This window comes from Halorhabdus rudnickae (assembly GCF_900880625.1).
In the GTDB taxonomy this organism is placed as follows: Archaea; Halobacteriota; Halobacteria; order Halobacteriales; family Haloarculaceae; genus Halorhabdus; species Halorhabdus rudnickae.
Genome location: NZ_CAAHFB010000001.1, coordinates 733422 through 845220, shown reverse-complemented (window position 1 = coordinate 845220; position 111799 = coordinate 733422). Strand labels below are relative to the sequence as shown.

Sequence of the window (111799 nt, the reverse complement as noted above, 5' to 3'; positions counted from 1 at the left end):
GCCTAAATCGCCGTGTCCCAGGACAGCAAGACTGTAGAGGGCCGCGCCGAGAACGAGCGCGCCGAGCAACCGGGCGAAGACGGCGATACCCAGAAAGCGGATCATCGTCCGGACGACGTTACCGACGAACAGCGTGAGGCTCGATCGAGTGAAGTCCATTGAATGGGCGTGCTAGTCGGGAATTTCGACGACACGGCTCCCTATATGCTTCGAGACAGCGATCGCCCGACGGATCGGTCAGGCTGATCGATCTGTGACGGCCCGCCCCGTCCGTGACAACACTCATTGTCGGTCGACGTTCACGTGCCAGTATGGCAAGTGCGGCGCTGACCGAGCCCCAGGTTCTCGCGCGAACGAAGGACGGGCTCTTCCCGGCTGAGGACGAGGACACCTACGTCGTCGCCGACACGCAGTTCGCTCAGGACCGCTGGCTGGACGACCGGCCGATCGATCCGGCGGTCAAGTCGACGCTCGCGCCGTTCAACCACGTCGCCGTGGGATCGGGATATCCCGATCTGGTCGGCGTGAGTCACCTCGGTGAAGACGTCCTGGCTGTCGACCGCCTGGGCGAGCGAGCGCCGCTGGTGGCCATCGAGGCGAAGGGCCAGATCGCCGACGGTGGCGTCGACGTCGAGCGAGGCGTGATTCAGGCCTACGACCGGCTACACGAGGCCAACGTTGCGTTCGTGACTGCGCCCGCCGACGCGATCGGACAATCGGCCCGGACGCTGGCGAGTGAACTCAACGTCGGCGTTCTCGGCGTCGACGATGGTGGTGAAATCACCACTCTCGAGCGCCCTCGCGTCGTCGGGAACCGCACGGCCCCAGAGGCAACGGCCATTCGCTTCCAGGCCAGCGCACGGGGAGTCGCCGAGAAGAGCTTTGGCCTCAACCACCCGAAGAACTACCTCGCCGTCCCGCTGGCCGTAACTCATGAAGGGGACACGCGAGGACTGATCGAGTCCCACGTCGTCGGTGCCGTCGACGACGCGCTCCGTGGCGCGGTCTTTCTGGGCCTGATCGAGGAACGCGGGACGTCCCACCGTCTGACGCCCCTCGGCTCGGAAGTCGTCCGGTTCGCGCTCCGGGAGTACCGGACGCTCGATGCCGCGATCACCACCTTCGAGGGCTGGCAGGGTTCCCGGAGACGGTTCGTCGACGTCGCCCCGAAGTGGGGCGCACTCACCCGCCGGGTCGTGTTCGACTATCCTGCCACGCAACTGCTCGTCGAGGAACTCCAGACGATGCACGACGACGGGATCTCCTCGCCCTCGCTGGTCGAACTCGTCGAGTGGCTCCACGCACAGCACCCGACGTTTACCGTTGAGCTGTTCGTTCGCGGCGACGATGACGTTCGAAGTCGCGTCCTCACCGCCGACGGAGATCTCAGGACGGACGCGCTCGAGGACGGCACCGCCTACCACGCCCCGACGGTGTTCCAGCTCAAGGCGATGCTCTACCACGCCGGCGTGCTGACCGAACGCGGGGCCGAACCCTCCCGGCTCGATCCCCGGACCGACGAGTGGCGACTGCGACAGCCACTCCCTGCCTATCGGTGACGCGCGAATGCAACCCCAATTCCCGACTGGAGTCGGCACGCTCCCCGAACACTGACGTGGCCGGCGGGCCTGCCGTCGGGCATGACGTTCAGCATCTGCGTCCGTGAACGCTACCTGGACGAACACGGCGACGAGCAGACGCGCTTCGGCGTGGCGGTGACGACCCGACTTGCCGGCGTCGGCACGCTGTGCCCGTTCGCCAGCGAGAACGGCGCCGTCGCTACCCAGAGCGTCGTCAACGTCGAACTCGGACGGAAAGGGATCGCCTATCTCGACGACGGGCTCGCCGTCGAGGACGCCCTGGAGGCACTCCTGAACGCCGACGAGGAGCGCTCCCAGCGACAACTACACGGCGTCGACGCGGACGGGGAGTTCGCCTTCTCCGGCGAGGACTGCAAGCCCTGGTACGGGGACATCGTCGGGGAGAACTACACCGTCGCCGGGAACCTGCTCACCGGGGAGTCGGTGATCGAGGCCACGGCCCAGACCTACGAGGACAGTGCGCCGTCGCTCGACCCCGCCGACGACGTCGACCGACCGCTGGCCGAACGGTTGATCGACGCGCTGGCGGCCGGGCACAGTGAAGGCGGCGACAAACGCGAGGAGCTGCCTGTACACAGTGCAGCGCTGCTCGTCCGGTCGACCGAGGATCCCGCGATGGATCCCTACTACAACGATCTCCGTGTGGATGCGACTGAGGCGCCGATTGTGGATCTCCAGGCGACCTTCGAGCAAGCCGAGCGGAGTTTCGAAATGGCGCTGGAACGCTACGAGGAGGTGTACGAGGACGACAGCACCACTGGCGAGTGATCGATACCTGTCGACGCACACAGTGCTCACTGTCGTTCGCACAGAACAGCGGGCGCGAGGGGATTTGAACCACGCGACCACGGTCGCCTCGTTTCTCTCGGCGCTGCGTGTTCTCTACTTCAAATCCCCGCGCCGCTTCGCTCCTCACGTCCGTTCGTCGCAGAAGCGGGCGCGAGGGGATTTGAACCCCTGACATCTTGGTCCGGAACCAAGAACTCTGTCCACTGAGCTACGCGCCCTCACGTGATCGTTTTCCAGGGACGGATAAAACGGTTGTGAACTCTGGCGGGTCAAAGCGTTCACGCTCTCGATCGTGAACGAAGCCGGATCAGGGCGTTTCGCTGGTCTCGATCGTGAAGTCGCTCGTCGGGTAGGCCGTACAGGTCAGGCAGTATCCCTTCTCCAACTCTTCGTCGCTCAGGGTGTCGTTGTTGGAGTGACGGAGGAACTCGTTTGCGTCCCCGTCTTCGACGTGGCCGCCACAGGAGAGACACTGCCCCTGCCGGCAGGAATACGGCAGGTCCCAGTCTTCGTCCTCGCCAGCCTCGAGGATCGTTTCGTTGCTGGCTACCTCGATTGTCTCACCCTCCTTGGCGTACTCGATCTCGTAGTGCTCGACTTCGTCTTCAGGGATCGCCTCGGGATCGAAGCCCGCTGTTTCCTCGTTCTCCTCGCCTTCAGCGAGTTCGCCTTCGCTTCCCTCGGCCGGTAGGGCGGCCCCGCCACCGCCGATCGATCGGTTCATCGGCTCCGGGAAATCCGTCTCTGGGACCGCTGTCGCACGGCGTTCGAGCAACTCCGCGGAGATGTCTTCGGTGGGTTCCCAACCCGTCCCACTGACGTAGTGCAAGAGGACGGCCACGATCGTGAACCCGGCGCCGAGAACGACGCCAAGTGTTTGAACCATGTTGTCGGCGCGTACGGAACATAGGTTTAATTAGCTGTTGTTTGTCCCAATTCGTCCCGGTAGACGGTGCGTCCGTCGAGCGTTATCGTACGATCGTCTACGTTGGGTTCGACGTATGACGAAAGGCTACTGATTAGTTCGTTTCTACAGTTTCGGCGGTGGCAGTCCACTGGGCGCGCCCTGGCAGCGGCGAGATCGCTGTCGAAACGGCCCTCGGTCGCTCTGTCGGGGACAGGATTTCGACGAATGTCGGACTCAAAATATATCCCAGAGTAGGCCGAGACACCAGACGGAGGATCATACATGTCCACACCGATCGCAGGGGTAGGGATGACGAAGTTCGGCGAAATGCCCGACCGGACGGGTCGGGACCTCTTTTCGGAGGCTGGCGAGACCGCCATCGAGGACGCAGGAATCGATCGCGAGGAGATAGACGCCCTCTATCTCGGCAACTTCATGGGCGAACTCTCCGAGCGCCAGGGTCACATGGGCCCGCTGATGGCCAAGATGCTGGGGCTCGATGTGCCCGCGACGCGCGTTGAGAGTGCCTGTGCATCCGGCGGCATGGCCGTCCGACAAGGAATCCACGCCATCCGCGCGGGGTCGGCCGATGTCGTCCTTGTCGGCGGTGTCGAGCGGATGCACAACATGGGGACAACCGGGGCAACCGGCGGCCTCTCGGTCGCTGCCGACGACCTCTGGGAGATCAAGCAGGGGATCACGTTCCCCGGCGCGTACGCCCTGATGGCACAGCGGTACTTCGCTACTCACGGTGGCGACCGCGAGGATCTCGCTCACGTCGCGGTCAAAAACCACGCCAACGCCGCGAACAACCCGCTGGCGCAGTATCAGTCGGAGATCAGCATCGAAAAGGTACTGGACGCTTTCCCGGTCGCCGATCCGCTCGGTCTGTTCGACGCCAGCCCGATCACTGACGGTGCGGCCGCGGCAATCCTCGTCAGTGAGGAGTACGCCGCCGAGCACGAACTGGACGTGCCGGTCTCGATCGTCGGCACTGGTCAGGGGACCGACGACCTCGCGTTACAGCATCGCGAGTCGCTGACCTGGACGCCTGCAACGGCCGACGCCGCCGAGGAGGCCTACGCCGACGCCGGGATCACGGCCGAAGATGTCGACTTCCTCGAAGTCCACGACTGCTTTACGATCGCCGAAGTCCTCGCGCTTGAGGGTCTCGGTCTCTACGAGCGCGGCGAGGCGATCACTGCCGCCCGCGAGGGCGAGACGACCGCCGACGGCGAATTGCCGGTCAACCTCTCGGGCGGCCTGAAGGCCAAGGGACACCCGGTCGGTGCGACGGGACTCGCCCAGATCAGCGAGATGACGAAGCTGTTCCGTGGTGATCACGTCAACAGTGACGCCGTTTCGGACGCCGAAGTTGGACTGACGCACAATGCGGGCGGAACGGTTGCCTCTGCTGTCGTTCACGTTCTGGAGGTGGAACAATGAGCGACGACGAGGTTCGAGACGACGGGTACGACGACTTCATGGACGCCCTAGCGGAGGGCGAACCCTACTACGTCGAGTGTGCGAACGGGCACGCCTCGCTACCACCGCGTCGACTCTGTCCCGAGTGTGCCAGCGAGGATCTCGATGAGGCATCGCTCCCGGAGACCGGCGAACTGCTGACGTACAACGTCACGCACGTCCCGACGCCAGCCTTCGAGGACGACGTCCCCTTCGTGCTGGGGATCGCCGAGTTCGGTGACGTGCGCTTAACCGGACAGGTCCGGGCCGATAGCGAGGACGTCGAGGTCGGCGAGAGCGTCTCGATCGGGACTGACGTCAGCGAGACCAACGGCGAGCGATACATCGCCTTCGACCTCGCCTGACGCAGGTCACGGTTCCCTTTTCGTTCGCGTGCATACTTCGCCGCGGTTTTCTTCGCGCCGTCCGTCCTGGTCGCATGGACGATCGCATCAGGGAGCACGCCGAGGTTCTGGTCGACTGGAGTGCGCGAGTCGAGTCGGGGGACGATGTCGTGCTGTCGGTCGACGAGGGTGCACACGAACTGGCCGTGGCTGTCGCCGAGGCGCTCGGGGAACGCGGCGCAAACCTGGTCAGCGTCTACCACTCCGCCGAGATCCAACGCGCGTATCTCCGTGCCCACGACAGCGACTTCGCTGACGATCCCGAGTTCGAGCGCGCACTCTACGACAACGCGGACGCAGTTCTCGTTCTGAAGGGAACCCGAAACACGGCCGGAACGGCTGACGTCCCCGACGACCGCCAGCAGACGTTCGCCCGGGCCAGGGAGGGAGTCCGCGAAGCCAGGCTGGCGACCGACTGGGTCAAGACCCTTCACCCGACCCGTGCGCTTGCCCAGCAGGCCGGGATGGCTTTCGAGGAGTACCGCGACTTCGTCTACGACGCCACGCTCCGGGACTGGGAATCGCTGGCTACGGAGATGGATCGCCTGAAGACAATTCTCGACGACGGAAGCGAGGTTCACATCGACGCGCCAGGGACGGATCTCACGCTCTCGATCGAGAACCGGACGGCGGTCAACAGCGCCGCGTCGGTTGACTATGACTCGCACAACTTACCGAGCGGCGAGGTCTTTACCGCTCCCGCTGGCGTCGAGGGTGAGGTTACGTTCGATGTCCCCATGACGGTCCGGGGCACGACGCTGCGAGACGTTCATCTCGTCTTCGAGGACGGCGAGGTCGTCGAGCACGAAGCGGCCGCAGGCGAGGAGACGGTCGAAGCGTTGCTGTCGACCGATGATGGTGCTCGTCGACTCGGTGAACTCGGGGTCGGGATGAATCGCGGGATCGACCGCTACACCGACAACATCCTCTTCGACGAGAAGATGGCCGAGACCGTTCACCTGGCGCTGGGACGGGCCTACGATGCCTGCCTGCCGGACGGGGAAGCCGGCAACGAGAGCGCGATCCACGTCGATCTGATCGCGGACATGAGCGAGGACACGACACTGTCGGTCGACGGGGAAGTCATTCAACGAGACGGCGTCTTCCGGTGGGAAGACGGGGTTTAATCGTCGGCAGTGTACGCGCCGCTGCGATATTCGATCCGGTGGACTTCGCGAACGGATTGCTCGCAGTCGAGCACGCAGGCGAGGCGGTACTGTCCGACGCGAAGTTTGCTGAATGGACCCCCTGTCAGCGGTTCGAGGAAGTCGTCGGGATCACGCCACGTCGAATCGACGACCTCATCGAGTTTCGAGACGATTCGATCCTGAACGTGTGAGTCGAGGTTGTCGAACTGATCGGCAGCTTGCGGTGTAAACGCTCAGTTCCAGCCACCGTCACTCGGTATCGTCTCCCTGCCCCATCATCGCACGCACCTCGTCTCGCGAGACGAGTTCCGCCTCTCCTGATCGTAGGTCGTGTTCGCTCGCCGCAATCTGTTTCCATCCCTCCCGGGAGAACGCCGGATGTTTCACCGCGTCACGAGTGGCGTACCGGAGGAACTCGCTCCGGGAGTTGAACCCTTCCTCCTTCCAGGTCGCGTCGATGTCCGCAAGGAACGCCTCACTAAGTCGAAGGTTGATCTGTACCGTCTCCGGTTCGTCGTCGCCGGCATCGGAGCTTGCTTTAGACATATACATATGCTTTACGCTGGTATATGGCAAGTCTTCTGCACACGCCGACAGTTGGTGCTGAAAGCAACAGTAGCAAAGTCAGCCAGCGAAACGACGATTCCGAGGAGAAGGGTTGGTTTTAGTCGTCGGCGCTGGTCGGATCTGCCCCGGCGTCGGGAACCTGGATCGACGGCGTCGGCAGGTCAGGCACTTCCTGCACCCCACCAGTCGCTGCACTGGTCGCCAGCGCGGCGAAGCGCTCCAGATTGCCAGTCGCGTCGAGTTCCGGCGGTTCCCACTCGGCGGCACGTTCACGCAGTTCGTCGTCCGAGACATCTAGGGACAGCACGCCCTCGTCCACGTCGATCCGGATGGTGTCGCCCTCCTCGACGAGTGCGATCGGCCCGCCAGCAGCGGCCTCGGGACTGGCGTGGCCGATCGCCGCCCCGCGGGTTCCGCCGGAGAAGCGCCCGTCGGTCAGCAGTGCGACTTCGCCCGAGAGACGCGGCGAGCCGCTGATCTTCGAGGTCGGTTCGAGCATCTCGGGCATCCCGGGACCGCCCTTCGGCCCCTCGTAGCGAATGACGACGAAGTCGCCGGGTTCGATCGCCCCATCGTCGTAGGCCTCGAGCATGGCCTGCTGGGACTCGAAGACGCGCGCCCGGCCTTCGAACTGGTGCATGTCTTCGTCCATCGCGCCGGATTTGACGACCGCACCCTCTGGCGCGAGATTACCCCGCAGAACCGACAGCCCACCTTCCTCGTGGACTGGGTCGTCCCGTGGCTGGATGACCTCACTTGGTTCGTCGCCCGCTTCCATCCGCTCGCCGATGGTTTTCTCGTCGACAGTGGGACGGTCGAGATGCAAGAGATCGTCGATGCGCTGATAGAGAGCAGGGAGACCGCCGTCGTCCCGGAGGTGTTCCATCCGCCAGGGGCCGGCGGGACTCATGTGCGCGAGATGGGGCGTCCGCTCGGCGATCTCCTCGAAGTCGGTGAGCGTGATGTCGAGGCCGGCTTCCTGAGCGATGGCGGGGATGTGCAGCATGGTGTTGGTCGAGCCCCCCAAAGCCAGGTCGACGGCGACAGCGTTCTCGAAGGCCTCCCGAGTCAGAAAATCGGAGGGTCGAACGTCCTTCTGGACGAGATCGAGGATCTGTCGGCCGCTTTCGCGGGCGATCTCGAACTTCCGGTCGTCGGTCGCGCCGTGGGTCGCACACTCCGTCCAGGAGAGCCCGAGCGTTTCCGTGACGCAGGCCATCGTGTTCGCGGTGAACATCCCGGCACACGAGCCCTCGCCCGGACAGGCCGAGCATTCGAGTTGGTAGAGTTCCTCGTCGGACATCTCCCCTTCTTCGTACTGGCTGACGCCCTCGAAGACCGTCACGAGGTCGGCGGGTTCGTCCTCGAACTCCCCGGCGGCCATGTGCCCGCCGGTGACGACGATCGCCGGGATGTCCAGCCGAGCGATCGCCATGAGCATTCCGGGGACGATCTTATCACACGAGGCAAGCGCGACGATCCCGTCGAACTGGTGGGCGTTGGCCATGAGTTCGACGGAGTCGGCGATGACCTCTCGAGAGGGCAGCGAGGAGCGCATGCCCTCGTGGCCCATCGCGATGCCGTCGTCGACGGCGATGGTGTTGAACTCCAGTGGGGTGCCGCCGGCATCGCGGACCCCCTCTTTGACGTGTTCGGCAAGTTCATCAAGGTGGACGTGGCCGGGGACGATCTCGTTCCAGGAGTTGGCGATCCCGATGTGCGGGTTGTGGATCTCCTCGTCGCTCAGTCCCGCGGCACGAAACAGCGACCGGTGGGGCGCGCGGTCGGCCCCCTCGGTGACCTCCGCGCTCCGGAGGCCCTCTTTTGGTGCATCGGCCATTGCTACCGCTATATCGGTCACCTCGGCGGGTGTAGGTTTCGGTTCAGTCCTCCCCCTGGTCCCGTCGGTGTCTGTGTTCTTAGATCGGTTTCACATCTGAATTCGTCTGGGCGGTTGCTGGAGTTATTCTCCCGAACTGAGGAGACTCTATGAACGAAAAATGCTTTTATTCATAGGTTCAAAAACGTGTTGATGGCGGGAACAATCCACCGATCCGTCGACCGTGCTCAGGGCGGACTTATCGCTCGATATTTTCCAGGGGCTCCGATCAACTCGACTGACGAGGATCTCAGACAGTTCAAGGACCAATCCCCGCGGGAAATCCATCCCGAGACAGTCGAACCAGCAACGTTGTCCTTCGGGGAGTCAAGCGGACGTTTCCGGACGAGACGGACGCCGTTCCGGTTCCCGTCGCCGATGACGACCACTCAGTGCAATGCAGAAGTCAGCGGTCAACGATGGACGCGACCGGCTGCTGGCGATTCGAAGATGGCAGTCGTGATGCTCCATGGTGCCTTGGCGAGTGGATTCTGGGCCGAACGAGTCCTGGCCGGACCGCTCCTGGATGCCGGCGCAGACGTGTTCGTGATGGCCCATCCGTATCACATGGAACGCGCTCCCCCGGAATCCGACTATTCGGGCCAGTACCTGCTTTCGGGAGACATCCCACGGATGATCGAGGGTGTCCTCCAGGCGGCAGCTGACACGCGGGCGTTGATCGGCGCGCTCCGCGAGCAGGGATATGAGCACATTGGATTGAGTGGGATCAGCCTTGGTGGCAACATCGCTGCTCAGACGCTTGCGCTCGCCGACGTTGATAGAGCCGTTCTAACGATTCCCGGTGTCGACTTATTCGAAACAATGTGTGAATCTCCGATGAAATCTCTCGTTCACGACGCGGCCATCGAGCATGGATTTACCGAGAACCGTCTCAGACAGGCGTTCGAGGTCATCACACCGATCGAATTCGATGATCTCGCCACCGACCCGGACGACGTTCTGGCACTGTATGGGCGGTACGACGAGATTGCACCGTCGGGTCCTGTTCGACGACTATCGAAGAAGTGGGGATTCCAGACGCAGGCGTTCGACGCCGGGCATCGAACGATCGCCCTGAACATGCTCACCCTGCGAACGTCCACCACCAGCTGGCTACTGGGGGTATCATGAGTCCGTTTACCGAGGATGACCGCGATCGGATTCGTGAGGGGTTGATCGAAGCTGGCCGAGACCGCTTCACCCGGTACGGACTCCAGAAGACGACGATCGGGGAACTCACCGACGACGTGGGCATCGCCCAGGGGACATTCTATCAATTCTTCGACTCCAAGGCGGAACTCTATCTAGCCGTCATCGAACGCGAGGGCGAGCGGGTATTCGACCCACTTGTCGAGGACACGCTTGGTGCTCACGAGGATCCGGAACGCGCTATCGAAGCGTTTCTTCGGGGCATGTTCGAAGCGATCGAGACGAACGAACTCGCCCGCTCGCTGCTCGCCCAAGACGAATACGCCCTGCTCCACCGAAAACTCCCACCGGAGGCGATTGAGGATCGCCGAACGAGCAGCGTTGAGCGGTTGCTCCCGTATATCGACCAGTGCCAAGAGCAAGGATTACTCTCGGGGCAGAATCCGGAAGCTATTGCGGACGCGATTCGATCGATCGCGTTCCTGGCACTCCATCGCGAAGAGATCGGCGAGAACTACGAGGCCGCTCGGGATGTCTTGATCCGGAGTGTCGCCGTCGGTTTGACCCGGAGAGACCAGTCGTGATCGTCCTCGAAGACTCGATCGAGATCAGTGCGTCGCCGACGGACATGTTTGCCTTCGCCGCGAACTTGGACGACAATTACCTGCTCATGTCCGACGATCACATCCATTTCGAATCGCTAACCGGCGATCCCGTCACCGAGGACTCAGTGTTCTGCCAGTACGAGTGGTTCGGTGACCGGCTCATCGGTGGCAAATATCGGGTGAAGACGGTCGTTCCGAACCGTCAGCTGGTGTACGAGGTGGCGTTTCCGCGGTCAATCCTTGGCGGTCGACTTCGATTTTTGATCGAACCGACTGAGACGGGTATCGTGTTGACCGAACGTCTCGAACTCGGGCGGTCGATTCCTGCTGTTAGCCCGGTCGTCGAATGGTTTTTCACTACCATTCTGGGTTCGATGATGGATAGTCTTCGGGAGCATCAACGTGACGGACTGCAAAACATCAAACAGGCACTCGAAACTGATTCATTCAGTCGGTAATATTGTCAGATATCAATCACGTACAACTGGATCAAGTGGTGACGATCACTCGAACCGATCGCGTTCGATGCTAGCGACCTCCTCACCGTACGCATCGACGAGTGTCCCGATTGTGTCGCCCAGCGCACGCATACATTCCCGGTTGGAGTGAAAGCCCAACTTCCGAGCGATAGTTTCGCAGGATTGCCCCTGAAGGGTTTTTCTCACCAGCAAGCGCTCCTGGCGGGCTGACAGGAGCGACCGCTCCCCGGCGTCGACGAGGTACCGGAGCGCCAGGCGAGCGAACGCGTCCGGCGCGGTGTCGTACAGCCCCGCGCCGTGAGGCGAGCCGGCGAGCACGCGCCACTCGAAATCACTGAGATCGAATTCGGGTGGCTCATCGATCGATCGGAGGACGGCCCGGACGATGTCCGGATCCAGATCCGCGAGTGGGTCCGAGAGCATGCCCTCGATCCGATCGAGTAACCATGTCGTGTGACGATCGAGCAGGGTCCGACCGTTCGGCGATGTCGCCTTGAGCATGATCGCCGAGTGTTCGCCGCTCCGCTCGTTGCGTGAGGTCGACAGGTGGACCGAGCGGTAGCTGTTCTCCCGCCAGAAGTCGACGAGTGGTGGCGTCGCGCCGTAGCCGGTTCCGAGCCAGTCAACGTCGTCGCCGAATTCTTCGGCAATTTCAGCGAGTAGACGCGATCCCAGTCCCCGGTCTCTGACAGCGTGGTGTGTGGCAATCCGCATGACGCGCTCGCCGACCGGGATGCCGGCCGCCTCGTCGCGCAACTGGCTCGTCAGTACGTCGGGGATCATGTTGCCTGCGATGCGACCACCTTCGTAGGCGTCGGCGCGGATGTCGGCCGGGAGATCGCCTTCGCGGGCCAGCAACGCGACCGTGACAACGTGGCCCTCGTAAGTGAGTAGCCGCACAGTGACGTTCGGCGCGTCGAGCAGCCGAGCGAGGTCGGACGGCTCTGTGCGGTAGTGGGCGACAACGAGCAAGCCAAAGACTTCCCGGAGAAGGTGCTCGTCCTCAAGCAGGGCCGCTGAGTCGAGCCGTCGATAGGTCACGCACCCTGGTGTCGCATCGGCGATCAGTTGATCGGTCGCGGGCGTTGCATCGAGTAACAGCGCCCGAAACAGCCAGACTTCGACCGGATCGCCTGCGGCGTAGCGGATCGGCTCGTCTATCGTCCGCTCGGTCACTTCGAAGTCGGACTCGACTAGGCGGTCGCGAAAGCGGACTTCGAAGGCCCGGCCAGTCCCCTCGTAGCCCCGGACGGTCGTCGTGAACGCGACACCCGGGGCGTCCAGACACGTCAAAAGCACGTCAACGGGAAGAGCGGCCGCCTCGTCGACGATCAGTACATCTGCACTCTCGGCCCGGTCGGCTGCCACGGTTGGCCGAGCAAAGCGGACCGAGCCGTCCCCGATCCGGATCGGCAGGTCGCCGTCCGTTCCCGTGGCCGAATCGCGATCGGCGCCATCTCCCCGTTCTCTATCGAGATCACCCTGAAGCTCACGGGCCCGTTCGAGAAGTTCCGCGGCGTTTCGACGCTCGGGGGCTGTCACGAGCACGTTTCGCCCAGCGGCGGCGAGACTTCCGGCGGCGAGTCCGGCGGCGCTCGATTTGCCCCGGCCACGGTCGGCCTCGACGACGACCGCCCGCCCCGGTTCCCGAAGTGACTCGAAAGCGCATAACGCCTCGACCTGGTCGCTTGTCCGACACCGTCGATAGGCTGCCGCGGGAAACACACAATCGTCCGGCGTCGACGGTCCCGTCTTTGTGAGTCGGGGAACCGGCTCGGTCAACCCGTCTCTCTCGACGGTCCCTGTGTCGGTGTCGACGATCGCGATGCCCGGATGCGCCCGGAGTGTCGCGACCACACGCCGTCGGAAGTGCCCGGTCACGTCCTCGATTTCGAAGGGCGGAACCGCGAGTGTCCCGTCAAAGCCGTCGCGTCGATCCGGCCACACATCGAGGGGCGGCGTCAACAGAATCCCCAATCCGCCACCTGCAATGGCCCCCACGACGTGGGCGAGTACATCAGGATCGAATCGCTCACTCGCATCGTAGACGATCCCGTCGCGGGTCTGGCCCAGCAAGGTATCGCTATGGGAGGGTTTAATCCGCTCACATCCAAGCAACGCGTCCTGACTAAGCAGCGTGATATCTTGACTATCGAGCGCAGCCTCCTCCACGATGCTCCGCAAGGCTTGCTCATGAGAATCCGACTCGCCCGCCAATATGATGAGTCGGCGCTCGTTGGTTCGTCGGGCTTCGGCCCGAAGCCTGCGTCCGATCGAATCCGCCATCGTCTGTGCGTAGACCGGGTGATGCCTTGGGTGTGCCGGATTTCTCATTTATGTCGCTCCAATAGGTTTATATTTGGAGATCATGGATTATTGACCACTACCTTTTATCATGGTTGATAATGGGTGGCGGGTGTTTTATTTACTAAGCGAGAAGTCCATTCTAATTGATGTACTATGGCAGAGCATACGCAATTCCAGCCTACGAACGTATTAGATTGTGAGACTGTCCTGGATGTTATCAGCCTCCCGGCGCTAGTCCTTAACAGGGACGGGGAAGTTGTTAACTGGAATAGGCATATCGCAGCTCTCCTCGATGTTCCCCGCGAGGAGGTTCAGAGAATCGATAACCTCGGCCAAGTGCTGTACGATGATCCATCGGAGTTACTTCTTGCAGAGAAAGTCCTTGCATCACCACAGAACGCAGATAGTGACTTTGCTGGTGTTGGACTCGTTAACGAAGACTACGTGATGCTCGAAGGCGATAAGACGCCAGTCTATGAAGATACGGCGGATCTGAGTGGGGATATCTGGTTCATTGCAACCCCGATCTACGAAGACGACGAACTGATCGGTGTCATCGAAATCGTTCAAGACCTCGAGCACTCGGCACGCTACCGGCAGGAACGCGCTGACTTGTTGGACGCGATCGAACAGACACTCAGTGCCTACGAGCGCGGACACCTCCAAGCGCACGTCGACTTCGAGGCCACGGATAGCATTCTTAACGAAGAACTTCTCACGCTCATCGACGTCGTCGATGAAATGGGGTCGACGATACACGAAGTCGTCGAAGAGATCGATAGCGATATCGAGCAGTTACAGGAGTCTGCTGACGGTATCGCCGAGTACTCCCAGGAGATTTCAGACCTAGCGAGCGGGCAGGCCAACGACATGGGCGAGATCGCGACCGAAGTCTCCGATCTCTCTGCGACCGTCGAAGAAATTGCATCGACGGCCGACGAAGTCGAAGAGACTAGCAACGAAGCCCAGCATCTCGCTGAAGAAGGACGTGACTCCGCCAAAGAGGCTGTCAGTGTCATGGAGGAGGCTTCCGATTCCGCCGACGAAGTAACTGGTGACGTTCATGCACTCCAGCGACGAATCGACGAGATTGACGAGATCGTCGAGGTGATCAATGATATCGCCGATCAGACGAACATGCTGGCACTGAATGCATCCATCGAAGCCGCGCGGGCGGGTGAGGCCGGTGAAGGGTTCGCCGTGGTTGCAGACGAGGTCAAGAGTCTCGCCGAAGAGTCCCAGACCCACGCCAGCGACATCGAAGAAATGGTCGGAGACATTCAAGCCGAAACCGAGTCGACTGTCGAAAACCTAGAGAGAACAACCACGCAAGTAAACGATAGCATCGAGCAAGTCGATCAAGCGATGGCTCGCTTCGAAGCGATCGTCGAAAAAGTGATTGCGACGGTCGAGGGGATTAGTCAGGTTTCCGATGCAACCGACGATCAGGCGGCAAGTGCGGAGGAAATCGCAGCGATGATCGATAGTGCGCTCGGTGAAGCCGAAACAGTCGCTGCCGAAGTACAGGAAATCGTCGCGAACACGGAAGATCAGGTGGCGATGATCGAGGAGGTCGAGTCGTCGATGGACCGGCTGACCGGTTCGTCATAGTAGTCGTTCCTGTGGGCCTGTGTGCTCGGCTCCCACGGGCAAGTGGCTTCGAAAGCGCTTTTACGTCCCCCGGACCACTTCCGGGTACAGCCTGCACGGGGTTGATGATGCTCCTAGCCATCTAGGACTTTCGAGCCGTTCCGATCTCCGGGACGACGCCGGGATCGACCTGTTCGCTGGGTCGGTTCCGCACGGCGGGGGAGCGCGAGCCCACGTGCAGGAGGTGATCCAATCCATGCCAGTATACGTCGATTTCGATGTTCCCGCGGACCTCGAAGATGACGCCCTCGAGGCGCTCGAGGTCGCGCGAGACACAGGCCGAGTAAAGAAAGGAACCAACGAGACGACCAAAGCGATCGAGCGCGGCAATGCCGAGCTCGTCCTCGTTGCCGAGGACGTCCAGCCCGAGGAGATCGTCATGCATATTCCGGAACTTGCAGCCGAGAAGAACGTGGCGTACGTCTTCGTCGGCCAGCAGGACGATCTGGGACACGCCGCCGGCCTCGAGGTCGGCTCCGCGGCGGCGGCGATCGTCGATTCGGGCGATGCTTCGGCTGAGGTCGAGGACATCGCCGAGAAGGTCGAGGACCTTCGCTGAGGTGATCAGTTATGAGCGCTGAAGAGTCCGAAGACGACGGATCCACGCCCGCGGAGGTCATCGAGGTCGTGGGCCGGACGGGGATGCACGGCGAGGCCATGCAGGTCAAGTGCCGCATCCGCGAGGGCGAGAACAAGGGTCGTATCATCACCCGCAACGTCCTCGGGCCGGTCCGCGAAGGTGACATCCTCCAGCTTCGGGAGACCGCCCGTGAGGCCGACGCCATTGGAGGGCAATAATGCCACAGACACGCGAATGTGACTACTGCGGCGCCGACATCGAGCCCGGTACGGGGACGATGTTCGTCCGAAAGAACGGCACGACGATCCACTTCTGTTCGTCGAAGTGCGAGAAGAACGCCGACCTCGGCCGCGAAGCCCGGGACCTCTCCTGGACGGAAGCCGGTCGCGGTACCGCCGGCGAAGCGGAAACAGTCGAAGAGGACGAAGCCGAAGCGGCCGAACAGGTCGAGGACGATTCGGTCGAAGTGCAAGCGGACGAGGCAGCCGACCAAGCATCTGACGACGCAGTTGAAGGCGACAAATCCGACGACGAGGACGCGGACGCCGAAGAGGCCGACACGGAAGAACCGACGGAGGCTGATGCCTGAATGAGCCATCACGACGAGCGCACGTTCGTCATGGCAAAGCCCGACGCCGTCCAGCGGGGACTCGTCGGTGAAATCATCACCCGGCTCGAAGACCGCGGGCTAAAACTTGCCGGCGCGAAGTTCATGCAGATCGACGAGGAACTCGCCGGCGAGCATTACGCCGAGCACGCCGAGAAGCCCTTCTTCGACGATCTCGTCGAATTCATCACCTCCGGACCCGTCATGGCGATGGTCTGGGAGGGTGCCGACGCGACCCGGCAGGTCCGCCAGATGATGGGCGCGACCGATCCCGCCGAGGCCGCCCCCGGGACGATCCGGGGCGACTACGGTCTCGATCTGAGCCAGAATATCATCCACGGTTCGGATCACGAAGACCCGGGTGCCAACGAACGCGAGATCGAGCTGTTCTTCGACGAGGACGAACTCCTCGAGTACGAACGCGCGGACGAACCCTGGGTTTACGAGGACGTCGGCGACCACTGACGGTCGCGGACGCCACACCCGTTCTCACTGACATACCTCTCTAGCGACGCAACTACTGTTCTGTTGTGATCGTCCCGGCCGGAGCCCTCATCCGTCGAGTTCCTCGACCTCGGGCGCGTCGCCGACTCGAATCGTCATCACCGGTACCGACGCTGTCCGGATGACACGCTCGGCCACGCTTCCCAACAGGAGTCGATCAATTCCGCCACGGCCATGGGTCCCCATCACGATCAGATCAACGTCGTTCGACCCGGTGTAGTCGACTATCTCACGGCTCGGCGACCCCTCAGTTATTTCTCCTTCGACCGGAACCTCCTCGGCGGCCTGACGGACGTCTTCGAGCGCCCGCTCGCCCTCTTCACGTAACATCCCCGTGATCGTCTCCCAGGAAGCTTCCATCGGCATCCGGCTCATCGTCGCTGTGTCGAGGACGTGAAGAGCGTGTAACGTCGCATCGTGGCTCCGGGCCAGTCCCACCGCGTGGTCGATCACGTCGGCCATCCCCTCTGAACCGTCGGTCGGGAGCAGGATCTGATCGTACATGGTCGTATGTTATAATTTGTCACCCACTCGCTTAAGCGTTCACCTCGGTGGGGCGATGCGGCAGGAAGGCTCTACGCGCCGAGGATCACGTCACTGACGTCGGCGACGCCAGCACGGCGAACCACTGCACGGACGACGTCTTCCGCGCCAGTAAGGTTGTCCGAGTCACCGTCGAGGACAAGCAGGCGGGCGTCCCGGCCTTGCTCGATCACGCCGGCGTTCAGGTCGGCGATTTCGGCACCGGCGACGGTCGCCATCCGAAGGACGTCCCGTGCCGAGACATCGTAGAGTTTGGCGGCGAACTCCATCTCCCGGAACATCGAGGGGCTGTTGAGCATCACGTTGTCAGTGCCGAGCGCGACGGTCGTCCGGTCGAGCAACTTCTCGGCAGGGGCCGTTCCGACGCCGGTAACGAGGTTCGAGCGCGGACAGACGACGACTGGCGTGCCCTCGTCGGCGAGTCGCTCGAGGTGGACTGCCTCGAGGTGGACCATGTGGACGAGGAAGTCGGGATCCAGATCCAGCGCGGGGTTGACGTCGGCGCTGTCGCGCTCGCCGGCATGGATGCCAAAGAGCTTCCCGGCCTCGGCTGTTGCGGTCCGCTCGGCCCCGAACTCGCCGTCACGTGCGCCGCTGGCGCCGAAGCCGTCGGCGGCTTCCATCGCTTCGATCGTCTCACGTCCGAGGATCACGTCTTCGATCGCGAGGCCGTCCAGTGCCTCGCGGATCGCTTCGACGCCCTCGAGACCATCCTCCCGGAACTCCATGAACGCCCCGGTCCCGCTGCGTTCCATGAACTGTAACGAGCGACCCATCGCTTCGACGAGTTCCGCCCGACTCGCCTGTCGGAGCAATCGGTGTTTCAGGCCGTCCGGCGGGGCAACGAGTTCATCGAGGCTGAGTCCCCCGCCGGCCTCCTTGGCGATCGAGTCACCGATGTGCGTGTGGGCGTTGACGAACGCCGGGAGCACGACTTGATCGCTGTCGGTACTTGTCTCCTCGATAGCCGTGATCTCCCCGTCTTCGACGACGACCCGCCCCTCGATCACATCGAACTCGCGCCCGCGTAGAATCGTCCCTTCGAGTTGCATGTACCGATACTGGGACACCGGTCCCCTTGAACGCCACCGTTCGAAGAGCCCTAATCGAACTCGTCGAGCGTCGCGTGTATGCCACGGGGGGTATCGCTGACGCGCGCACCGTCGATGTCGAGCCTGAGTGTCCGTACGGCGGCGTCACCGACGCGCTCACGAACGTCCGCCGGGGCGTAGACGCCAAGCCGCCAGCGGTCGCGCTGGGCCGCCTGCAGCGCCCGGACGAGCGTCGACTGTTCGTCGAGTCGCCGCACAGTTCCATTGACAAGCACGCGCGAACTTGACTCGGCCATCGAGGGCTCGTCGGGCACGTCGAGGATGACTGCCGCCGGATCGACACCGGCCGCTTCGGCGATCTCCCGCTCGCGGTCGCGGATCGTCGCCTGGGACTGCTCCAGCAGTTCATCCGGGACGGCCTCACGCTCGGCCCAGACCGCGCGCTTGTAGAGGTCTCGATAGGTCAACCGTCGCCCGATCTCTGCGGTCGTCTCGGTCGAGCGGAGAGTGACGAGCAGTTCGGCGTCGTCCATCCGTCGGAACGTTTCGGGACGACAATCGGTTGCCTCGAGCAGTCGAGCGCTCGCACGCCGGAGCATCGCTTTAGCGATGCGAGCGACGTGATGGCTGTAGACGGTCGGCGTCATCAGCGCTCGGGCCAACAGGAGGCTCTCGGCAGTCTGGACGTTTCCCTCTGCGAGAACGAGTTCGCCGTCCCGAAAACGTAGCTCCCGGACCAGCCGACCGTGGTCGATCGTGCCGTAGGGGACGCCAGTGTGGTGGGCGTCCCGCACGAGGTAGTCCATCCGGTCGACGTCCAGTTCCCCAGAGACGAGTTGACCGAGTTCACCGTTTCCGGCGACCAGATCGGCGACGGAATCGGGATTCAGGCCGTGCTCGGTCAGCACACGTGCGACATCCCCGTCACCGATCAAGTCGTGGACCTCGTCGTGGTACTTGCCCGTGTGTCGGTGAATCAGCCCTTCGACATTGTGGCTGTAGGGGCCATGGCCCACGTCGTGCAACAGGGCAGCTGCACGAACCCGTTCGGCCTGCTGGCCCTCGATACCGAGGTGGCCAAGCGCCTGATCGGCGAGGTGGTAGACGCCGAGACTGTGTTCGAAGCGGGTGTGATTGGCGGAGGGATAGACCAGTGTGACGGTCCCGAGCTGTTTGATATGGCGTAGCCGCTGGACGGGCGGCGTGTCCAGCAGTGACAACGCCACGCCCTCGACTTCGATGTAGTCGTGGACGCTATCCTTGATCGTCTTCATCGTCTCCGAGTACCCTCGGAGACGGTTTAAACTACCTGCCCCGTTCCGCTGTCCGCTCGCACCGTCGTCCATCTAACCAAGTGGGTCCTTTTCCGGATCGCTCCAGGGAGTTCGTCTCGATGGGCGCTCGCGCTTCGAAACTTTCCGGTAGCCGCGTGCTTCCGTTCACAGGACTTTCTCAGCCCGATCGTTTCGTCCCCGCTTAAGCAACTGTATCTCGCGATCGTCACCGACAGTATGTTACACGTTACTGGTTTTCAAGAACGGCGTGGTCGGGTCATCGTTTGCGGGATCAATATCACATACATCTATTGTGGATGAGGGTGAATCGGCGATGAGAGGGAAATATATGGCAGACTCTCCGGAATCAGCCTCGAGTAGTGGGTTGATACAGACCGTTTCACGAGCACTCGTTCCGGACTTCGTTCGACGACGCTTCACACTCAAGTTCGCATTGATCTTGATCGTGATGGGACTCGTCATCGGCGCCCTCGGGGTCGTGGCGACCCAGAGCGTGTCAGGACAGGTCGAGGAGAACGTCGAGCAGGAGTATCAGGAACTGGCCAAACAGCAAGCCGGCGTCGTTGAAACGTGGATCCAGCGGAACGCGATCGCAGTCAAAGTCTCAGCGGAGAACGAAATACTGACCCAGACGGGGTCGGGAGCGGCTATCGACATGACGAGGTACCTCTCACGTACCAGCGCGAGTCTTTACGATATGCAGTCAATTTACGTTCTCGAACAGACCGAAGACTCGACCAGCGTCGTCGCCAGTCCACAACTTCCCGACGGGCAATCCCTGGCCGACGGTGAACGGGCGTGGATCGCGACGCAGGACCTGAGCGATCTCAAGGTCGGCAGAGCACGCGTCACGGACGTGCATGAGGTCGACGGGACCCAGCTGACGGCGTTTATCAGTCCCGTTCCCGATACGTCAAACCGGTACCTCGTCGTGGAGTATACAACTGATTCCTTGACTGGTGCGCTGGCTCCCAGCGAGGAGTCCGAACGCTTTACCCGCGTCATCAACGCCGATGGGACCGTTCAGATAGCCACGGACGGCCGCCGTGTGTTCGATTCGTACAGTGACGGGACCGCGAACCAGTACATCGAGCGTGCACGTACCGGAGTCGGCGTCAATGCGAACGCGCAACCGGATCCATCGGTCCTCGATCAGCCCTACGTAGTGAGTCATTCACCGGTGGAAGTGGATCGGGCCGCTGTCGATTGGGCAGTTCTCGTTCACGAACCACAAAGTAGCGCGTTCGGGTTCGTGAGAACAATCACGAAGTGGGGGACGATCGTGACGTTCGGAGCCGTTCTGTTCATCGGTCTCCTGGGGGCGGTGATCGGATACACGACATCCCGGGACCTCAACCGCCTCCGAGGGAAAGTCGAGGAGATGGAACAGGGTAATCTCGACGTGGACATTCACTCCGGTCGGATCGACTCGATCGGTCGGCTGTACGACGGGTTCGCAAGCATGCGCGACGCCCTTCGACAGCAGATCAACGAGGCCGAACAGGCTCGCAAGGAGGCGGAAGTCGCCCGTGCCGAGGCGATGGAGATGAACGAGTACCTCCAGTCCAAGGCCAGAGAATACAGCGAAATCATGGAAGAATGTGCGGCCGGCGACCTCACGAGGCGGATGGAAACCGACGGCGAGAACGAGGCCATGGACGAGATCGCCACGGACTTCAACGGCATGATCGAGGAGTTAGAGAACACCACCGGCCAGCTTAAGCACTTCGCCGACGAAGTCGAGGAAGCTGGCGAGGTCGTCGAGGTCTCCGCCGCGAATGTCCGGGATGCCGCCGAACAGGTCGCTGACTCCATCCAGCACATCTCGGACGACGCCCACGAACAGCAGGAACAACTCGAGGAACTGGCGTCGACGATCGACGAGATCATCGACCAGCTCGAAACAGTCGACGATCCTGACGTCGAGATGCCCCTCGATCAGCTCCGTGAGGTGACCGAGATGATCGAGGCCCTTGCCGGGTTCATCGACGAGACGATGGCCGAATCCGAGAACGTCGCTGGCGCGGCCGAGGAACAGGCCGCAGAACTTACGGAGGTCTCCCAGCAGGCTCAGAACCTCACTCGGTACGCCAAACCGCTCATGGACGTCCTCGACAGCTTCGATACCGAGTCCAAACACGAGTTCTACTATCCGACCGGCCCCGGGTCACCGCCGAGTGACCTGGAGTAACGACCGACCGGCCACCCATCCGATCTGCCGGCGGATCTCTGTTCGCTTCTGCTGAGAAAGTGACTGCCGTTCTCCGACAATATTCACACTGACACGCTAGTTCGCTGTGCAGCTGTCCGATCACTCGACTTTTCGGCGTTCAGTGACTCGACTATTCGGCGTTCAATGAGTGGCCGCCGCGCTATCAGTCGACAGCGGCGAGATGATCGAGCAATTCGTCCTCCGTGACGTCCCCGTCATCTATGGGTTCTTCGGGGTATCGTCCCATCTCCTCGACGGTCTCGATGGCCGATTCGGGGTCGTTTTCCCGTGCGTCGACCAGCCACGCAGCCAGGACCTGTCCCGTCCGTCCCAGTCCCGCGAGTCCGTGAACGACAACTGGCGACTCCAGGCGGACGGACTCCTCGAGAAACGGCAGAATCGACTCTTCGAGGACGGCCTGGTTGCCGAGCCGTCGGTCCAGCAGCGGTGCGTGGACGACGTCTTCCTCGCCGAACGACGCGGCGTACCGATCGAGATTGTATTGACAGCCCTCGTCACATTCCCCTGGTACCAGACAGCAGACACGCTCGATACCTCGCTCGTGCATAAATTCGATCCAGGCCGAGACGGCCGTCTCGTGGTCAGCGGCCGTGTGCCAGCCCGGCGCAGCCGCCCCATAAACGTACTCCTCTCCGGGGGCGGCCGGCGCGAACCGATACGCGTCTTCCATACCCCACGGACGGTAGCTTACTCCCTTGAGTCTATGTGCCCGATTCTCAGGATTGAAACGTGGACGTGGGCTGACGACTCCGCCAGGCGAGGACACCCTTATGAGTGGCGTCCACCCAACGGGCGGTATGGTCACCTTCCTCGCCGGCGGGACCGGGACGCCGAAGCTGCTCGCCGGCGCCGACGAGACGTTCCCGCCCGTAGAGACGACCGTCGTCGCAAACACGGGCGACGATGTGGAGCTTGGCGGCCTGTTCGTCTGCCCGGACGTCGATACGTGTCTCTTTCAGTCCGGGGACGTCCTCGATACGGACACCTGGTGGGGGATCGCCGACGACACGGCCGAGACTCACGAGTACGTCCGAACTCTCGCTGACAGAGCAGGTCTCGAGAGCGGGCCGCGATACCTCCCCGACGAACGACAGACTGCGGGCCGCGAGATCGCCCGCTGGCGGCGTTTCTCCGCCGTCGGAGAGTTCATGCACATCGGCGACCGCGACCGGGCGATCCACGTCACGCGGACGAGTCTGCTCGACGAGGGCCACTCCCTGACGGAAGTGACCCGCATCCTCGGCAATGCGCTGGATGCGGACCGGGAGATTCTACCGATGAGCGACGACCCTGTGGCGTCGATCATCCACACGCCCGACGGTCCGATGCACTTCCAGGAGTTCTGGGTCGCCAGGAACGGCGACCCACCCGTCGAATCCGTCGAGTTTCGGGGGGCCGAGAACGCGAAAGCCACCGACGAGGTCTTAGACGCCCTCTCCGATCCGGTCGTGATCGGCCCGTCGAACCCGATCACGAGCCTCGGGCCGATGATCGCACTCGACGGGATCAGCGAGGCCCTCGAAGCGACCCCTGTCGTCGCCGTCTCGCCGTTCGTCGGGGATCGCGTTTTCTCTGGTCCCGCGGCGAAGCTGATGGGAGCCGAAGGGTACGAACCTTCGACCGCTGGCGTCGCCGAGGTGTACCCCTTCGTCGACGCGTTCGTTCTCGACGCGGCGGACGGCACCGATCTCGACAGACCGACCGTCCGGACAGACACGGCGCTGGACACCGACGAGGACGCAGCGCGGGTGTCCGGCGCCGTCCGAGAGGCGCTGGAGGTGGTGACGTGAGTCACTCGGGTCCGAGTTCTGACGTGGATCACGCCGACCCGTTTCCCTTCGAGCCGCGGGTGGCAGCCGCCAGCCTCAGCGGGGAGTCCGACGCCAACTGGGCGCGGGCGGCCGCCCCGCACGCTGGCGCGGCGTTTCTTGGCGGGCTAGCGGTCGACGAACCGACCCGGACGGCCGCTAGCGCGATGGTCCAAGACCGCGACCGCCAGGAATTTCTGCCGGACGATCCCGTCGCGTTCGCCGAGGCGGAGCTGGCTTCGCTCGCGGATGTCCCGATCACGATCGGTTTGAACGTCCGATCCAGTACGCTCGGTCCGCTCGCGGCGGTCGCGAGCGTCTGTGCCTCTCACGGCGCAGTCTGCGAGATCAACGCCCATTGTCGCCAGGACGAGATGTGTGCGACCGGTGCCGGGCAGTCACTGTTGGCCCACCCGGATCGCCTCGCGGCACAGGTCACAACCACTGCCGAAGCCGGCGCGACAGTCAGCGTCAAAGTCAGGACGGAAGTGCCAGGCGTCGACCTGCCAACCGTGGCGCGACGGATCGAGGCTGCCGGCGCCGACGCGATCCACGTCGACGCGATGGACAGTGAGGGGTGCGTCGCCGAGGTCGTCGCGGCGACCGATCTGTTCGTGATCGCCAACAACGGCGTCCGCGACCGGGCAACGACACGTGAGTATCTCGCCTACGGCGCTGATGCGGTCAGCGTCGGCCGACCCAGCGATAGGCCCGCCGTTCTCGATAGGATCCGACGAGCGACCGAGGAGTGGTTCGACCAGGGACGGAACTCGTCCGCCAGGGAGGTCGAGCCGTGACCCGGACAATCGCTCAGCAGGCCCAACTTGCGCTGCTGCTCGAGGTAGCGACCACTCCCAAACCGGGTAACGTAGATCGCCGTCACGATCACGAGGATCTCCGTTTCGAGCACTTTCTGGCGGGTGCCGCCGGCGCGAATGACGGACTCCGGGCGCTGGCCGATCCCGACGGGCCGCCGATCGGGGTGGCCTTCGAGCGTGCCGTCGAAGGGATGAGCGACCAGTCGGGTGGGAACACGCAGTTCGGCGGTCTTTTGTTGCTCGCACCGCTGGTCCGGGCCGGCGCACTGGGCGAGGTGACCTCAGAGCGGGCGCGACGGATCGCCGAGGGGACGGGCGTCGAGGATGCCGTCGGGTTCTATCGGGCGTTCGAGCACGTCGACGTAGCGGTCGCCGATCCGCCCGAGGATATGGACGCCCTGGATGTCCGCCACGGCAGCGACGCCGTCCCGGCAGTCCGGGAGCGTGGCCTCTCGCTGTACGACGTGCTCGAACGATCGACTGATCATGATGAGATCGCCAGGGAATGGACTGGCAGTTTCGAGCGGACGTTCGACGCCGCTGCGGCCATCGAGGAGCGGGATGGCCCCGTCACAGATCGCGCCGGTGACGTGTTTCTCGACATGCTCGCAGCCGACCCCGACACCTTCGTCGCGATCAATCACGGTGCAGAAGTGGCCGAGGACGTCCGCGAACGCGCGGCGGCCGCCCGTGACGGACACATCGACGCTGATGACCTCGCCGACGAACTCGTCGAGGAAGGGATCAACCCCGGAACGACGGCCGACTTGCTCGCCGGGGGGCTGTTCGTGGCGTTGTATCGGGGGGTCGATGTGTGAGCGACGACTGGCCGGTCGATCTGCGTGGCGTCACCGAATCCATTGTGACAACGCGTGGTCCCGAGGGGATGTACAACGTTGCCGCGCTTGGCCTGCACGCCGGCGACCCGGTGACTGCCCGGACATGGGGGCGGACCCGGACGCGGCTGAACTTCGAACGCGAAGGCGAGGGATACGTCCAGTTCACCCGCGATCCTGTCGACTTCGTCGAGGCGGCGCTGACTGTCAGGGAGATCGACGACGGCGTTCTCGACACCGCCGACGCCTGGGCGCGTGTGGCGGCCGAGCGACGTGAGGAAGGGACCCAGGGCGGGACGGAGTGGATCGACTGGGAACTGCGACTGCGCAAGACGGGCATCGAGCAGCGGGTCGTCCCGACGATCAACCGCGGACACGCGGCGGTGATCGAAGCGACGGTGGCGGCCTCACGGTTGGACGTCGAGGCGTACGACGACGACCGCCTCCGGGGACGACTCGCGTACTTCATGGACGTGATCGAGCGATGTGGGGGCGAGCGCGAGCGGGCGGCCCTCGAACGGCTGCGATCGGTCGTCGAACTGCCAACTGAAGACCTGCGTTCCGAATCCTTTTAGAGGCCCAGTCAGTAACGGTTCAGCATGGCAATCAAACCCGCCTACGTCAAGAAGACCGCAAGGACGCTGTTGGAACGCTATCCGGAAGCGTTCTCGACGGACTTCGAGCACAACAAGGACCTCGTCACAGAACTGACCAACGTCGAGTCGAAGGGCGTCCGCAACCGTATCGCGGGGTACGTCACCCGCAAGCAGGCCGGCGCCGTCGAAGCCTGATCTCCGTCTCTCCCACTTCGGATCCGCCGCCGATCCAAACAGTTTTGACCGGTCCTAGCCCAAGGCTCCAGTCATGCCAGTAAACGTCGGAATTCTGGGGGCGACGGGCGCCGTCGGCCAACGATTGGTTCAGCTGCTCGACCCCCATCCAGAGTTCGAGATCGATTCACTGACCGCCAGCGAGGACAGCGCAGGGAAGTCCTACCGCGAAGCAGCCAAGTGGCGGATCGACGTCCCGATCCCCGACCACGTTGCCGAGATGACCGTCGGTGCGACTGAACCGGCGGCCGTCCCGGACGACATCGATCTCTTGTTCTCCTCGTTACCTTCCTCGGTCGGGGAACGCGTCGAACCCGGCTTCGCCGAGGCGGGCTACGTCGTCTCTTCGAACTCCTCGAACTTCCGGATGGATCCGGACGTTCCGCTTACTATCCCCGAAGTCAATCCCGACCACGTTGACTTACTGGAGGTCCAGCGTGAGGAGCGTGGCTGGGATGGCGCACTGCTGAAGAACCCCAACTGCTCGACGATCACGATGGTCCCGCCGCTCGCCGCCCTCGAGGAGGCCTTCGGCGTCGAACGGATCGACGTCTCGACGTTGCAGGCCGTCTCAGGGGCCGGGTATTCGGGCGTCACGTCGATGGAGATCATCGACAACGCCATCCCACACATCGGCGGCGAGGAGGACAAGATGGAAGCCGAGTCCCGGAAGCTCCTGGGCGAGTTCGACGGCGCGGAGGTCCACTGGCTCGAGGCAGACGTCGCAGCCTCTTGTAACCGGATCCCGACGCTGGACGGCCACCTCGAGAACGTCTGGGCGGACCTGAGTGAGGATGTGAGTCCGGAAGAAGCCGCCGAGGCCATGGCCGAGTACCCCTCGGCGGACCTGCACAGTTCGCCAGAGCCGCTGATCGAGGTCTTCGAGGAACCTGACCGACCCCAGCCGCGTCTCGACCGCAACCGCAAGGACGGGATGCAGATCAGCGTCGGCGGCGTCCAGACGACCGAAACGGGCGTCCAGTTCAACTGCCTCGCGCACAATACGCTCCGCGGGGCAGCCGGCGCGAGCATCCTCAACGGCGAGTTGCTGGTTAAGAAGGACTACGTCTAAGACGAGAAACCAACCGTTTTCACGGCCCAATGCAATCGCGTGGTATGGGCTCACGTGAAGACACTGTTTACGGAACTGCCGTCGTCGGGGCCTTCGCACTGATCAGCATCATCGCCATCGTTTCTCCCCCGGACTGGCTTAGGGGCGTGGGGCTTCTCGGGGTTTACGCGGTCGGCGTGGGCGCTGGCCATTTCTATCTGGCTCGTCGCGGTGAGGCAGGTGACACCGCAGTTGACTCTCACTGGCGGTTTCTCGCCGCGTTGGGATGCTGGCTCACACTCGGTTCGTTCGCCCTCTTCGGCCCAGATTGGCAAGTCCGCGGTCTCGAAACAGACGTATTGCTGACCGTGGCCGGTCTTATCGTTCTCATCACCTACTGGGTACTCGAGGCGCGTGACGGGTATCTGGCGCATCGCCCCTCGTGAGGACGGCGGACCGAAGCGGAAACGTCGTTACTCCGAGACGGCAACGACTTGCTTGCCGATGTTGTCACCCGAGAATAGCCCGAGGAACGCATCCGGGGCGTTTTCGAGTCCCGAGACGACCGTCTCCCGGTGAGCAATGTCTCCGGAGGCGACCCACGCACCCAGTTGCTGGCTGGCCTCTTCGAATCGGGTCGCGAAGTCACCGACGAGAAGCCCTTTGACTGTCGCGCGCGGTGCGATGAGTTGTGGGAGTTTCCGGGGGCCGGTCGGGACGCCCTCGTCGTTGTAATGAGCGATCTGTCCGCAGACCGCAACCCGCGCGTCGAGGTTCAGTTTCGTGAACACGGCGTCGGTGATTGGTCCCCCGACGTTGTCGAAGTAGACGTCGATGCCGTCGGGCGCTGCGTCCTCGAGTGCCCCCTGATAGTCGTCGACATCCTTGTAGTTGATCGCAGCATCGAACCCGAGGTCTTCGGTGAGCCACTCGACTTTTTGCTCCGATCCCGCGAATCCGACCACCCGACAGCCGTTCAGCTTCGCGATCTGGCCGACCACGGACCCGACCGCACCGGCCGCACCCGAGACCACGACTGTCTCGCCCGGACTGGGGTCGCCGACCTCGAGGAGTCCGAAGTACGCCGTCCGTCCAGGCATCCCGAGCACGCCGAGATATGCGGGAAGATCGGCGATCGATGGGTCGACGGGGGCTACGTCGGCGGCGTCGAGGACTGTATAGTCGGCCCATGTGCCTCCGCCCGTCACAATGTCACCTTCGTCGTAGGCATCGCTCTTGCTCTCGATAACCTCTCCGACGATGGCCCCTTCCATGGGGTCGCCGACGTCCCACGGTTCGGCGTACGATTCGGCGTCGCGCATCCGTCCGCGCATGTATGGATCGACGGAGAGATACCGGACGCGAACCAGTAGCTCGCCGTGTCTGGGTTCAGGGACGCCGCTCTCCTGTAGTTCGAAGTTCTCCATGTCCGGCTCTCCATCAGGTCGCTGAGCGAGTATCCACTCGCGGTTCGAATCTCGCATACCCATTATCGACCCTGGATGGTAAGGAACGTTGCGCTTCCAACAACGGCCCAGCAGTGACCTGGAGTTGGTAGTTGGATACTATCTATCACCAGTAGAGACGGCCCCGAGGAATCGTGATCTGTCACTGACATATTGAGGCGGCCACCAGAGGGGATCGACAGCGATCTCTCGATCGGCTCGACTCCCTGTGGGGATCGGCATCGAATATCCGCTTGGCGTTACGCGACCCGGTTCCGCAAGGATTCGGGATCGCCACCGTTCAGAATCGTCTCGATGTTTGGCGCAACGATGTCCGCCAGCCGCTCGAAGTACTCCGCGGTGTGTCCGGACTGGTGGGGCGTGATCAAGACGTTCTCGAAGTCCCACAGCGGATGGTCGTTCGGGAGTGGTTCTGGATCGGTTACGTCCAGGGCCGCCCCACGGAGGTGGTTGGCCCGTAGCGCGTCGACTAACGCGTCAGTATCGACGATCGGCCCGCGGGCCACGTTGACGAGCACTGCAGACGGGGGCAGCGTCGCCAGTTCCTCAGCCCCGACCAGTCCGCGCGTCTCCTCGGTCAACGGCGTGGCGATCGCAACGTACTCTGTCCCCGCAAGTGCCTCGTGTATCTCGTCGAACCCGTAGACCTCGTCGGTCGGTCCGCCTTTCTCTGGCGTGTGACGGACGCCCACTGTCGTCACGTCGAATCCCGTCAAACGGTCGGCGATCGCCCGTCCGATCGCGCCCATCCCGACGATCGTGACGCTGCTCCCGACGAGTTCCCGCGACTGAACGGCTCGCCACTCGTGGTTCCGTTGCCGGCGACGAGCTCGGAAGAACCCGCGGGCGAACGCCAGGAAGGACCCGAGGACGTGCTCGGCGATGTTGGGACCGTGCACCCCCGAGGCGTTCGTCACGGCGATCCCCCGGTCGGCCATCGTCTTTAGGGGCAGATGTTCGTATCCCGCGGCCGTACAGGCGAACAGCTCCAGTGACTCGGCACGCTCGAGTAGCGACTCCCCGATGTTCCCGCCGGTCACGATCGGCGCTTCTCCGATCCCTTCCCGCTCGTCGCTCGGGGTCCGAGCCGCCACGACCGAGATATCGGCCGGAAGCCTGTCCCGGAGTGCCGTCGCGTACTCCCGGCTCGATATTCCGTGGGGCTTGCCTCGCAGGACGAGCACATCGGAGGCATCACTCGACACGGCCGACCCTCCAGTGACTTTTGTGGGTCGCGTCACACATGGTTTCACGTCGATTGCACATGATAGGAGACGCGGCGGGCGACGGCAAAAAGACTGGCGCGGACACGCTGCCGAGAAGGGGTCGATTTCCACTATCTAAAACGCACTCAAAAATAGTTAGCGAGTTAATTGAACGGTTTCGAACGGTTAAAACGGTGGGAGGGGTTGAGGGGAGTCTGGATCGACTAACGCTCTATGGGCGAGCCAGTGACAGTCGCTGTCGTTGAAGACGACCCTGACCTCCGGGAACTACACCGTCTTCGACTGGAGGCGGAGTACGACGTGGTGACGATCGCCAACGGGACAGAAGCACTCAGTCGGATCGCGGCCGAGGACGTCTTGTTGCTGGATCGAAACTTGCCGGAGACTGATGGTGATTCGATCGCCCGTGAGTTGCGTGCGAGGGGCTATCGGGGTGCGGTCGCCATGGTGACCAGCGAGCGACCGGATCCCGCCGTCGCTACCCTGCCGATCGACGAATACGTCACCAAACCGCTTGATTCTGAGGAACTCCTCTCGCTGGTCGATCGACTTACCACCCGTCTCGACGCGCCGGAGCCGATCCGCGACCTGTTCGCGATGGAGACACGACGGCATCGGCTTGAGAACACCCCCAACAGTGGAGACCTGGTCGAGTCCGATCCGTATCGATCCCTCTCCCGTCGGATCGACCGACAGTACTACCGAGTCACGGTCGATGGATTCCCACTCGAGAGGATCGCTGCGTTCGCTGGGAATGCGCTGGAGCAGACCATCGTTTTGCCTGACGAGATAGGATCCTCCCGTGGTGATCCTGGCACAGTCGAAGCGACGCCCGGACCAGGACAAGAGCTTTAAGGCACATCAGGTCGCGGTAGCGGTATGGAGCGAGCAGACGTCGTGATCGTCGGCGGTGGGCCGGCGGGCTCTTCGGCCGCTCGTGCCGCCGCGGAGGCAGGGGCGACTGTCGTACTCGTCGAGAAAGGAGTTCCCCGGAGCGACCGGGACGAACTCGGCCCTGACTCGACGGACGCGGCCGGCATCCTCGACTACTGGGTCGACCTGATGGACGAGGATCCGTCGGCGATCCCCGATGACGTGATCCTCAGCGAACTCGAGGGAGCGACCTTCCACAGCCCCAACGAGTCAGTCACGCTCACCGACACCGGGATCGACGCCGCTTACGACGGCTTCGGGTTTACTGTCCATCGGGCACGCTTCGACGATTGGCTCCGCGAACAGGCCGAGAATGCAGGGGCAACGTATCGCGTCGGGACGAGTGTGAATGAAATCGAATCAGATTGCTCCGGGACGGCCCCGGTCCACAATATCACGCTCGCCGACGGGGAACGGATCCGGGCCGACGCGCTCATCCTCGCGGACGGTCCACAGCGGACGGTGACTTTGGACACGCTCGATCAGTTCCTGCCCGACGGAGAGAGTGCTGCGACCTATCTCTCGCCCGACCGTGCGAATCACATCGCCTACCAGGAACACCGTCGGATGCCCGAGGAACTGTTCGACCGCGATCACATCGAGTTCTGGTGGGGCGTCATGCCCGGTCACACAGCCTATCCCTGGATCTTCCCCAACGACGACAACGTCGCTCGTATCGGGCTGACGATGCCCATCGGGCTGGACATCGACGACGTGACCGACCGGGAGTCGTATGCTCTCCTCGATCCAGAGGACGACGCTGTTCCACCGGGCCGTATCTATATTCGCCGCTTACTCGAACGCGAGTTCCCTGACTACGACCTCGAAGACTTTCCGATCGTCGAGGACCGCGGCAAACAGTCCGGCACTGAGGCGTATCCGATCTCCTCGACGCGTCCGATCGAGTCGCCGACCGGGGCCAACGTCGCGGTCGTCGGCGGGGCGATGGGGGCGACCTCCGCCTTCCACGAGGGCGGCGATCACGTCGCCATCCGGACGGGCAAGATCGCCGGCCGACTCGCCGCGGAGGGCGACCTCACTGGGTACAACGACGCCTGGGAGGACGCACTCGGTGACGAACTCCGCCGGAACGTCACGTTCGCCGATCTGGTCCGGAGCGTAGAGCCGAGCGACTGGGACCGATACTTCGGGATCGTCGATCGAATGTTGCAGACCGACGGCTCGCGCAAGCGACAGGCGCTTGCCGCTGGATTCGACGGGATCGCTTTTTACCTGCGATACCGGCGCAAACGGTGGTCGTTCCGCGGTGATCGGTACGTCCAACTCCGGGAATCGAAATACACAGTCTGAACACCGCGAAGCGCTTTACTGTCCCCGGCGAGAAGTCGTTCTTGCGTGCCTCAGTCCCCGCCCGAGTGTACCCGTAGCGGTGCGATGACAGCGCGGCGAACCCGGGCACGCGACATCGCGAGGCGGTTTTCACCGTCTCGGCATTCGGTGGCGCTGGTACGCCACCCGCCCGGCACGAGGGTTTCCCGGCCAACCTGGCACGCCGCCTGGGATGAGGTCGGTCGTTAGTGTTCCGGGCGTACACTATGACCTTCTGCAGCGCTCGCTTCGTTGTACGGACCACCGGCGAGTCGCCTGTAGACCCGCTGGACCCAGGTGTCCCACGGTGCTCACTTGCAAAAGGTCGACCAAAAGCCTGCGTCAGGGGCTTCGCCCCCTCCCTTGGTCCTGCGTTCCGTCCGTCCGCGCGAGAACCGGGCGACCTGCCGGGCTCTTCGAGTTCCTCGGTCGTCGAGCGTTCCAGCGTGATCCTCTCGTCACGCCTACGAGTAGAAACCTGTCCGATAGTGTCCTAAGCGTCCACTCGAATCACACGGACTATAAGAACTCGAAGAGGGTTTCGACTGTGCCCAGTCGCGGGCTATCGTCTCGGACGCCTCGCCCTGCTGAGACGTACCCTCATGGACGTACTGTCGGATTTCGCGTGCGGATTCGTCGTATCCAAATTTGGAGTGTGAAACTCGACTGCTTCGAGTACTGAAACAGATCACTGGCGGGGGTATTCTGGAGATCTACTATTTGATTCCATGCGTTCAACTATTATCATTCAGGATAACTCATCACGTACATTTATGTCTCAGAACAACCGACCTACTCGTACACGCCAAGAGATACGACCGAGTGGGTCGCGATCTCGGCGGTACCGAACAACTATGAATCCGAAAAAGCTATTCGCGGACGACAGCGCGGTGAGTCCAGTCATCGGCGTGATCCTGATGGTCGCCATCACGGTCATCCTGGCGGCCGTCATCGCCACGTTCGTCCTCGGACTCGGCGAGCAGATCAGCAGTACAGCGCCACAGGCGAGTTTCAATTACGACCTGAACAGTACCAGTCACAACCTAACGGTGACACACACGGGTGGAGATACTCTCGATAACGGTACGGTGAGTTTCAATTATGGCAATGATTCTGTTGATCCAACCATCGTAAGTCAGTGGGGCACAGACTCGATTGGGGCCGGTGATAGCGTAACTATCGACAAGATCTACCAGGGCGACACCGTCCAGATTATCTGGGAAGGCGACGGTGGCGATCGGACGGCCGTTCTGAGCGAGTGGTAAACGACGACTCACGTCTTGTGGCTCGACGCTTCGACTTTTTCGACAGGATCCCGATACACCTATAGTCGTCACCGCGTTCCGGACAGACATGTCCGAGGATAGCGGCACGTTCGGCGAATATGGCGGTCGTCACGTTCCTGAACCGCTCGAAGAGGCACTCGAACAATTAGCAACGGCGTTCGAAGACATCGCACTGAGCGAGGAGTTCCAGGCGGAGTTTCGCTCGTTGCTCGAGGAGTACGCCGGCCGACCGACGCCGGTATATCACGCGAAACGACTCTCGGACGCCTACGGTGCCGACATCTATCTCAAACGTGAGGACCTGCTGCACGGCGGCGCACACAAACTGAACAACACGCTCGGGCAAGGGTTGCTGGCGAAGAAAGCCGGCCGAGAGCGGCTGATCGCCGAGACGGGGGCGGGCCAACACGGTACCGCGACGGCGATGGTCGGTGCGATGCTCGACCTCGACACCGAGATCTACATGGGCGAGAAGGACGTCGCCCGCCAGCGGATGAACGTCTTCCGGATGCGCCTGATGGGTGCCGAAGTCAACGAAGTCACCCGCGGCGGGAAGGGACTGGCCGACGCCGTCGACGCCGCTTTGGAGGACTTCGCACACAATGTCGGGGACACGCACTACCTCGTGGGTTCGGTCGTCGGCCCCGATCCATTCCCTCGAATGGTCCGAGAGTTCCAGTCGGTCATCGGCGAAGAGGCCCGCGAGCAGATCCGCGACCGGATCGGCGGGCTGCCCGATGCCGCGGTCGCCTGCGTCGGCGGCGGATCGAACGCTATGGGACTGTTCGATGCGTTCCGGGACGATGACGTGGCCTTCTACGGTGCGGAAGGCGGCGGGAAAGGGGCTGACTCGAACCGCCACGCTGCGCCACTGGCCGACGGCGAAGACGATGTCCTCCACGGCATGAAAACGCGTGTCATCGACGACGACACCGAAGTCCACTCGGTCTCGGCGGGGCTGGATTATCCCGGTGTCGGCCCGGAACACGCGATGTTCCGGGCGGTGGGTCGGTGTGAGTATCAGGGTATTACCGACGACGAAGCCTTAGAGGCCTTCCGGGAGTTGAGCACGCTCGAAGGGATCATCCCCGCTCTGGAGACGAGCCACGCGATCGCACTGGCAAAGCAGATTGCCGACGAGCACGACACGATCTTGATCAACCTGAGCGGCCGCGGTGACAAAGACATGGAGACCGCAGCCGAGCAGTTCGATCTGTCATAGACCGGCAGCTCGCGGATCGAACCGACAGCGTCGGCCGGTGGAATGACTTTTGGGTCGGGTGACCGAATCCAAGGTATGCTCGAAGACACGAACGTCGTCCTCGGGGTGACGGGGTCTATCGCGACGGTCAAGACTGTCGAACTCGCTCACGAGCTCCGCCGCCGAGGGGCGACGGTCAAGGCGGTCATGACTGAGTCGGCGACGAACATCGTTCATCCCTGGGCAGTCGAACTGGCAACGGACGGCGACGTCGTCACGGAGATCGGGGGGAGCGTCGAACACGTCACGTTCTTCGGTGAGGACCCGTGGGGCGATGTCCTGTTGATCGCGCCCTCGACGGCCAACACGGTCGGAAAGGTCGCGGCCGCGATCGACGACTCACCGGTGACGACCTGCGCGACGACGGCGCTTGGCGCGGGCATTCCAGTCGTGATCGCCCCGGCAATGCACGAACCGATGTACGATCACCCCGGCGTTCTCGAAGCGATCGACCGCCTGGAATCGTGGGGTATCTCCTTTGCCGATCCGCGCATCGAGGAGTCGAAGGCCAAGATCGCCAGCGAGGAGTCAATCGTTCTCGAGACGGCCCGCGCTGCGGGGGAGCGACCGCTTGCCGGCGAGGAGATAGTCGTCACCAGCGGCGCGACTACGGAGTCGGTCGACCCGATCCGGACGTTGTCGAACCGCGCTTCGGGCAAGACCGGACGGGCGATCGCGAAAGCCTGCTACGTCCGCGGTGCTGACGTGAGGCTACTCCACAACGGGGACGACGTACCTTACGCCACGGTCGAACATGTCGAGAGCGCTGCCGAAATGGTCTCTGCAGCCCAGCGGATTGGACCCGGCGCCGACGCTCTCGTCTCTGCGGCGGCGATAAGCGATTATACCGTCGAGAAACGTCCGTCGAAGATCAGGTCCGGTCAAGACGGCCTGACACTGGAACTCGAACCGACGCCGAAGCTGCTCGATCGCGTCCGGGAGGCGGACCCCGAGCTGCCGATGGTCGGGTTCAAACTCGAAACTGGCGTCGAGGAACCAGACCTGATCGGAGCCGCCCGTGATCTGCTCGATCGGGCAGACCTCTCGCTGGTCGTCGCGAACGAGGCCGGAGTGGTCGGCGACGACGCCACCGACACCCGGTTGGTCGGTCCGGACGGTGTCGACTCGTTTGTCGGTTCGAAGGCCGAACTCGGAGCGCGGCTGGCCGAGGATCTCGTTTCGATACTCCGCGCAAGTGGTGATTAGCTGTTCCGACGTTCGTCCTCACTATCAACAAACTCGGCTGTCTTGGGCCAGGAAGCGTCGCCGAAGAAGGGCACGCCCATCTTCTGAGCCGCCCGGGAGATCATGTGTGCTCCCGTCGGCGCGGTCAAAAAGAGAAAGAGGATACCGACCAGCGACGTGAGGCCGGCTCCTTGCGGCCCGAAGTAGGCGAAACTCGCGAGAAACAGCGAAGCTGCCCCCAGCGTCGTTGCCTTACTCGTGGCGTGCATCCGGTTGTAGACGTCCGGCAGACGGATCAGGCCGAACGTCCCGATCAGGAGGAAAAACACTCCCAGGACGATCAATCCACCGACGACACCTGCGTGTAGCGCTTCAAGCATGGTCATTCGATGATGTCCCCCTCGGTGACGAACTGCGCGACGGCGATGGTGCTGATGAAACCGATGATCGCGAGCACGAGGCTGACGGTGACGAACAGACCCTGGCCGGTCCGGAGCGCGAACAGGATCGCGATCGCGACGACGTTCGTCCCGATCGTGTCCAGCGCCACTACTCGATCCGGCACTGTCGGCCCCCGAATCACCCGGTAGGCCGCCAGTAGCGTGACCGCACTGGCGATCACCAGTGCCACGTCGATCACAGAGCCGAGGATCGCCGGGAACTCACTCGCCATCGGCATCACCCTCCTGCCGTCGGGAAGTCGTGTCCGGATCACCTGGACCGTCGTCCCCGTCGAGATCGGCGTCCGCCTCCGCGTCGGGGTCCGGCACGGGGTCAGACGGTGTCCGTTCCTCGTCGAAGATCCGCAGCGCGTAATCCTCCCAGGTGCGGATCGGCGCGACGATTGCTTCTCTGTCGAACGCGGCGATCGCGTGAACGTACAGCGAGTTGCGGTCCTCGTTGTAATCCATCGTGAGTGTTCCCGGCGTAAGTGTAATGCTGTTAGCGATCGTCGTGATCGCGGCATCGGATTCGACCCGCAACGGTACTTCGATCACCGCGGGCTTGATCGGCATCGACGGCGCGAGTACGCGATAGGCAACGTCGACGTTGGCTGTGATCAGTTCCTTCAGGAAGACCGCGAGGTAGATCACGACGAACGGCAGCCCACGGACGATGTCCCCGAGAGCCGCCTTCGGGACGTAGAACCGTCTAAAGAGGAAGGCGATCGGCAGTCCGAGTGCCAGTCCCGTGACCAGCGCACCCGCGACCGGTACCGGTGCGGGTTCGACGCCCTGGACGAACAGCCAGAGGATGGCCAGCGCGGCCCCGATGACCGGCCAACGTCTCATCCGACCACCTCCGGGGCGACAGCCTTGACGTAGGTTGCCTGATCCGTCGCCGCGTGGGCGGCGGCCTCGGCGGCCCGATAGACGGGATCGAAACCGATCCCGAGGACGACTACCGCAAGCGCGAACACGGCCACAACGGAGACCATCGCCGTGGGGCGATAGGACCGCTTCACTGGATCGCTCGGCGAGCCCCAGAACGCGCGGTTCCACGCCCTGGTGATGTACGCGATCGTCAGCACGGCCCCGACGAGCGCGACGACCAGCGCTACGCCGGCGAATGGCTCGCCCGCAACGATCGCTTTCCCGGCCGTCTCGAACACCAGTAACTTGCCGAAGAAACCGGTCAGCGGCGGAATGCCGACGAGGGCGAGTCCTGTCAGGAAAAACGAGCCGGCGATGACCGGCCGTCGCGTCGAGAGTCCGCCGAGAGCGTCGAAGCGGATCGAGCCGACGGCCTCGTAGACGGTTCCACTGATCAGGAACAGCGCCGACTTGGCGATCGCGTGGTTCAGTGAGTACACCAGCGCGGCGATCAGCCCCGCGACCCGGACCGGACCCGTACCCGTGGCGGCGAGTGAAAGCGCCAGCACGATGAACCCGATCTGCCCGATCGAGGAATACGCGAGCACGTCGTCTAAGTCGTTGCGCGAAACAGCTCCGAGTCCGCCAAGCAGGATGCTCCCGATCGCCATCAGGAACAGGACCGGGCCGAACAGCCCGAGGAACGACTCCCCGGCCATGCCGAACCCGAGTTCGCTACCGACGGTTGCCGCCCCAAAGACTGTAAAGAGTAGCCGGATGATCGCGTAGATGCCGACTTTCTTCGTGACGCCGGCCATCACCGCCGCGACCGGTGCCGGGGCGGCCCGATACGCGGCAGGCACCCAGAACTGGAACGGGACGATCCCCGCTTTCAGCGCGAAGACCGCAAAGAGCATCGCCCCGAGCCCGAGGACGGGCGCCGGGTCTATCCCGAACTCGCCCGCGTGAGCGAGTCGACGGGCGATGTCAGCCATGTTGAGGGTCCCCACCGTCGCGTAGATGCCACCGATCGAGAGCAGCATGACTGCACTGCCAAGCAGGTTCAGGACAGTGTACTGCAGCGCAGCACGCGTGTGTTCGGCCCGCCCGTAGAAGACAACCAACACGTAGCTGGGCATGAGCATTACCTCGAACCACACGAAGAGGTTGAAGATATCCCCCGTCAGGAATGCCCCGGTGACGCCCGCGAGCATGAAGTGAAACAGCGAGTGATAGGAGACGCGCTGGGCGAACTCATCGACGTACAGTGCCGAGAAGACGAGCGCCGGGACGACCACTGCGACGGTGAGGACGAGCATGAACGCCGAGAGTGCGTCCGCCACCAGCGAGATCCCGAAGGGTGCCGGCCAGTTCGACACCTGATAGGTGAGTGTCTCGGTCGTCCCACCGGCTCCAGTCAGGATCCCGACCGAGTACACCCGGCTCACCAGGGCAAGCACCGCGACAGCGTACGCCCCGATCCCGATGAGGCTGATTGCACGCTGGCCGCGGGGGTACCGGCGCGTCCCGAGCGTCAGAATCGCCGTCACCAGCGCGACGACCAATGGTGCGACGACGTGTCCGCTCATTATCCGCTCACCTCCGTGAGGTCGATCGTCCCGTGCTCCTCGTAGACGCGATAGGTGAGCACGAGGGAGAAGGCGGTCGTCCCGAAGCCGATGACGATGGCCGTCAGGACCAGCGCCTGCACCAGCGGATCGGTGACTTCGCCGTGGGCCCCGCCGTGAGAGATGATCGGCACCGCGCCACGGAGCCCACCCATCGTCACGAGGTAGACGTTTGCCGCCTGGCTGATGATCGTCACGCCCCAGACGACTCGGACCACGTCCCGCCGGAGGACGAGGAAGGTTCCCAGGGCGAACAGGAGCCCGAGGACGACCGCCAGCACGACCTGTGGCTGGCCGCCTGTCTCGGAGCCCGCGGACGTGCTGGCGAGCACGCCCGCTACCGTCCCGACGACAGTGGCAATCATTCGGCACCCACCACCGCGAGGATCGTCAGCAGTCCACCGACGACGACCAGGTACACGCCCAGGTCGAACGCAAGTGCGCTGGCGAACTCCATCTCCCCGTACAGGGGGATCCCCTCGACGAACAGCACACCCTGGGAGAGGAACGGAAAGCCGAACGCCATCGCCACGATGCCGCTCGCGGCCGCGATCGCCAGTCCGACCGTGAAGATCTCGCCGAACTCCTTGGTGATCGGCGGATCGACATCTGTCCCATCTGACCCGTCACTGATCGGCAGTGATCGCGGGACGACAGTTCGATGTAACAGTTCCTGTTCGATGTATCGCAGGCCGTAGATGATGTAGATCAGCGCGAAGCCGGTCACAGTGAGGACGCCAGCGATGAAGCCGCCGCCCGGCAAGTTGTGGCCCTGCAACATGAGTGCAATCGCGACCAGCAGGATGATCGGGACGACCACGCGCGTGATCGTCCGCGCGATGAGTGTTGTATCGCTGTCTGTCGGTCCTAACTCCGAACTCATTGTGTTTCACCTCGTTTTCGCATCGCGATCAGCGTAATCACCGAAAGGGCCGCCATGGCGATGACTGAGATCTCGCCCATCGTGTCGAACGCGCGGAAGTCGACCAGGATCACGTTGACGACGTTCCCACCGCCGCCAAAGTCAAACAATGTCTGGCCGTGTTCGGCCGGCACCCCAGCCCGTTCGATGAAGTACTCATAGATCGGTTTGCCGGGCGTCGCCGCGGTCGTGACCAGCACGGTCAGGAAGACAGTGACGCCGACGACCGCCGAGACGACCCCGTCCCGCAACGCCTGCAGCCGATCGAGTTCGCCGTAAAACGCGGGCAATCGATCGAGGACGAGCAGGAACAACACGAGCACCAGCGTCTCGACGACGAGTTGAGTCAGTGCCAGGTCGGGTGCGCTCGCGAGGATGTAGAAGATCGCGACCATGAAGCCCAGGATCGACAGCGTGAGCACGCCCGCGACGTGGGACGGCGCTCGTGTCACGGCGAGGGCGGCGACGATCGCCACGCCGAGGACGATCGCCATCGCCGGCTCCGCGGCCAGCGAGGACACTGTCGGGAGAACGACGCCAGCCCCTGCGTAGCCGGCGAGAGCGAGGCCGGCGACCGCAGTCAGCAACCAGATCGCGTAGGTCCGAAGCTGCCCGGTCTGGACCCGTCCGGCGACGATCCTCGTCCGGTCGAGCCACTCGATAGCCCCGTCGTAATACCAGTTCGGCGACAGCGGGCGCATCGACGCGAGTCGATCGAGGACCGTCGCGAGCCGGCCGTAGTACGGGTAAGCGAGCGCGCCGGCCCCGATCGTGAGGGCGCTCATCGCCGCCGCCGGGGTCAACGCCGTGGGCAGGTGATAGCCGAAGTGTGGCTCGGCGGCCCCCACGCCCTCGGCGATACGGTCGACGAAGCTCGTGAGCGGTTCGAAGTGAATACCCATCGTCGAAGTCACGCCTCCCAGTCCGATCACGCCCGCCAGGACGGCGAGGACGACTGGTGGCGCAAGCATCGTTACGGGTGGCGAGTGGACGTGATCGAGCGCGTCCGGCCGGTCGCCGAAGAACAGCGAAAGGAACCTGATCGAATACAGGAACGTGAAGACGCTCCCGAAGACCGCAACGGCCGGGAGTACCCACCAGAGTCCGCCCGCCTCGTGGGCGAGGTGGTAGGTCGCCTCGAACAGCAACTCCTTGGAGTAGAACCCGTTGAACGGCGGGAGGCCGGCCATACCGAGGGCGGCCACGACGGCCACGGCGGCGGTGATCGGGAGGTCGCGCCAGAGGCCGCCCAGTTCCGAAAGCAGTCGCGTCCCGGCTTCGTGGGCGACGATCCCGGCGACGAGGAACAGTGCCGCTTTGAACAGCGCGTGATTCAGGATGTGGAACGCACCAGTTTCGGCCCCGTAGACCGACTGCAGGCCGAACCCGGCAACGATCAGTCCCAGATGAGAGGCCGTCGAGTATGCGAGCAGTTCCTTGATGTCGTCGGCTGTGATCGCCAGCATCGCCCCGACAGTCATCGTCAGCAGGCCGAGCGCAGCAAAGAGGAGTTCCCACTCGGGCGATCCGAGCAGGGGCCTGAAGCGACCGACGAGGTAGACACCTGCTTTGACCATCGTCGCCGAATGGAGGAACGCCGAGACCGGCGTCGGGGCCTCCATGGCGTTGGGCAACCAGATGTGGAACGGAACCTGTGCCGACTTCGCCCCTACGCCGACGGCGAGTAGCCCAAGGACGGGGACGAGCAAGCCTGCCGAACGGAGTCCTTCCCGCATCGCCCCGGCGTTAGCGATCATCGATCCGTCGCCACCGACCAGTCTGAACGTGGGTGCGCCGAGGGCGTCCGGCGAGCCCGAAACGACGTACAGGAGCAGAAATCCGACCAGCAAGAATAGCCCACCGGCCACGGTGATAATCATCGCCTTTCGGGCGGCGTACTGCGAGTCGGGATCGTCCTGATAGTGGCCGATCAGAACGAACGACGAGACACTCGTGAGTTCCCAGAAGACGAACAGCGCGAGCAGATCGGCGGCGAATGCGACGCCGAGCATCGCGCCCATGAACACGAGTAGTGTCGTGTAGAACTTCGCCTTCCCCGGTTCGTCGTGCATGTACCCCTTCGAATACGTGAAAATGAGGATGCCAATCCCGCTGACGACGAACGCGAGCAACAGCGAGAGCCCGTCGACGTACAGGGCGATCGAAACGTCAAGGGAAGGGATCCACGGCAACGATACGACGCCCTCTCTCCCGTACTGCGTGCCGACGAGTCCGAATACGATGGCCGCGACCGCCGCACCCACGTAGGCGATGCGATCGCCCAGCAGGCGATACAGCACCGGCGCGATCGCGGCAGTCAGAAACGGCAACGCCAGCACGGCGAGGAGGACGCTCTGACTCGGTGATTGCACACTTCTATTTCCCGGAAGAGTAGACTTAATCCTTCTCAAAGTTCCCGCTGTCGTGATCTGGTTGGCCCGCCAGTGTCGCACCGACCGGTGGACTGCGTGGGCGTCAATCATGCCCGCGGGCAGGGGCCCCACAGCCGCCGTGTTGTACCCGAATGGGGCCTCGTCGAAATCAGTGTAGCTTTTAATCGCGGGTACAGTACCATCGGCATGGATCGGCTCAAGCAGTCGTTGCTCGACGCCCCGGTCATCGAGAAAGACGACTACCAGTACTTCATCCACCCGATCAGCGACGGGGTCCCGATGCTCCGGCCGGAACTCCTTCGCGAGATCGTCATCCGGATCATCCGGAAGGCAGAACTCGAGGACGTCGACAAGATCGTCACGCCCGCTGCGATGGGAATCCACATCTCGACGGCCGTCTCGCTGATGACCGACATTCCCCTCGTGGTCATCCGCAAACGCCAGTACGGTCTGGAAGGGGAAGTCTCGCTCCGACAGGTCACCGGGTATTCCGAGAGGGAGATGTACGTCAACGACGTCTACGAGGGCGATAAGGTCCTCGTTCTCGACGACGTGCTCTCGACCGGCGGAACGCTCGTCGGGATCACGGGTGCACTCGAAGAGATCGGCGCGGACATCGTCGACATCGTCGCCGTCATCAAGAAAGTCGGCGGCCAGAACAAGGTCGAGGACTCCGATCTCGACGTCAAGACGCTCATCAACGTCGACGTCGAAGACATGGAGGTCGTCGTCGTCGACGAGCACGGCGACGGATAGCCCCACCTGGTCACAGCCTGCGCCACTCGGTTATTGCCCCTCTCGATGACGTATCCCATCGTTCGTAATCGCGAGCCTCGCCGTACTATAGCGGGAGATAGATTTGAACCACGCCAACGTCGGTCGCTTCGCTCTCTCGTTGTCTACTTCAAATCTACGACAGCGACAGCACAACGAGTATGGCACAGAGATACACCTCTGGGCCGTTTGTTTCGTTGAGAAGTAGCGAGAGGTAGATTTGAACCACCTGAACATCGCTCCCGACAATCGCTCGTTCCGTCATTCAAATATACTTGTGACAATTTCGTCGCCCACGATATTGTGAGCGACAGAACATAGCGGGAGGTAGATTTGAACCACGCGAAACGCGAGCGTTTCTCTCGTTCAAACTACCACAGACGAATTTGTGGCTCGCGGATTGCTCGCCACAAAATATAGCGGGAGGTAGATTTGAACTGGGGACAGACGGTCACCTCATTTCATTCGGCGCTGCGACTGTCTGAGTTCAAATCTACTCCAAGATATTTCCCGACTCACGGACTCGTCGTTTCGCTCCTCGTCATTGTTCGTCGCGAAAATAGCGGGAGGTAGATTTGAACTACCGATCTGCGGGTTATGAGCCCGCCGGAATCTCCTGGCTATCCCATCCCGCTACCATATCGTAACTCAGGTTTCCCATTAAGGGTTGTGATTCGGATGCCGTCCGTTAGTTATTCCCGTGCTCGGAGGACTCGCCTTCGAGGTGGACCTGCCAGGTGAACAGGCTCTCGAAGACGTAGTTGACGACCATCGCGAAGGCAATGGCGATCGGACTCGCGGCGAGAAACCACAGGTCCGTCCCGAAGACGTACAGTGTCACTGCGAGGTGCTGTGTCAATACCCAGTACACGCTTAACTGGACGGCCACACCGCCGGACCGAACTAGATGTGACCGGCCGAGGCGTCCCAGAACCGCTCGTACGTCCGAGGACCCCTCGGTTGCGAACGTCCAGTGTTCGTTGACCGCGAACATGACAAGAATAGCGGTTTCGATCCCCGCCGCTTTGGCCCACATCTCGGGGACTGCGAATCCGAGACCGAGGACGGCGAGTACCGCGTTGTCGCTGATCGCCCCGATCACACCGACCGAGACAAACTTCCCGAAGCGCACGCCCGAGAGGAGTGATCGAACGTACCCGTCGAACCGCCCGTTGCCCTCACTCATGGTACTCTCGGTCGACCAGTGCCGGCGATTCGTCTCGCCCCGCAGCGATCATCCGGTGGAGGCGACTATCCCTGATGCGTTTCGCGCGGTGGCGAGCGCTGAAGACGGCCCCGCCCAGATCAACGGCCGTGCGGATCGGCGAGACTGTCGATCCCGGGTGGTCCTCCCACGTGATCGGCACTTCTTCGATCCTGAGATCCATCGCCCCGGCGATAGCCACCAGCTCGACGTCCCACGCAAACCCCGGCTCGAAGATGTGTTCACGCACTTTCGACCAGGCCGGTCGCGAAATCGCTTTCGCGCCACACTGGTAGTCGTACAGTTCCGCGTCGAGCATCCGACGCGCGAACCAGGCGAACCCATCACCGAGGAATCGCCGGGCGAACGTCTGGTGGGATTGGATAACGGCGTCAGGATGGCGGCGCGATCCTGCAGCCAGGTCGGCCCGATCCGACACGACTGGCTCGATCACGGACGCCATCGACGACGGGGGCGTCGACCCGTCGGCGTCAGCGAACGCCAGAATGTCAGTGGAAAGAGACTCGAACCCGGCCGTGATCGCGGCGCCCTTCCCGCGGCGATAGGGGGCCGAGTTGACGTCCACGTCGAGCGATTCGACTCGTTCGATCGTCTCGTCGGTGGGGACGTCGATCTCGATCCGGACAGTGGCCGGGTCGACTGCCTCTTGGAGGGCGTTCACGTACGATTCGAGCGTGGGGACGTCCGGGCGGTAGGCCGGCACCACGACACCGACAGACCGACTCATTGTCTGGAGGTTCGCGGGCGCGAGTAAAAGCAATTCGACTTCGATACACCTGGCTTGTGCTTCACAAGACGTTTAGGTGACTTCTACGTTTCCCCGGGTGATGGAATTCGGGCTCGTCGCGCTGTGGCTTGCGCTCTACCTCGCGTTGTTGCTGGCCGGAAGTGTCGTCACGGGCTGGTTGTTCCCCCGTTTCGAGGATTACGGGTCCGGCGTCGCGATCCCGCTGTCGGTGACGGTACTCTGGCTCGTTACCTTCTTCGTCGGTCGCCTGTCGATCACGATCGGTATCTGGCTCGGCGTCGCCGTCCTCGCCGGTCTCACGTTCCTGGCTGGCTCCCGCGGAACCGACCTCGACCTCCGTCGCGTGGGAGAGACATGCGTCGTCTTCTCGGCTGCATTCCTCTTTTTCGTCGGCGTCCGGGTGTTCGCGGCCCCCTTCGGCGCGACTGATCCAGTCGTCGCCCCGCTCCCGCTGTCGATCGGCGAAAAGATGCTGGACTTCGGACTGCTGAAGTCGCTGCTCCGGGCCGAGACGCTCCCGCCTGAGGACATGTGGTTCGCGGGTGAACCCGTTGCCTACTACTACGGCGGACACCTCGCCACGGCGATCCTTTCGCGCCTCACCGGGACGGCCGGTCGATTCGCCTACAACCTCGCGTTGTCGGGCTTTTACGCCATGCTTGTCACCGCCGCCTACGGCATTGCGAGCACCGTCGCTGCTGACCGGGCGATCCCGCGCCGTCTCGCCGGCGGTCTAAGCGTCTTCGCCGTTGGGATTGCGAGCAACCTCTCGACGCCGGGTCGACTGCTGCTTTCGGTCCTGCCGGATGGCGTGGCGTCGTCGATAGCCGACTGGCTCGGCGTCGAACTGCGGAACCTGGCGACCGGGATCGAGAACTTCTATTATTTCGATGCGAGTCGCGTCATCTCCGATCGTCAAGCCGACTTCGCGTTCCAGTTCCCCACCGCCGGTCCGGAGGCGACCTCACCGACGATCAACGAGTTCCCCTTCTTCTCGTGGTTTAACGCCGACCTCCACGCACACATGATGAGTACGGCGTTTCTCCTGCTTGCCGCCGCCATCTGTCTCTCGTACTACCGGACGCCTGAACGGGATGTCTGGCGACGCCGCGTGTTGCTGTTCGGCGTTCTGCCGCCGGTAGCGGGACTGTTGGCCGTCACGAACACGTGGTCGTTCCCGACGACGGCCGGCCTCGCCTTCCTGACGGTCGTCCTCTCGCCCGCCAAGGCACGGTCGTTGCTCCCGTCTCGATACGCAAATCGACTCCCCGAAACCGGCCTCCCACGGGAAGGAACGTCGATCGCGGTGGGTATCGGCGTCGCCATCGGCGTTCTCGTCTCGGGGGTTCTGTGGTCGCTGCCGTTCTGGCTGGGGCCGGCGGGCGGCCGGACAGTGTCGATCCTTCCGGATCGATCCTCCCTCGGCGAGCTGCTCGTCGTCCACGGCCTTTTCGTCGCGGTCTTTGGCACGTACCTTTATGCGCGCTCGCGCCAGGCCTTCGGCGACCAGGTCAGGAAGTACGCGTTCGCGGCTGTCGTCGCCGTGATCGTCGTCGGACTGCTCGACTTCGCTGCGCTCGCTCTGTTCGTGCTGCTGGTGGGTGTGAGCTGGCTCCTGGCTCGCTACCGATCGGACAATCGATTTGCTTTCGCGGGGAACGACGACGAAATAGAAGACAGCTCACGAGACACGACGGAGCGCGATCTCCCTGGATTCGAGACGGTTCTTATCGTGGCAGGTATCGGGCTCGTGACGCTGATAGAGTTCGTCTACCTGAAGGAGGGCAGCGGACGGATGAACACCGTCTTCAAGGTATACATGCAGGTGTGGGTGCTCTGGGGCGTGGCGTTCGGTCCGGCCCTTGCCTGGCTCCTCTCGGAGCGCGACAATCGATCGACGACGAGTTTCGGTCGTCTTCGGTCGACCGGGCTGCGAGCCGGTCTCGTGGTGCTGGTCGTCTCGTCAGGTATCTACGCGCCACTGGCCGTCTCGAACAACTTCAACAGCCAGAACCCGACCGTTGACGGCCTCACGTACCTCGAGTCGGAGTATCCCGAGGAGGCGGCGGCGATCCATTGGCTCGACGATCGGGATGGGCGGCCCGTCGTCTTGATGGACGCTCCGGGCGGATACACCTGGGATCCCGCGGACGGCGAGAGTTCGAGCGCCCCGGCGAGTCTGACGGGGCTGCCCACCGTCCTCGGGTGGTTCCACGAAGCCCAGTACCGGGGTGAGGACCCATACGAGGAACGGCTCACGGACGTCGAGACGATGTTCGCGGGCAATCCCGACGAACAGCGATCGCTCCTTGCGAAGTACGACGTTGCGTACGTCTATGTCGGGCCGATAGAACGGAACGCGTATCCCGACATGACCGTCACTGAACTCGAAGCCGTGGCCCCCGAAAAACAGTGGGACGGAACAACGATCTATCGGGTCGACCAGTCGTCACTCGACGGCTAAGTAGATCGGAGAGAACGGAGATCCCGAAACCGATCAGGCGGATTCGACGACTGAGATCGCCTCGGCATCGGCCGAAAGGGTTTCCAAGTGCATCGGCACGAAGTTCCGCAACTCGAAGTCCTCTCGTTCGTCCTCGCCGCCGACAGTACACCACAGTTGCGGGCGATCCGGACCGTGCCAGTCCCCTTGACGGGCGATTCCGAAGCACACGTACTCCTCGCCGTCGTACTCGATGACCGTGTCCTTCCGAATCCCGGGATCTCCATGGACGATGAGTCGCTTCATATGGCCGGGTTGGCCCAACGCGGCATTAAGCGCTTCGGAGCATGCAACGGCCGGCGTCAATCAGGGCCGATCCGGGCCTCCTGTGAGTCGTTGACGGGCCGCTACCGGCGTTGAACCAAACGGGTTTTAAGCGGCGCTGTCCAACCCACCCGCAAGGTCGATATCATGGAGATGCCACGCCGATTTAACACCTACTGTCCCAACTGTAACGAACATCACGAACACGAGGTCGAGAAGGTCCGACAGGGCCGTGCAACGGGCATGACGAAAGTCAATGGCCGCCAGCGTGAGCGTCAGTCGGGCATCGGGAACGACGGCAAGTTCTCGAAGGTTCCCGGTGGCGACAAACCGACGAAGAAGACCAACCTCACATACCGCTGCTCGGAGTGTGGCAACGCCCACCTTCGTGAAGGATGGCGCGCTGGCCGACTGGAGTTCCAGGAGTAAATCATGCCGGGAAGCTTCTACAGCGTGCGCTGTCCGGACTGTGAGAACGAACAAGTCGTCTTCGGCAAGGCCGCAAGCGAGGTCGCCTGCGCGGTGTGTGGGAACACGCTGGCCCGCCCGACTGGCGGGAAGGCCACGATCGAGGGCGACGTAGTCGAGACCGTCGAGCAACGATGAAGTTCAGCGGCTGGCCCGATCCGGGCGAACTCGTCGTCGGTCGCGTCGACGAGATCGAGGACTTCGGCGTGTTCGTCGACCTCCAGGAGTACGAGGACAAGCGCGGGCTGGCCCACATCAGCGAGGTCGCCTCCGGGTGGATTAAGAACGTCCGCGACCACGTTAACGAGGGTCAGACCGTCGTCGCGAAAGTCCTAGACGTCGACGAGAGCGCCCAGCAGATCGACCTCTCGATCAAGGACGTCAACGACCACCAGCGCAAAGAGAAGATCCAGGAGTGGAAAAACGAGCAGAAGGCCGACAACTGGATGACCATCGCCTTCGGCGAGGACATCGAGGACGAGCGCTACGCTTCGATCGCCGAGGAACTCATCGCCGGGTTCGGCTCGATGTACGATGGCTTCGAGGAAGCGGCCATCCACGGCTCGGAGGCGCTCGAAGACACCGGTCTGGACGACGACGAGATAGACGCGATCGTCGAGGCCGCCCGCGAGAACGTCTCGGTGCCGTATGTGAAGGTCACCGGATACATCGATCTCGAGTGTCCGGCGAGTGACGGCGTCGACGCAATCAAGGAGGCCTTGCAGGCGGCCGAGGGGAACGGAGAGGTACCCGAAGAGATCGACCTGGCGGTCACCTACGTCGGCTCGCCGGAGTATCGCATCGAGGTCCAGGCGCCCGATTACAAGACCGCCGAGTCCCAGCTGGAAGCGAGTGCCGAACGTGCAAGCGACGAGATCTCCGAGCACGGCGGAATTGCCGAGTTCCATCGCGAGCGCAACGTCGAAGAGGAATGAAAGCTGACATCCGGGTGTGTTCGGCCTGGGAAGATGAACACGAGCGCCCTGTGTATTCGCTTTCCTCGAGTTGTCCCGAGTGTGGGTCCCGGACCGTCAACAGCGCGCCCGCTCCGTTCTCGCCGGAGGATCCGAACGGCGAGTATCGACGCGCACTTAAGCGCCGCAACCGGCAATAGGCGGTATGGACGATTACGAGATCGAGGAACTCGAGGCAGTCGACCTCGAGTCACCGGTGTTGGTCGAGGGGCTTCCCGGCGTCGGCCACGTCGGGAAACTCGCCGTCGAACACTTACTGGAAGAACTCGACAGTACACTCGTTAGGCGGGTCTACTCGACGCACTTTCCGCCGCAGGTGTCCGTCAAGGACGGTGACGTCCAACTTGCCAGCGCCGAATTCCACGCTGTGACGCCCGACGAGGGGAGAGATCTGCTCGTCCTCTCGGGTAACCACCAGGCCCAAGACAACGCGGGCCACTACGGCCTGGTCTCGACGTTCCTCGACGTGGGCGAGTCATTCGGTGTCGAGGAGATAATCGCGCTCGGGGGCGTCCCGACGGGCGAACTCATCGAGGAGTACGACGTGATCGGAGCGGCGACGACCGACGATATGACGGCGGACCTCGAAGGGGCCGGTGTGGCGTTTCGCGAGAACGAACCGGCCGGCGGGATCGTCGGCGTCTCCGGGCTGTTGCTCGGCATGGGCAAGCGCCAGGGCACGCCTGCCGCGTGTCTGATGGGCGAGACATCTGGCTATCTGGTCGATCCCAAGAGCGCCCAGGCCGTCCTGGAGGTCCTCCAGGACCTGCTGGGTTTCGAAGTCGACTACAGCAGCCTGGAAGAACGGGCCGACGAGATGGAAGAGGTCGTCCGCAAGATCCAGGAGATGGAACAGGGACCGTCCAGCCCGGCCGACGAGGACCTTCGGTACATCGGCTGAGGCCAGGCAGAACGGCTCCCTGATTGATTGTTCTCGATCAGATGCCTTGACTCATCAGGTGGCTCCGCAAAATGTCGCTCTCTGAAGCCACCGCAAGCGGATCTACGATGAGTACCGATTCGTCGGTGTCGATCTCTCCGCCGACGAGTGCGTCTACCCCAGCAAGTGCAACGCCACCCGTTGCGCTACACTCGACACCTCCTGTGGCGTTCGCCTCGACGGCGGCGGCGAGGGCGTCGTCGTCAGTCACTTCGATGGCGCCCCCGTCGCTATCCTTGATCGCCTCGATCGCACATCGTCCGAGCGCGGGGTCCGGAATTTCCAGCGGCCCGACGATGGAGTCGGGCGCGGCGGTCGGTTCGAGGACAGCCCCCGATTCGTAGGCAGCAACGATCGGGGCACACCCCTCCGGCTGGGCGGCGTAGAGGCGAGGCATCGTTTCGATCAGGCCGGCGTCGACCACCGCCCGGAGACCAGTTTCCAGACCGGCGATCCGGTGTCCGTGACCGGCTGGGAGAACGATCACGTCGGGGGCAATCCAGTCGAGTCCGGCGAGCAGGTCCCAGGCCAGGGCCACTGCGCCGAGCCGGCGGAAGGGAGACCGCGGATCGACCGGGAACCCGTTCTCGTCTCTCGATTTGTACGCTGCGAGTGCGTCGCCGTATCGTCCTTCGACGACCGAGAGATCGCCGCCGTGGACGTTCGCCATCGCCTTGTTGAGGAACGGCGTTCGCGAGGGGACGAACGCCAGCGACTCGATGCCCGCCCGACCGGCGTAGGCCGCCGCGGACTGTGCCGCGTGGCCGGTCGAGGGAAGGACGACCCGCTCGGCCTCTCGACTCGCTGCCGCCGCGATCGCGAACGCCATCTCCCGATCCGCGGTGCTCCCGGTCGGATTGCGCCCTTCGTCAGCGATCCAGAGCGTCTCGATGTCGGTCGCCATCGCCAGTGAGGAGCACTCGACGGGCGTCGATCCACCCGCACCAATGCCTCTGGATACCGTGGAATCCAGCCCGAGCAGAGAGGCGAATCGATCGAGTCCCGATCGTCCCGGATCGCCCAGTTCGTCGGGTGTGTCGGGGAGCGCGCTCGAATCGAGTCGAACCCGAAGTATTCCCCCACAGTCGGGACAGGTCACGGTTACGTTCAGATACTCGATCATCTCCGCACAGTCCGGACAGTACAGGCTGACGGGGGCATCGTCCATACGTGCCCCTGTGGGCGGGGCGGACAAGTGCTGTCCGGTCGCCCCGAACGTGCGTCGGATTCCAGTTTCCGCCCCGGAGGATTTTCCCGGTCGGGTTCGTAGGTCGGGCCATGACAGAAGTCGTCGTCGCCGGCGGCGGACTCGCAGGACTGGTCGCGGCGCGTCACCTCGCGAGGTCGGGTCTGGACGTGACTGTCTTCGAGCGCGAGTCGAGCGTCGGCGGTCGTGTCCGGACGACGCGGGAGAACGGCTACACGTTCGACCGGGGATTTCAGGTTCTGTTCGACAGCTATCCGGCCGTCAGGCGAGAACTCGACCTCGACGCACTCTCACTCCGGCGGTTCGATCCTGGCGCGACGCTGGCGCGGCCCGACGAGCGGTCGGTCCTTTCGGATCCGTTTCGCGATCCCGGGGCGCTGACGGAGACACTGTTCAACCGGGAGATCCGGCTCGCGGACAAACTTCGGATCCTCAAGCTCCGCCGTGAACTCGCGAACGCCGATCCGACGGCGATCATCGGCTCCAGCCGTCCGAGTCAGACTATCGAAGCGTATCTGGCTGCTCGTGGTTTCTCACAGGCGTTCGCTGAACGCTTCGTAGCGCCGTTTTACGGTGGGATCACGCTCGACCGGTCGCTCTCGACTGACGCACGCGTCTTCGAGTACACATTCAAGATGCTGGGCGAGGGCCGGGCGACGGTCCCGGCCGAGGGTATGGCGGAGATCCCCAAACAACTCGCTCAACGCGCCCGCGATGCTGGCGTCAATATCGAAACCGGCGCGACTGTCGAAGCGGTGGAAGCAGACGCCGTCACTGTCGACGGCGAGACGATTGGCACCGGTGGAGTCGTCGTCGCGACAGACCCGAAGACAGCCGAGGAACTCACCGGTGTCGACACGCCGGACGGTACACGGGGCTGTGCGACTGTCTATGTGAGTTTGCCGTCGGAGACACCGCTTGACACCGGGAAGCGCTTGTTGCTGAACGTGATCGACGATCGACCGAATCAGGTCGCTCAGTTGTCGACAGTCGCGCCGGAGTACGCTCCGGAGGGTGAACAACTCCTGGCCGCGACGTTTCTTGGCGTCCCGGCGACCGACGACCAGCAACTGTTCGAGGAAACCCGCCACAAACTGTCGTCGTGGTACCCCGAACGGACCGTGGCTGACCTCGAACATCTACGAACCGAACGTGTGCCGTTCGCACAGTTTGACCAACCACCCGGATTCCGGGCTGGCCTGCCTGACCCGGACGCACCCGACGGGCCGGTCGTCCTGGCAGGCGATTACACACGCTGGTGTTCGATTCAGGGCGCACTCGAGAGTGGCCGCGTGGCCGCGGGGGCCCTCCAGAATGGGATGGGCGTCTAAGCGTCGTCTCCGCTAGTCGGGACGGGAGTCAGTGTTTTGTTGGTTCCTCGGTGAGCGATTTCGGGACGAGCCAGCGGGTCAGGACGATCAGAATACCGATCACGAGCAGCGACACGAGCAGGATGGCGATGGCGGCGTCCATACGTCTTGATACTCTGCCCGGCATCAAAACTGTTGGCAGCGCTCAGAGGTAATTGCGCAGGGATCCAAGCGGCGGAAATGCGAGTGTTTCCTCGGCCACGTCGTCCCAGACGATCGGCCGGAACGCGTCGGCATTCCCGATCAGCGGCGAGTGGAAGTCCGCCGTTGTCATGCCGTTGATCCGGACGCCGGCCACGAGACCGTTGAACGCCGGCAAGACGAGGACGTCGCCCCCGCGATAGGCGCCGGCACCGCGGAGATAGCACGGTCGCTTTCGTCCCTCGATCTCGATCGCCGGGTGATCGTGACCGACGACGTACCGGTCGGCGTCAGTCTCGGGGAGTTCGTGACCGTGAAGCACGACTGTATCATTGTCTTCGAGTTCGTACTCCGCTGGGGCCGGGCCGTCCCAGAGGGCATCGAGCATGACGTCATGATTCCCCGGCGTGACGATCAGGCGACAGCCGTGCTCGACGGCGCAGTCCTCGATACGCTCGAAAGCAGACGCAACACCGGGGGGCAGGGAGTCGAATGATTCCAGGACATCACCGGCAATGACGACCTCCCTAATGTTGTGAGTGTCGAGCAGATCACCGAGGCGTTCGACGATCGCGCGCTCGGACCCCACAGATAGCTCGACGTTCGAGGACTGTTCTCGCCCGAGATGCAGATCAGCGAGCACGAGTGTCTCATCGAGGATCACCGCACGGTCCCGATACGTCGGTCCCATCGTCGGAGAGAAGGATGACCGGTGGGGTAAACGTGTCGTCGTCTGAACCGGGACCATGTAAGTCCGACCGACGGCAGGGAGCGGGGTTTATGAACGAGCAAACCGACCTCCCGGGCATGATCGATGTCCTCGATAACAAGCGGGCGGCGACCCGCTTTCGGATCCTCGTCGAGATCGCCGAGCGCCAGCCAGCAGTCAGCCAGGGCGAGATCGCCGATGCGGTCGGCGTCACCAGCCAGGCCGTCAGCGAGTACATCCGTGATCTCGTCGAGGACGGGTTCGTCGAGAAGGAAGGGCGCTCCCGGTATCGGGCTACAAACGAGGGCGTCGATTGGCTGTTCTCGGCGGCCACCGACGTCCGGCGGTTCGCCGACCACGTCACCGAGGACGTTCTGGGCAGCGTCCAGGAGGACGCAGCGGTCGCCGTCGAAAGTGTCCAGGAGGGTGATACCGTCTCGTTGTTCATGGACGAAGGGCTGCTCCGCGCGAGACCGGGTGAGGACAGTGCGACTGGCGTTGCAACGACTGACGCCGCCGCCGGCGAAGTAGTGGGCGTCACAGGTTTCGAGGGCGTTATCGAACTCCAGCCTGGCGAGGTCGACATCATCCAGGTCCCGCCCGTCCGGTCCGACGAGACGCCCGATTACGAGCGAATCCGTGAGGCGACAGAGGGTGCCGACCTCGTGGCGGCGGCGGGCGTCGAAGCCGTCGGTGTTCTTCGCGAGATGGACATCGACTCGCGGACGCACTTCGCTGCAGGGGAAGTCGCGGCCGATGCTGCGAGCCGCGGGCTGGACGTGGTCGTTGTCGCGACGACCGACGCTGTCGGGCGCGTAACCGACGCGTTGCGGGACAGCGAAATCTCCTACGCCGTCCGATAGGGCTCGTCACGTATCCGAATCCTTGAGGGGTTGGGCCGACATTGTCCAGTATGACCGATCCTGAATCTGCAGTCGAACAGTTTCTGAACCAGTCAGACGCGGCCTTCGAGGAGTACGAACAGGGATACGCCGACGCCGACGCGACGCTTCGCGTCCTCGAATCTCACATCGAAGATCTCCGGAAGGCTGTCGAGTAATGTAACAATCAGTAGATAGTGGCTCGCTGTCTAGACCGAACGTGACGTGCTACCGTGGCAAAAACCGGGCTCTGTGCCGGGAACGCCGCCGTTTTACGCGCCGATCCGCTAGCGTCGAGCAATGAGTCAGGAGAGCGAGCGGTCCCCCGGAGATTTGACGGCGACGGGGATGGCGCTCAGACACGACCGCGAGTGGGACTACGAACTCGACCGTATCAGCGATGCCGTTGAGGAGCGAAACGCCAACACCGTCGGCTTGCAGTTCCCCGAGGGACTCAAGCGCCGCGGGCCGGCTGTCGCCGACGACCTCCGGCGGACCTTGCCCGAGGACGTGACAGTGATGCTCTCGGGTGAGCCCTGCTATGGGGCCTGTGATCTGGACACGGAACTGATGCGTCACAGCGACGTCTTCGTCCACTTCGGGCACAGTCCGATGAACGAGTCCGAGCAGATCATCTACGTCCCGCTGTTCTCGAACGTCGACGTTTTCCCGATTATGGAGGAGTCCCTCGCGGAGTTCGACGACTCCGACGAGGACGAAGACATCGGCCTGGTCACGACGGCCCAGCACATGAACAAGTTCGACGAGATGCGATCCTTCCTTGAGGATCGGGGTTACGAGGTCCACACCCGACGCGGCGACGAACGGCTGACCCACGAGGGCCAGGTCCTGGGGTGTAACTACGCCTCGGCGGACGTCGATGCGGACCAGATTCTCTATGTCGGCGGCGGGAAGTTCCACCCGCTCGGATTGGCGATGGACCACCCAGACAAACACGTCGTCATCGCCGATCCCGTCAACAACGTCGTGGACATCGCCGATGCGGAGGCCCTGATCAAACAGCGCTACGGGGCGATCCACCGCGCGATGGACGCCGAGACCTGGGGCATCATCTATTCGACAAAGATCGGTCAGGGACGTCTCGAACGCGCCCGCGAGATCGTCGAAGAAAACGACGACGCCTACCTTCTGACGATGAACAACGTTACGCCCCAGAAGCTCACCAACTTCGGGCTGGATGCGTACGTCAACACTGCCTGTCCCCGGATTACGACCGACGACGGCCCGCAGTTCAAACAGCCGATGCTCACGCCCGGCGAGTACGAGATCGCGATCGGTGAGAAACCCCTCGAATCTCTCTCGTTCGACACTTTCCACGGCACCTGGTGAACGTCCGGTCTGTGCCACCCTTAGACGTAGTCTCTTCTCCTTGATGCTGTTGTGGGCGGCCCATCAAAGGAGCAATACTTGCCCTCAGATGAATTTAACCGGAAAGATTATCCTATACCACGAACAATCATTTGGTATAGGGGCGGCGCAGCGATCGGGCGTCGTTCCGCCGGAGGGACCAACCATGGCAACCTGGTACTGTATGGACTGCTCGGAGTACATCGACGAGCGCATGGCGTCGTGGCACAAATCCCAGGATCACGAGATACTCGGCTATCGAGCCCCCAGGTCGATGGAGGATCGACACCTCTGGAGTAGTTGAGGGTCGCTCCGTGGTGATCGGTCGTCTCGGGACGGTTGATAGCAGGCTGGCACTCTGACGGTGCCGGGGGTGGGACAGGGACCGGCGAGTGGGGGTCGTCCGCTGTTTCGATCAATAGTGTGCCGTCGTCGAAGCCTTTTCCATCGACGGGGGCCACAGTCCGGCAGACGCGTCGATCAACGCGTCGGTCATCGATGAGTACGAAACGGCAACTGGCCCAGCAACTCGGCGTCGTCGTCGGGTTCGACGACCCTCAGGCCGCTCTCGAACAGTATCGTACGCCACCGGCAGTCGCATCGCACCTGATTCATCTCGCGGATCTCAACGACGATCTCGACGGTCGGACCGTCGTCGACCTGGGTTGTGGGACCGGGATGCTCGCACTCGGTGGGGCGCTACGGGGCGCAACCCGTGTGATCGGCGTCGATATCGACCCCGGTCCCCTGGAGACGGCTCGGGAGAACCGCCGCCGGGTCGGGACGAAAACGGCCGTCTCCTGGCTGCGCGCCGACGCGACGCAGGTCCCGCTGTGTCCCGACGAGCCGGTAACAGCCGTGATGAACCCGCCTTTTGGCGCACAGACTGGCAACGAACACGCCGATCGTGCCTTTCTGGGGACGGCCGCCGACATCGCGGATGTCTCTTACTCGATCCACAACGAGGGCAGCGTGGACTTCGTCGAGGCGTTTGCGGAGGACAACGACGGCACAGTCACGGCAGCCTACCAGTCCTCGTTCGATTTGCCCCGGCAGTTCGAGTTCCACGACGCCGATAGTCGGACGATCGACATCGAACTGTTCCGCATCGAGTGGGCGTGACTTCGGGGGTGTCGACGGGACAGTCGGCGATTCGTTTCGCCAGTCAGCCGGCCCGAGGAACATCCCGTCCGAGCGTGTTCTCACCGCCTCGTCGGCGGGACCCGCCGACTGGCCACGCGAAGTGACGTCCCGTCGACAGTAGCATGGAGCTGTTGGCCGGATCGGTTGAACGTGATCCCGCCGACCGTGACGTTGCCACCCTCAGCCGGGAGCGGTCGAGCGTCAAGGGTCTCGTTCCGCCGGGAGACGCCGATTTCGAACGATTCTGTAGCCGGACGGATCGCGACACTCCGATTGGCGAGGGTTAGGTCCGCGATGGCCGGTTCCGAGGTGTAAACGAGCCGTTCGTCCCTGCCACCGGGCCGGAGGAACACGCGATAGGTGACATCGCCACCGACGACCGACCAGCCCGATCGGTACGCTGAGACGCTTTGTCGCCACCCCACACCACCCAGGAGGACCTGCCCGCTCCCGCTGGCTTCGAGTGCTCGTTTCGAGACAACCTGGTGCCAGAGTTTGCGTTGCTCGCTGTAGACGACGACGCCGCTGGTCCGGACTTCCGAGATCTGATCGAGCAGGGGAATGTCGACGACTGCGAGCTCTTGGTTCGTCACGTTCTCGACGTACGCGACCTGATAGTCGCGGATCTCGACGGCGTCATCGGGCATGTCGGTTCCCGACGGGGCCGAGAGGTTGACCGCCACCCCGACCATCGACATCGCGATCAGCGTAAAGACGATCACACCGGCGGCGAGTAGTTGTCCCGACGGGAGTGGGAACTGCCGTCGATCGACCTCGATGCCGGGGAGACGACCGAGCAGCGTCCGATCGGATCCCGCAGCCGCGAGGACGATCAATCCGGCGAGAACGAACAGCAGGGCAGTCCCGATCCCCTCGAAACGAACGTACTGATCGTTTCCAAGATACCAGTAGATACTCCAGAGGCCGTTGGCGAGGGTGTAGATCATCGTCGCCAACCAGATACGTCCTGGACTGGCCGATCGTTCGCGGCGTCGGATGACGATCGCCGCGACGAGCACCCCGATGAGGAAGCCGAATGCGTGGCCCTGGACGGCTGTGTTCGCCCAGCCTACTCCCGAATACCGGACTGCAGGCTCTGCGATCGAGTAGGGATCGACGAACGCCCCCCAGAGGTGCCAGAGGTGACTCCACCCGGCCACGGCGACGGCCGTCGCGACCGGGTAGAAGACGATCGCGAAGCCCGCCAGCGTGTAAACCACGCCCGAGAAGCCGATGATCGGTCCCCAGGAGAAAGCGGCCGTCACGAGGCCGGCAAGCACGATCGAACCGACGAATAGACCGATCCTGACGAACGGGCTCGACAGTCGGGTGGCAAACGACTGGGAACCACGCTCGGTCGGATAGTGGCTCCAGGCGTACTCGGCGATCGAGCCATAGACTAGTCCGGAGAAGAGGTTCCCCAGCAAGTGGCCCCATCCGAGGTGGGAGAACCCTGCCAGCAGCACTCCCAGCGGATACGCATAAGATGTTGCACGGAATGGGAGACTCACCGGATCGTACTGGTGGCCCCACCCACCCTGCACGAAGAGATAGACGCACACGACGACGCCGAGACCCAGCAACGTCCCCCACGGAAGGCCGAGAACGAATCGCGATCGGAACCGCTCTCCCCAGCGACCACCGGGTCGAGCGACGCGATACAGAACGGCGACCGAAACCGCGACCGCGCCAATGAGAACCACCTGCCAGGCCAAAAGCGGGACCGACTCGACCAGCGACCGGATGCTGAGGGCCGTGACGGGAGCGAACGGGAGGCCGGACGGCGTCGCCGACATGTTCGGCACAATGACTTGGCTGGGTATAGCCCTGACGGCGATGTCGCCCGCAGGATTTTACAGGCTCGGGGGGCGTGTGTATACCTGATGGGAGTCCGTCCACCTGCCGACGATGACCTCAGTGAACCTGACGTTATCGAGTTCGGCATCCCGGCACTCGACGCCCGCTTGGAGAACGTCTCGTTTCCGACCACGAGCGAGCGGCTGCGATCGGAATACGGCGACCTCGAAATCCCGTACAACGCCTCGGGGAACACGATCACGCTCCGAGACGTCTTACAGGAAATCGACCGCGACTCCTTCGAGAGCGAGGGGGAACTGCTGAACGCTGCTCATCCGGTGTTCGAACGAATGCGGGCCCAAAACCCAAGCGGTCTGCTCGGTCAGTTGCGGTCGATGCTTCCGTTTTGAGGTCTGGGGCGTTCCCGAAAGACGGACAGCGGCGAGTTACGCTTCGTCGTTTGCCCGAGGGGCGCTGGCTCCGGTCTCCGAGGCGGTCGACGCGTCCGTTCCGGTCCCGTCTTTGGTCGCGCGTCCGGTGTCCGATTTGAATCGTGTGTCCCTGGATCCGTCCTGATCGCCAGCCAACGCTCGATCGAGTTGATTCATCTGTTGGCGGTGGAGCTTGACGATCATGTCCGAGAGCGTCCCGAACATGAGCAACTGGACGCCGAAGATGACCGCGATCCCACCGACCAGCGCGAGGACGTTGTGTGAGATCCCGCGTGTGATCCACTCGATGGCGACGTACACGCCGAGGCCGGCGCCTGCAACCAGACTCGCGATGCCGACGCTTCCGAAATAAAAGAGGGGATTGTTGGTCTTGGCCATCCGGTAGAGTGTCAGGAGGATTACACCACCGTCCCGGAACGGGCGCAGGCTGGTTTCTGTCTCGTCGGGCCGGGATTCGTAGCGGATCGGGACGACAACCGTCGCGACGTTGTGTTTGACACACTCGACGGAGAGTTCCGTCTCGATACCGAACCCCTCCGAGGAGAGACCGAAACGGTCGAGCGACTCGTGGGTGAACGCCCGGTAGCCTGAGAGGATATCCTTGAAGTCCCGGCCGTGAATGCGGGCGAACGCCCGATTGATGAGGCGGTTTCCGACGCGGTTGAGGCGCGTCATTGCCCCTGGCTCCATGTCCGCAAACCGGTTGCCGATCACGTGGTTGGCTTTCCCCGTGAGGAGTGGTTCCAGCATGGCGTTGGCGTCTTCCGGGCCGTAGGTTCCGTCGCCATCGACCATGAGGACGTACGGCTCGTCGATGAACTCCAGGGCTTCACGGACGGCCTGGCCCTTTCCGTTACCCGACTGCTCGACGACGCGCGCCCCGTGGTCGGCAGCTATCTGCTGGGTGTCGTCTGCGGATCCGCCGTCGATGACGAGGATATTGTCGAGGCCCTCGTCGTGGAATCCGTCGATGACGTCGCCGATGGCTCCCGCCTCGTTGTAGGTCGGGATCAAGACGCAAACGTCGTCGTAGTCGCGCATTGATGGTGTGTGTGCGGCCAGGGTGGAAAAGTGTGCGGGATTCAAAGGTGAAAGGATGTTTGCCTCTCGGGCCCGTCAGTAAATCACGTGGTCTTTCGTGTTATACTAACGGATACTGAGATAGCACTCGCATAAGACTAGTGAAAATACATTGCTGACTCGAAAATGCGACTGTCCGAGAACATTCTGGAGGATCAGATACTTAAGCGAGGTATCTGATACAAGCTCATATGGAAGTCACAAAATCTGGAAATGGGCTTTTCACGGATTTATTTCCTACGTCTACAGGGATGTTCGGGCATATCTGTTTGGATGAGTCTCTGAAAAATAACAACAAATCTACACGAGGCGCACATGAGTGAGGGCCATATCGCGATCCTACATGATCGGTTCCCCGGTATGGGGGGCGGAGAAACGTTTGCGGTTGAGGCCTCCCGAGTACTGGACGCACCGATCTATACGATGTACGTGGCCGAGGAGACGGATATTCCCGATGATGTCGACGTTCGAACAATGCGGCAGTCAAAATACACAACGGGACTCTCGGGAAGTCTTCTGGAATGGCGAAATAGTGGCATGAATCCGTTCGAGACGACGAGTGTTGCGATAGACATGACTCAAGGGACAGACGAGCTGGCCGAATATGACGTTCTTCTGGAAAGCGCCCCGCTGTCAAAGTACTACGTCCCCGAAACACATCAGCGGATCGTCCACTACCCACACAGTCCTCCCCGATGGTTATACGATCTCTTTCGGGACAGGATGAAACGGGTTGATTACCCCGCGATCGGGTTTGCTGCCCGGGCATATGCGAAGCTCTGGCGTGCACTCGACAAGGAAGCCGTTGACTACGTCGATACGTTCGTCGCAAACAGTGAACTCATCCGTGACCGTATTCGGCGCTATTATGATCGTGATGCGGAAGTCGTCTACCCACCCGTTACGGGGGACTGGCGTCACACCGCCGACGACGGCTACTTTGTCACGTGGTCCCGGCTCGACAAGGAGAAACGGATAGATCTCATCGTCGAAGCGTTTCAAAAGCTTGATCAACGATTGATCGTCGCTGGTGATGGCGAACATCGGGAGAAGATTGAACGTATGGCTGAGGGGCACCAAAACATCGAAGTAAGAGGGTTTGTCGAAGACATCGAGTCACTAGTCGCACGAGCGACCGCTGTGATCTATGCCCCCACGCATGAGGATTTCGGGCTTGTCGGTGCGGAGGCACTGACTGCCGGCAAGCCGTTGATCGGGGTCGACGAAGGATTCACACGGTATCAAGTGGACGATGGCGTGACTGGGATACCGTTCGAGCCGACAGTCGAATCGTTACGAGACGCTATCAGGACATTCGATCCATCTGAGTTTGACAGGGCTAAAATACAGGAGTTCGCCAAGCGCTATCGATACGAGCAATTCGAAACGAAGTTACAATCTGTCGTCTATGACTGTGGTTGATTCGGTTTAGCGGATAGATCGATACAAGCGAACGTACGAATCTGCAATCGTAGAAAGAGCGTATCGCTCGCCGAAGTCCCGCATCGCTGGCCCCCGGGTCTCGGCGTCGTCAAGAACCATGCTGAGTGCCGTATCAATCGGCGGGTGCTCGTCCCCATCACCGAACAGCTGAAGTGGCGCACTTCGAGCACAGAGGGCCCGAAATCGATCGATCGAACGACAAATGACTGGAACGCCGTACGCAAAACACCAGTTCAGGATACCGCTTTGTCTGATGTCCCGGTACGCGAGAACGGCCACATCAGTAGCGACGAAGGCAGCGTGGAAGGATGCATCCGATAGCACACCCGTCACCTGAACGTTTTCCGGGGACTCCCGAATGACGCGCTCGAAATACGGCAGGTCTTCGTCACGAAGAGGTCCACCAGCAATCAGAAATTCGTATTCGGGATGACGCCTGGCAAGCTCTAAGAACGTATCGGTTCCCTTTCTCCGTGAGACGTACCCGATCTGAGCAATCACTGTCTCGTCAGTACTGTACTCAAATATGTCACGGGCGTTCGAGACGCCAATATCCCGAACAGCGTCAATGTCGACCCCGTGAGGGATCAGTTCGCTCTCGGTTATATTGCGGGGACGGAAGTCATCCTTTGCGCTCTGGGACATAAACACCAGCCGAGAGGCAGTTCCTGTCAACATCAGGTGGACGAACCACACGTAAACATACTGAATACGCCCGACGGTCCGCGTTGTCCACACTTCGTGAAGAGTAACCACGACGGAGGTACCACGAAGACGGGTACCGAGAAATAACAGCGGAAAAAATAGCCACGCGTACAGAAGCTTCGGTCGAAACAGACCGTATTCGAAGTGAATATGTACGACATCGTAGTGTGAGGCACGAACGGCTGCCTGAGCGACATCGAGTGCCCCTATTTCCTCATAAAACGGGATGTGTTCGATGTCAGATTGCTCCTCAATCCGCGAGTTGAGTTGGTCCGCGTACCGACCGATTCCACCGTGGTCAGCTGGAGGAGCCAACACACAGATTGATTCGATATCCATTAATCAATAATATCGTCAACGTCTTCCTTATCAAACAAGGCGCGCCCACGTGGCCCGATGTCCGACCAATCGATATCGATTCCGAGGTGTTGCTCAAGCTGGGAGGCGGTCATGTGAATCCCTCGAAGCGCTTTCTTGTATTCGGCAATATCACGGAACTCGGGCGGTGCCTCATATCTATCTTCGGTCAACGAACGCATGTAAGCGAACGGTGAGAGGACGACATGAGCCAGTGCCCGGTGGCGGTCTAATTGACCCCCGTCGTTGAGCAGTTCCCAGATTGCCCATCGTTGATAGGATCCGAAGCTGATACCGCTCTGGAACTGGACGACAATCGTCTCGAATCCCACACGAAACTTCTCCGAAAACGAACGATCATACCCGATCGAGTGGCGAAACGGCACATGACTGATGCTCAAAAGCGCGTCACTGGCGATGAGACGGCGATAGAAGTCGCGGTCTTCGCCATATCCGAGACTGCGATACGGGACTTCCAATAGGAGATCACGTGGAGCCATATAGAGACCCCCGGCGAGGAGCAAGAAATCGTCTGCCCGGCCATCTTCGAGTTGATGATACAGGGAGACGAATTCCGGAATACATCGCGTGAATTGGTCGTCCGTGTCGATAGCACTGAGTACATAGTCCCCGTTGGCTAATTCGAACGAGTGGTTTCGAGCTTCACCGAGATTGTCATTGCCGGCATCCGTAACGACCTCAAGGAGGTCATACTCGTTTTCGAGCCGCTGTAGTTGTTCCACGCTCCCATCCGTAGATCCATCATCAACAACAATCAATTCAAAACGATCGTCAAGTTGTTCGAGAACGCTCGTCAAGGAAGCTGTGAGCGTATCCGCCATATTATAATTGCTCACGGCGATCGTGTATCGGGGATCCGCCATACTGCCACGCATGACTGGGGGCATATTCGATGTTTCGTTCCCCTGACTACCGCGCTACATGTACCCCAGTTTTTCCAGCTGTTCGGTGACCGCGGTGCGTTCGATGTCCGTTCTGGAAGTCGCTCCCGATTCGATTCGCCGTCGAGTTCCAACGGTCAGCTCAGCCCACGGGACCGTCACGAGTGCAGGATGTCGAAGATTTCGAGGATGTGCATACCCCCGGATCGGAAACGGCCAGAGCCAATCCCCGAACAGTTCTCCGTGATCGGCAGTGAACACTGACTTTCCGCCAAGGTCGATCGCCAACTGGCGGGCGTGTGAAACCACGTAGGCAAGATTCTCCTCGTAGGCTTCCCAGACGGCCTCACGTTCGATACGTCCCTCGTAAAGCGGTTTTCCGGGATGGAGAAGCAGATCCATCTCCTGTTCGTCTTTCACTGATCCGTCGGGGAGGCCGATACAGGGGGCATGAGGCTGGAAGTAATGGACGATATACCGCTTGTTGGGATGTTCATCAGCGACGCGCTCGACGGCACCGTTGAGACGTTGAGCTGTCACGGTAGCTGCAGGCGATGTCGCCAGGTCCCGCTGGTCGAGTTCGTCAGTGTGTATTTCTTCGTCACCCGTCTGCTCTTCGGCCCAGACGTCCACGACTTTGTGGAATGAGGAGGGGGCCTCTTTCGCAACCCAGGGGTTTGCCGTGATATAGACGATATCACCGAGTTCCCGGTCAGCAAAGTTCGCGGCGATCCAATCAGGCGACGAACTCCCCCGTGAACACACTTCCTCGTAGCTATCGAAGTCCCCGAGGTCGATAACGGATTCGAACATGTCCGCCCGGCAGGCGTCCAGAATCAGGAGGTTGTCCCATTCACGTTCGGCGACATCGACACCGTCACGGCCGTGAATTCTGGCGAGAACGGGACTAACAATGCGCTCTTGGAAGCGCTCACGCCACCAATATCTGTTATCGTAGTGATCCGCGATTTCAGAAAGTGCGTGTAGTATTGCCATATGTAATAATTTTTACATATATCCGAGGTCACGTAGCTGTTCATCGACGTTCAGATCGACGGTATTACGGTCGACATCAGGATCGATGGTGTGTTCATCAGCGGCTGACGCTGTACACCACGGGACTCGACGCAGTGCCCGGAGTGGATAATCCCCGTGTCCGTAGATCCCCCACTCCCCGAGTGCATTGCCGTGGTCAGCGGTCACAGCCAATTGAGGTCCGTCCACGTTTTGCCGGAGCGTGTCGATACTACTGAGCACGTATGCTAAATTCGAGCGATAAGCACTCCAGACGGTTTCACGATTGAGTTCGTCATCCCGCAATTTTTCCCAGGCGGTTATCTCGTGTTCCGTCGGGTCTTCCCGATTGATGCCTGCCGCAAGTGGATTGGGGACGAACGGATGATGTGGTTGCATATAATGGACAATTACCCGGTCGACATCACGAGAGCGGAGTGTGTCGACAGCGGCCTCAGTCACGGCTTCCGCACGAACCGTTCCGACTTCATGATCCCAGGCATATCGCCACACTTCGTCCATAACAGCGAAGTCGCGTTCGTCAAGTATCTGTGAGGAAAACGGGTTTGCAGTCACGTAAGCCACCTTCGAGAAGTCTCGATCGGGGCGAAAAGTCCGTCGCATCCATGAAAGAGATCCTCCTGCAAGAGAAGTGAACGGTTCTGGTTCGGAGAGATAGCCGAATTCTGGTGCAACTTCTGTCATGAGATCGTACCGGCATCCGTCGACAATAGCAAGCACATCCCACTCCCGATCGAAAACGTTCGTTCCCACATTGAGATAGGGGGCAAGACGCTGCTCAACGTTACGTAACGCTCCATAATGGAATTTTCGCGTGCTTTCTACGACACCCGCGTGAACCCCTTCCTCTCTGATTGCCTGCCGTGACTCGCGAACCCAGTCAACGAACGTCATACATATGCACCCAAACCCAGTGATTACGAATAAATCCCATGGAGGACGGACGGAGCTACATTCACAATATCAAAGATAACCTAGGTCTCGAAGTTGTTCATCTCGATCAACCGCAGGCTTTCGATCATCCTTCGAAATGTCTGTGGGTTCAAAAGTGCCACTGTTTGATGCCGACGTGACTGCCCACGGTACCCGCCGTAACACCGGCAACGGAACACCGACTGGATGTTTGTACAGCCCGTAGTCGCCGAACAATGTCGCGTGATCCGCCGTCAAAACGACTGTTTCCGCATCGATTGCGGTCAGTAATTCTGTTCGTAAGTGTTCGACAATATGCTCAAGGTTAGATACATAATGCTTCATGTGTTCTTCGGACGATATTTCACCCCGATTCTGTTTATCAAAGGGGTTCTCAGTACCCCCGTTGCCCGTGATATGGGACGGGTCAAACCCGTACATAATCGGATCACTGATGTAGGGCCAATGGGGTTGCATGTAATGAATAATGAGTCGATTATATTCCCCGGATCGATAGTGCTCCACCGCCACATTCGTTAGTGCCTCGGGAGGGATCGTACCGACGTCTTTGTCCCAAACGTATCGCCATACTTCGTCAACATGTCCCGGAAAACTGTCGGGAAGGTGACTTTCTGAATACGGGTTTCCGGTGACGTACATCGTCTCCGAGGATTCCTCATGATACTCCTCTGTAAACGTTTTCTCCATCCATTCCGGTGAGGCACTCCCCACGGACGTGACCGGTTCGACATGGTCGAGCCATTCAGCGTCCCCGTACTGTTCCGAGAATACATCGTACCGACAGGCATCTAGAATGACCAAAACGTCCCACTCTCGATCCCAAATCGGATCACCGGCTGGGCCGGGCACTCTTCTGAGTAGGCCCGTGAGTAACTCCTGCCCGGATCGCTTGGCCGCAAAGCGAAACGAATGCTCCTGGAAGCGTTCGATTGTTTCTGTCGCCCACTCGCTGAATCCCATTGTATCTAGACTACTCCAATCAGTATTTAGGCTTCACTATCACAACTACTCCAGATAGCCAAGATCGGCCAGTCGTTCCGTAACCGCTTCGTCGGTGTCCGTCGGTACGTTGCTGTGGTCATCCTCGCAGAGTCGTGTCGGGATCTCCTGCTGAAACTCCGCTACTCGATCCGCTCGTTGGTCGGCTACGTTCGCATTTTCATCGGGGTCCTCACTGAGATTATATAGCTCCGTTTCCTTACCGGCGCCGATGTATTTCCATCCGTTCCAGCGGCCAGCCACGACGGGCGTCGAATCACGAAACGACCCAGTAGCGATGACCTGCCGATCTCCGTCTTCGTGGAGTGGCCGACCGAGAAAGGCTGGTGGAACCGTTCCACCGTGAGCCGCACAGATTGTGGGGGCGACGTCAAGCAGTTCTCTCTGTTCCGTGACTGTCCCGCCCGCCGTGTTCGGACCTCGGACGAACAGGGGAACGTGGATGAGTTCATCGTATGGGCGATTTCGGTGGAAATAATATCCGTGTTCCCCGAACTCCTCGCCGTGATCCGCCGTGAAGATCACCTGGGCACCGTCCCAACGACCCTGTTTGCGGAGGCCCGCTACGAGCCGGCTGATCTGTTCGGAGGTGTAACGCAGTTCGGAGTCATAGAGGTCGCGAATCAAACCCCGTTCGGAGTCCGACAGGGACTCCGGGGTAATTCCCGCTCTTGACATCAAGTCATGAATCTCGTCGCTTGAAAGATGCCGATCGACGTATGCTGGGTCTGAGATGTGCATACAGAACGGACGATGTGGGTCCATATAGTGAACCCACAGGAACAGATCGCCATCTACTTTCGCGGCCAATTCCAAGGCACGGTCGGTCGTCCGCTTGCCTCTCTCGTAAGCTGTCGACTCGTGAATGAACCGCGCCGGAAAGATCTTCTGTTGAACTGCCTCTGCGAGGTCTCTGATCCCGAGATGCTCCACTGTCGGTCGAACTGCATCCATCGTCTTCCGAAAGATCCGGTGTGGGGTCGACCGAACCGACTCCGCTTGCTCAGCACTCGCCATCTCGAAATCTTCCATCACATCAAATCCGGACGGTCGACCGATACGCGCCCCAAAGTACGTATTGGAGTGGACGCCGACACTGGCCACCGCATCGGGAAGGGCGTCAGCGACAGTCGGACCCCGCTTTGCCGGCTGATCGGCAAGATACCGCGAACTCAGCATCGACGGCAAAGAAATTCCGGTGTGGGTACCGTTCGAGAACGCGTTCTCGTATCGGACGGCCCCTGTCCCGAACATCTCATCGAGAACGGGCATCGTCTCCCGCTTAGCCCCATACTGCGAGAGATGATCCGCACGTAACGCATCGACAGTGATCAATATCGTATCCATACCACATCACTCCGTGTAACCGAGCGCACTGAGCTGTTGTTTCGTCGGTTCCGGGACCGCCGAGTCGGCTTCACTAGTAACGGACTCCTGTGAAAGAGAATCCATGGCATCCGCGATACCGTCCGGAATGCGCTCACTTACCTGATAGGAAGCTCGCGGAGTCGGTGCGTGGAGTGTCCATGTTCCTTGGTTGCCCCGGACGTATTTGCGAACGCCCTGAGACTCATGCTTCTCGTAGGCCACGTCTATCGAAGCGTTATTTTCGAATCCACCTGCAAATAGTGTGCGATCCGTCTCGAAAGTCGGCCCGTCTGTCTGACCGTCGATGACACGTTCGACCGCTCTCGGGAAGTCAACGAGACCGACTGGGTCTTCAACGACCACACCGTCTGATTGTTCAGGTGACTGTACCACAAGCGGGACATGAAGCAGTGTCTCATCCACTGCGTCGCCGTGACCGATCGAAGGAGCCCCGTGAACGGGATGGCGCTCACCGAAGCCTTCGCCGTGATCCGCGGTGACGACCACGAACGTGTCTGCTAGTTCTCCGGACTTACGTAGATCGGTGATGATTTCCTCGACAACAGCATCAGCCTGCCGTATTGTCCCGTCGTAACGGTTTTCGAGAAGAGAATGTTTCCATCGTTCGCCGTCCTGGATACGATCCATATCCGCACGCTTGTACGCTTTCCTCGAATCACTCGTGTTCCAGCGGTCATACTGCTCACCAGGCCGGAACGGGACGTGTGTATCCATCAGGTTGATACATGCGGCCCATGGACGGTCCGTCCCGGTATACCACTCCTCGAAGCGTTCCGCATACGTGAATCCACGGGAGAAGACAGTCCCCGTCGGAGCCAGTCGTGGGAATCGCCACTTCAACATCCAGGCAGCGCCGTTGAGGAGGGATTTTCCAGGGGCAGAACTGTTGAGTGCCCGGCGGAAGAACGCCATCCGGTTCAGAGACGCTTCCTCGACGAACGCTGACGGGGATTCACCCTCCTGATAGAGGTCTCTATTGTTCTCGACAAGATCGATACTATCGGAAAGCCCAGTATCGAGATCCGTAAGATACGGGTTGTCCGTAAATAGCCCAGTTTCATAGCCTCGATTGCGTAGCTGACCGAAGATATTCGCCTCCCGTGAGAGTTTGCTATTGAGGTCATTGATGCCGTGCTCCTGTGGGAGCAACCCCGAAAAAATACTCGCATGACTGGGCAGACTCCTTCCAGCCGGTGCCCGTGCTTGCGTGTAGGTGGTCGCGGTTTCGGCGAACGATTCGAGGAACGGGGTCGTCTCACGATGATACCCGAGGAGGCTCGCGTTTTTCGCACGAGCACTGTCGAGAATGATGAGGAGAACGTTCGGTCCCGTTTCGACCATGATCGTATACTCGCCTTGACCAGCTAAAAAGACTTCTTTCGATTGCGTGTGACGATATCAAGAATAAGCCGTTTCAACCGATTCTGCCCGTCTATTTTCCAAAGAGGAGAATCCGGGGCTGTAGAGGGTTAGCGGACTACATTCGTGGAAAAGAACACGAACGGTGTCCAACAGAAAGCCCCTATATCGAATTATGCGTCAGTTCATTAGATAGCATCCATCTGCCACCACGAAGAGTTGAAATCGATGGGGACCTCTTTGAAGAACGCTCATCCGTAGGCGATTGTTGATACTGCTGAGCGGTAGCTATCGAGTCAAAGAGGACAAGGGCACCGCGTCAGCGGTGCCCGACACGAATGATTCCGCTAGACGTGTTTGGGTCGGAATCGCTCGCAGCGGACCTGCTCCAACAGGTTCGCTGGCGTGACGGTGTTACCTGTCCTCGCTGCCGTTCTGACCGCACGGTCAGAAACGGCAGCTACAGAGAGTTTCAACGGTATCTCTGTAAGAATTGCGACCGCACGTTCAACGACAAGACCGGCACGATTTTCGCTCACTCGAAAGTTGCACTCCGCCGGTGGTTGTTCTCGATCTATGCGTTTCTCCGGTTCAAAACGAGTCTCCGGCAGTTACAGTGCGAAATCGAGGTGACACACAAGACGATCCACCGGCGCATCGAGCGCTTTGCCCGAGCGCTCGATGCGCCTTCCCTCGATCTCGTCGGGCCAGTCGAAATCGACGAAGTGTACGTCTCTGCCGGGAAGAAAGGCCGCGAGCGCGACCGACCGTCGCGCTCGCGTGGCCTGTCCACGCGTGGGCGAGGTTCGTACGATGGCGACAAGCCACCCGTATTCATCATCGCTGATCGCGGCACCGGACTGCGGTACGTGATCCCAGCGAAAGCCGCTGACGAATCGACGATTCGACTCCTGCTTGCTGACCGCAAAGAGGAGTCAATCACGGTCTATACCGACGGCTTTCGGGCGTACGAACCGCTCGAAGATGACGACGCATTCGACCGTGAATACGTCGTCCACGGTGACGGCGAATACGCCGACGACGAGGTACACGTCAACACCTGCGAGAGCCACGCGTCGCGTCAGCGACGCGTGGCTCTCGCCCCATCGAGGCATCTCCAAGGACAAGTTGACGCAGTATCTCAGAGCGTTCCAGCTCCGCCGAGAGTTATATCGAAAACCGGGACGAGACGCGCTCAAACACGCCATCAAAGCAACACTGTGAAATCAACAATGTGCTACACAAGAGCGTAAGTTCATAATTTTCACATTCATCACTCCAGACTGTCCGCAGTAAATCGACTGTAAATGTTTCTGTGACACGCTATTAGAGATAGTGCTGTATCATTTCTCAGCATCTATTTCCGGCGCGATCTCGACTCGAGCGCATTCTTCTTTGTCGTTATCGATTAGATTTCCCCATTCTCTTAAGTAAATTCACTCTGATAATTAAGTAACGAGCTTCAATACATGGGTGATGATTCGGAAACGATTCGGATTCTCCACGTCGATGACGAGCCGGATTTCGCCGAGATGGCAGCGACGTTCCTCGAACGCGAAGACGATCGGTTGAAGCGTCCACAAATGGTCGGTCCGTGGTTCAGTAGTCTCACGTCGTCCGGAGATGATCGGTCCGGGGCTCGTAGACCTCACCCTGCTGTTTGAGCTTCTCGATCTCATCGAGATCATCCGCCAAGAAGAGCCAGCCAGCATCAACGAGACCGCACGCGTTGTCGACCGGGACGTGAAGAACGTCCACGAGGAACTCAGTCGGCTCGCCCAGCTTGGCATTATTTTCTTCGAGGAGGACGGCCAGCGTAAGCGGCCGATCGTCTGGTTCGACGAACTCATCATCAATCTCCCGTTCGATCCAGCGGCTGGCGATACAGCTGCCGTAGCGCCGTGACTCTGGAGAATCGACGACAGCTGTGTAGTCGGTGTCCTGCAACTCAGGCTTCCCGCTGCAACCCACTCACGTTCACGAAAACGGGTCCGCACGGCATCGTCTCCCTACTCGCTGATGCTTATACACGTGGTCGACGAACCAGTCAGGCGTACCCGTGTAGCCTGCCCAGCAGTGTTTGTGGCACGGCTCACCGCGCGGGTTCGGGGCCTCCTCGCCGATATCGACCTGATCGCCATAGAGAGCGCGTCATAGAACTATTTCCAAGATGGTGTGTTCTATGCGAGGAGTGAAAACAACTGCTCAGGGAGTATACGTACCACTTGTTTGTCTCAGCGTTGAGTGAATTGAAGATAGTATCAAGTCTGTCCACTCTCGAACCGTGCTTCGGGTTAGAGCATGAAGTTACGCCACAACCTCGCTATATTCTATATTTTCTCCATCTATCGTGATGTGAATGCCATATGCTTCATCCGATGGAGCGTCCCATTCATACTGGTTTTCCTGGCCGTCTTCAGTGGATACACGAATACGATGTACCCCTTCTCTGTTGATTGGATTTTCGTACGCGTGATTGCCATCTTTCAGTATCGTGATGGTATTATTTAGGATGTCTCGGTTGTCGGAAAGACGAGTAACCAGCGTAGTAATTGTAGTTTCCTGATCCCGACGGTTGAAAATTGCTAAATCCGGTACGTCGTTATTCTCAAACCCGAGACAACCGGTTGAGGCTGCTGCTGCTCCCGATAAATGGAGGTACTCTCGTCGTGACAATAGAGCCATTATATTGGTTCGACAGTTACCTTCGGTAAATACTTTGTTTCCATTGAGGTTCACTGACCGCATGCACCCCTCTCCGAAGACACCCGCGCATTACGCACACGCTCGCGAGCGACTCGTGTGCATATCGAGAGAACTGATATTCTCGACGTGTGTACCCTGGGAGTCACATGTAGCGATCAGTTCCTCAAGATAGTGAGCTACCAGAACTCCATCAGGAATCGGCTGCAAGATACAATGCGCGTATCTTGCACAGGGTTAGATCCAGAATCAGTCAAATCCGAGTGCTCACTACAATTGTTTAGTCAGCGGGAGAGATCCCGAGGGGGTGGTCCCTGTCTGCATTAGTCGTCGTTCTTGCTTGCACGTGACGAGAGCAGATAGCCTGCGCCACCGAGGCTCGTCAGCGCAGCCACCACGCCAAACCCTGGCCCGCTCACACTTGTCGTCTCCGTGGCTGGTTGGCCCGGCGTCTCCGTGGCTGTCTGCGTCGGTGACTGTGATGGCTTCTGCGTTGGAGTCTCAGTTGGTGTTGGTGTCGAAATATCGATGGACTGACCAGCATGCTGCCAGTCTCCGTGATGACCCAGTGCTTCGAGCATCGCCCGTGACCCTTCACTAGAACCTGAGACACCTGCATCCACCGCAAACACACCCTTTGATCCAACATATAGCGTCCCATCTACCACTGTCGGTGAACTGTCCACATCAGCACCAGGATTGTGGGCCCACTGTTGTTCGCCTGTCTTCGTGTCCACTGCGTACAGGGTGGAATCCCGAGCCCCGACGAAGACAGTGCCGTCCACCACCGTCGGCGAGAAGACCCCCTCCCAGCCCGTCTCGAAGACCCACTCTTGCTGGCCGGGCGCGGCCCGCACGCTCGTGGTCGTCGTAAGAGAGAGGCTGCCAGCCCCCAGCGCCGCGCCGGACTTCAACACGTCACGTCGGTGCCAGCGGTCCATGCTATGAAGGGACACTTGAACACAACGAAAAACTTCTGATTTATAACTTGGTGGACAGGATCTTTCTTGTCTTGCGACGACGTTTACGGCCCTCTCAACAGGTAACAGTGTTTTTGGACTGTTACCCGCCACCCCCAATTTCGCCGTGATCACCGGGGGAGTGACCTGTCTTTTGTAACCTCTCTCGGACAGTCCCGGCGTGGATGTCACATGAGTTGGAAACGCGAACCCCTCGATGACGACGAACTCGATCGCCTCCTCGAGGCAGCCAGCGGGATGGACCTCGACCACGAGTTTACTGTCCGGACGCTCGCCCACACTGGCCTCCGGGCCGACGAGTTCGCTCACCTACGGAGTGAGTGGATCGACTGGCAGCACGAACACCTCCGGGTGCCGGCCGAAGCCGACGGCTGGACGCCCAAGACCGACGACGCCGCCCGGACCGTGCCGATCCGCGATCCCGACACGCTGCGGGTGATGCGGGAGTTCTTCAAACGCAACGAAGCGGTCGGCGTCACCCGGAAGGCGATCTACGAACGCGTCGTGCGCGTGGCCGAGCAAACGGATCTCCGCAAGCGCGTGACACCGCACGTCCTCCGTCACACCTACGGGACGCTGATCGCCCGGAACGGTGCGACCGCCCAATTCATCCGCCAGACCATGGGCCACGCCGATCTCTCCAGTGCGAACGACTACATCGAGTGCATCGGCCGCCAGCTCGCCGACGAGGCCGACGACGTGTGGGGTGACTAAAAAATCGGTTAGAATCCGTATCGGTTGTGAGCGTCGTCGATCGTCGTAATATCGACCACTCGAACCTCTCGTTCGTCTTCACGAACGACGTAGAACGCAGTATGCGTCCGACCGATATGAAGCCGATAGAGTTCCTCACCGTCAACGACCAACTTCTCCATATCGCCGGAACCGGAGCCCGGGCGGGGATACGGGTCGTCTGCCAACTTCCGAAGATTCTTCTTCACAATCCGCTTACTCTTCTCGTCGAGGGCGGATACATACTCCTGGGCCTCGTCTCCGATGAGTATACTATAGCTCATCGAGCGGCGTCAGCTCCTCGCTGTCGGCTTCGCGGACTTCCCGTGCCCGCTCGGCGAGCTGGTGCCGCTGGTGTTCTTGAATTAGCTCTTCGAGTAATTCGTCGTACGTTTCGCCTGCGGCCTTGAGTTCGTTTAGTTCGCGCCATCGGTCTTCCGTGACGGGAATTCGTTTGTTTGCTTTCGACATGGCGATTGAGTGCTTTGTTGTTTCACGTTCATCCCCGTTTTAGCAGGCGTGAACCCATTATCCGGTGAGCCTGTTATCCGGGGGGAGGGACGATCCGTTGTTCTGACGCCCAGCGCCACCTGCACGCCATTGTTCGGGATTCGTGTGCTGTCCTTACAACGCTTACAATGTAAGCGCTTCGGTCACTTCAAGCGTTCCACGCATCCTGATCTTGCAACTCTGACTCTCCCTCTCCCGCAACCGCCCCCACCTCGCCGACCTGTCTTTTACCGGACCAGCATCCAGCCCCGGGTATGCAGCACTGCAAGTGCTGTGGCACCCGACTGAAGCGGTTCAAAGTCGGGGTGTTCGGCTCGACGTACTGTACCGACTGCGTACCGCTCTCGGCCGTAACGGGGGTGACAGCGTAGATGGCGTTTGGCAAGATTGACATGAACGGCGCGGTCGTGAGTCCGTTCTTCGTTCTGGCATCGGGCGTCAGTGTCGGCCTGTTTGACCTGCGCTGTTCGGGCTGGACTTCGCCGATCCGCTGTTTCGGCTGTGGGAGCGCCCAAGGGGAATTTTGAGAGGGGATCTGTGTGTATTCGAGGATCTGGCACCCAGGGGAAGACCTCAGTCTTGGAAGAGACGTGGTCAAGAGCACGAATCTTGCTATCGAGATTGTTGGTCTTAAGAAGTCAAGAGGGCGATATGGGTCATTATCTCCACTGTTCGCTGAACGCGTTCTCTCCCATCGTTCTATATATTTCAAGTATCATTTTCATCCTCTGCTTCTTGATCTTGTTCTGACTCCTCTTTTTAATCGTCTCCCGCAATTGGGATCGTATATGTACCACCTCTCGTCTCGGAGTTATGCATTCTCTTGAGATCTTCATCAGCTTCGATATAACATTCGACATGACCAAGCTGTTCTTCAAGTTTATCTTTTTCGTAGAAATCAAACTCAACGGCGGTGTTCAGATAAGGGTTGAAGAGTGAGGCGTGACGTTTTCAAAGTGATAATGCCCGAAAACGCACGCCTCAGCGGTAATATCGACCAGATAGACTTAGATTTTGTGGAGCGAGAAGCGACACCGCGATTTCTGATGAAACTTAGTATTCAACTCCATCTCGCTTGATTATCGCTTTCGAATACTATTTTATTTCTCGACATATCTGGTGTCAAACGGGCGCGTTCGACTGTCCATAACTGGGTGCACAAGGCCGATCTACAGCCCGAAGATGGACAGAGTCCAGGTCACGTTGCGGTCGACGAAACCGTGATCCGACTCGATGACGAGCGATACTGGCTGTACGCCGCCGTCGATCCCGAAACAAACGAATTGCTACATACAAAGCTTGAGCCGACGACTAATTCAGTCATCGCTCACGCGTTCTTTCACGATCTGCGTGAGAAACACGACGTTGACGACGCGGTGTTTCTCATCGATGGGTCGCATTCGTTGAAAGACGCCTGCAACCGACACGGTCTCGATTTCAGATACGAAAGACGTGGAAATCGGAACAGCGTCGAACGTGTCTTTCGTGAGGTAAAACGTCGAACGTCTTCGTTTGAAAACTGTTTTAGCCACGCCGCTGCAGAAACAGCCGACGATTGGCTCAGATCCTTCGCATTTGCATGGAACCAGCTTATCTGAACACTATCCGTAGGTAGCACGCAAAACCTATCTATTCCAGTTTGGGCTTGCGATAAACCTTCGGAAGCGATCGCTGTGGTGGAGTGAATATTATAATCGAAATCACACTCAATCAATCGGCCTTCAACGGATCTGGTTGGGAAGTGCTGCCCGCTCGAAACCGTTGTCGACGATCTGTGGTCCCATTTGGGTCTGCTCGCACTCTAGGGGGTGGTCGGTGACCGTCGTAACCTGTTCGGCGAATTCGTTACGTTCGTTTCGAGTAACGAGCACTGGGATGTCGTACCCCTCGGCGTAGGTCACTAATCGGGCGAGAGTTCTGGCTTGAAGGGTTTTCGCTTGGGTCTCACCTAGAAGAGTATCGTCGGCACGGTACTGGGCGTCAACGGCCGGCACGACGATGAGGGCAGGCGTGTGGGGCGACGTGTCCTCGTCGCGACCTGGTGCCCGTCGACCGGCCGCCCCGGAATCAGCGGTGGGTTTCCGGATCGACTTGTTCACTGCCGTCGGGAGATCACAGATGGCGCCGTAGTGCTGGTAGGTAGTGAATCCGCGTGCCACGTGGATTCAGTTGAGCAACCGTTGACTGGGGGCTATCTGCGTCAGCGTGGCCGTCGTCGCGTGTCCGTCTGCGTCGACCCAAAAGGCGGGTCCGTCGTTGAGGAGGAGGTGGTCGAGCACGAGCGACTGTAGGATCGGGACGCCGCGGCTTCCCTCGACATCGAGCAGCGTGATGCCGTCATCGAGCTGTGGCAGCATCATCTCGTCCGTAGCTGGATCGGCCTGGTCAGCGAGGGACCGATTGCGGTCAGCACCCCGCGTCGAATGAGAGTTCATCTACAAGTCACCCCAAAAGGTGGGTAGCGACCGTACGACGAGTCAATTTGTCATCCCGTGACCCTAGGCGACGAAGTCAGAAGGTGCTGTTAACCAACACATGGTAAGACTATTCCCAAATGTTGGTTAACAAAACTCCAACCCAATTGACTACTCATGGTCAAGTCGCCAGCAATCCCTTGTGGGTTCCTATAGGGTGTAGTTGATTAATATCTGATGTACATTTACTGCTACAGAATTCACTATAAGAACTGCTGTAGATAAATCTCGATGGGTGATACATTGCGGGCCGCCGCTTTCTTGGATACAGGAGGAACTGGAAAAACAACGACCGTTGCGCACGTCGGCGTCGCGCTGGTGGAGCAAGATTACGATTTCCTGCTCCTTGATCTCCCCGGCACAGAGGACGATCCGATAACTCACCGCACGCACGCATATATGGCGTCACACCCGCTTTGACCCCACTGATGAGTCATTGTCTCACTCGTTTACGGATCCGATATACGCCCAGTGGAGTGACTCAGATCCATCGGTTTGTTTTTCAAGAGTTACACGGTGGAAAATCGGTTGTGTATCATCTGATAACTATTGAACGACGAGGAACCCTTTCACGTCAGGATCAAGGCGCAGAATCTCACCGGTAGCCTCTTCACGAATCCGATCCGCTACCACTTCTTGCCGTTCACTGAGACTCATTACTGTCCATCGCATCAATACCCTGTTTCCAGTGGTAATAGAGTGATCGCATTGTCCGATCGGAATCCCTGGCTATAAGTACTCGTACCCTACTCCGCTCCGTGAGTGTTTCCTGAACCGACTCGAACACAAGGTGTTCAAGTCTGGATTGCTGTTCTGGCGCACCAATCGCTGTGAAGTCGTGCATTTGGGCCGTCTCGACGATTACCTCGGTGGGATCTGCCGCTTCTTGAATTTCGGTCTCCACCGTCACCGCTGGACCCAGAACGTATTCTGCAAATTTGAGGAGATCTTTTGCGTCAGCCCTTGATTTCCCAGATGCGTCGGGATCAATCACGTGAAGAACCGTGACTGGCGCGTCTGCAGCACTGGCCACCGCGCGAGCTGCTTCCGTAGCGAGCGCCGAGTGTGGTCCAGTTCCGACAGGCAGCAGTACCGAGTCAATGGTGTCTGCTTCGGATTCGGCCAACGAAGCGACCGTGTTCCCGTCGATGTCAGGGATATACAGCGCGTTGCTTCCACTTTGGGTTCCGAGATTTTCGACAAAGACGTCGCAGTCAGCCTCTGCAAGGACTGCATCTATCGTGCTCCGAGAGAGGAACCCGCCTTCGTCGAGACTCGTTCCCCGAAGCAAGAGGACAGCCATCTCACGTCTGGACTTGAGTATATCCAGTATACCGTTCGTTGGATCGGTTACAACGCGAACGGTCGCAGTGACCGAGACATCCTGGCCAAGGTCTTGAGCGATATCGACGATCCGTGTCAGTTGAGATTGTCGCTCCTCGACAAATTTGACACCAGGAGACGAATCAGACGTGTTCAGTTTGCCTGCTTCTATCTGCTCTCGCACCGCTTTGAGCGAGGATTCATCGTCGGCGGTTGCGAGTCCGAGCAGGAGAACTCGGCCATCGTTGTCCTCGGCGAGGGCAACTGCTGTCTGTAGCAGCCGTCGAACATTGATTCCCGTCTCCGGATCGAGAAGTCCACTTGTCACGGGTACGACGATGGTATAATCCGGCACCTGAATGACCGGTCCGCTTCGAATTGCGTCATCGCTCTCTGAATCTCTTGACGGTTGTTGGACAGCGATATGGATATCGGATTCCGCACGGTCAGTTGTCATCGTCACGGCCTCGTGAATGCTCCCGTGACTCGGTCAGTCGCCCCGTTTCTGGCGAACACGGTCACGGTGTCGCCTGCCTGAAAGTCAGTCTCACCGCGGGGGATGAGCAGTTCTTCATCTCGGACGATTGCGACCATGATCGTCTCTTCGGGCAGCAGATCTTTACTGTCGGCGTCGCTCAGACTGAGCCCGGCGACTGGCGCCCCTTCCTCGACCGTGACCTCGAAGATCTCGGCTTCCCCAGCGATCTCCATGAAGTCTTGGATCTGGGGGCGCTGGACAGCCCGATAGAGGTACTGGCCGTTGAGTTCGTGTGGACTCTCGACGATATTGACACCCAGGTCCCCGAACAGTTCCCGATGCTGGGGGTCGTTGATCGAACTGACGAGGTTCTCGACGCCGTACTGTTTCCCGAGCATCGAGATCATGAGGTTTACCGAATCGCTTTCCGTCGTCGAGATGAGCGCGTCGGCCTCTTCGATACCTGCTTCGAGAAGGATTTCTTTCGACGAGGCGTCGGCGTTGATGACCATACAGTCGTAGGTTGTGCTCACCTCCTCGGCCAACTCCGTATTTTGTTCGATGACGACGACTTCGTGGTCGTCCTGGCTGGCGAGTTCGATGACTTTGCTTCCGGTGCGGCCGGCGCCGATTACGATAATGTACATAGTGTGTGTCGAGGTGGAGTATTTAGCGGGCGACTCGTCGAGGGCTATCTCCCAGCCTCGGCGGCCCCGGAACGTCGAGTACGATTGGTACGGAACCTTCCTGAGCGTGCATACGATCTACCTCCGGAAAATGGTGTTTATCGTGACGAGGATGGGGATGATCTCGAGGCGTCCCATCCACATCTGGACGATAAACAGTATCTCCGCGATAACTGGCATGCCGGGCCCAGTAATCCCGGACGACAACCCGACGGTCCCCTGTGCGGTTGCGACCTCAAAGATCGCGTCCGCGAGGGTAAACTCCGAGGGGAGGACCGCGAGTAGCACGAACAGCGAGAGGCCCAGGAGGATGAGATACGCGAATGCGAACGTCGCCGCCGAGCGAATCTCGTCGTTGGCCTCGTCGGCTTTGAAGATCTGTTGCCCAATCCGGAGATCGTCGATCGCGTGCTCGGGGCGGAACACGCGTGAGACTTCCCAACTGATTCCCCGTCCGATAATGTAGCCACGGATAATCTTGATCCCGCCAACGGTTGCCCCGGCCGCCCCACCGATCAACATCGCGCCGAGGACGATGAACAGCACCGACCCGCTGTTCCAGTCGCCGATTGCCGACGTCTGCCAGCCCGTGGTCGTCAACCCGCTGATGAACTGGAATAGGCCGTCACGAAGCGCGTCACTCGTCGCGACGCGCGCCACGTAGCCCACCGGGTCGCCGTTGTACGGGACGCCGACCCACCGGGCAAGAAACGCCGTCAGCCCGATCACGCCGACGACAAAGAACGCAAACATCGTTCTGACCTGTGGGTCGCGTGTGAATTCGCGAATATCACGCTCGGAGAGGGCGCTGTAGTACACGGGAATTGCGATTGCGCCCGTCACCATCGCTGGAATATGCACGAGTTCCATCGCGTACGACCCGTAGCCTGCAATCGAATTGTCGAGCGTACTGAACCCACCTGTCGACTGCCCGGTCATCGCGTGATTAATCGCATCGAAGATTGTGTTCTCGATGCCGTAGCCTGGCTGGATGAAGAACGTTGCGGCAGCGAGATAGACGGCGACGATTGCGGTGACGCCGACGTAGATCTTCCAGATGGCACGGGCAGTACCGGCGATGCTCGGTCTGAGTCTCTCACTGCGGGCCTCGGATTCGTACAGCGAGATTCCTGCCGTACCGTGTGGTTGGCGCAAAATCGCCAGCGAGAGGATGATCATCCCTGCACCACCGATCCACTGCATCTGTGATCGATACCAGAGGAAGGCATTTCCCACGGACGGCTCGTGAACGCTCATCGTCAGGCCAGTGGTAGTGTACCCGCTCATGGCCTCAAAGAACGCGTGCAATGGGTTCTGGAAGTTCAACAGACTCGATTGATACCCTGCCCCTGCAGGGATCAAGGATTCGATCACGCCTGGCGGTGTGATATAGGCCGCAATAATGAACGGGAGGGCACCGAAGAACGCGGTCGCGACCCAGCCAAGGGCAGCGACGATCATCGCGTGGTGTCGTTTCGGTTCCGGGGCGTCCTCACAGGATTTGTACGCAAGTCCACCGACGAGCGTGGTGATACCTGCTGCGATGAGAAACGACAGTCCGGTGTACCACTCTTGATAGAGGAGAGATACGATGAGGGGGACAAGCATTGATCCACCGATGAGAACCTGAAGCCCACCGATGTCTCTGATGACCGTCTTCGACGCAGTGCGGAAATTCAAGCGACTAGCGTTGGATGCCAGCGATGGATTGGAAGGAGACATAGTTCGTTGGTTCGCGTTCAGGTGAGTGATGACTTGGGTGCTATGGCAGAGCGGTTCCCGCAAGTCGGACTCATTCGCTGTTCTGTCATCCACTGATTTACCAAAGCATATAAATGAACTGGTTCAATCACTCAAAGCGAAATATATACCGGTAATTATTGGTCAAACCAAAACGAGAGTCGTGCTGGCCCGAGTCCAGATCAATTGTCGCCGGCGGAGAGCAATGCTGGGTATGAGCAACCGTTTGGATGAGGTAGATAAGCGAATCCGTTACCACCTGGTTCAGGATGCCCGGAATACGTCCCCCCGAAATTGCCAAAGAAGTGAACGTCTCGGCGGGGACGATTCGAAATCGAATTTCACAGCTCGAAGATGCCGGGATTCTTCGGGGCTATCATTCACTCGTCGATTATCCACAAGCAGGTGGCTAGCTGACTAATCTCTATATTTGTACATGCCCAGTTCCGGATCGAGACCGACTCTCAAAACAAGTCGCGGAACCCCTGGTGTCTAGCGTTCGACAGCTGCTGAAAGGCAGGAACAATCTCCACGTGACTGCCGTCGGAGACGATATGCAGGAGCTCAACCGGATAGCGAACAATCTCTCCACGATTGGGTTGGAGATTGAAGAGGAGAATTCACTCCAGAGCGAACAACTGCTCCCATACGATAAATTCGGTCCAGCCGAGTCCCAAGATGGGCACACGATTGCGGACTTTATGGAGCTCTCCGGCGGTGCCGAAGTCCTGGAACTCACTGTCTCCGCTGATGCCGACATTGCGGGCCTCGCGTTGCGTGAAGCGAACGAAAGTGACGTGATTCAATCGGATGTGCTGGTGGTCTCTATTGAGCGTGACAATGAAGTGATTACTTCTCGTGGAGATACCGTGGTCCGTCCCGACGGCCTGGTAACACTCTTGTGTCGCGGGGGGGCTAACGCGGGAAACCGTCGATACATTCGGCGACCACATGTAAGCACAAACTGACCCGAGACCGGCCGATTTAACTCGCTACTGTTTTTGGTTTTATTTATGAGCCTGTCGTGGAGTTGGATTATATTGGAGGCTAGCTCATAAATGCCAAAATCTCTAGAACGTGACCTCGGCCTCTATGCAACACTCACGATCAGTATCGGTGCGATGATTGGGAGCGGTATTTTCGTCCTCCCTGGACTCGCTGCGAAAAAGACCGGGCCGAGTGTCATTCTGGCATATCTCCTCGCGGGAGTACTTGTCTTGCCGGCTGCCCTCTCGAAAGCAGAGATGGCGACAGCTATGCCAGAGGCCGGCGGTACGTATCTCTATATCGACCGAGCAATGGGCCCGCTTCTCGGAACGATTGCGGGTATCGGCTCTTGGTTCTCGCTCGTCTTCAAGAGTGCCTTCGCTCTCGTCGGACTCGGCGCCTACGTTCTCCTCCTCGTCTCGATTCCAGGGGAGTACTTGGTGTTTTTGAGTCTCGGCCTCGGTGTCCTGCTTGTCATCGTTAACGTTGTCGGGGTGAAACAAAGTGGCCGTTTGCAGGCAATCATCGTGAGTCTAGTATTGCTCTCGCTGGCCGCGTTCGCGCTCTCTGGTATCATCAATGTAAACAGTACGAATTTTAAGCCGTTCACCACGCATGGTAATGGCGGTGTGCTCGCAGCAACGGGCTTCGTATTCGTCTCATATGCAGGCGTCACGAAGATTGCGTCCGTCGCCGAGGAGGTCGAGAATCCGGGACGGAATATCCCCATCGCGATGATCGGTTCGGTCGTCGTGATGATGCTCGTCTACACGTTGATAGTATTCGTCGTCGTCGGGGTCTCACCGCCGAACGAGCTGATGGCGAACGATATGATCACACCGATGGGACTTGCTGCTCGGCAGTTCGCGGGTCAGTGGGGTGAACTCACCGTCGCAATCGTGGCAATCTTCTCGCTCACGAGCATGGCGAATGCTGGCATCCTCTCATCGTCCCGGTTCCCGTTCGCAATGAGTCGTGACGAACTGGCCCCTCAGCAGTTGCGCTCGGTCAGTCCTCGCTTCAAAACGCCGATTGCGTCCGTCTTGTTGACCGGTGGGTTACTGCTCGGTCTCATCGCCTTTCTCCCGGTCGTCGAACTCGCGAAGCTGGCGAGTGCGTTCAAAATTCTCATCTTCTCGTTCATCAACGTCGCCCTCATCGCATTTCGCGAAAGCTCTCTCGAAAGCTATTCCCCCCAGTTCACTTCGCCGGGCTATCCGTGGGTACAGATTTTTGGCCTCGTCGGCGGGATCGTGTTACTCACACAGATGGGTCTAGTCGCAATTGGTGGCGCGATCGGAATAATTCTTGCAGGGATTTTCTGGTACCTGATCTACGGCCGAGAGAAAACGGAGCGACAGGGGGCAGCTCTCGATGCAGTCCGTCGGTCTGCCGACGCACAGTCGCTTTCCCAGGTCGAACGGGCGTTCGTCGAGGAAAGTGGAGCGGTTCTCGTTGCCATGGATGAACAGACGACACATTGTCGCGAACGGGCACTTCTCACAGCCGCGGCAAGCGTCGCCGCCCAGAGTGACGGGCAAGTTCACGCTGTCCGGTTTGAGGAAGTCCCAGAACAGCTAACGCTCTCATCGGCGACCGAGATGGACGAATCAGACCGCGAGTTCGAGCGAAAGACACAGGAACTCGCTGAAGAACTTCCTGTCCCGATTCACGCCCAAGAAATCATCAGCCACAATCGACGACGGGCTGTGATCAACTACGCCGAAGATATCGAAGCGGACCTATTGTTGGGGGAGTGGGAGCCAGACCGCTATCATGCAGAGCTACTCGGAAGCGACGTTGACTGGTTCATGGAACACGCGCCTTGTGATACAGTGTTCCTTCGTGACCGGGACAGCACCACCGTCGACGAAATTACTGTCATTACTCGTCGTGGCCCATATCGACCGCTCAAGGTCACTCTCGCGGACGCCCTTGCCGTCCACCACGATGCACGAGTCCGATTCCTCACTGCCATTGACGAGGACGCCTCTGATAACCAGGAAACTGCAACACGTGAGTATCACCGTAAACTCGAAACACTCTGTGAAGCCCCGACCGCCAGTGACGTGGTTCGGACTACAGACCTCCTTGACGACCTCGTTTCAGCGGCACAAGGAACTGATATGGCCGTCATCGGGACCGTTGCCCATTCACGGATTCACGAGTTCGCATTCAGCGATCCCGCAACAGAGATCAGCAATCGGTTGGACGCAACCGTCTTGCTAGCTCACCCACGAGAATTGAAGAGTCAAAGCGTCGTTCGGGATATCGTAGAGAGAATCGCCTTCTAATTGTATCCATTCCCGAGACATTGTCGCTTTTTCAAGGAACGTCCACGGTCTATCCGGATAGCTCGTCGGATTGGTCAGGCAGCACGAGAACCGGCACGTCGCTTTCGTTTACGAGTGTTGTTGTCACATCTCCAGTGAGTAGTTTCAACCAGCGGCTTCCACCTCGAGGAGTAAATACGATGGCGCTGGCGTTGAAATCGTGCGCGGCTTCAATAATTGCGTCACCGACGTCGGTTCCGTATAGAAACTCGGTCTGGAAGACGATATCGTTGCCTTGGAGTTGTTCTCTAACGATCTGGAACATCTCTTTAGCAGCCAGCTCCCGTTGCTCGACGGACGCCTTGTCAGGGGCGCCACCGGCCTTCTCGATGACGTGAACTGCGATCACTGCGCGAGGGGTGCCGTCTCCGTATCGCAGTAGCGCCTCGACTGTCGCTGCTGCATCATCCTCGTTCGCGACTGGAACAACGACTCGACTGAACAAGGATTGTGCCATTTAAATCACGCGACGAAATCAGGGTGCCAATGTCATAAATCCACTTGCCAGGTAGTCAAATCAACGTCGTGAGAACTGTGGTATACGTCATTCGCAGCAGCCTGCTCCGAAACCAAAGCCGATGCATGTGGCCAGGATCGAGGTCTCGTTGTGAATTCGGCCTTCGCCCTCCGTTAGGAAAGCGAGGCCGATGAGGAAGCCGGTCCCAAAAGAAATAACCAAACCCGAAAGGGAAGTGTTCAGATGCGGACTCAATCTGCATGCGACAGCTCTGAAAGCTCTCACAAGTTTCGGTCCCGTGCCTCGCTGCGCGCTTCGGCCGCGTTGCGGCCTGCAGTGCTTACATCGTCGGGGTTCCCGAAACTGACTCGCCTTTTCATTCCACCAGGATTCGGGTGGGTGAAAAGCAGAAACAGACTTCTTGCCCGGTGCTTATCTGAACACTGCCTGGATGCATGAGAAGAATTGACATGTGTGGTAGGAGTAACGAAATTTGCTCATAGCCTCTGCTAGCTGCCGGAGGTTTCTCACTGACGGGGCCCGTCTTGATACTGTTACTTCCTTGCACAATCTGACAGTCTATTCGCTGTCCGAAATCAGCCGATTTAAACCCCTGTTCAGCAAACGGATACTGTATGGCGAATCGTCTCGGGACGATTGCTCGTGACCTCGGACAGATGCTCGAGGCGCTAGCAGGACTCATTCTCGTCTCCGTTCTTATCCCCATTGTCTGGCGAGAGTGGTGGGTCGTTCCCGGAATCGTCCTTTCAGGAATACTCCCCTTGCTCGTTGGCGTTGGACTGTCGCGGACCTTTCAGGACGCAGATGATCCAGGTCGATTGCATGGGATGATGATTGCCGCCTCCGGATGGTTCTTCGTCGCAGTATTCGGCTCTATTCCCTTCCTGCTCATTGCCTGGACAGCGCAACTTGACCCCTCTGTCTTCGAAGTCCCGGCCCGGTTCACGACCGAAGGAACCAGGACGTTCAATACACTCGCCGCGTTTCAGAATCCACTCAACGGCTTTTTCGAAAGTATGAGCGGGTTCACCGGAACCGGACTGACGATGACTGACAACGAGGCGGCCCTCCCGCACACACTCCAATGGTGGCGTTCGTTTATCGAGTGGGTTGGTGGTGTGGGCGTCATTGTCCTTACGACTGCGATCCTCGCACGCCCGGGGAGTGGATCACTCACGCTCTATGAGAGTGAAGCACGCTCGGAGAAGATCCATCCCAGTATCGTTTCCACCGTCAGGACGATCTGGTGGATCTTCCTCCTGTTCACGTTCTTCTCGATTCTTCTCCTGTGGCTGGCGGACATGCCGATGTGGGATGCGATCAATCACGCGATGACTGGACTCGCAACTGGTGGGTTCTCGATTACGGATAACTCGATCGGTACGTACAACAGCGTCGCCATTGACTTCGCACTCATCCCGATCATGATTCTTGGGAGTATCGCGTTCCCGATCCATTATCTCATACTGCGGGGAGACCTCCGGAATCTCTACACAGATCTCCAGACTCGCTGGATATTCATTTTCTTTAGCCTCGGAACGTTGATTTTGACCGCCTTCCTGTTTGCTCAAGGGTTCTACCAAACAGGGACGGTCGCCGTTGCTGGAACCGTCCTTCAGGGACAGGCAGCAACGCTCTTTCAGACGTTTCGATATGCTCTCTTCCAGTTCGTCTCGGCGGCGTCGTGCACCGGGTTCCAGACTGCGGGCTCGCTTGGACCGGGATGGTCAGCGCCAGCACAGTTGACAGTCGCATTCGGGATGGTTGTCGGAGCAGCTGCCGGCTCAACCGTCGGTGGTATCAAACTCATTCGGTTGCTCACCCTTGGAAAGGGCATCCTGTTTCGTATCCGTGGCGTGTTCTACCCGTCGAGTGCTGTTCGCACGTTCCGACTGGATGGCAGGGCGTTATCGGATGACGAAGCATCCCAGGAGTTCGAAGAGGCCGCTATCATCACGTTCCTCTGGCTTCTGTTCCTCGGCCTCGCTGCATTCGTCTTGATGGCCGCGCTTCCGATGGGTCCAGAGGGATACACCGTCGAAAACGTTCTATTTGAGGTCGCTTCCGCACAAGGCAACGTCGGGCTTTCGTCGGGTATTACCGGACCTGGGATGCCAACGGTCACGAAGGCCATGTTCTTGTTCAACATGTGGATCGGCCGACTCGAAATCATCCCGGTGTTAGTGCTTCTGCGGGGTCTGTTCGTCTCGATGGAGGTGTATGACTAATGGGGTTCGAACAGATTCCCTTCGTTGGCTCGCTCCTCACGGCTGGCGCAGATGACGCTGTATTCGATGCGCTGCTTATTCTCGGGCCGATCGTGATTATTACAATCACGCTCCTTGGCCGCAGTATACCATCGATCCTACTCGCAGTCGGCTATACGGGTGGGTTTGTCGCCTATATCGCATATAAAGGGTTGCTGGAAACTACGGAGAGAAACACTTAGCAGTCCCGAGATTAACGTATCAGCATGTACATTATAGTTGTCGGTGCGGGGGCCATAGGCTCCCAGGTGATCGATCTGCTGACGAGGACCCAAAACGAGATCGTTGTGATCGAGACGAATACAGAGATCGCCGAGCAGGTGAGCCGTGATTACGATTGTCTTGTTCTGAATTCCGATGCGACAATCAAAGACACACTGATCGATGCCGGTGCAGACCAGGCTGATGCGGTCATCACTACAACCGACCAGGACGCGACCAATATTATGGTGATGTTGTTGGCCGAGGAACTCGAAGTCGAATCTAAGGTCAGCGTTGTACAAAACCCAGATCACATGGAGATTTTCCGTCGTATCGGTGTGAACGTCCTCGAAAACCCACAGCGGCTTATCGGAGAGTATCTTGTCAGGGCCGTGCAGCGTCCATCGGTGAAAGACTTCATGTCGTTAGCGGGTGAAGCGGAGGTATTCGAAATCACTGTGACAGAGGATTCCCCTGTGGCCGAGACAACACTGCAGAAAGCGGACTCCGCTGGGCTTCTGGGTACCGATGTACTCGTGGTGGCAATCGAGCGTGGTGAGGAAGTGTTGACTCCGCGTGGGGATACTGTGATTCATGCCGGGGATCTTCTTACGGTATTCTCGAAAGAGGGCGTCACTGGCGAGGTAATGTACACATTCACAGGGAAGAACGAATAAGCCCCAGTCCCTCATAAAGCATCCTCGGCTAGTTGTTTCTGAAGCCTGAGTTCTGTGGCGGAACGGTTGCACTGTCGGTCTCGACGAGAGAATCTTGCACGAATGGTCAGAGGGCTGTCGCTGTCGGCGGCGGCTGCCGCCGACGCGACAGCGTCGCCACTCACACCGCAAACCAACTCGGACAGGAGTTACCGGGTAAACCGATCGTCTGGTGGTCGGTTCGCGGGGACGGCCCTTGTGGTGCGTCGGGCCGTCCACGCGGCCCATCGAACCATATTCACGAACGCGAGCGAGGAGACGTGGCGACAGAAGCTCTCACGGAAGTTGACGGTAATCTACTTTGAGTTCATTCCGCCCGCTGAGGCCTAGCCCTCCCAGTCAGAACTTACTTTGCTACAGTAGATGCTTGTAAACGCCTGTCAAACGTGTTCCCGCTCAAGTTATAAATCAGCCGGAAGATAGATGAATACGTTGCGTTGGGCATAAAAGCAGCTTGTCTGATAGTACCTACACTGGAGCAGCCAGCTTTAGGAGGACTCAGAATTTTACGACTAATTCTTTGTAAAACTCTGTAGGGATACCGAAAACGATTTTTACTCTATCGTACTTTCTCCCCGTACCACCCATCATGATATACTCACCCGTCGCCAGGTGGGTAGCTGATAGCGTATCGGTTCCCCACATGAGCGGCACCTCGCTGTATTGGGCGATCCACCAAGAGGAGCGCCAGTGGGTATCCGACCTATCCGATATCTCTTTGGTGTGGACATGACAGATCCAATGTCGGTTCCAGTTCAGCACCCCGATGGAACGCTGAAGACATCCTCAATAGCCGCTCACGGGCCCGTTTCATCTCCGTCATACGATATTTTAGTTCCCCTCCCAGATGCTAAGACAGTCGATTACGACCGGTTGGATATCCATCGGCTCCTACGAACTCCGCTCGCCATTGCTGATGATCGAAACGGTTCGGTGACGATAGCCAGCATCGTAACTGCCCCGAGTGAGATCAGCCTGAACAAGGTGGCCGATGCGAGTTTCTCGGAGGAAATGACCCGGGTTATCGATCTCGCACGGAAACGGGTGGCGAAGATCAAGGATGCCGTGGCCGATTGTCGGGAAGACGTGCCAGTGTCGGGGTTAGTTATCGTAGGGCACGTACCCGATGACGTGTTTGCTGAGTGTACAACAGGTGAGCGCTACGATGCCATCTTTCTCGCTCAGGGTAGTAGGAGTGAGCAGCGACTATGGGATGAATCCTTGTTCAGCACGATCTTGGAGACCGCGGCTTGCGCCGTCTATCTCGAAACACTGGGCACAAAGACGGACCTCTTGGTGGCGGATCCGGAGGACGAAACAGACCGAGACGAAACATCGTCCCTAGACGATATTTCTAGCATCCTACTTGCCGTTGGCACAGGTCCTCATTCGGTTCTCGGAGCGGAGACTGCACGAGCTCTGGGGAGTACCTACGGGGGGAGTATCCGTGGAGTTCACCTTTCCGAAAGTACGGACGCGGAGCGCCTTCAGCAAGGGCGCAAGGCGCTCGACCTCACAGAATATATCCTTTCGGACCTCCCCGACGCCGAGTTTGAATCACGGGAATCTGATAATGTCGTGGCTGAACTCCTGCAGGAGATCGAGAAGTACGATGTTGCGATTCTCGGCGCGCCGACGAAGCAGCCGCTTCTCCAACGGTTGTTTGGTCAGTCGCTTCCAGACGAGTTAGAACCGCAACCGACGACCTCCATACTCACCGTTCGCCAACCGTCTCACGCGCTGGATTCGGTTTATTATCGGTGGAAACAGGCCATCGAACGCACCCCTGATAGTGAGGAGTCTCCGTCTCTAGAGGGGTTTGAGCATGTCTGAGTTGACGGGGCTATCGGAACGATTTCAATCGACCACCCCTCTAGCGACGCTGATCGATGACTCAGATATCGACCACCGGCGATTTCAGGATCTGATAGCCTCGACTGATTCACTTGCGATTCTCTGCCACGACAACCCCGATCCGGATACCATCGCAAGCGCCCTCGCACTGGAAGCGATTGCTAAAGAGTGGGAGGTACCAGCCGTCGATATCGTACATGGCGGGACAGTAACGCATCAACAGAATCGAGCGATGATCAATGTTCTCGATATAGAACTGAGGTCGATTACCCAGGTTACCCTCTCTGACTACGGACTCGTTGCGTTCGTCGATCACGGTATTCCGGGACAAAATAACTCCGCACCTGAGGATATGACGCCGGACATCGTCATTGACCACCACCCAGCCGACGAGATCGAGGGCCAATTCGTGGACCATCGGCCTGCAGTTGGGGCGACGGCGACACTACTGACCAGGTACTTGGAAGTATACGGTATCGAACTGGATGCACGCCTTGCGACAGCCCTCTTGTTCGGCCTCCATCGTGAAACGCTCGATTTCAACCGTGGGACAACATCGACAGAACACGCAGCTGCGTGTGTTCTCCACCCGCATGCAGATCACAACATCATCGAAGAGCTGACCAACTCGGTGTTCACACCGGAGACGATTAGCGGCATCGGTGATGCGATTGCCAATCGAGAGGTCCGGTCGTCCTGTCTCGTTTCCTCTCTTGGCCGGATTCGTGAACGCGACATTATCCCCCAGGCTGCTGATTACCTCCTCCAGTTGGAGGGTGTGAGTACGACCATCGTGTACGGTATCGTTGACGACAATGTCTGCCTCAGTGGTAGAACGAGCAATGCTCAGCTTCATATCGGCGATGTGATGAAGGAAACGTTCGATCAGGTAGGGAGTGCGGGTGGCCACCACGATATGGCCGGTGGACAGGTGCCCCTGGGCTTCGTCGGGTCGGTTGACGACGGTGATGACGCCGCAATGGATCTGATCAACCAGTCGATGAAAGCGCGCATCTTCAATGCTCTAAAAGGGTGGACTGAAACATGACAACCACTTCACCGTCTGAACACACGCGGGATTCAGTGTATGAGACTGACGCTATCGACGCGCAGGTTCTCTCTGACCTCCTCCTCAATGCACGCGGTCTTTCAACTTCGGATACAGCAGCACGAGTCGATGTGACACCGGGAACGATTCGAAACCGAATCGATAAACTGGAATCGAACGGGGTGATCGAGGGCTATGAAACCCGTATCGATTATCAGCGGCTCGGGTTTCTCCCGGTACTTTTTGTGTGCACAATATTGCCGGATGAATACGGGAGTATCTCCCAAGAAGTCGGACAACTTCCAGCAGTAACTCGTACTCGAGTCATCCACAGTGGCAGCCGCAACTTCCATGTTGTCGCTATCACGAACTGTCAAAACCAACTTGCGGCCATTCAAAATGATCTGGCCGGGTTCGATATCGAGATCGAATCGGTTTCGCTGATTAACTCCGATCAGATATTCCAATTCTCGGGGTTTGGATGTACAGAAGAGGACACCCACGAGGAGCCATGACCACCGAAAAATCGTCCTCCCAGCCGATCTCGGCGAGCCGAGCCTCTTCGACCCAGCAGCGGCCAAGCGGACCGTCACGATATAAGTCTTGGCGCCCTCGCTGGTAGTCGTCGCTTCCTACCGGTGTTCGTGGTGCTGCTATGGGCAGCGTTCGGATACTGAGCGAGTGTTGATTCACACCCATAATAGTCGGTTGTGAGCGAAGCGATCCGCGACCGCAGAGAATGGCTCGACGCGAACGGCGAATGAAGTGAGCGTGAGCAAGCGGAGGTCTCGCGGACGAAATGAATGAAATGTCAGTGAGATTTCTCACCAGAAGGCGGCAAAGGGTGGGCTGTGACGAAGACACCGGTCCAGCCGACCACGCCGCTCGGTGGGTCTACACTCGTGGCGGACTCAAACCCAGTTACCGTTTCGTGACTGGAAGTCAAATGGCACCTTCGCCGGATAGGAATTGATCACGCTCGAGTATCAGATAGATCCCGACGCAGAGCAACAAGAGGGCAACGAAGAGCCCCACAGGTTGCTGAATGAAACTCCCGATAATACCGATGACGGCCAGTACGATGGCGCCTTTCCATGCCCATGACCGGGTTTTCCAGAGACCGATACCGACCACAAGGTAGGCAATCGAGAGTCCGCTGATCAGACCCAGCGGGAGCAAAATTTCGGATGGCACTGGTCCGGTGGTCACAAGTTGAACGATCTGTACTCCATTCAACAGACCCATCAGCAACCAGATGACAGAGACAACGCTGATTCCGAGGGGTGGATGCGAGCGATCCATAGTTAGTTATCCAACCCAGCCCCCATAACGGTTGATGTGTGTCACCGTTACTTACCACAAAAGAACCGATACAAATTCGAGTGCCTGTGGGAGGACAATTCGGAGCGTCCCTCCGCTGAATCCCGAGGCGACGTAACAACAAAGCACGACGAGTCGATCACGGGGCGTCTCGAACCCCGTCAGAAATTCATAGAGGTGTAGCGAGACCGCGGAGTTGACATCCTCCTCCGCCTGAAGGCGGAGGAATCCCGAGTCAAGCGAATCGAAGATTCGCGTACATCGCGAACCTCCGGTTCGCTCAGCGTTGGGATATTATGGTTTGCAGTCTCCCTGTTCTCTCGGTGCGAACCGTCCGCTCTCGCGGTCGAACAGGAAGATCCCGAGCAGTCGACCCGTCTCGAGCGGCGACCGACCCTCGATGGATTTAGGGGATCGAACGGCCATCAACCATCACCGGGTATCCTCTAGGTCAGCAGTGACCGCCTGTGCAACGGACATCCATCGATCTTCCCGTTCTAGATCCGCGATCACGAACCGGCCGTCATCGAGGGCTCCCATGACGGAACGAGCTCTATCAGTGTCAGGGTCGGTTTCTTGGGCAATGTACATCGCTTGGATATATTCTTCGTTCGTCGTTGCTCTCTCCGGCTGAATCTGTTCGAGACGAGGCGACTCACGCGTTGTTGACGTCGGATGCGTTGCGTGAGCCGATCACAGCGCGCCTCAGGACTCCGGGGGAACCTCCCCCTGCCACTTGTGCATCAGGAGCGAGCACTGGGATTCTGTGGCGATTTTGTCCGTTTTGCGGCCAAACAGTGTCTTCCGCAGCCACCACCCACGTGAGGTCCCGATAACCATGACGTCGTGATCGGCAGACAGCTCGCCGAGTGCGTTGACAGCGTTGCTCGCACTCACGAGTTCCGTCTCGGCTTGCACCCCGTATTCGGCGAGTTGCTCGACCGACCGGTCGAGGAGGGCGCGTCCCTCCTCTTCGGTTCCCTCGTCGCCCGCGACGTACGCGAAGGTTATCGAGGCGTCGGTTCGTTGGCTCATAATTGCGAGCATCTGGAGGCGATTCTCGTCTGGCTGGACGACCACCGGCACCAGTATCGAGTCGGTGTCTATCGGGTCCCGGTCGGCACTGAAGACGATGACGTCACAGCTTGCCTTCCGGAGGAGTTTATCGACGAGACTCGATACCGAGTCTTTGTCTGTCCACCCGATGAGGATAGCGTCCGCCTCGTACTCCTCGGCTTCCTCCAGGATGCCGTCCAGAGCTGAGGAGGCAGTCCGGATCGTCCCCGTACTCTCGATCCCTTCGTCGCGAAGGGTGTGCTGGCTTTCGGCGACGCTATCGGACCCCGTTCGCCAGTTTTCCTGGCTTCCGACGAAGCTCCGATCCGTCGTCACGTGCGTGAACCGAACCGCACCGCGCCTCGGGTCCACAAGAATGCTCGACAGCTCGGTGAGCATGTTCGGATCCGACTTGTCACCGACTGGAACGAGCACGCGCTCGTACCCTATTTCATTTTGTGCTGACATTAGTGGTCACCGTTCGCTATTTCGGGCGCGTTCATATCGTTGTTCTGGCCAGCCGCGTTCTGCTCGTCGAGCGCGTCTCGAACCATGAGGTTGAGTTCGAGCACGTTCACGCGTTCGTGCCCCCAGATACCGAGCCACGGCTCCTTTGTCGCCTCGTCGATCATCTCGCCTAGGCGCTGCTCGGAGATACCGGTCTGATTGGCAACTCGCAGCACCTGATACTCCGCCGCCGCGGGGGAGATGTGGGCGTCGTACGACGATCCCGATTCGGAGACGAGATTGACCGGCACGGAGTCGTCGGGGGTCTCGTACTGGGAGATGTTCTGGAGGTCCGTGCGGACCCGCTCACTCAAAAGCGGATTCGTCGGGCCCCAATTGGTGCTGGCAGACGTCATCGCGTTGTAGTCGTTCGCCGAGGGACGCGACCAGAAGTACTGGGCGTCCTCTGGCTGGCCAGGGCGGAACTGCTGGCCGATCATCTGTGAGCCGACCGGCTCTTCCTGTCCGTCGACGTAGACGGGACTCCCTGCCGTGTTGTTCGGGAACAGTACGTCGCCGATGGCCATCAGCGACCCCTGGTAGAGCAGCCCGATGACGAGCAAACTCACACCGAGGAGCCGCAGTGGCACCATGATGTCGTTACGGTTCATTATTGGAACGCCCCCAGGGCGACGAACAGCATGTCCATCGCCTTGATGAAGATGAACGGGGCGATCAGGCCACCGCCACCGTAGACGATGAGGTTCTTCCGGAGCAGTTGGGAACCGCTCTGGGCCTGGTACTCGACACCGCGTAGTGCGAGCGGGATGAGCAGCGGGATGATGAACGCGTTGTACACCAGCGTCGCCGTCACCGCACTCGCCGGCGTCGAGAGATTCAGGATGTCCATCGCTGCGAGTCCGGGAATCGCGGCCGCGAGGATCGCCGGAAGCAGCACGAAGTACTTCGCGACGTCGTTGGCGACGGAGAACGTCGTCAGCGACCCACGAGTCATCAGCAGCTGCTTGCCGATCCCGACCACCTCGATGATCTTCGAGGGGTTCGAATCGAGGTCGACCATGTTGCCGGCCTCCTTCGCGGCGTTGGTCCCTGCGTTCATCGCAAGTCCCACGTCGGCTTTCGCTAGTGCCGGGGCGTCGTTGGTCCCGTCACCGGTCATCCCGACGAGTTTCCCGTCTTCCTGGATGTCTTCGACGAGTTCGATCTTCTCCTCCGGGTCGAATTCCGCGTGGAACTCGTCGATGCCGACCTGGTCGGCAACCCAGCGTGCCGTCCGCTGATTGTCACCGGTCGCCATGATCGTCTCGACACCCATCTTCTGGATTTCGGCGATCCGATCGGAGATCCCTGGCTTCAGTTCGTCTTGTAGCTCGATGATGCCGACGACCTGCTTGTCGACGGCGATCGCGAGCGGCGTCCCACCGCTCTCACTGATTTCGTTCGACTTCTTTCGGAGTTTTCCCGGGACGTTGGTCGCGTACTCTTCGACTGCGTCGACCGCACCTTTTCTGATCTCCGTTCCGTCGGAGAGGTCGATTCCACTCATCCGGGTCTCGGCAGAGAACGGGACGAAGTTGCTCTCCGACAGCCCCTCGGCATCGAGAGCGGTGGACACCTCACGAGGTGCGTCGACGGAATCGCCAGGCTCGTCGACCTCCTCGGAGTCGGACTGCCCACCGTCTGTGGCCGGCTCCGATCCGTTCATTTTCTCGGCGAGCTTGACGATCGAACGACCCTCGGTCGTCTCGTCGAACAGCGACGACTGATAGCTCGCACGGACGACATCCGCGTCGTCCGCGTCACCCAGCGGGTGAAAGTCCTGTGCGACGCGCTCACCGGTCGTGATCGTCCCCGTCTTGTCGAGGATCAGCGCGTCGAGGTCACCGGCTGCCTCGACTGCTCGACCGGACTTCGCGATGACGTTGCGCCGGGTAACACGGGTCATCCCTGCGACGCGAATGGCCGCCAGCAGCGCACCGATGGTCGTCGGCATGAGCGCGACGAGTAGCGCAACCAGTTCGGCGACGTCCAGCCCAGCGAACCCGCTGGTGAAGCTAGCGAGGTACTCGCCGAAGAAGAACATCGTCGCGACAGCGACGACGAACACGAGCGTCAGTCCACTCAGGAGGATCGTCATCGCGATCTCGTTGGGCGTCTTCTGCCGCTGAGCGTCCTCGACGAGGCCGATCATCTGGTCGAGGAACGACTCGCCCTTTTCGGAGGTCACTTCGACCTTAATCCGGTCGGAGAGCACTTCGGTCCCACCGACGACGGACGTCCGATCACCACCGGACTGGCGGATGACCGGTTCGGATTCGCCCGTGATCGCGGATTCGTCGACCGACGCACTCCCTTCGACGACGGTCCCGTCGCGCGGGATGATGTCTCCTTCGTCGACGAAGACGACCTCATCCTGCTCGATCTTGTCGCTCGCGACGACCTCGTAGTCGTCTTCGCTGATGTCTTCGATGTCGACATCTTCATCGAGGAGCCGTTTGCCCTCAGTTTCCGTCTGCAACGCACGCAGACTGTCTGCCTGCGCTTCACCCTCCAGTTCCGCGTACGCCTCCGCATAGTTCGCGAAGATCACGGTGAAGCCGAGCAACGCCGTGATGACCGCATAGTACACGCGCGAGCCGGTCGCGCCGAACCATCCCGGTGCTATCGTCATCACCAAGCCGATTATCGTTCCGAGTTCGACGACGAACAGTACCGGGTTCTTGACCAGGTACCGCGGGTCGAGCTTGGCGAGCGAATCGCTGATCGCCTGCTTCTGTTGTTCCGTGTCTATCGTGACTGTGATCTCTGCCATGTCAGATACCTCCGCTCAGCAGTTCGCCGATCGGGCCGAACACCAGCGCCGGCAGGAACACCAGCGCGCTGACGATGATGATGACACCGATCAGAAGTCCGACGAACGCCGGCGTGTCAGTGTCAAGCGAGCCCTTGGACTCGGGGCTCAACTTCTTTTTGGCGAGGTAGCCGGCGATCGCGAGCTGTGCCGTGATCGGGACGTACCGGGCTAATAGTACCTGTAGCCCGTCGACGATATTGAAGAACAACGTCCCGTCACCGAGCCCCTCGAATCCACTTCCGTTGTTTGCCGATGCCGAGAAGAACTCATAGAGTACTTCCGAGAACCCGCGGAAGCCGGGGTTGTTCATCGAATCGATCGCGCCCTGGTACACGACGGCTACTGCCTGCGGTATCAGTACCAGTATCGGGAGTACAAGGATAGTGACGAAGACGTATCGCATCTCCTGCCACTCCAATTTCTTCCCGAGATACTGCGGGCGGCGGCCGATCATCAGTGCCCCGATGAAGGCAGTAAGGATGACGAACATCAGGATGTTCAACAGCCCCGTGCCGACACCGTTACTGACGTTGTTCGTGGCGAACGCGAACAGCAAAGAGAACGCACCGAGTGCAGTCCAGCTGTTGTGCATGCTGTTGACCCCGCCGTTGGTCGTTGAGGTGGTCGTCAACCCCCAGATCGCACTCCCGGTCGGTCCGAAGCGCGTCTCCTTACCCTCCATGTTACCGATCGTCTGATCGACGGTCAGGCCATTCTCAGTGACTACCATCCCGTGATTCGCGCCGGTCTCGCCGACGACGGCGACACCAGTGAGGGCCATGTAGATGATGAAGAACGCGGCTACGATTGCAACCCCGTGGCTCCGATTGCCGACCCACGCACCCCACGCGTAGATCGCGCTGAAGGTGCCGATCGGCATCGCTAGCGTCAGGACGAGGTTGCTCAGCGGCGTGGGATTCTCGAACGCCGTCGCGGCGTTCGCGCCGTTGATCCCACCACCGTTGGTCCCGAACATCTTGATCGCCTCGATGCCTGCGTGGGGACCGATGCGGATGTTCTGGATGCCCATCGTGAACGTCTCGACGGTGAGCTTCCCGCTGAGGATCGTCTGCACCGAGCCCTCGGCCATCAGGATGACGGCGATGAGGAAGGCAATCGGGAGCAGGAATCGAACCAGCCCTCTGACGACGTTCTCATAGAAGTTCCCGAGGCGTGGGTCCTCTTTGTTGGTGAACCCACGGGCGAACGCGGGCATGAGCGCGAGCCCGGTCGCGGGTGTCAAGAACATCGCGATCCCGATACCGAACGTGTGGGTGAACACCGATAGGTTCTCTCCGCTGTAGTGCTGCTGGTTCGTGTTCGAGGTGAACGAGCTCGCGGTGTGGAACGCGAGGTCCCAACTCTCACCAGCCACGTTCACGAAGTTCATCGGGAGGACGTTCTGGAACATCAGAACGACGTACAACAACACCCAGATGAACGCGTTGAAGACCAGTACGGCCTTCACGTACCCCTTCCAGGTCATCTCCCGTCTCGGGTTGATTCCGGACAGGCGATATATCCCATTCTCAATGGGGGTGAATATCGCGTCTAATCGCTCGAACCACGAGAAGTAACTCGGTGGTCGATGGTCACTGTTCGCCTGATCGCGGTACACCCACGCGAGGTACTCGCCAACGACGAATACCAGGATCGCCGCCAAGATGAAGAACACCGCGTACTCGACGACCGGTGGTGGACTCGCCATTGTTAGAACCTCGTTGGGTACATCATGACGTACGTCAGGTACGCCACGACCGCTACAGTCACCACTGCCAGTACCGCTTCGCCGATTAGCATGTGCAACTGACCCGGATGCTGGTTCCTTATTTATATTTGTCGGAGCAGAATCGAGATTTTACAACAAATTCAACGTAAATCATTGGGACGGCATACCGACCTCATCCAAGCCCAAATCGACACTTTGGTTAAAATTAGAGTGCAGTGAGCCTCGATTTTCCCCGCTCCCGATGGGGATACTCTCTACCCCGAGTGTTCATCTACCGGTGTTTTATATTACCCCACCGTGAAGTCGCTATCACTATGACGACGGTAATCGTTGGTGCCGGCAGGATAGGTTCAAGTGTAATCGAACTAGCGACTGATGCTGACATCAGCGTCACTGTAATCGAACGGGAGCACAAGCGAACTCACGACATCGAAACGGACGCGAATTGTCGCGTCATTCATGACGACGCCACCAAACGCGAAACGCTCCACGAAGCTGAGGTGGGCAACGCTGATGCAATCATCGCAACCACCGAGCAGGACACCACGAACCTGATGGTGCTGATGTTGGCCCGTGAGTTGGGTTGTGAAACACTTGTCAGTGTCGTCCACGACGAGGAAAATATTCCACTGTTTCGACGGCTGGGGGCCACTATCATCGAAAACCCGCAGCGATTGATCGCAGAATATCTATTTCGGGGTACCCATGATCCGGGCATTCAAGGCTTCATGCACGTTGGCGATAGAGAAGGTGGGGCGGAAGTGTTTGAGCTTTCGGTTGCAGATGGAGCTCCAATCATCGAGAAGACGCTTGAAGAGGCAGACGTGGCAGGGTTTCTTCCTCCGAGTATGGTTATCGTCGCGGTCGAACGCGACGGGGAAATAATCATTCCACGGGGCAACACACAAATAGAGGAAGACGACCTCGTCACCGTGTTTTCCAAGGAGGGGATCACTAACGAGGTGATTGAGCCGTTCAAACCTGAAGCGGAACGGTCCCCTAATACCGATGCAGAGTAAGCTCTTGGATATTTACAGTAGATTCGTTGTAAACTATACCAGAGGATCGAATCGATCACTCCTCCGAGGCGAAATTCGCGGAGACAACAGCGGCCTGGTCGTCACCGAGGGCGTCTGCGTCCTCGGGAAGGAGAGCTACAACCAAATAGGTCGCATAATCTGCGAAGTAATCAACCAGCGCAGCAATCCGCTCGGCGTCGATTGCCTCCAATGAATCCAACAACATCATCGGAACGATCTCGTGGACATCATGCACGAGATAGCCAGCTAACGCGACTACCAGTCCCACTACTTCCCGTTCACTCTCACTGAGGCTCTGGACAGTATCTTCGTATCCGTGTCCTTCATCAGTTTCTCGCACAACATGTAACTCAAACTTGGTCGCAGATCCCCCTCGATATCCCCCGTGGCTCGAATTGAATTCTGCTCCCTCTTTCCGTTCTATCCAGACACGGGCAATGTTCTTGTAGCGAAGTACATCCAGGATCTCTTCCATGTGGTCATTGAATGCGGTGATTGCGCTCTCCTCGAGATCCCGAATTTGGGTTCGTTGACTCGCTAATTCCTCTTGAACCTCATCCTGCTGTGCCTGTAGTTGGTCACGTTCGTTTTCAAGTCGGTCCAACTCCGCAAGCTCTTCTCGAACAGAAGATAACTCCTCCTCGAGTTGTCCCCGCCGGTATTCGAGTTCACTAAGCTGCTGGTACTGCTCGGTGAGTTCGCTCTCTTGGAGAGCTTCTCGTTCCGAGACGAATTCTTCGAGTTCAGAGAGTCGTTGGTGGACGTCTTCGCGTTCTTCTCTCAGTGAGTCGAGGGCCTGATCTCGCTGTGCAATTTCCGATGAAATCTCGTCAAGACGCTGCTCGATTTCATCCCGTCGGTCGATCACCTCCTGTAACTCTTGCTGTGATTCACGCAGTTTCTCGATCTCTGTTTGCACCTCGGTCCGTTCTGTCCGTTTCTCATCAACTAGATCGCGGAGTTCGTCCAATCGACCAGCAATCTGATTTCGTTCGACTTGCGTCCCGCATGTCCAACATTCGACGGTCTCCGACATTGGGTTGAGTTTCGAGACCGGTGACTCTGCTGCTTCTCCAGAACGAAGAAGGTCTGAATCAGCGTTCGAAACCAGATCTTCGTTGAAATCGACAATGGCAGAGAGGTCATTAATTGTCGTTGCAAGCGAACGCTCACGAGAGGTGAGTTCAGACAGCCTCGTTTCGATCCGCTTCAGTTCTTCCTCTGAGGTTTCAATGGACTCTCGTTCTGTTTGGAGCTCACTTTGCTCGTCTCGCAGGGCCTCGCGTGTGTCTTCCTGGGTTCGAATTCGATTTGTGATCGATTCGAGCTCCTGCTTTCGTTCTTCCAATGACGTCAGTGCCTCTTCGACTTTCTCTGCTTCTTCCGGGTCGGCGTCAAACTGTTCGAGTTGGTTGCGTAACTCATCGATCTCTTGGTCACACTCTTCTAGCTCACCCTCCAACGTGGTTTTTCGGCTTGTGACCGTCGTGCGTTGTTCGAGGTCGCTTTCAATCGCTCTGATCCGCTGTCCGATTCGGTTCCGCTCACTCTGGAGCTCCTCGATGCGGCGCTGGATTGAATCAGTGTCGACAGACCGCATAATCACGTCTCGTAAGTTTCCGTCCTGAACGATTGCCCGGCGGGCAGGGTTCTCCGCAGTCAAACAAACGAACAGATCGACCAAATCACTTCGCTCTGTGACGGGCTGGCCAGCAGTTTGTACTGTCCCATCCTTGCGTGTATACTGCTGGTTGTACGTGGTCCCATTGAACTCGAGTCGGACCTCCCCCTCTTGTTCGTCCCCCTTGAGTGTGGGAGCAGTGCCTCCAAGCACACCAGCGAGGCCGTTGAGGAGTGACGTTCTACCTGTGGCGTTCCGCCCTCGTAAGACGGTTACTCCAGATTCAAACGTCACGTCACACTGCGAGATACCGCCGATATTCTCGGCGTATACAGAAATACGCCCTTCCGTGTTATGTTGGCTCATAGCTTCCCTTTCTCGACAGCGGTAGATAAGCGCCACGGCATTCGTCTCCGTCCCGCTGGTTCATTTTGGATCGGTCTGACAGTTGCATCCCCCCTGTTCGAGGTAATCTTCGATCCGATGTGTTCGTCCGCAAGCGGAACACCCTACCCGAACTGACAGGGTGACCTCGGTCGGGGTATCCGCCACGTTCCCTGCGTTTCGAAGACGTTTGAGGGTCTGCTCGATCACCCCTTCTGACCGCGCTTGAGCCCATTCAATGGTTTTTTGAGCATCATCAACATCGACCGTTGATTTTCGCCCGGTATCGATTGCTTTGCAGTCGTGGAGATGGTTCCGAACCGTCTGATGAGAGACGAAGTCGCGCTCAACTGCCTCGATATCGATTCCGTTTCTGTCGAGTTTCGATCGCAGTTCCACCTGACGACTTCGACTAACATCATTCCCCCTCAGGACCTTATAGATACTATCTGCATCACCGACCACTTCTCGCGTCCCGGTATTGAGAGATTCCGAGAGAATCTGTTTGTTCAAATATGTGGCCAGGTCTCGAAGGCTATCGCCCTGCTCCCGTCGCTTAATCAGCTTCGCGTCTATCTCTGAAATGTTGTAATCGTCAGCAACGCGGGCGATTTTACAACAAGGTTGGGCCTCTTCAGACTTCATTGATACACGCAAGACCCCGCTAACTAACGAGTGTAACGGTTCTTAGCGGTGTTCCGGTCGAGATCAATCAGAAAGGCACACTTCTCTATATTGCAGCAGGATGGTTCAGTTTAAACTACTCTTCCTGGTTTCGTCGGTACATGTCGAATCTCAGCTTTTAGCGGGGTTTCATTGGTATCTCTAACAGGACCAGCATGCGCCCAATGGAGAGACTCAGACCCGTTACTGCCTTCCATTGGGCAGTGTTTAGTTAAACGTGAACAGTGAGGCGTGGTAATTTTCGAATGTTTCATGGCCAGAATCACCCGCCTCAGCGGTAGTATCGACCAGATCGACGTAGACTTTGTGGAGCGCGAAGCGACATCGCGATTGCTGATGAAACTCAGTATTCACCTGCATCTTGCTGGACTATCGCTTTCGAATACTGTTCCGGAACTTGAGAAGTCTGGTGTCCAACGCTCGCGGAAAGCAATCCACGATTGGGTACAAAAAGCCGATCTACAGCCAGTCGGCGGCAAAGCCCCGAATCAGATCGCACTCGACGAAACAGTGATTCGAATCAACGATCAGCAGTATTGGCTGTACGCCGCAGCAAATCCAGAAACGAACGAATTACTGCATATTCGGCTGTATTCGACGACTACGACTGCGTTAACTCAACTGTTCCTGCAGGAACTCCGCGAGAAACACGATGTCGAAAACGCTGTGTTTCTCGTCGATGGGGCTCGACATCTCCAAACTGCGCTGCAACGAGCAGGGCTCCGATTTCAGGTTGAACGCAGCGGAAATCGGAACAGCATCGAACGTGTCTTTCGTGAGGTAAAACGCCGCACCTCTTCGTTTTCAAACTGTTTCAGTCACGCTGAACTGGAAATAGCCGAAAAGTGGCTCCAGAGTTTCGCAACATGGTGGAACTCGCTAAACTAAACACGACCCTTTGTCCCGACGCCATTAATAAGTGATAGAGACAATCGAAGAACCTGGTAACACTCCTGTCATCCGCTCCTTTGTCCAGGGTCGCGAAGGAGTGACCTTATGCAGGAAAGGAATGTCATGGCAATCAATATTCGGCGCACGCATCGATACCCAGGGGACTTCGGGTGGTGGTATCTACTGTGGCCGCCAGAATGGGTTGATGGGTTGGGAGTTGGCATCGTTGTCACCTAGTGTTGTTCCTGTCCACAAGCACTTATCCGCGTCTGAATACCCGGCCGAGCAGCGAGAGTCGCACGAGGCATATCAACGCCAACAAAAGCAGTCTCAGCAACTGGAGCAGCGCACCCGTCGACTCCTCGGAGAAGCGACTGGTCCGTTCGACACCTTCGACGATATCGCGCCCGAAAGCAGCTGACTCGCTTCGCCAGCAGAACGGAAAAACAGGGGGACGGTTGGGGTGGAACGCGACGACCGGTAGACAAGCCGGGGTCAGATATTTGTACCCCGCCTCTGACCTGGGCGGGCACGGACGGCTACGTGGTGATGAATCATCAGGCAGTGGCCAGCGTTTCCAGACGGGAAACAGTCAGGACAGCTGTGTCAGGATCCCTCCGGAAACGTCCTTCGAGAGATGGGAACAACAGTGTCTCTTGCACTAGTGCGTGTTCTGTTCGTGGTCGCTTGCGGCGTGCTCGCTCATTTCTGAGAGCGTATCGAACCGTCGGGGACAGTTGGAACATTTCAGGAGCGCCATTGTGACACCTCCGCGTGTCACAGTAGCGGATACACAAGTATATACCTGACAGAAGGTCAAACGAGCGTTTGAACCGCATTCGCCGACTGATGGGATGGGTCCAGAGAACGGCACAACATCCCTCAATCACGCGCGCTGTCGTCGAGATGCCACGAGAGTCCAAGCGCCTCTGTGATCGACCGCGGAGCATCGAGGTGGGGAACAGTCATCGCAACACTCTCGTTGGCAGTATCGTCGGTATCGACGCTGTCGGGGACCGGGACGAACAGCTCCACCGTCGTATCCGCGTCCGAATAGACGTCGAATTCGATCGTTTCGGTGCCGAGCAGGCGATCGAGCAGTCCCTCCGAGAGAGCAATCTCGGTGACGGCGTAATTCTCTACTTTTGCCTGTGGTTCGTCGAGAAGCCGGTCGTATGCCACCAGAACGTCGCCGTAGCACTGGTATTCGAGCGTGCCGTACCGGACGTAGCGCGTGATCGCTCGCAGTGCAACGAAGAATCCACCCAGGCCGAGGCCGAAAAAGACGATCCCGAGACTGGACGCGAGTACACCAAAACCGACGATCAGAACAGTGACGAAACCGATCGCGCCCGCCAGATAGGCGAGTCCGTGAAGCAGGGCGTCACCGATCGTCGCTGTCTGACCCATCGACGTTCGGAGCTTCGGCTCCCCGTCCGGCGTCTCGACGGGTTCGGGTTCGATCTCGGTCCGTTTGCTCCCGTAGAGTAGTGAGAATATGCTCCGGCGGTCGTCGTCGCGCGCTAATCGGCTGGCCCGGACGTCGTAGGCGAGTTTCCCGATCGCGAGACCGAGCACCGATCGCTCGGGATCGAGGAACGCCGTCGTCCCGACGGTCGATTCGAGGCCGAGAAAGGCCATGAACAGAAGGCCGACGATACAGAGATACTTGAAGGGAACGAGAAGCAAAGAACGTGGAGAGTGCTCGCGATACCCACCCCCACGGAAGTACTCGCGATAGGTCTCAATCTCGCGGGTGAGAAAGACCGCAGCCCCGCCGAGGAGGAACGCAGCTGCATCAGCCTCGGTGACTGTCGGTCGCGTCAGGGCAAACGGGACAAACGCCAGCCCCACGACCATGGGCGTGAGGACGACTGCGAAGACAAGCGTCGGGACGTTTCGCGGGTACACTGACAGGAGCGGCCCTGGCAACCCGATAGACCCACGTTTCTGCTGGAGTGGGCCCAACAGTTTGAAGTGGTTGTCGATGGCGTTGTTGGGTCGCTTGTGGGCGAAGGGGATCTTGACCACGGTCCAGACGCAGATGGCAGCCAGTTCGGCCTGGTAGATCAACAACAGAGCCGCCGGCGACCACCCGAAGAAGAGGATGCCCGTGATCGGGACGAGGTTGCCCACGAGGACGGGAAGATCACGGAGCCATGCGGGAGTAGGTAATGAATCGAAGGTGATGGACGAGGAATGCACGTATCGGGGTCACGGTCGCGAATCTATTTCGATTTATCGGTCGTGCGTATCGACGGAGGTCGAACGCCCGATACTCACGGGTCGATCTCGACGGGATCGAAGATATCCTCGATGGCGCACTCGAAGTGCTCCGCCAGGGCAAAGGCGAGTTCCAGTGACGGATCGTATCGGTTGCGTTCGATCGCGGTGCCGATGTCGCTCGTGATCGAGTACGTCTGGGCGAGGAAGAACGCACCCATCACGCCAACCACTGCAGTAAATGCGAACCAGAGATCCTGATGTCTGACCCAGCGATACCCCCGCAGCAGGTCGATCCGGGCGACCTCCAAGCTCCGGGATGGGGCTGGCGAGAGTGAGTCTAGCCTGCCTGACGCCGAGCGGCCGCCGCGGTCACTCGACGCACTCGTCGAAGATCGTGACAGGAGGGGCGACTCTTTAGCCATCCGTCCTGCCTCCGTCGGTGGGTGCCGGATTGGACGATAACAGTTGGTCGGCAGGTGATCCATCCTGCTCATCGGTGACTTCGAGGAAAGCCGTTTCGAGATCGGGCGACGCCTCGGACCGCTGCTTCAATTCTATGGGCGGAGCCTCGGCGACGAGAGTCCCGTCGTCGATGACGCCAACGGTGTCGGCCAACTCCTCGACGACCGGCAAAATGTGCGTCGAGAGGAAGACAGTCATTTTTCGGGTGACAAGATCGCCGATCGTGTCCCGCACAGTGCGAGCAGCGCGCGGATCGAGACCGCGCGTGGGTTCGTCGAGAAAGACCACCTCCGGGTCGTGAATCAGCGCCGCGATGATACCGACCTTCTTGGTCATTCCCGTCGAGTAGGTCTCGATACGCCTGTCGGCGTCGCCGAGAAGGTCGAAGCGCTTGAGGAGTTTCTCGATGCGTTCATCGGCCCGATCGTCGGCCATCCCCTGCAGGCGGGTGACGTGACGCAGGTGCTCCCAGGCGGTGAGTTCGTCGAAAACTGGCGGATCAGCCGGAAGATACCCGATTTTCCCCTTAGATAGCCTCCCCTGTCGGTCACTCCTTCCTTTGCACTGAGCGAATCGATAGAGAAGGACGGCCATGAGAACCATTGTATAACTCCCTAAAGTATACCTCCTATTTTGCTCGGTCAGGTGGAGTGCTGACTGTGACACGGTGGAGAAGATAGTTGTATGATAAATCTGAAGGTTTGAGCGTGTCAGAACAGTCCTCCAAAAGCTCGACCGGCCATCACCCCCGGCGGCGGGACGCTCGCGTACGACGTCGGCAAGGGTGCGGTTCGAACGCTGACCGAGTCGCTCGATGTCGAACTCGATGCCCGCGTCAACGCCGTGGCTCCGTTCCTCATCGACGTGCCGGGGAACCGCGAAGCGATGTCTGAGGCCGACTTCTCCGAGTGGACGGCACCGGAGGCCGTCGTCGACGAAGTTGTTCACCTGCTCACGAACGCAGGCGTCACGGGCCAGATCGTCCAGCTGATCGGTGGACAGCCGGAGGTCGAGGACTGATGGCACTGGAGACTGCAGCTGGTGGGCTCGCCTTTCTGGTGGGTCGCGTCGTCTTCGGCGTCCTACTCGGGTTCATGGGCCTGAGTCATTTCACGGGACTCGACGGAATGAGCGGCTACGCCGAAGCCAAGGGCGTTCCCGCCCCGCAGTTCGCCGTCATCTTGTCCGGCTTCATGCTCATCGCGGGCGGACTTGCTATCGCGCTTGGGGTCTATCCACTGGTCGGAGCAGCGGTTATCGCGCTGTTCTTTCTTGGAGTGACGCCGGTCATGCACGACTTCTGGACGGTCGAGGACCCCGAACAGCGACAGGCCGAAATGACCGACTTCCTGAAAAACGCCACGTTCTTTAGCGCTGCGCTCGTCTTCATCGCGATTAGTGGCACCGCCTGGCCGTACGCGCTCAACATCGGGATCTGAGATGTCTCCCATGACCACACAAACAGATCCAGACGAACTCCCCCAAGAAGCACACATTGGACGGACCGCACTCCGGGTCAACGACCTCGACGAGCTGACCGGGTTCTACCGGGATGTCGTTGGCCTCAACGAACTTCGGCGATCCGACACCAGGTCCGAACTAGGTGTCGAGAACACGCCGCTCCTCGTCTTGGAGAGTGATGCAGATGCACTCGGACGACACCGATCGGGAGCGGGCCTCTTTCACAACGCGTTCAGAGTCCCCTCGCGTGCGGCATTAGGCGACGCGTTAGCCCGCATTCGGGAGCACTGGCAGCTCGGCGGCGCGTCTGACCACGGCGTCAGTGAGGCGCTGTACCTGACCGACCCGGAGGGCAACGGCATCTAGATCTACCGCGATTAGCCTCGTGAGGACTGGCCACGCGCCGACAACGGGCGCATCCGTATGGGCACGTATCCCCTCGATCTCGGCCCGTTGGAAGCCGCTGCCACAGGCGTGTCAGGTCTGCCCCCCGAAACGGACGTGGGCCACGTTCACCTCGAAGTGTCCTCGCTGGAGGCGTTCCGTGACTTCTATGTGGACACCCTCGGGTTCGAGGTCCAAACAGAAGTGCCAGCCGCACTCTTCGTCGGTGCTGGCGGCTACCATCACCATCTCGGAGCGAACACGTGGAACCACAGAACGGGATCGGTCAGCGGACGTGGATTGTCGTGGTTCGAGGTGCTCCTCCCAGACGACGAATCACTCGAGGCAGTTCGATCGCGACTACGGGGCCGTGAGATTCCAGTCACCGATACGGATGCTGGTATTGTCGTCCACGATCCCGACGAGATCGAAGTTCGAATTCGGAACGACCTGTCGTCTCTGTAGTCTCTGCGGAGACGGGTCCGAGGACAACACACTCGTTTACTTCACACCATCCCAGTTGAGGAGATCGAAACAGCCGTCTTCGACACCGACCAGACGCGGCTGCACAAGGTCCACCTGTTCAACTGTCCCGAGTCGGATTGATCGACAGGTCGATGCAGTACTGACAGTCACTCTCGTCGACGGCGAGGCTCAGGAGATCCCTACGAGGTAGATGAAACTGAAAGCCGTTCGGAGCGGGCCCAGCGTCGGTTCGATAGCCTATCACAGCCGCCGCCCGCGGATGACAACGACTCGGATTCGACCTGATATGCCCCTCCGTTGAACGTAGTAGTGGAGGCGCCGAGATGTCCTCCTGAATACGACTAGGCAGACGAGGGGAAGACGTCTATGATAGCAACTCGGTAGATACGGAACGTCGATCTCCCTAATCGTCACCTGGAACGACGTTGGCGACGCCGCCGAGGTCCTTTGACCAGACCCCGTCGTCGAGATCAAGACCGTCGTTCCACTTTCCGATGACCGTCGAAACGGCAAGGTCACCAGTCACGTTGTTCATCGTCGCGATCCGTCCGAGAATCGGATCGACACCGGCGACGAATCCGACGACTTCCAGCGGGAGTCCAACCTGTGTGAGGATTACGGTAAGCATGACGATTCCAGCGCCTGGAACGCCCGCGGTCCCGATACTAATGAGGACAGCGACGAGCAAGACGAAGACTTGTTCCGTCAGTGCGAGTGGCTGTCCGACGACGTTCGCGGCGAACATGACGGTAATCGCTTGCCGGATCGCAGCGCCGTCCATGTTCGCCGTCGCACCGACTGGGAGCGTGAACGAATAGATTCGCTCGGCAATTCGGAGATCTTCTTCCGCGTTGCGCATCGTGACAGGCAGCGTGCCGGTCGAAGACCGCGTCGCGAACGCCGTCACCATCGCATCTTTGGCCCCGCTGAGAAACGCAATCGGGGACACGTCGACGACCAAGCCCATGAGGACGATGAGGTAGGTGAACACGATGTGAACGACGATTGCGATAGCGATTGCCAGCACGAGTTCACCCAGCGAGGTAAACACGCCGATGCCCTCAGTTCCGATTCCAGACGCCATCAACGCAAAGATACCGAGCACACCGAATTCAAGGACACCGCGAACGATCACGAACATCGCCTCAGCCCCGACCTCGAACGCTTCGAACACCGAATCAACCGCATCCGCGTACTGCTCTTGCTGTGAGCGGACGTAGGTCAGTGCGATACCGAAGACGATGACGAAGAAGACTGTCGCGAGCAAGTTCCCTTCTGCAAGCGCTGCGACGGGATTATTCGGGACGATTCCGAGAATGACATCCATCAACGACGGTGGTGCCTGCGATTGGGGCTCGCCACTGACGAACTCAACTCCTTTGCCGGGTTGCAGAACGTTCGCAACGAGAAGACCGATAATCCCTGCAAATGTCGTCGTCACGGCGTAGAGGCCAACCGTTGCACCACCGATTCGTCCAAGCTTCGCTGGCGAAAGCTGTCGTATCCCGGTGAGAAGCGTAAAGACGATGATCGGGATGACCAACATATTGAGCAGCCGAAGAAATAGATCACCCACCGGCTGTACAACAGCCATCTGATCACCGAATGCGATGCCAGCGGCAGACCCCAGCAAGAAGGCGACGAAGATCCGCCAGATGAGTGAAATCGATCGATACTGACGCCACAAGCGACTCGTGATTGCTGCCATATTCTACAGAACCGGTCGGACTACTATAGCCCCACCGCCCCGCCAGTATGTGCGTGTATCTCCGATACGCTATACTCCGCCCAAATGCAAATTTATCGCGAGTTACTTGGCGTATAGTAATCTATACTGTGGATAAGTTGGATACGTGATTCCGATTCCTGGGTAATGTCTTCGTTTTCAAATCACCGACTATATCTCGGGGCATAGTTACCGGCAACATAAACTGGTTTTCGAGTCGCGTATGGCTACGTTTGGCATTTCGAAAATTGCGGTAGGGTACAGCGCTCTGGTAGTGTTCAGATACGGAATTGAATCGGGTTGGATTGTTCTGAACGCCCTCGACAGTTTCGGTCCCGCGACTCGCAGTGTGCTTCGGGCACTGCGCGCCCTGCAGGGCTTGCGTCGGCAGAGTGAAGACACGTGAGATACATCAACAAGGCCTCGAGAGGGACCAACATTCACGTTGTGTGGTCGACAGTCGGCTCGTCACCGAGCGTGTACTGGAGTGCATAGCCCGCGAGCAACGCGACGACAGCGAGGAGCGTCGCGCCTGGATAATCGACCGATAGCCCAACGGCGAGAAGCGCGAGAAATCCGAACGCGACAGCGGCAGTCACGAGGCCACCGGGCGCACGAAATGGCGCCGAGAGGTCATCGCGGTACACGCGTAGGCCCACGAAGGACGCGATGTTGATGGCGTAAGGGAGAACTGTCCCAACGAGCGCTGCAAGGACGATCCCCCCGATGACCTGTTTGCCGACGACGACGGCGGCGGCAGCGACGGCAACGCTACAGAGTGCGACGTACGGAGCGTTCGTCTGGTCGCTAGTGGCGGCAAACGCACTCGGGAAGAGGTTGCGTTCGGCGAGGGCTGCGAGGACGCGGGAGGCACTGGTCATTCCGACAAGCATCGTGGTAAAGATAGCGACGAGTGCGGCGACGGGGAGCAAGTAGTTCGCGAACAACGGAAGGCCAGCGTCGACGACGACGGCTGAGAGAGGCGCGACCATCACGAGGTTGTCGCGCTGGAACGTGCTCGAATCGACCGTGAGATGGAGCGCGAGGACGATGACGGTGTAGAAGGCCGTCGTCAGTAAGAGGCTGCCGACGATGGCGCGCGGAATCGTCCAGTGCGGGTTCTTCACTTCCCCGGCGGCAGCCGGGACGACCGTCCACGCGCCGTAGCCAGTGATGGCGACGCCGACGGCGGCGAAAAACTGTGTCGCGCGTCCCGTAACGAATGGGGTAGCGTTTGACGGATCGCCGTTCGCGAGGCCGAGACCGGCGACGACGGTGAGAACGGCGAGGATGAACGCCGTGAGGATGAGGTTCGTGCGTTTGGTGACATCGATGCCGGCGAGCGTGATGGCGAGGCTCACAAGAATTGCGAACAGTCCGAATGCGACCGTGTGGCTCCGGACCCCCGCAAGTTCGGGAATCGCGCCGAGATAGTTCGCGACGTACCACGCCGAGACGGCGACGCCGAACGCCCAACCTAGCGCGTAGGACGTCCCCTCCATGTACGAGGCGAATCTACGGACTGATGGGTTTGCACCGAGTGTCTTAGCAGGAAATACGGCCGGCCCGCCTGACTCGGGAAAGACCGTCGCGAGTTCGGTGTAGCAAAGCGCGATACTAATCATCCCGAGCCCTGCGAACAACCACGCAAAAATCGCTGCAGGACCGATCCATTGGCCAGTGAACGCAGGAAAGAAGAATATCGACGAGCCCATCATGCCGCCGACACTCAACAAGAGGAGATCGCGCAACCCGACCGTCCGAGGGGGACTGTCGTCTCTAGTAGTAGCGGTCACATTTACTTATCAGCGGATTTTTTCGTTAACTGTTGTGATTTAGCGGAGCACATTCGTTTCGAATCAGAGAAGAGTTCGAATGAACTCTTCGAGACTCCCCTGACTGAGTTCCCGTCAGATTCGTCTACAAGATTCCGTCCATACCAGTGCCTGTAACTAGTTACCGTAACATCGCATCGACGTATTCCCTTGCCGCCCCCTCGTACCGTTTCGAGTTCTTGTCGTGCCTGGTACGGTACATTTGGTTCCTACCGACCATACGGACAATGCTGACGTTGCAGCGATGATCGATACCGCAGCTAACCACTGGAATCTACTTGCCTAGCCGAACCAAGAAATGCGGATTTAAGTCCAAGACGGTGAAGTTCGAGCGCAGTTAGTTCCAAATAGAACTCGCAATGCCGCAGAGTCTCCCCGAATATGAAACGATTTTCAACGCCGCAGAGGATGCAATCTTCCTGTGTGATGTTACCGAAACTAGTTCGGG

The 111799-nt window shown here is 59.8% G+C and carries 116 protein-coding genes, 2 tRNA genes and 5 pseudogenes (2 of these 123 only partly in view); 64 read left to right on the top strand and 59 right to left on the bottom strand.

What is annotated here, in order from left to right; all coding sequences use genetic code 11:
* Positions 1-159, bottom strand: the 5' portion of a protein-coding gene (locus BN2694_RS04190; protein WP_135662892.1) for a hypothetical protein. It extends 51 nt beyond the left edge of the window; the window shows 159 of its 210 coding nt (coding positions 1-159); the start codon lies at positions 157-159; the stop codon falls past the left edge of the window.
* A gap of 152 nt (positions 160-311) precedes the next feature.
* On the opposite strand from BN2694_RS04190, the gene BN2694_RS04185 reads away from it, so the two are divergent.
* Together BN2694_RS04185 and BN2694_RS04180 are read left to right on the top strand one after the other, a co-directional pair.
* Positions 312-1559: a hypothetical protein gene (locus tag BN2694_RS04185; RefSeq protein WP_135662890.1), complete on the top strand. Its 1248-nt coding sequence runs from the start codon at positions 312-314 to the stop codon at positions 1557-1559.
* A gap of 81 nt (positions 1560-1640) precedes the next feature.
* On the top strand, positions 1641-2369 hold the full coding sequence (locus BN2694_RS04180; RefSeq protein ID WP_135662888.1) for a DUF1028 domain-containing protein: 729 nt from the start codon (positions 1641-1643) through the stop codon (positions 2367-2369).
* A gap of 166 nt (positions 2370-2535) precedes the next feature.
* Here the strand turns inward: BN2694_RS04180 and BN2694_RS04175 are convergent.
* Both BN2694_RS04175 and BN2694_RS04170 read right to left on the bottom strand, forming a co-directional pair.
* A tRNA-Arg gene (locus BN2694_RS04175) sits at positions 2536-2608 on the bottom strand.
* 89 nt (positions 2609-2697) lie between these two features.
* Complete coding sequence (locus BN2694_RS04170; RefSeq protein ID WP_135662886.1) at positions 2698-3276, bottom strand: 2Fe-2S iron-sulfur cluster-binding protein; 579 nt, start codon at positions 3274-3276, stop codon at positions 2698-2700.
* A gap of 303 nt (positions 3277-3579) precedes the next feature.
* Between BN2694_RS04170 and BN2694_RS04165 the strand changes: the two genes are divergently transcribed.
* The 3 genes from BN2694_RS04165 (at position 3580) to BN2694_RS04155 (ending at position 6292) form a co-directional block, all read left to right on the top strand.
* Entirely contained in the window at positions 3580-4743 is a 1164-nt protein-coding gene (locus BN2694_RS04165) for a thiolase domain-containing protein (RefSeq protein WP_135662884.1), read from the top strand.
* On the top strand, positions 4740-5126 hold the full coding sequence (locus tag BN2694_RS04160) for a Zn-ribbon domain-containing OB-fold protein (protein ID WP_135662882.1): 387 nt from the start codon (positions 4740-4742) through the stop codon (positions 5124-5126). The genes BN2694_RS04165 and BN2694_RS04160 overlap by 4 nt, the downstream gene beginning before the upstream one ends.
* A gap of 74 nt (positions 5127-5200) precedes the next feature.
* Positions 5201-6292 carry an aminopeptidase gene (locus BN2694_RS04155; RefSeq protein ID WP_135662880.1) on the top strand — a complete coding sequence of 364 codons (1092 nt, stop codon included), beginning with the start codon at positions 5201-5203 and terminating at the stop codon, positions 6290-6292.
* Here the strand turns inward: BN2694_RS04155 and BN2694_RS17585 are convergent.
* The 3 genes and pseudogenes from BN2694_RS17585 to ilvD all read right to left on the bottom strand — a co-directional run.
* Positions 6289-6543, bottom strand: a pseudogene (locus BN2694_RS17585) (type II toxin-antitoxin system RelE family toxin); the annotation flags it as partial. The gene BN2694_RS04155 and the pseudogene BN2694_RS17585 overlap by 4 nt on opposite strands.
* A gap of 19 nt (positions 6544-6562) precedes the next feature.
* Positions 6563-6859, bottom strand: coding sequence for a ribbon-helix-helix domain-containing protein (locus BN2694_RS04145; RefSeq protein WP_135662878.1), 297 nt, complete (start codon positions 6857-6859; stop codon positions 6563-6565).
* Between the two features lie 118 nt (positions 6860-6977).
* The gene (gene ilvD / locus BN2694_RS04140) at positions 6978-8720 is read right to left on the bottom strand and encodes a dihydroxy-acid dehydratase (protein ID WP_135662875.1); all 1743 of its coding nucleotides are present in this window, start codon (positions 8718-8720) and stop codon (positions 6978-6980) included.
* Positions 8721-8912: 192 nt separating this feature from the next.
* Between ilvD and BN2694_RS04135 the strand changes: the two genes are divergently transcribed.
* Genes BN2694_RS04135 through BN2694_RS04125 form a run of 3 tightly spaced genes read left to right on the top strand, consistent with a single transcriptional unit; the run spans position 8913 to position 10971 of the window.
* Complete coding sequence (locus BN2694_RS04135) at positions 8913-9890, top strand: alpha/beta hydrolase (protein WP_135662873.1); 978 nt, start codon at positions 8913-8915, stop codon at positions 9888-9890.
* On the top strand, positions 9887-10492 hold the full coding sequence (locus BN2694_RS04130) for a TetR/AcrR family transcriptional regulator (protein ID WP_135662871.1): 606 nt from the start codon (positions 9887-9889) through the stop codon (positions 10490-10492). The genes BN2694_RS04135 and BN2694_RS04130 overlap by 4 nt, the downstream gene beginning before the upstream one ends.
* Positions 10489-10971 (top strand): SRPBCC family protein, encoded by a 483-nt coding sequence (locus tag BN2694_RS04125; protein WP_135662869.1) that lies wholly within the window; start codon positions 10489-10491, stop codon positions 10969-10971. Before BN2694_RS04130 ends, BN2694_RS04125 begins: the two co-directional genes overlap by 4 nt.
* A 45-nt stretch (positions 10972-11016) precedes the next feature.
* Here BN2694_RS04125 and tmcA read toward each other — a convergent pair whose 3' ends face one another.
* Positions 11017-13278 carry a tRNA(Met) cytidine acetyltransferase TmcA gene (gene tmcA, locus BN2694_RS04120; RefSeq protein WP_135662867.1) on the bottom strand — a complete coding sequence of 754 codons (2262 nt, stop codon included), beginning with the start codon at positions 13276-13278 and terminating at the stop codon, positions 11017-11019.
* Between the two features lie 468 nt (positions 13279-13746).
* Here tmcA and BN2694_RS04115 point away from each other — a divergent pair, with 468 nt between their 5' ends.
* From BN2694_RS04115 to ndk, 5 genes are all read left to right on the top strand, one after another.
* On the top strand, positions 13747-14910 hold the full coding sequence (locus BN2694_RS04115; protein ID WP_167879958.1) for a methyl-accepting chemotaxis protein: 1164 nt from the start codon (positions 13747-13749) through the stop codon (positions 14908-14910).
* A gap of 235 nt (positions 14911-15145) precedes the next feature.
* A complete protein-coding gene (gene rpl7ae / locus BN2694_RS04110; RefSeq protein WP_135662863.1) occupies positions 15146-15508 on the top strand; it encodes a 50S ribosomal protein L7Ae in 363 nt (120 codons plus the stop codon).
* Between the two features lie 11 nt (positions 15509-15519).
* Positions 15520-15747: a 30S ribosomal protein S28e gene (locus BN2694_RS04105; RefSeq protein ID WP_135662860.1), complete on the top strand. Its 228-nt coding sequence runs from the start codon at positions 15520-15522 to the stop codon at positions 15745-15747.
* The gene (locus BN2694_RS04100) at positions 15747-16118 is read left to right on the top strand and encodes a 50S ribosomal protein L24e (protein ID WP_135662857.1); all 372 of its coding nucleotides are present in this window, start codon (positions 15747-15749) and stop codon (positions 16116-16118) included. The genes BN2694_RS04105 and BN2694_RS04100 overlap by 1 nt, the downstream gene beginning before the upstream one ends.
* Entirely contained in the window at positions 16119-16601 is a 483-nt protein-coding gene (ndk, locus tag BN2694_RS04095) for a nucleoside-diphosphate kinase (protein ID WP_135662855.1), read from the top strand. It begins immediately after the preceding gene.
* Between the two features lie 87 nt (positions 16602-16688).
* Here the strand turns inward: ndk and BN2694_RS04090 are convergent, their stop codons facing one another.
* From BN2694_RS04090 to BN2694_RS04080, 3 genes are all read right to left on the bottom strand, one after another.
* On the bottom strand, positions 16689-17144 hold the full coding sequence (locus tag BN2694_RS04090) for a universal stress protein (protein ID WP_135662853.1): 456 nt from the start codon (positions 17142-17144) through the stop codon (positions 16689-16691).
* Between the two features lie 71 nt (positions 17145-17215).
* Positions 17216-18235 carry an amidohydrolase family protein gene (locus tag BN2694_RS04085; protein ID WP_135665434.1) on the bottom strand — a complete coding sequence of 340 codons (1020 nt, stop codon included), beginning with the start codon at positions 18233-18235 and terminating at the stop codon, positions 17216-17218.
* Between the two features lie 50 nt (positions 18236-18285).
* The gene (locus BN2694_RS04080; protein ID WP_135662851.1) at positions 18286-19509 is read right to left on the bottom strand and encodes an HD domain-containing protein; all 1224 of its coding nucleotides are present in this window, start codon (positions 19507-19509) and stop codon (positions 18286-18288) included.
* Positions 19510-19858: 349 nt separating this feature from the next.
* Between BN2694_RS04080 and BN2694_RS04075 the strand changes: the two genes are divergently transcribed.
* The gene (locus BN2694_RS04075) at positions 19859-21721 is read left to right on the top strand and encodes a PDC sensor domain-containing protein (protein WP_167879957.1); all 1863 of its coding nucleotides are present in this window, start codon (positions 19859-19861) and stop codon (positions 21719-21721) included.
* Positions 21722-21905: 184 nt separating this feature from the next.
* Here BN2694_RS04075 and BN2694_RS04070 read toward each other — a convergent pair whose 3' ends face one another.
* Positions 21906-22433 (bottom strand): protein-tyrosine phosphatase family protein, encoded by a 528-nt coding sequence (locus BN2694_RS04070; protein WP_135662847.1) that lies wholly within the window; start codon positions 22431-22433, stop codon positions 21906-21908.
* A 127-nt stretch (positions 22434-22560) separates the two neighbouring features.
* Between BN2694_RS04070 and cofD the strand changes: the two genes are divergently transcribed.
* The 7 genes from cofD (at position 22561) to BN2694_RS04035 (ending at position 27552) form a co-directional block, all read left to right on the top strand.
* On the top strand, positions 22561-23553 hold the full coding sequence (gene cofD, locus BN2694_RS04065) for a 2-phospho-L-lactate transferase (protein WP_135662845.1): 993 nt from the start codon (positions 22561-22563) through the stop codon (positions 23551-23553).
* Complete coding sequence (locus BN2694_RS04060; RefSeq protein ID WP_244605356.1) at positions 23550-24368, top strand: tRNA-dihydrouridine synthase; 819 nt, start codon at positions 23550-23552, stop codon at positions 24366-24368. The genes cofD and BN2694_RS04060 overlap by 4 nt, the downstream gene beginning before the upstream one ends.
* Positions 24365-25207 carry a triphosphoribosyl-dephospho-CoA synthase gene (locus BN2694_RS04055; protein ID WP_135662843.1) on the top strand — a complete coding sequence of 281 codons (843 nt, stop codon included), beginning with the start codon at positions 24365-24367 and terminating at the stop codon, positions 25205-25207. The genes BN2694_RS04060 and BN2694_RS04055 overlap by 4 nt, the downstream gene beginning before the upstream one ends.
* Positions 25204-25800, top strand: coding sequence for a DUF447 domain-containing protein (locus tag BN2694_RS04050; RefSeq protein WP_135662841.1), 597 nt, complete (start codon positions 25204-25206; stop codon positions 25798-25800). The genes BN2694_RS04055 and BN2694_RS04050 overlap by 4 nt, the downstream gene beginning before the upstream one ends.
* Before the next feature lie 24 nt (positions 25801-25824).
* Positions 25825-26016: a 30S ribosomal protein S17e gene (locus BN2694_RS04045; RefSeq protein ID WP_135662839.1), complete on the top strand. Its 192-nt coding sequence runs from the start codon at positions 25825-25827 to the stop codon at positions 26014-26016.
* 73 nt (positions 26017-26089) lie between these two features.
* Positions 26090-27127 (top strand): aspartate-semialdehyde dehydrogenase, encoded by a 1038-nt coding sequence (asd, locus tag BN2694_RS04040; RefSeq protein ID WP_135662836.1) that lies wholly within the window; start codon positions 26090-26092, stop codon positions 27125-27127.
* A 44-nt stretch (positions 27128-27171) separates the two neighbouring features.
* Positions 27172-27552: a hypothetical protein gene (locus BN2694_RS04035; RefSeq protein WP_135662834.1), complete on the top strand. Its 381-nt coding sequence runs from the start codon at positions 27172-27174 to the stop codon at positions 27550-27552.
* 27 nt (positions 27553-27579) lie between these two features.
* On the opposite strand, the gene BN2694_RS04030 is transcribed toward BN2694_RS04035, so the two are convergent.
* Both BN2694_RS04030 and BN2694_RS04025 read right to left on the bottom strand, forming a co-directional pair.
* Positions 27580-28590, bottom strand: a complete 1011-nt coding sequence (locus BN2694_RS04030; RefSeq protein WP_135662832.1) for an NADP-dependent oxidoreductase — start codon at positions 28588-28590, stop codon at positions 27580-27582.
* 221 nt (positions 28591-28811) lie between these two features.
* A complete protein-coding gene (locus BN2694_RS04025) occupies positions 28812-29777 on the bottom strand; it encodes a D-2-hydroxyacid dehydrogenase (protein WP_135662830.1) in 966 nt (321 codons plus the stop codon).
* A 234-nt stretch (positions 29778-30011) separates the two neighbouring features.
* Here BN2694_RS04025 and BN2694_RS04020 point away from each other — a divergent pair, with 234 nt between their 5' ends.
* From BN2694_RS04020 to coaBC, 5 genes are all read left to right on the top strand, one after another.
* On the top strand, positions 30012-30653 hold the full coding sequence (locus BN2694_RS04020; protein ID WP_135662828.1) for a response regulator transcription factor: 642 nt from the start codon (positions 30012-30014) through the stop codon (positions 30651-30653).
* Between the two features lie 24 nt (positions 30654-30677).
* Positions 30678-32042, top strand: coding sequence for an NAD(P)/FAD-dependent oxidoreductase (locus BN2694_RS04015; protein ID WP_135662826.1), 1365 nt, complete (start codon positions 30678-30680; stop codon positions 32040-32042).
* 872 nt (positions 32043-32914) lie between these two features.
* On the top strand, positions 32915-33325 hold the full coding sequence (locus BN2694_RS04010; RefSeq protein WP_135662824.1) for a type IV pilin: 411 nt from the start codon (positions 32915-32917) through the stop codon (positions 33323-33325).
* 88 nt (positions 33326-33413) lie between these two features.
* Complete coding sequence (trpB, locus tag BN2694_RS04005; RefSeq protein WP_135662822.1) at positions 33414-34568, top strand: tryptophan synthase subunit beta; 1155 nt, start codon at positions 33414-33416, stop codon at positions 34566-34568.
* 75 nt (positions 34569-34643) lie between these two features.
* On the top strand, positions 34644-35813 hold the full coding sequence (gene coaBC / locus BN2694_RS04000) for a bifunctional phosphopantothenoylcysteine decarboxylase/phosphopantothenate--cysteine ligase CoaBC (protein ID WP_135662820.1): 1170 nt from the start codon (positions 34644-34646) through the stop codon (positions 35811-35813).
* Here the strand turns inward: coaBC and mnhG are convergent.
* Genes mnhG through mbhE form a run of 7 tightly spaced genes read right to left on the bottom strand, consistent with a single transcriptional unit; the run spans position 35810 to position 42027 of the window.
* Positions 35810-36178 (bottom strand): monovalent cation/H(+) antiporter subunit G, encoded by a 369-nt coding sequence (mnhG, locus tag BN2694_RS03995; protein WP_135662818.1) that lies wholly within the window; start codon positions 36176-36178, stop codon positions 35810-35812. The genes coaBC and mnhG overlap by 4 nt on opposite strands.
* Positions 36175-36465: a monovalent cation/H+ antiporter complex subunit F gene (locus BN2694_RS03990; protein ID WP_135662816.1), complete on the bottom strand. Its 291-nt coding sequence runs from the start codon at positions 36463-36465 to the stop codon at positions 36175-36177. Before BN2694_RS03990 ends, mnhG begins: the two co-directional genes overlap by 4 nt.
* The gene (locus BN2694_RS03985) at positions 36455-37084 is read right to left on the bottom strand and encodes a Na+/H+ antiporter subunit E (protein WP_135662814.1); all 630 of its coding nucleotides are present in this window, start codon (positions 37082-37084) and stop codon (positions 36455-36457) included. The genes BN2694_RS03990 and BN2694_RS03985 overlap by 11 nt, the downstream gene beginning before the upstream one ends.
* Positions 37081-38694 carry a complex I subunit 5 family protein gene (locus BN2694_RS03980; protein ID WP_135662812.1) on the bottom strand — a complete coding sequence of 538 codons (1614 nt, stop codon included), beginning with the start codon at positions 38692-38694 and terminating at the stop codon, positions 37081-37083. Before BN2694_RS03980 ends, BN2694_RS03985 begins: the two co-directional genes overlap by 4 nt.
* On the bottom strand, positions 38694-39098 hold the full coding sequence (locus BN2694_RS03975; RefSeq protein WP_135662810.1) for a sodium:proton antiporter: 405 nt from the start codon (positions 39096-39098) through the stop codon (positions 38694-38696). Before BN2694_RS03975 ends, BN2694_RS03980 begins: the two co-directional genes overlap by 1 nt.
* On the bottom strand, positions 39095-39616 hold the full coding sequence (locus BN2694_RS03970; RefSeq protein ID WP_135662808.1) for an MnhB domain-containing protein: 522 nt from the start codon (positions 39614-39616) through the stop codon (positions 39095-39097). Before BN2694_RS03970 ends, BN2694_RS03975 begins: the two co-directional genes overlap by 4 nt.
* Positions 39613-42027 (bottom strand): hydrogen gas-evolving membrane-bound hydrogenase subunit E, encoded by a 2415-nt coding sequence (gene mbhE, locus BN2694_RS03965; RefSeq protein ID WP_244605355.1) that lies wholly within the window; start codon positions 42025-42027, stop codon positions 39613-39615. Before mbhE ends, BN2694_RS03970 begins: the two co-directional genes overlap by 4 nt.
* A 207-nt stretch (positions 42028-42234) precedes the next feature.
* Between mbhE and hpt the strand changes: the two genes are divergently transcribed.
* On the top strand, positions 42235-42804 hold the full coding sequence (gene hpt, locus BN2694_RS03960; RefSeq protein ID WP_135662804.1) for a hypoxanthine/guanine phosphoribosyltransferase: 570 nt from the start codon (positions 42235-42237) through the stop codon (positions 42802-42804).
* A 578-nt stretch (positions 42805-43382) separates the two neighbouring features.
* Here the strand turns inward: hpt and BN2694_RS03955 are convergent.
* The 3 genes from BN2694_RS03955 to BN2694_RS03945 all read right to left on the bottom strand — a co-directional run bounded on the left by BN2694_RS03955 (position 43383) and on the right by BN2694_RS03945 (position 44774).
* A tRNA-Met gene (locus BN2694_RS03955) sits at positions 43383-43457 on the bottom strand.
* A gap of 53 nt (positions 43458-43510) precedes the next feature.
* Positions 43511-44008 (bottom strand): GtrA family protein, encoded by a 498-nt coding sequence (locus BN2694_RS03950; RefSeq protein ID WP_135662802.1) that lies wholly within the window; start codon positions 44006-44008, stop codon positions 43511-43513.
* Positions 44001-44774, bottom strand: a complete 774-nt coding sequence (locus BN2694_RS03945) for a glycosyltransferase (protein WP_135662800.1) — start codon at positions 44772-44774, stop codon at positions 44001-44003. The genes BN2694_RS03950 and BN2694_RS03945 overlap by 8 nt, the downstream gene beginning before the upstream one ends.
* A 100-nt stretch (positions 44775-44874) precedes the next feature.
* Here BN2694_RS03945 and BN2694_RS03940 point away from each other — a divergent pair, with 100 nt between their 5' ends.
* Positions 44875-47259 carry a DUF2298 domain-containing protein gene (locus tag BN2694_RS03940; protein ID WP_135662798.1) on the top strand — a complete coding sequence of 795 codons (2385 nt, stop codon included), beginning with the start codon at positions 44875-44877 and terminating at the stop codon, positions 47257-47259.
* Positions 47260-47292: 33 nt separating this feature from the next.
* On the opposite strand, the gene BN2694_RS03935 is transcribed toward BN2694_RS03940, so the two are convergent.
* The gene (locus BN2694_RS03935) at positions 47293-47544 is read right to left on the bottom strand and encodes an HAH_0734 family protein (RefSeq protein WP_135662796.1); all 252 of its coding nucleotides are present in this window, start codon (positions 47542-47544) and stop codon (positions 47293-47295) included.
* A gap of 165 nt (positions 47545-47709) precedes the next feature.
* Between BN2694_RS03935 and BN2694_RS03930 the strand changes: the two genes are divergently transcribed.
* The 5 genes from BN2694_RS03930 to BN2694_RS03910 are packed head-to-tail and all read left to right on the top strand — an operon-like array spanning position 47710 to position 49905.
* The gene (locus BN2694_RS03930; protein WP_135662794.1) at positions 47710-47991 is read left to right on the top strand and encodes a 50S ribosomal protein L44e; all 282 of its coding nucleotides are present in this window, start codon (positions 47710-47712) and stop codon (positions 47989-47991) included.
* 3 nt (positions 47992-47994) lie between these two features.
* On the top strand, positions 47995-48168 hold the full coding sequence (locus tag BN2694_RS03925) for a 30S ribosomal protein S27e (RefSeq protein ID WP_135662792.1): 174 nt from the start codon (positions 47995-47997) through the stop codon (positions 48166-48168).
* A complete protein-coding gene (locus tag BN2694_RS03920; protein ID WP_135662790.1) occupies positions 48165-48965 on the top strand; it encodes a translation initiation factor IF-2 subunit alpha in 801 nt (266 codons plus the stop codon). Before BN2694_RS03925 ends, BN2694_RS03920 begins: the two co-directional genes overlap by 4 nt.
* Positions 48962-49144 (top strand): RNA-protein complex protein Nop10, encoded by a 183-nt coding sequence (locus tag BN2694_RS03915; RefSeq protein WP_135662788.1) that lies wholly within the window; start codon positions 48962-48964, stop codon positions 49142-49144. The genes BN2694_RS03920 and BN2694_RS03915 overlap by 4 nt, the downstream gene beginning before the upstream one ends.
* Positions 49145-49149: 5 nt before the next feature.
* Positions 49150-49905 carry a proteasome assembly chaperone family protein gene (locus BN2694_RS03910; RefSeq protein WP_135662786.1) on the top strand — a complete coding sequence of 252 codons (756 nt, stop codon included), beginning with the start codon at positions 49150-49152 and terminating at the stop codon, positions 49903-49905.
* 37 nt (positions 49906-49942) lie between these two features.
* Here BN2694_RS03910 and BN2694_RS03905 read toward each other — a convergent pair whose 3' ends face one another.
* A complete protein-coding gene (locus BN2694_RS03905) occupies positions 49943-51112 on the bottom strand; it encodes a pyridoxal-phosphate dependent enzyme (protein WP_135662784.1) in 1170 nt (389 codons plus the stop codon).
* A 110-nt stretch (positions 51113-51222) separates the two neighbouring features.
* On the opposite strand from BN2694_RS03905, the gene BN2694_RS03900 reads away from it, so the two are divergent.
* A complete protein-coding gene (locus BN2694_RS03900; RefSeq protein ID WP_135662782.1) occupies positions 51223-52482 on the top strand; it encodes an NAD(P)/FAD-dependent oxidoreductase in 1260 nt (419 codons plus the stop codon).
* Between the two features lie 184 nt (positions 52483-52666).
* Here BN2694_RS03900 and BN2694_RS03895 read toward each other — a convergent pair whose 3' ends face one another.
* The gene (locus BN2694_RS03895; protein WP_135662780.1) at positions 52667-53353 is read right to left on the bottom strand and encodes a metallophosphoesterase; all 687 of its coding nucleotides are present in this window, start codon (positions 53351-53353) and stop codon (positions 52667-52669) included.
* Positions 53354-53469: 116 nt separating this feature from the next.
* On the opposite strand from BN2694_RS03895, the gene BN2694_RS03890 reads away from it, so the two are divergent.
* The 5 genes from BN2694_RS03890 to BN2694_RS03880 all read left to right on the top strand — a co-directional run bounded on the left by BN2694_RS03890 (position 53470) and on the right by BN2694_RS03880 (position 56742).
* A complete protein-coding gene (locus tag BN2694_RS03890; RefSeq protein ID WP_135665430.1) occupies positions 53470-54234 on the top strand; it encodes a DUF7839 domain-containing protein in 765 nt (254 codons plus the stop codon).
* Between the two features lie 50 nt (positions 54235-54284).
* A complete protein-coding gene (locus BN2694_RS16965; RefSeq protein WP_167879956.1) occupies positions 54285-54431 on the top strand; it encodes a hypothetical protein in 147 nt (48 codons plus the stop codon).
* Between the two features lie 121 nt (positions 54432-54552).
* A complete protein-coding gene (gene dph2 / locus BN2694_RS03885; RefSeq protein WP_135662778.1) occupies positions 54553-55602 on the top strand; it encodes a diphthamide biosynthesis enzyme Dph2 in 1050 nt (349 codons plus the stop codon).
* Between the two features lie 184 nt (positions 55603-55786).
* Positions 55787-55924: a hypothetical protein gene (locus tag BN2694_RS16960; RefSeq protein WP_167879955.1), complete on the top strand. Its 138-nt coding sequence runs from the start codon at positions 55787-55789 to the stop codon at positions 55922-55924.
* A 194-nt stretch (positions 55925-56118) separates the two neighbouring features.
* A complete protein-coding gene (locus BN2694_RS03880) occupies positions 56119-56742 on the top strand; it encodes an METTL5 family protein (protein WP_135662776.1) in 624 nt (207 codons plus the stop codon).
* An 80-nt stretch (positions 56743-56822) separates the two neighbouring features.
* Here the strand turns inward: BN2694_RS03880 and BN2694_RS03875 are convergent, their stop codons facing one another.
* On the bottom strand, positions 56823-58559 hold the full coding sequence (locus BN2694_RS03875) for a rhomboid family intramembrane serine protease (protein WP_135662774.1): 1737 nt from the start codon (positions 58557-58559) through the stop codon (positions 56823-56825).
* A gap of 87 nt (positions 58560-58646) precedes the next feature.
* Between BN2694_RS03875 and BN2694_RS03870 the strand changes: the two genes are divergently transcribed.
* The gene (locus BN2694_RS03870; protein ID WP_135662772.1) at positions 58647-58970 is read left to right on the top strand and encodes a DUF5789 family protein; all 324 of its coding nucleotides are present in this window, start codon (positions 58647-58649) and stop codon (positions 58968-58970) included.
* Between the two features lie 36 nt (positions 58971-59006).
* On the opposite strand, the gene aglJ is transcribed toward BN2694_RS03870, so the two are convergent.
* Positions 59007-60053 carry an S-layer glycoprotein N-glycosyltransferase AglJ gene (gene aglJ / locus BN2694_RS03865; protein WP_135662770.1) on the bottom strand — a complete coding sequence of 349 codons (1047 nt, stop codon included), beginning with the start codon at positions 60051-60053 and terminating at the stop codon, positions 59007-59009.
* 354 nt (positions 60054-60407) lie between these two features.
* On the opposite strand from aglJ, the gene BN2694_RS03860 reads away from it, so the two are divergent.
* Entirely contained in the window at positions 60408-61514 is a 1107-nt protein-coding gene (locus BN2694_RS03860) for a glycosyltransferase (RefSeq protein ID WP_244605354.1), read from the top strand.
* Between the two features lie 6 nt (positions 61515-61520).
* Here BN2694_RS03860 and BN2694_RS03855 read toward each other — a convergent pair whose 3' ends face one another.
* The 7 genes from BN2694_RS03855 to BN2694_RS03825 all read right to left on the bottom strand — a co-directional run bounded on the left by BN2694_RS03855 (position 61521) and on the right by BN2694_RS03825 (position 69196).
* Positions 61521-62579 carry a glycosyltransferase gene (locus tag BN2694_RS03855; protein WP_135662768.1) on the bottom strand — a complete coding sequence of 353 codons (1059 nt, stop codon included), beginning with the start codon at positions 62577-62579 and terminating at the stop codon, positions 61521-61523.
* Entirely contained in the window at positions 62579-63481 is a 903-nt protein-coding gene (locus tag BN2694_RS03850; RefSeq protein WP_280176665.1) for a glycosyltransferase family 2 protein, read from the bottom strand. The genes BN2694_RS03855 and BN2694_RS03850 overlap by 1 nt, the downstream gene beginning before the upstream one ends.
* Before the next feature lie 54 nt (positions 63482-63535).
* A complete protein-coding gene (locus BN2694_RS03845) occupies positions 63536-64495 on the bottom strand; it encodes a hypothetical protein (RefSeq protein ID WP_135662764.1) in 960 nt (319 codons plus the stop codon).
* Between the two features lie 12 nt (positions 64496-64507).
* Positions 64508-65137 (bottom strand): hypothetical protein, encoded by a 630-nt coding sequence (locus BN2694_RS03840; RefSeq protein WP_210408908.1) that lies wholly within the window; start codon positions 65135-65137, stop codon positions 64508-64510.
* Positions 65138-65497: 360 nt separating this feature from the next.
* Entirely contained in the window at positions 65498-66427 is a 930-nt protein-coding gene (locus tag BN2694_RS03835; RefSeq protein WP_135662760.1) for a hypothetical protein, read from the bottom strand.
* A 45-nt stretch (positions 66428-66472) separates the two neighbouring features.
* On the bottom strand, positions 66473-67813 hold the full coding sequence (locus BN2694_RS03830) for a sulfatase (protein ID WP_135662758.1): 1341 nt from the start codon (positions 67811-67813) through the stop codon (positions 66473-66475).
* Between the two features lie 6 nt (positions 67814-67819).
* Positions 67820-69196, bottom strand: a complete 1377-nt coding sequence (locus BN2694_RS03825) for a sulfatase-like hydrolase/transferase (RefSeq protein ID WP_135662756.1) — start codon at positions 69194-69196, stop codon at positions 67820-67822.
* A 356-nt stretch (positions 69197-69552) separates the two neighbouring features.
* On the opposite strand from BN2694_RS03825, the pseudogene BN2694_RS03820 reads away from it, so the two are divergent.
* The 3 genes and pseudogenes from BN2694_RS03820 (at position 69553) to BN2694_RS03810 (ending at position 71119) form a co-directional block, all read left to right on the top strand.
* Positions 69553-70438: pseudogene (locus tag BN2694_RS03820) on the top strand (IS1595 family transposase).
* 245 nt (positions 70439-70683) lie between these two features.
* Positions 70684-70878, top strand: a complete 195-nt coding sequence (locus BN2694_RS03815) for a hypothetical protein (RefSeq protein WP_135662754.1) — start codon at positions 70684-70686, stop codon at positions 70876-70878.
* Positions 70868-71119, top strand: a complete 252-nt coding sequence (locus tag BN2694_RS03810; RefSeq protein WP_449272215.1) for an HVO_A0114 family putative DNA-binding protein — start codon at positions 70868-70870, stop codon at positions 71117-71119. The genes BN2694_RS03815 and BN2694_RS03810 overlap by 11 nt, the downstream gene beginning before the upstream one ends.
* A 402-nt stretch (positions 71120-71521) precedes the next feature.
* Here BN2694_RS03810 and BN2694_RS03805 read toward each other — a convergent pair whose 3' ends face one another.
* Positions 71522-71899: a hypothetical protein gene (locus BN2694_RS03805; protein ID WP_135662752.1), complete on the bottom strand. Its 378-nt coding sequence runs from the start codon at positions 71897-71899 to the stop codon at positions 71522-71524.
* 341 nt (positions 71900-72240) lie between these two features.
* Positions 72241-72858 (bottom strand): outer membrane protein assembly factor BamB family protein, encoded by a 618-nt coding sequence (locus BN2694_RS03800; RefSeq protein ID WP_135662750.1) that lies wholly within the window; start codon positions 72856-72858, stop codon positions 72241-72243.
* A 210-nt stretch (positions 72859-73068) separates the two neighbouring features.
* On the opposite strand from BN2694_RS03800, the gene BN2694_RS03795 reads away from it, so the two are divergent.
* Positions 73069-73611: a tyrosine-type recombinase/integrase gene (locus BN2694_RS03795; protein WP_135662748.1), complete on the top strand. Its 543-nt coding sequence runs from the start codon at positions 73069-73071 to the stop codon at positions 73609-73611.
* 8 nt (positions 73612-73619) lie between these two features.
* Here the strand turns inward: BN2694_RS03795 and BN2694_RS03790 are convergent, their stop codons facing one another.
* Together BN2694_RS03790 and BN2694_RS03785 are read right to left on the bottom strand one after the other, a co-directional pair.
* A complete protein-coding gene (locus BN2694_RS03790; protein ID WP_135662746.1) occupies positions 73620-73913 on the bottom strand; it encodes a type II toxin-antitoxin system RelE family toxin in 294 nt (97 codons plus the stop codon).
* Positions 73903-74100, bottom strand: coding sequence for a hypothetical protein (locus BN2694_RS03785; RefSeq protein WP_135662744.1), 198 nt, complete (start codon positions 74098-74100; stop codon positions 73903-73905). Before BN2694_RS03785 ends, BN2694_RS03790 begins: the two co-directional genes overlap by 11 nt.
* 410 nt (positions 74101-74510) lie before the next feature.
* Between BN2694_RS03785 and BN2694_RS17365 the strand changes: the two genes are divergently transcribed.
* Positions 74511-74666, top strand: a complete 156-nt coding sequence (locus BN2694_RS17365; RefSeq protein ID WP_210408965.1) for a hypothetical protein — start codon at positions 74511-74513, stop codon at positions 74664-74666.
* A 435-nt stretch (positions 74667-75101) separates the two neighbouring features.
* Positions 75102-75737: pseudogene (locus BN2694_RS03780) on the top strand (IS6 family transposase).
* A gap of 138 nt (positions 75738-75875) precedes the next feature.
* Here BN2694_RS03780 and BN2694_RS03775 read toward each other — a convergent pair.
* A pseudogene (locus tag BN2694_RS03775) lies at positions 75876-76499 on the bottom strand (hypothetical protein); the annotation flags it as partial.
* A 345-nt stretch (positions 76500-76844) separates the two neighbouring features.
* Between BN2694_RS03775 and BN2694_RS17580 the strand changes: the two are divergent.
* Positions 76845-77033 (top strand): nucleotide-binding protein, encoded by a 189-nt coding sequence (locus BN2694_RS17580; RefSeq protein ID WP_342210796.1) that lies wholly within the window; start codon positions 76845-76847, stop codon positions 77031-77033.
* A gap of 223 nt (positions 77034-77256) precedes the next feature.
* Here the strand turns inward: BN2694_RS17580 and BN2694_RS03770 are convergent, their stop codons facing one another.
* From BN2694_RS03770 to BN2694_RS03760, 3 genes are all read right to left on the bottom strand, one after another.
* A complete protein-coding gene (locus BN2694_RS03770) occupies positions 77257-78264 on the bottom strand; it encodes a universal stress protein (protein ID WP_244605352.1) in 1008 nt (335 codons plus the stop codon).
* Between the two features lie 131 nt (positions 78265-78395).
* Positions 78396-79061 (bottom strand): potassium channel family protein, encoded by a 666-nt coding sequence (locus tag BN2694_RS03765; protein WP_135662740.1) that lies wholly within the window; start codon positions 79059-79061, stop codon positions 78396-78398.
* A gap of 117 nt (positions 79062-79178) precedes the next feature.
* Positions 79179-80708: a TrkH family potassium uptake protein gene (locus tag BN2694_RS03760; RefSeq protein WP_135662738.1), complete on the bottom strand. Its 1530-nt coding sequence runs from the start codon at positions 80706-80708 to the stop codon at positions 79179-79181.
* Between the two features lie 401 nt (positions 80709-81109).
* Between BN2694_RS03760 and BN2694_RS17575 the strand changes: the two genes are divergently transcribed.
* The 3 genes from BN2694_RS17575 to BN2694_RS03750 all read left to right on the top strand — a co-directional run bounded on the left by BN2694_RS17575 (position 81110) and on the right by BN2694_RS03750 (position 84121).
* Positions 81110-81253, top strand: a complete 144-nt coding sequence (locus BN2694_RS17575; RefSeq protein ID WP_244605351.1) for an Lrp/AsnC family transcriptional regulator — start codon at positions 81110-81112, stop codon at positions 81251-81253.
* A 141-nt stretch (positions 81254-81394) separates the two neighbouring features.
* Positions 81395-81808: a TrkA C-terminal domain-containing protein gene (locus tag BN2694_RS17570; RefSeq protein WP_244605350.1), complete on the top strand. Its 414-nt coding sequence runs from the start codon at positions 81395-81397 to the stop codon at positions 81806-81808.
* A gap of 90 nt (positions 81809-81898) precedes the next feature.
* Positions 81899-84121, top strand: coding sequence for an amino acid permease (locus BN2694_RS03750; protein ID WP_135662736.1), 2223 nt, complete (start codon positions 81899-81901; stop codon positions 84119-84121).
* A gap of 49 nt (positions 84122-84170) precedes the next feature.
* On the opposite strand, the gene BN2694_RS03745 is transcribed toward BN2694_RS03750, so the two are convergent.
* Complete coding sequence (locus BN2694_RS03745) at positions 84171-84617, bottom strand: universal stress protein (protein ID WP_135662734.1); 447 nt, start codon at positions 84615-84617, stop codon at positions 84171-84173.
* 635 nt (positions 84618-85252) lie between these two features.
* Here BN2694_RS03745 and BN2694_RS03740 point away from each other — a divergent pair.
* The 7 genes from BN2694_RS03740 (at position 85253) to BN2694_RS03710 (ending at position 91239) form a co-directional block, all read left to right on the top strand.
* Entirely contained in the window at positions 85253-86866 is a 1614-nt protein-coding gene (locus tag BN2694_RS03740) for a TrkH family potassium uptake protein (RefSeq protein ID WP_135662732.1), read from the top strand.
* The gene (locus BN2694_RS03735; protein WP_135662730.1) at positions 86866-87087 is read left to right on the top strand and encodes a hypothetical protein; all 222 of its coding nucleotides are present in this window, start codon (positions 86866-86868) and stop codon (positions 87085-87087) included. Before BN2694_RS03740 ends, BN2694_RS03735 begins: the two co-directional genes overlap by 1 nt.
* A 24-nt stretch (positions 87088-87111) precedes the next feature.
* The gene (locus BN2694_RS03730; protein WP_135662728.1) at positions 87112-87783 is read left to right on the top strand and encodes a potassium channel family protein; all 672 of its coding nucleotides are present in this window, start codon (positions 87112-87114) and stop codon (positions 87781-87783) included.
* Positions 87784-87885: 102 nt separating this feature from the next.
* Positions 87886-88152: a hypothetical protein gene (locus BN2694_RS17360; RefSeq protein WP_210408907.1), complete on the top strand. Its 267-nt coding sequence runs from the start codon at positions 87886-87888 to the stop codon at positions 88150-88152.
* 399 nt (positions 88153-88551) lie between these two features.
* The gene (locus tag BN2694_RS03720; RefSeq protein ID WP_135662724.1) at positions 88552-89655 is read left to right on the top strand and encodes a universal stress protein; all 1104 of its coding nucleotides are present in this window, start codon (positions 88552-88554) and stop codon (positions 89653-89655) included.
* Entirely contained in the window at positions 89648-90724 is a 1077-nt protein-coding gene (locus BN2694_RS03715; RefSeq protein WP_135662722.1) for a DHH family phosphoesterase, read from the top strand. The genes BN2694_RS03720 and BN2694_RS03715 overlap by 8 nt, the downstream gene beginning before the upstream one ends.
* Positions 90721-91239, top strand: coding sequence for an Lrp/AsnC family transcriptional regulator (locus tag BN2694_RS03710; protein ID WP_135662720.1), 519 nt, complete (start codon positions 90721-90723; stop codon positions 91237-91239). Before BN2694_RS03715 ends, BN2694_RS03710 begins: the two co-directional genes overlap by 4 nt.
* Positions 91240-91666: 427 nt before the next feature.
* On the opposite strand, the gene BN2694_RS03705 is transcribed toward BN2694_RS03710, so the two are convergent.
* The 8 genes from BN2694_RS03705 to kdpF all read right to left on the bottom strand — a co-directional run bounded on the left by BN2694_RS03705 (position 91667) and on the right by kdpF (position 98222).
* A complete protein-coding gene (locus BN2694_RS03705; protein WP_135662718.1) occupies positions 91667-92026 on the bottom strand; it encodes a hypothetical protein in 360 nt (119 codons plus the stop codon).
* Positions 92027-92338: 312 nt separating this feature from the next.
* Positions 92339-92470 carry a hypothetical protein gene (locus BN2694_RS17890; protein WP_280176664.1) on the bottom strand — a complete coding sequence of 44 codons (132 nt, stop codon included), beginning with the start codon at positions 92468-92470 and terminating at the stop codon, positions 92339-92341.
* Between the two features lie 6 nt (positions 92471-92476).
* Positions 92477-92635, bottom strand: coding sequence for a DUF7556 family protein (locus BN2694_RS18225; RefSeq protein ID WP_449272212.1), 159 nt, complete (start codon positions 92633-92635; stop codon positions 92477-92479).
* 114 nt (positions 92636-92749) lie between these two features.
* On the bottom strand, positions 92750-93568 hold the full coding sequence (locus tag BN2694_RS03700; protein ID WP_135662716.1) for a universal stress protein: 819 nt from the start codon (positions 93566-93568) through the stop codon (positions 92750-92752).
* Positions 93568-94218: a potassium-transporting ATPase subunit KdpC gene (kdpC, locus tag BN2694_RS03695; protein WP_135662714.1), complete on the bottom strand. Its 651-nt coding sequence runs from the start codon at positions 94216-94218 to the stop codon at positions 93568-93570. Before kdpC ends, BN2694_RS03700 begins: the two co-directional genes overlap by 1 nt.
* The gene (kdpB, locus tag BN2694_RS03690) at positions 94218-96380 is read right to left on the bottom strand and encodes a potassium-transporting ATPase subunit KdpB (RefSeq protein ID WP_135662712.1); all 2163 of its coding nucleotides are present in this window, start codon (positions 96378-96380) and stop codon (positions 94218-94220) included. The genes kdpC and kdpB overlap by 1 nt, the downstream gene beginning before the upstream one ends.
* 1 nt (position 96381) lies before the next feature.
* A complete protein-coding gene (gene kdpA / locus BN2694_RS03685; protein WP_135662710.1) occupies positions 96382-98130 on the bottom strand; it encodes a potassium-transporting ATPase subunit KdpA in 1749 nt (582 codons plus the stop codon).
* Positions 98131-98132: 2 nt separating this feature from the next.
* Positions 98133-98222 carry a potassium-transporting ATPase subunit KdpF gene (kdpF, locus tag BN2694_RS03680; protein WP_012289616.1) on the bottom strand — a complete coding sequence of 30 codons (90 nt, stop codon included), beginning with the start codon at positions 98220-98222 and terminating at the stop codon, positions 98133-98135.
* A 243-nt stretch (positions 98223-98465) separates the two neighbouring features.
* On the opposite strand from kdpF, the gene BN2694_RS03675 reads away from it, so the two are divergent.
* Positions 98466-99170 carry a potassium channel family protein gene (locus BN2694_RS03675; RefSeq protein WP_135662708.1) on the top strand — a complete coding sequence of 235 codons (705 nt, stop codon included), beginning with the start codon at positions 98466-98468 and terminating at the stop codon, positions 99168-99170.
* A gap of 55 nt (positions 99171-99225) precedes the next feature.
* Here the strand turns inward: BN2694_RS03675 and BN2694_RS03670 are convergent, their stop codons facing one another.
* Positions 99226-101178 (bottom strand): archaea-specific SMC-related protein, encoded by a 1953-nt coding sequence (locus BN2694_RS03670; protein ID WP_135662706.1) that lies wholly within the window; start codon positions 101176-101178, stop codon positions 99226-99228.
* 60 nt (positions 101179-101238) lie between these two features.
* Positions 101239-101841: a rod-determining factor RdfA gene (gene rdfA / locus BN2694_RS03665; protein ID WP_135662704.1), complete on the bottom strand. Its 603-nt coding sequence runs from the start codon at positions 101839-101841 to the stop codon at positions 101239-101241.
* Between the two features lie 291 nt (positions 101842-102132).
* Here rdfA and BN2694_RS03660 point away from each other — a divergent pair, with 291 nt between their 5' ends.
* A complete protein-coding gene (locus BN2694_RS03660) occupies positions 102133-102768 on the top strand; it encodes an IS6 family transposase (RefSeq protein WP_135662702.1) in 636 nt (211 codons plus the stop codon).
* Between the two features lie 885 nt (positions 102769-103653).
* Here BN2694_RS03660 and BN2694_RS03655 read toward each other — a convergent pair.
* The 3 genes from BN2694_RS03655 to BN2694_RS03645 all read right to left on the bottom strand — a co-directional run bounded on the left by BN2694_RS03655 (position 103654) and on the right by BN2694_RS03645 (position 106275).
* Positions 103654-104976 carry a DUF6498-containing protein gene (locus BN2694_RS03655; protein ID WP_280176663.1) on the bottom strand — a complete coding sequence of 441 codons (1323 nt, stop codon included), beginning with the start codon at positions 104974-104976 and terminating at the stop codon, positions 103654-103656.
* Between the two features lie 74 nt (positions 104977-105050).
* Positions 105051-105215, bottom strand: a complete 165-nt coding sequence (locus tag BN2694_RS17355) for a helix-turn-helix transcriptional regulator (RefSeq protein ID WP_244605417.1) — start codon at positions 105213-105215, stop codon at positions 105051-105053.
* Between the two features lie 196 nt (positions 105216-105411).
* Complete coding sequence (locus tag BN2694_RS03645) at positions 105412-106275, bottom strand: ABC transporter ATP-binding protein (protein ID WP_394346580.1); 864 nt, start codon at positions 106273-106275, stop codon at positions 105412-105414.
* Between the two features lie 27 nt (positions 106276-106302).
* On the opposite strand from BN2694_RS03645, the gene BN2694_RS17565 reads away from it, so the two are divergent.
* From BN2694_RS17565 to BN2694_RS18115, 3 genes and pseudogenes are all read left to right on the top strand, one after another.
* Positions 106303-106479: a hypothetical protein gene (locus BN2694_RS17565; RefSeq protein ID WP_244605349.1), complete on the top strand. Its 177-nt coding sequence runs from the start codon at positions 106303-106305 to the stop codon at positions 106477-106479.
* Entirely contained in the window at positions 106479-106898 is a 420-nt protein-coding gene (locus BN2694_RS03635) for a DoxX family protein (RefSeq protein ID WP_135662698.1), read from the top strand. The genes BN2694_RS17565 and BN2694_RS03635 overlap by 1 nt, the downstream gene beginning before the upstream one ends.
* A 10-nt stretch (positions 106899-106908) precedes the next feature.
* Positions 106909-107769: pseudogene (locus BN2694_RS18115) on the top strand (VOC family protein).
* Between the two features lie 424 nt (positions 107770-108193).
* Here BN2694_RS18115 and BN2694_RS03620 read toward each other — a convergent pair.
* Together BN2694_RS03620 and BN2694_RS03615 are read right to left on the bottom strand one after the other, a co-directional pair.
* On the bottom strand, positions 108194-109498 hold the full coding sequence (locus BN2694_RS03620; protein WP_135662696.1) for a dicarboxylate/amino acid:cation symporter: 1305 nt from the start codon (positions 109496-109498) through the stop codon (positions 108194-108196).
* A gap of 458 nt (positions 109499-109956) precedes the next feature.
* Positions 109957-111312, bottom strand: a complete 1356-nt coding sequence (locus BN2694_RS03615) for an APC family permease (RefSeq protein WP_135662694.1) — start codon at positions 111310-111312, stop codon at positions 109957-109959.
* Between the two features lie 398 nt (positions 111313-111710).
* On the opposite strand from BN2694_RS03615, the gene BN2694_RS03610 reads away from it, so the two are divergent.
* Positions 111711-111799, top strand: partial view of a PAS domain-containing protein gene (locus BN2694_RS03610; protein WP_135662692.1) — the beginning only. 625 nt of this gene lie beyond the right edge of the window; only the first 89 of its 714 coding nucleotides appear in the window; its start codon is at positions 111711-111713; the stop codon falls past the right edge of the window.

Coding starts and splice junctions, on each gene's coding strand:
- BN2694_RS04015 (WP_135662826.1), top strand. CDS start 30,678: ATGGAGCGAGCAGACGTCGTGATCGTCGGCGGTGGGCCGGCGGGCTCT.
- BN2694_RS16960 (WP_167879955.1), top strand. CDS start 55,787: ATGGCAACCTGGTACTGTATGGACTGCTCGGAGTACATCGACGAGCGC.
- BN2694_RS03985 (WP_135662814.1), bottom strand. CDS start 37,084: ATGAGACGTTGGCCGGTCATCGGGGCCGCGCTGGCCATCCTCTGGCTG.
- BN2694_RS03905 (WP_135662784.1), bottom strand. CDS start 51,112: ATGGACGATGCCCCCGTCAGCCTGTACTGTCCGGACTGTGCGGAGATG.
- BN2694_RS17365 (WP_210408965.1), top strand. CDS start 74,511: ATGGCGTTTGGCAAGATTGACATGAACGGCGCGGTCGTGAGTCCGTTC.
- BN2694_RS03835 (WP_135662760.1), bottom strand. CDS start 66,427: ATGGGATTCAGCGAGTGGGCGACAGAAACAATCGAACGCTTCCAGGAG.
- BN2694_RS03890 (WP_135665430.1), top strand. CDS start 53,470: ATGATCGATGTCCTCGATAACAAGCGGGCGGCGACCCGCTTTCGGATC.
- BN2694_RS03760 (WP_135662738.1), bottom strand. CDS start 80,708: ATGCTTGTCCCCCTCATCGTATCTCTCCTCTATCAAGAGTGGTACACC.
- BN2694_RS04085 (WP_135665434.1), bottom strand. CDS start 18,235: ATGCAACTCGAAGGGACGATTCTACGCGGGCGCGAGTTCGATGTGATC.
- kdpF (WP_012289616.1), bottom strand. CDS start 98,222: ATGCTAATCGGCGAAGCGGTACTGGCAGTGGTGACTGTAGCGGTCGTG.
- BN2694_RS03875 (WP_135662774.1), bottom strand. CDS start 58,559: ATGTCGGCGACGCCGTCCGGCCTCCCGTTCGCTCCCGTCACGGCCCTC.
- BN2694_RS03750 (WP_135662736.1), top strand. CDS start 81,899: ATGCCAAAATCTCTAGAACGTGACCTCGGCCTCTATGCAACACTCACG.
- BN2694_RS03945 (WP_135662800.1), bottom strand. CDS start 44,774: ATGAGTCGGTCTGTCGGTGTCGTGGTGCCGGCCTACCGCCCGGACGTC.
- BN2694_RS03990 (WP_135662816.1), bottom strand. CDS start 36,465: ATGGCGAGTGAGTTCCCGGCGATCCTCGGCTCTGTGATCGACGTGGCA.
- BN2694_RS17570 (WP_244605350.1), top strand. CDS start 81,395: ATGCAGGAGCTCAACCGGATAGCGAACAATCTCTCCACGATTGGGTTG.
- BN2694_RS03675 (WP_135662708.1), top strand. CDS start 98,466: ATGACGACGGTAATCGTTGGTGCCGGCAGGATAGGTTCAAGTGTAATC.
- BN2694_RS17360 (WP_210408907.1), top strand. CDS start 87,886: ATGGTCAGAGGGCTGTCGCTGTCGGCGGCGGCTGCCGCCGACGCGACA.
- BN2694_RS03670 (WP_135662706.1), bottom strand. CDS start 101,178: ATGAGCCAACATAACACGGAAGGGCGTATTTCTGTATACGCCGAGAAT.
- BN2694_RS04165 (WP_135662884.1), top strand. CDS start 3,580: ATGTCCACACCGATCGCAGGGGTAGGGATGACGAAGTTCGGCGAAATG.
- BN2694_RS03925 (WP_135662792.1), top strand. CDS start 47,995: ATGCCGGGAAGCTTCTACAGCGTGCGCTGTCCGGACTGTGAGAACGAA.
- BN2694_RS04145 (WP_135662878.1), bottom strand. CDS start 6,859: ATGTCTAAAGCAAGCTCCGATGCCGGCGACGACGAACCGGAGACGGTA.
- BN2694_RS04070 (WP_135662847.1), bottom strand. CDS start 22,433: ATGGAAGACGCGTATCGGTTCGCGCCGGCCGCCCCCGGAGAGGAGTAC.
- BN2694_RS03715 (WP_135662722.1), top strand. CDS start 89,648: ATGTCTGAGTTGACGGGGCTATCGGAACGATTTCAATCGACCACCCCT.
- BN2694_RS04135 (WP_135662873.1), top strand. CDS start 8,913: ATGGCGGGAACAATCCACCGATCCGTCGACCGTGCTCAGGGCGGACTT.
- BN2694_RS03790 (WP_135662746.1), bottom strand. CDS start 73,913: ATGAGCTATAGTATACTCATCGGAGACGAGGCCCAGGAGTATGTATCC.
- BN2694_RS03660 (WP_135662702.1), top strand. CDS start 102,133: ATGGCCAGAATCACCCGCCTCAGCGGTAGTATCGACCAGATCGACGTA.
- BN2694_RS04035 (WP_135662834.1), top strand. CDS start 27,172: ATGGGCTCACGTGAAGACACTGTTTACGGAACTGCCGTCGTCGGGGCC.
- BN2694_RS03870 (WP_135662772.1), top strand. CDS start 58,647: ATGGGAGTCCGTCCACCTGCCGACGATGACCTCAGTGAACCTGACGTT.
- aglJ (WP_135662770.1), bottom strand. CDS start 60,053: ATGCGCGACTACGACGACGTTTGCGTCTTGATCCCGACCTACAACGAG.
- hpt (WP_135662804.1), top strand. CDS start 42,235: ATGGATCGGCTCAAGCAGTCGTTGCTCGACGCCCCGGTCATCGAGAAA.
- BN2694_RS03940 (WP_135662798.1), top strand. CDS start 44,875: ATGGAATTCGGGCTCGTCGCGCTGTGGCTTGCGCTCTACCTCGCGTTG.
- BN2694_RS04100 (WP_135662857.1), top strand. CDS start 15,747: ATGCCACAGACACGCGAATGTGACTACTGCGGCGCCGACATCGAGCCC.
- BN2694_RS03815 (WP_135662754.1), top strand. CDS start 70,684: ATGGGTGATGATTCGGAAACGATTCGGATTCTCCACGTCGATGACGAG.
- BN2694_RS03800 (WP_135662750.1), bottom strand. CDS start 72,858: ATGGACCGCTGGCACCGACGTGACGTGTTGAAGTCCGGCGCGGCGCTG.
- kdpA (WP_135662710.1), bottom strand. CDS start 98,130: ATGGCGAGTCCACCACCGGTCGTCGAGTACGCGGTGTTCTTCATCTTG.
- BN2694_RS03840 (WP_210408908.1), bottom strand. CDS start 65,137: ATGCGACGGACTTTTCGCCCCGATCGAGACTTCTCGAAGGTGGCTTAC.
- BN2694_RS04115 (WP_167879958.1), top strand. CDS start 13,747: ATGCTCGAAGGCGATAAGACGCCAGTCTATGAAGATACGGCGGATCTG.
- trpB (WP_135662822.1), top strand. CDS start 33,414: ATGTCCGAGGATAGCGGCACGTTCGGCGAATATGGCGGTCGTCACGTT.
- BN2694_RS03855 (WP_135662768.1), bottom strand. CDS start 62,579: ATGGATATCGAATCAATCTGTGTGTTGGCTCCTCCAGCTGACCACGGT.
- BN2694_RS03635 (WP_135662698.1), top strand. CDS start 106,479: ATGGCACTGGAGACTGCAGCTGGTGGGCTCGCCTTTCTGGTGGGTCGC.
- BN2694_RS03860 (WP_244605354.1), top strand. CDS start 60,408: ATGAGTGAGGGCCATATCGCGATCCTACATGATCGGTTCCCCGGTATG.
- BN2694_RS17580 (WP_342210796.1), top strand. CDS start 76,845: ATGGGTGATACATTGCGGGCCGCCGCTTTCTTGGATACAGGAGGAACT.
- BN2694_RS04010 (WP_135662824.1), top strand. CDS start 32,915: ATGAATCCGAAAAAGCTATTCGCGGACGACAGCGCGGTGAGTCCAGTC.
- cofD (WP_135662845.1), top strand. CDS start 22,561: ATGGTCACCTTCCTCGCCGGCGGGACCGGGACGCCGAAGCTGCTCGCC.
- BN2694_RS17355 (WP_244605417.1), bottom strand. CDS start 105,215: ATGGGTGCGTTCTTCCTCGCCCAGACGTACTCGATCACGAGCGACATC.
- BN2694_RS03970 (WP_135662808.1), bottom strand. CDS start 39,616: ATGAGTTCGGAGTTAGGACCGACAGACAGCGATACAACACTCATCGCG.
- dph2 (WP_135662778.1), top strand. CDS start 54,553: ATGAGTCAGGAGAGCGAGCGGTCCCCCGGAGATTTGACGGCGACGGGG.
- BN2694_RS18225 (WP_449272212.1), bottom strand. CDS start 92,635: ATGTACATTGCCCAAGAAACCGACCCTGACACTGATAGAGCTCGTTCC.
- BN2694_RS04030 (WP_135662832.1), bottom strand. CDS start 28,590: ATGCGAGATTCGAACCGCGAGTGGATACTCGCTCAGCGACCTGATGGA.
- BN2694_RS03980 (WP_135662812.1), bottom strand. CDS start 38,694: ATGAGCGGACACGTCGTCGCACCATTGGTCGTCGCGCTGGTGACGGCG.
- BN2694_RS03930 (WP_135662794.1), top strand. CDS start 47,710: ATGGAGATGCCACGCCGATTTAACACCTACTGTCCCAACTGTAACGAA.
- BN2694_RS04020 (WP_135662828.1), top strand. CDS start 30,012: ATGGGCGAGCCAGTGACAGTCGCTGTCGTTGAAGACGACCCTGACCTC.
- BN2694_RS04080 (WP_135662851.1), bottom strand. CDS start 19,509: ATGAAGACGATCAAGGATAGCGTCCACGACTACATCGAAGTCGAGGGC.
- BN2694_RS04090 (WP_135662853.1), bottom strand. CDS start 17,144: ATGTACGATCAGATCCTGCTCCCGACCGACGGTTCAGAGGGGATGGCC.
- BN2694_RS03700 (WP_135662716.1), bottom strand. CDS start 93,568: ATGTCAGCACAAAATGAAATAGGGTACGAGCGCGTGCTCGTTCCAGTC.
- BN2694_RS03845 (WP_135662764.1), bottom strand. CDS start 64,495: ATGGCAATACTACACGCACTTTCTGAAATCGCGGATCACTACGATAAC.
- BN2694_RS03915 (WP_135662788.1), top strand. CDS start 48,962: ATGAAAGCTGACATCCGGGTGTGTTCGGCCTGGGAAGATGAACACGAG.
- BN2694_RS03705 (WP_135662718.1), bottom strand. CDS start 92,026: ATGGATCGCTCGCATCCACCCCTCGGAATCAGCGTTGTCTCTGTCATC.
- BN2694_RS03895 (WP_135662780.1), bottom strand. CDS start 53,353: ATGGGACCGACGTATCGGGACCGTGCGGTGATCCTCGATGAGACACTC.
- BN2694_RS03830 (WP_135662758.1), bottom strand. CDS start 67,813: ATGGATACGATATTGATCACTGTCGATGCGTTACGTGCGGATCATCTC.
- rdfA (WP_135662704.1), bottom strand. CDS start 101,841: ATGAAGTCTGAAGAGGCCCAACCTTGTTGTAAAATCGCCCGCGTTGCT.
- BN2694_RS04180 (WP_135662888.1), top strand. CDS start 1,641: ATGACGTTCAGCATCTGCGTCCGTGAACGCTACCTGGACGAACACGGC.
- BN2694_RS03850 (WP_280176665.1), bottom strand. CDS start 63,481: ATGGCGGATCCCCGATACACGATCGCCGTGAGCAATTATAATATGGCG.
- kdpB (WP_135662712.1), bottom strand. CDS start 96,380: ATGGCAGAGATCACAGTCACGATAGACACGGAACAACAGAAGCAGGCG.
- mnhG (WP_135662818.1), bottom strand. CDS start 36,178: ATGACCATGCTTGAAGCGCTACACGCAGGTGTCGTCGGTGGATTGATC.
- BN2694_RS04105 (WP_135662860.1), top strand. CDS start 15,520: ATGAGCGCTGAAGAGTCCGAAGACGACGGATCCACGCCCGCGGAGGTC.
- ndk (WP_135662855.1), top strand. CDS start 16,119: ATGAGCCATCACGACGAGCGCACGTTCGTCATGGCAAAGCCCGACGCC.
- BN2694_RS04130 (WP_135662871.1), top strand. CDS start 9,887: ATGAGTCCGTTTACCGAGGATGACCGCGATCGGATTCGTGAGGGGTTG.
- tmcA (WP_135662867.1), bottom strand. CDS start 13,278: ATGGCGGATTCGATCGGACGCAGGCTTCGGGCCGAAGCCCGACGAACC.
- BN2694_RS03795 (WP_135662748.1), top strand. CDS start 73,069: ATGAGTTGGAAACGCGAACCCCTCGATGACGACGAACTCGATCGCCTC.
- BN2694_RS03975 (WP_135662810.1), bottom strand. CDS start 39,098: ATGATTGCCACTGTCGTCGGGACGGTAGCGGGCGTGCTCGCCAGCACG.
- ilvD (WP_135662875.1), bottom strand. CDS start 8,720: ATGGCCGATGCACCAAAAGAGGGCCTCCGGAGCGCGGAGGTCACCGAG.
- BN2694_RS03745 (WP_135662734.1), bottom strand. CDS start 84,617: ATGGCACAATCCTTGTTCAGTCGAGTCGTTGTTCCAGTCGCGAACGAG.
- BN2694_RS04160 (WP_135662882.1), top strand. CDS start 4,740: ATGAGCGACGACGAGGTTCGAGACGACGGGTACGACGACTTCATGGAC.
- BN2694_RS04075 (WP_167879957.1), top strand. CDS start 19,859: ATGGCAGACTCTCCGGAATCAGCCTCGAGTAGTGGGTTGATACAGACC.
- BN2694_RS16965 (WP_167879956.1), top strand. CDS start 54,285: ATGACCGATCCTGAATCTGCAGTCGAACAGTTTCTGAACCAGTCAGAC.
- BN2694_RS03785 (WP_135662744.1), bottom strand. CDS start 74,100: ATGTCGAAAGCAAACAAACGAATTCCCGTCACGGAAGACCGATGGCGC.
- BN2694_RS04045 (WP_135662839.1), top strand. CDS start 25,825: ATGGCAATCAAACCCGCCTACGTCAAGAAGACCGCAAGGACGCTGTTG.
- BN2694_RS03710 (WP_135662720.1), top strand. CDS start 90,721: ATGACAACCACTTCACCGTCTGAACACACGCGGGATTCAGTGTATGAG.
- BN2694_RS04185 (WP_135662890.1), top strand. CDS start 312: ATGGCAAGTGCGGCGCTGACCGAGCCCCAGGTTCTCGCGCGAACGAAG.
- kdpC (WP_135662714.1), bottom strand. CDS start 94,218: ATGAACCGTAACGACATCATGGTGCCACTGCGGCTCCTCGGTGTGAGT.
- BN2694_RS03920 (WP_135662790.1), top strand. CDS start 48,165: ATGAAGTTCAGCGGCTGGCCCGATCCGGGCGAACTCGTCGTCGGTCGC.
- rpl7ae (WP_135662863.1), top strand. CDS start 15,146: ATGCCAGTATACGTCGATTTCGATGTTCCCGCGGACCTCGAAGATGAC.
- BN2694_RS03740 (WP_135662732.1), top strand. CDS start 85,253: ATGGCGAATCGTCTCGGGACGATTGCTCGTGACCTCGGACAGATGCTC.
- asd (WP_135662836.1), top strand. CDS start 26,090: ATGCCAGTAAACGTCGGAATTCTGGGGGCGACGGGCGCCGTCGGCCAA.
- coaBC (WP_135662820.1), top strand. CDS start 34,644: ATGCTCGAAGACACGAACGTCGTCCTCGGGGTGACGGGGTCTATCGCG.
- BN2694_RS03730 (WP_135662728.1), top strand. CDS start 87,112: ATGTACATTATAGTTGTCGGTGCGGGGGCCATAGGCTCCCAGGTGATC.
- BN2694_RS03805 (WP_135662752.1), bottom strand. CDS start 71,899: ATGGCTCTATTGTCACGACGAGAGTACCTCCATTTATCGGGAGCAGCA.
- BN2694_RS03720 (WP_135662724.1), top strand. CDS start 88,552: ATGACAGATCCAATGTCGGTTCCAGTTCAGCACCCCGATGGAACGCTG.
- BN2694_RS03910 (WP_135662786.1), top strand. CDS start 49,150: ATGGACGATTACGAGATCGAGGAACTCGAGGCAGTCGACCTCGAGTCA.
- BN2694_RS17890 (WP_280176664.1), bottom strand. CDS start 92,470: ATGGCCGTTCGATCCCCTAAATCCATCGAGGGTCGGTCGCCGCTCGAG.
- BN2694_RS03935 (WP_135662796.1), bottom strand. CDS start 47,544: ATGAAGCGACTCATCGTCCATGGAGATCCCGGGATTCGGAAGGACACG.
- BN2694_RS03880 (WP_135662776.1), top strand. CDS start 56,119: ATGAGTACGAAACGGCAACTGGCCCAGCAACTCGGCGTCGTCGTCGGG.
- BN2694_RS03620 (WP_135662696.1), bottom strand. CDS start 109,498: ATGGCAGCAATCACGAGTCGCTTGTGGCGTCAGTATCGATCGATTTCA.
- BN2694_RS04170 (WP_135662886.1), bottom strand. CDS start 3,276: ATGGTTCAAACACTTGGCGTCGTTCTCGGCGCCGGGTTCACGATCGTG.
- BN2694_RS17575 (WP_244605351.1), top strand. CDS start 81,110: ATGCCCGGAATACGTCCCCCCGAAATTGCCAAAGAAGTGAACGTCTCG.
- BN2694_RS04155 (WP_135662880.1), top strand. CDS start 5,201: ATGGACGATCGCATCAGGGAGCACGCCGAGGTTCTGGTCGACTGGAGT.
- BN2694_RS03765 (WP_135662740.1), bottom strand. CDS start 79,061: ATGTACATTATCGTAATCGGCGCCGGCCGCACCGGAAGCAAAGTCATC.
- BN2694_RS03950 (WP_135662802.1), bottom strand. CDS start 44,008: ATGAGTGAGGGCAACGGGCGGTTCGACGGGTACGTTCGATCACTCCTC.
- BN2694_RS03735 (WP_135662730.1), top strand. CDS start 86,866: ATGGGGTTCGAACAGATTCCCTTCGTTGGCTCGCTCCTCACGGCTGGC.
- BN2694_RS03900 (WP_135662782.1), top strand. CDS start 51,223: ATGACAGAAGTCGTCGTCGCCGGCGGCGGACTCGCAGGACTGGTCGCG.
- BN2694_RS03825 (WP_135662756.1), bottom strand. CDS start 69,196: ATGGTCGAAACGGGACCGAACGTTCTCCTCATCATTCTCGACAGTGCT.